The sequence below is a fragment of the Yokenella regensburgei genome (genome assembly GCF_051486985.1).
Classification (GTDB): domain Bacteria; phylum Pseudomonadota; class Gammaproteobacteria; order Enterobacterales; family Enterobacteriaceae; genus CBFFRJ01.
In genome coordinates, this window is the sequence record NZ_JAHVDV010000002.1 from 1 (window position 1) to 115,343 (window position 115,343).

The 115,343-nt window shown below is 52.8% G+C and carries 98 protein-coding genes, 6 tRNA genes and 1 pseudogene; 61 read left to right on the plus strand and 44 right to left on the minus strand.

Annotation, left to right across the window (positions count from 1 at the left end; translation table 11 throughout):
* Nucleotides 1-191, plus strand: a 191-nt coding sequence (locus KXR87_RS01770) for a hypothetical protein (RefSeq protein WP_437430561.1), incomplete at its 5' end; no start/stop codon positions are given.
* A gap of 438 nt (nucleotides 192-629) precedes the next feature.
* Here KXR87_RS01770 and KXR87_RS01775 read toward each other — a convergent pair.
* From KXR87_RS01775 to KXR87_RS01785, 3 genes are all read right to left on the minus strand, one after another.
* The gene (locus tag KXR87_RS01775) at nucleotides 630-941 is read right to left on the minus strand and encodes a 4Fe-4S dicluster domain-containing protein (RefSeq protein ID WP_437430562.1); all 312 of its coding nucleotides are present in this window, start codon (nucleotides 939-941) and stop codon (nucleotides 630-632) included.
* Nucleotides 942-1,411: 470 nt separating this feature from the next.
* Entirely contained in the window at nucleotides 1,412-1,882 is a 471-nt protein-coding gene (bcp, locus tag KXR87_RS01780; RefSeq protein WP_437430563.1) for a thioredoxin-dependent thiol peroxidase, read from the minus strand.
* Nucleotides 1,882-2,454 carry a glycine cleavage system transcriptional repressor gene (locus KXR87_RS01785; RefSeq protein ID WP_437430564.1) on the minus strand — a complete coding sequence of 191 codons (573 nt, stop codon included), beginning with the start codon at nucleotides 2,452-2,454 and terminating at the stop codon, nucleotides 1,882-1,884. The genes bcp and KXR87_RS01785 overlap by 1 nt, the downstream gene beginning before the upstream one ends.
* 146 nt (nucleotides 2,455-2,600) lie before the next feature.
* Between KXR87_RS01785 and dapA the strand changes: the two genes are divergently transcribed.
* The 6 genes from dapA to ypfH all read left to right on the plus strand — a co-directional run bounded on the left by dapA (nucleotide 2,601) and on the right by ypfH (nucleotide 9,146).
* Nucleotides 2,601-3,479, plus strand: a complete 879-nt coding sequence (gene dapA, locus KXR87_RS01790; protein WP_437430565.1) for a 4-hydroxy-tetrahydrodipicolinate synthase — start codon at nucleotides 2,601-2,603, stop codon at nucleotides 3,477-3,479.
* A 16-nt stretch (nucleotides 3,480-3,495) separates the two neighbouring features.
* Nucleotides 3,496-4,530 carry an outer membrane protein assembly factor BamC gene (gene bamC / locus KXR87_RS01795; protein ID WP_437430566.1) on the plus strand — a complete coding sequence of 345 codons (1,035 nt, stop codon included), beginning with the start codon at nucleotides 3,496-3,498 and terminating at the stop codon, nucleotides 4,528-4,530.
* 108 nt (nucleotides 4,531-4,638) lie between these two features.
* Nucleotides 4,639-5,352: a phosphoribosylaminoimidazolesuccinocarboxamide synthase gene (gene purC / locus KXR87_RS01800; RefSeq protein WP_437430567.1), complete on the plus strand. Its 714-nt coding sequence runs from the start codon at nucleotides 4,639-4,641 to the stop codon at nucleotides 5,350-5,352.
* 125 nt (nucleotides 5,353-5,477) lie between these two features.
* Nucleotides 5,478-6,341, plus strand: coding sequence for a KPN_02809 family neutral zinc metallopeptidase (gene ypfJ / locus KXR87_RS01805; protein ID WP_437430568.1), 864 nt, complete (start codon nucleotides 5,478-5,480; stop codon nucleotides 6,339-6,341).
* Between the two features lie 21 nt (nucleotides 6,342-6,362).
* Nucleotides 6,363-8,372 (plus strand): tRNA(Met) cytidine acetyltransferase TmcA, encoded by a 2,010-nt coding sequence (locus KXR87_RS01810; RefSeq protein ID WP_437430569.1) that lies wholly within the window; start codon nucleotides 6,363-6,365, stop codon nucleotides 8,370-8,372.
* 78 nt (nucleotides 8,373-8,450) lie between these two features.
* Complete coding sequence (ypfH, locus tag KXR87_RS01815; RefSeq protein WP_437430570.1) at nucleotides 8,451-9,146, plus strand: esterase; 696 nt, start codon at nucleotides 8,451-8,453, stop codon at nucleotides 9,144-9,146.
* A 42-nt stretch (nucleotides 9,147-9,188) separates the two neighbouring features.
* Here the strand turns inward: ypfH and KXR87_RS01820 are convergent, their stop codons facing one another.
* From KXR87_RS01820 to KXR87_RS01830, 3 genes are read right to left on the minus strand one after another with little or no spacing between them, the layout of a single operon-like run.
* A complete protein-coding gene (locus KXR87_RS01820; RefSeq protein ID WP_437430571.1) occupies nucleotides 9,189-9,383 on the minus strand; it encodes a YpfN family protein in 195 nt (64 codons plus the stop codon).
* Between the two features lie 12 nt (nucleotides 9,384-9,395).
* Entirely contained in the window at nucleotides 9,396-10,523 is a 1,128-nt protein-coding gene (gene dapE / locus KXR87_RS01825) for a succinyl-diaminopimelate desuccinylase (RefSeq protein WP_437430572.1), read from the minus strand.
* 3 nt (nucleotides 10,524-10,526) lie between these two features.
* A complete protein-coding gene (locus tag KXR87_RS01830; protein ID WP_437430573.1) occupies nucleotides 10,527-10,883 on the minus strand; it encodes an ArsC family reductase in 357 nt (118 codons plus the stop codon).
* Between the two features lie 498 nt (nucleotides 10,884-11,381).
* Here KXR87_RS01830 and ypfM point away from each other — a divergent pair, with 498 nt between their 5' ends.
* Nucleotides 11,382-11,441, plus strand: a complete 60-nt coding sequence (gene ypfM, locus KXR87_RS01835; RefSeq protein ID WP_100181659.1) for a protein YpfM — start codon at nucleotides 11,382-11,384, stop codon at nucleotides 11,439-11,441.
* A gap of 107 nt (nucleotides 11,442-11,548) precedes the next feature.
* On the opposite strand, the gene acrD is transcribed toward ypfM, so the two are convergent.
* Together acrD and narQ are read right to left on the minus strand one after the other, a co-directional pair.
* Nucleotides 11,549-14,662, minus strand: coding sequence for a multidrug efflux RND transporter permease AcrD (gene acrD, locus KXR87_RS01840; RefSeq protein ID WP_437430574.1), 3,114 nt, complete (start codon nucleotides 14,660-14,662; stop codon nucleotides 11,549-11,551).
* A gap of 194 nt (nucleotides 14,663-14,856) precedes the next feature.
* Nucleotides 14,857-16,557: a nitrate/nitrite two-component system sensor histidine kinase NarQ gene (narQ, locus tag KXR87_RS01845; RefSeq protein ID WP_437430575.1), complete on the minus strand. Its 1,701-nt coding sequence runs from the start codon at nucleotides 16,555-16,557 to the stop codon at nucleotides 14,857-14,859.
* Between the two features lie 224 nt (nucleotides 16,558-16,781).
* On the opposite strand from narQ, the gene aegA reads away from it, so the two are divergent.
* The 3 genes from aegA to KXR87_RS01860 all read left to right on the plus strand — a co-directional run bounded on the left by aegA (nucleotide 16,782) and on the right by KXR87_RS01860 (nucleotide 20,569).
* Complete coding sequence (gene aegA, locus KXR87_RS01850) at nucleotides 16,782-18,752, plus strand: formate-dependent uric acid utilization protein AegA (protein ID WP_437430576.1); 1,971 nt, start codon at nucleotides 16,782-16,784, stop codon at nucleotides 18,750-18,752.
* Nucleotides 18,753-18,822: 70 nt separating this feature from the next.
* Nucleotides 18,823-19,398, plus strand: a complete 576-nt coding sequence (gene nudK / locus KXR87_RS01855; protein ID WP_437430577.1) for a GDP-mannose pyrophosphatase NudK — start codon at nucleotides 18,823-18,825, stop codon at nucleotides 19,396-19,398.
* 127 nt (nucleotides 19,399-19,525) lie between these two features.
* A complete protein-coding gene (locus tag KXR87_RS01860; protein WP_437430578.1) occupies nucleotides 19,526-20,569 on the plus strand; it encodes a DUF1176 domain-containing protein in 1,044 nt (347 codons plus the stop codon).
* 68 nt (nucleotides 20,570-20,637) lie between these two features.
* On the opposite strand, the gene tkt is transcribed toward KXR87_RS01860, so the two are convergent.
* Nucleotides 20,638-22,632: a transketolase gene (gene tkt / locus KXR87_RS01865; protein WP_437430579.1), complete on the minus strand. Its 1,995-nt coding sequence runs from the start codon at nucleotides 22,630-22,632 to the stop codon at nucleotides 20,638-20,640.
* A 20-nt stretch (nucleotides 22,633-22,652) separates the two neighbouring features.
* On the minus strand, nucleotides 22,653-23,603 hold the full coding sequence (tal, locus tag KXR87_RS01870) for a transaldolase (protein ID WP_437430580.1): 951 nt from the start codon (nucleotides 23,601-23,603) through the stop codon (nucleotides 22,653-22,655).
* A 277-nt stretch (nucleotides 23,604-23,880) separates the two neighbouring features.
* On the opposite strand from tal, the gene maeB reads away from it, so the two are divergent.
* Nucleotides 23,881-26,160, plus strand: a complete 2,280-nt coding sequence (gene maeB, locus KXR87_RS01875) for an NADP-dependent oxaloacetate-decarboxylating malate dehydrogenase (RefSeq protein ID WP_437430581.1) — start codon at nucleotides 23,881-23,883, stop codon at nucleotides 26,158-26,160.
* 58 nt (nucleotides 26,161-26,218) lie between these two features.
* On the opposite strand, the gene KXR87_RS01880 is transcribed toward maeB, so the two are convergent.
* The 3 genes from KXR87_RS01880 to amiA form a co-directional block, all read right to left on the minus strand.
* Nucleotides 26,219-27,490, minus strand: coding sequence for a DUF1963 domain-containing protein (locus tag KXR87_RS01880; RefSeq protein ID WP_437430582.1), 1,272 nt, complete (start codon nucleotides 27,488-27,490; stop codon nucleotides 26,219-26,221).
* A 112-nt stretch (nucleotides 27,491-27,602) separates the two neighbouring features.
* Nucleotides 27,603-28,505, minus strand: a complete 903-nt coding sequence (gene hemF / locus KXR87_RS01885) for an oxygen-dependent coproporphyrinogen oxidase (protein WP_437430583.1) — start codon at nucleotides 28,503-28,505, stop codon at nucleotides 27,603-27,605.
* Complete coding sequence (amiA, locus tag KXR87_RS01890) at nucleotides 28,505-29,377, minus strand: N-acetylmuramoyl-L-alanine amidase AmiA (RefSeq protein WP_437430584.1); 873 nt, start codon at nucleotides 29,375-29,377, stop codon at nucleotides 28,505-28,507. Before amiA ends, hemF begins: the two co-directional genes overlap by 1 nt.
* Nucleotides 29,378-29,589: 212 nt before the next feature.
* On the opposite strand from amiA, the gene KXR87_RS01895 reads away from it, so the two are divergent.
* From KXR87_RS01895 to pdxK, 10 genes are all read left to right on the plus strand, one after another.
* Complete coding sequence (locus KXR87_RS01895) at nucleotides 29,590-30,015, plus strand: GNAT family acetyltransferase (RefSeq protein ID WP_437430585.1); 426 nt, start codon at nucleotides 29,590-29,592, stop codon at nucleotides 30,013-30,015.
* Nucleotides 30,002-30,448 carry a DUF2919 domain-containing protein gene (locus tag KXR87_RS01900; RefSeq protein WP_437430586.1) on the plus strand — a complete coding sequence of 149 codons (447 nt, stop codon included), beginning with the start codon at nucleotides 30,002-30,004 and terminating at the stop codon, nucleotides 30,446-30,448. Before KXR87_RS01895 ends, KXR87_RS01900 begins: the two co-directional genes overlap by 14 nt.
* A 65-nt stretch (nucleotides 30,449-30,513) precedes the next feature.
* Complete coding sequence (locus KXR87_RS01905; RefSeq protein WP_437430587.1) at nucleotides 30,514-31,089, plus strand: RpoE-regulated lipoprotein; 576 nt, start codon at nucleotides 30,514-30,516, stop codon at nucleotides 31,087-31,089.
* Nucleotides 31,090-31,180: 91 nt separating this feature from the next.
* Entirely contained in the window at nucleotides 31,181-32,080 is a 900-nt protein-coding gene (locus KXR87_RS01910; protein WP_437430588.1) for a Dyp-type peroxidase, read from the plus strand.
* A 183-nt stretch (nucleotides 32,081-32,263) separates the two neighbouring features.
* Nucleotides 32,264-33,280, plus strand: a complete 1,017-nt coding sequence (locus KXR87_RS01915; RefSeq protein WP_437430589.1) for a sulfate ABC transporter substrate-binding protein — start codon at nucleotides 32,264-32,266, stop codon at nucleotides 33,278-33,280.
* A complete protein-coding gene (gene cysT, locus KXR87_RS01920) occupies nucleotides 33,280-34,113 on the plus strand; it encodes a sulfate/thiosulfate ABC transporter permease CysT (RefSeq protein ID WP_437430590.1) in 834 nt (277 codons plus the stop codon). Before KXR87_RS01915 ends, cysT begins: the two co-directional genes overlap by 1 nt.
* Nucleotides 34,113-34,988, plus strand: coding sequence for a sulfate/thiosulfate ABC transporter permease CysW (gene cysW / locus KXR87_RS01925; RefSeq protein WP_437430591.1), 876 nt, complete (start codon nucleotides 34,113-34,115; stop codon nucleotides 34,986-34,988). The genes cysT and cysW overlap by 1 nt, the downstream gene beginning before the upstream one ends.
* Nucleotides 34,978-36,072 (plus strand): sulfate/thiosulfate ABC transporter ATP-binding protein CysA, encoded by a 1,095-nt coding sequence (gene cysA, locus KXR87_RS01930; RefSeq protein ID WP_437430592.1) that lies wholly within the window; start codon nucleotides 34,978-34,980, stop codon nucleotides 36,070-36,072. The genes cysW and cysA overlap by 11 nt, the downstream gene beginning before the upstream one ends.
* Nucleotides 36,073-36,272: 200 nt before the next feature.
* Nucleotides 36,273-37,187 carry a cysteine synthase CysM gene (cysM, locus tag KXR87_RS01935; protein ID WP_437430593.1) on the plus strand — a complete coding sequence of 305 codons (915 nt, stop codon included), beginning with the start codon at nucleotides 36,273-36,275 and terminating at the stop codon, nucleotides 37,185-37,187.
* A 2-nt stretch (nucleotides 37,188-37,189) separates the two neighbouring features.
* Nucleotides 37,190-38,026 (plus strand): pyridoxine/pyridoxal/pyridoxamine kinase, encoded by an 837-nt coding sequence (pdxK, locus tag KXR87_RS01940; protein WP_437430594.1) that lies wholly within the window; start codon nucleotides 37,190-37,192, stop codon nucleotides 38,024-38,026.
* 47 nt (nucleotides 38,027-38,073) lie between these two features.
* Here the strand turns inward: pdxK and crr are convergent, their stop codons facing one another.
* The 5 genes from crr to cysZ form a co-directional block, all read right to left on the minus strand.
* On the minus strand, nucleotides 38,074-38,583 hold the full coding sequence (crr, locus tag KXR87_RS01945; protein WP_437430595.1) for a PTS glucose transporter subunit IIA: 510 nt from the start codon (nucleotides 38,581-38,583) through the stop codon (nucleotides 38,074-38,076).
* Between the two features lie 40 nt (nucleotides 38,584-38,623).
* On the minus strand, nucleotides 38,624-40,351 hold the full coding sequence (gene ptsI, locus KXR87_RS01950; protein ID WP_437430596.1) for a phosphoenolpyruvate-protein phosphotransferase PtsI: 1,728 nt from the start codon (nucleotides 40,349-40,351) through the stop codon (nucleotides 38,624-38,626).
* Between the two features lie 44 nt (nucleotides 40,352-40,395).
* Complete coding sequence (gene ptsH / locus KXR87_RS01955) at nucleotides 40,396-40,653, minus strand: phosphocarrier protein Hpr (protein ID WP_039079738.1); 258 nt, start codon at nucleotides 40,651-40,653, stop codon at nucleotides 40,396-40,398.
* A 390-nt stretch (nucleotides 40,654-41,043) separates the two neighbouring features.
* Nucleotides 41,044-42,015, minus strand: coding sequence for a cysteine synthase A (gene cysK / locus KXR87_RS01960; RefSeq protein WP_437430597.1), 972 nt, complete (start codon nucleotides 42,013-42,015; stop codon nucleotides 41,044-41,046).
* Nucleotides 42,016-42,156: 141 nt separating this feature from the next.
* Entirely contained in the window at nucleotides 42,157-42,918 is a 762-nt protein-coding gene (gene cysZ / locus KXR87_RS01965) for a sulfate transporter CysZ (protein WP_437430598.1), read from the minus strand.
* A gap of 230 nt (nucleotides 42,919-43,148) precedes the next feature.
* Between cysZ and zipA the strand changes: the two genes are divergently transcribed.
* The 3 genes from zipA to KXR87_RS01980 all read left to right on the plus strand — a co-directional run bounded on the left by zipA (nucleotide 43,149) and on the right by KXR87_RS01980 (nucleotide 46,411).
* A complete protein-coding gene (zipA, locus tag KXR87_RS01970; protein ID WP_437430599.1) occupies nucleotides 43,149-44,114 on the plus strand; it encodes a cell division protein ZipA in 966 nt (321 codons plus the stop codon).
* A gap of 66 nt (nucleotides 44,115-44,180) precedes the next feature.
* Entirely contained in the window at nucleotides 44,181-46,196 is a 2,016-nt protein-coding gene (gene ligA, locus KXR87_RS01975) for an NAD-dependent DNA ligase LigA (protein ID WP_437430600.1), read from the plus strand.
* A complete protein-coding gene (locus KXR87_RS01980; protein WP_437430601.1) occupies nucleotides 46,196-46,411 on the plus strand; it encodes a DUF3820 family protein in 216 nt (71 codons plus the stop codon). The genes ligA and KXR87_RS01980 overlap by 1 nt, the downstream gene beginning before the upstream one ends.
* Here the strand turns inward: KXR87_RS01980 and KXR87_RS01985 are convergent.
* On the minus strand, nucleotides 46,408-47,397 hold the full coding sequence (locus KXR87_RS01985) for a bile acid:sodium symporter family protein (RefSeq protein ID WP_437430602.1): 990 nt from the start codon (nucleotides 47,395-47,397) through the stop codon (nucleotides 46,408-46,410). The genes KXR87_RS01980 and KXR87_RS01985 overlap by 4 nt on opposite strands.
* 89 nt (nucleotides 47,398-47,486) lie before the next feature.
* Here KXR87_RS01985 and KXR87_RS01990 point away from each other — a divergent pair, with 89 nt between their 5' ends.
* On the plus strand, nucleotides 47,487-48,416 hold the full coding sequence (locus KXR87_RS01990) for a LysR substrate-binding domain-containing protein (protein WP_437430603.1): 930 nt from the start codon (nucleotides 47,487-47,489) through the stop codon (nucleotides 48,414-48,416).
* On the opposite strand, the gene KXR87_RS01995 is transcribed toward KXR87_RS01990, so the two are convergent.
* From KXR87_RS01995 to KXR87_RS02015, 5 genes are all read right to left on the minus strand, one after another.
* Entirely contained in the window at nucleotides 48,407-48,751 is a 345-nt protein-coding gene (locus tag KXR87_RS01995) for a FlxA-like family protein (protein ID WP_437430604.1), read from the minus strand. The two genes, KXR87_RS01990 and KXR87_RS01995, sit on opposite strands and share 10 nt — an antisense overlap.
* Before the next feature lie 304 nt (nucleotides 48,752-49,055).
* Nucleotides 49,056-49,131: transfer RNA gene (locus KXR87_RS02000), tRNA-Lys, on the minus strand.
* 4 nt (nucleotides 49,132-49,135) lie between these two features.
* Nucleotides 49,136-49,211, minus strand: a tRNA-Val gene (locus KXR87_RS02005).
* 46 nt (nucleotides 49,212-49,257) lie between these two features.
* Nucleotides 49,258-49,333: transfer RNA gene (locus KXR87_RS02010), tRNA-Val, on the minus strand.
* Nucleotides 49,334-49,376: 43 nt separating this feature from the next.
* Nucleotides 49,377-49,452: transfer RNA gene (locus KXR87_RS02015), tRNA-Val, on the minus strand.
* A 258-nt stretch (nucleotides 49,453-49,710) separates the two neighbouring features.
* Here KXR87_RS02015 and gltX point away from each other — a divergent pair.
* Nucleotides 49,711-51,126, plus strand: coding sequence for a glutamate--tRNA ligase (gltX, locus tag KXR87_RS02020; protein WP_437430605.1), 1,416 nt, complete (start codon nucleotides 49,711-49,713; stop codon nucleotides 51,124-51,126).
* A gap of 55 nt (nucleotides 51,127-51,181) precedes the next feature.
* On the opposite strand, the gene KXR87_RS02025 is transcribed toward gltX, so the two are convergent.
* Together KXR87_RS02025 and KXR87_RS02030 are read right to left on the minus strand one after the other, a co-directional pair.
* Nucleotides 51,182-51,577: a YfeC-like transcriptional regulator gene (locus KXR87_RS02025; RefSeq protein ID WP_437430606.1), complete on the minus strand. Its 396-nt coding sequence runs from the start codon at nucleotides 51,575-51,577 to the stop codon at nucleotides 51,182-51,184.
* A gap of 1 nt (nucleotide 51,578) precedes the next feature.
* The gene (locus tag KXR87_RS02030; RefSeq protein WP_437430811.1) at nucleotides 51,579-51,941 is read right to left on the minus strand and encodes a YfeC-like transcriptional regulator; all 363 of its coding nucleotides are present in this window, start codon (nucleotides 51,939-51,941) and stop codon (nucleotides 51,579-51,581) included.
* Between the two features lie 220 nt (nucleotides 51,942-52,161).
* Here KXR87_RS02030 and KXR87_RS02035 point away from each other — a divergent pair.
* The 3 genes from KXR87_RS02035 to KXR87_RS02045 all read left to right on the plus strand — a co-directional run bounded on the left by KXR87_RS02035 (nucleotide 52,162) and on the right by KXR87_RS02045 (nucleotide 54,744).
* Nucleotides 52,162-52,237 (plus strand) — tRNA-Ala (locus KXR87_RS02035).
* Nucleotides 52,238-52,277: 40 nt separating this feature from the next.
* A tRNA-Ala gene (locus tag KXR87_RS02040) sits at nucleotides 52,278-52,353 on the plus strand.
* 207 nt (nucleotides 52,354-52,560) lie between these two features.
* A complete protein-coding gene (locus KXR87_RS02045) occupies nucleotides 52,561-54,744 on the plus strand; it encodes an EAL domain-containing protein (RefSeq protein WP_437430607.1) in 2,184 nt (727 codons plus the stop codon).
* A 44-nt stretch (nucleotides 54,745-54,788) separates the two neighbouring features.
* Here the strand turns inward: KXR87_RS02045 and nupC are convergent, their stop codons facing one another.
* A complete protein-coding gene (gene nupC, locus KXR87_RS02050) occupies nucleotides 54,789-55,991 on the minus strand; it encodes a nucleoside permease NupC (RefSeq protein WP_437430608.1) in 1,203 nt (400 codons plus the stop codon).
* Between the two features lie 353 nt (nucleotides 55,992-56,344).
* On the opposite strand from nupC, the gene KXR87_RS02055 reads away from it, so the two are divergent.
* Nucleotides 56,345-57,583 (plus strand): Nramp family divalent metal transporter, encoded by a 1,239-nt coding sequence (locus KXR87_RS02055; RefSeq protein ID WP_437430609.1) that lies wholly within the window; start codon nucleotides 56,345-56,347, stop codon nucleotides 57,581-57,583.
* Nucleotides 57,584-57,632: 49 nt separating this feature from the next.
* Here the strand turns inward: KXR87_RS02055 and KXR87_RS02060 are convergent, their stop codons facing one another.
* The 3 genes from KXR87_RS02060 to KXR87_RS02070 all read right to left on the minus strand — a co-directional run bounded on the left by KXR87_RS02060 (nucleotide 57,633) and on the right by KXR87_RS02070 (nucleotide 60,440).
* The gene (locus tag KXR87_RS02060; RefSeq protein ID WP_437430610.1) at nucleotides 57,633-57,986 is read right to left on the minus strand and encodes a DUF2502 domain-containing protein; all 354 of its coding nucleotides are present in this window, start codon (nucleotides 57,984-57,986) and stop codon (nucleotides 57,633-57,635) included.
* Nucleotides 57,987-58,098: 112 nt separating this feature from the next.
* Nucleotides 58,099-59,097, minus strand: a complete 999-nt coding sequence (gene mgrA, locus KXR87_RS02065; protein ID WP_437430611.1) for an L-glyceraldehyde 3-phosphate reductase — start codon at nucleotides 59,095-59,097, stop codon at nucleotides 58,099-58,101.
* Nucleotides 59,098-59,207: 110 nt separating this feature from the next.
* Nucleotides 59,208-60,440, minus strand: coding sequence for an ion channel protein (locus KXR87_RS02070; RefSeq protein ID WP_437430612.1), 1,233 nt, complete (start codon nucleotides 60,438-60,440; stop codon nucleotides 59,208-59,210).
* Between the two features lie 202 nt (nucleotides 60,441-60,642).
* On the opposite strand from KXR87_RS02070, the gene glk reads away from it, so the two are divergent.
* Nucleotides 60,643-61,608 (plus strand): glucokinase, encoded by a 966-nt coding sequence (gene glk / locus KXR87_RS02075; RefSeq protein WP_437430613.1) that lies wholly within the window; start codon nucleotides 60,643-60,645, stop codon nucleotides 61,606-61,608.
* On the opposite strand, the gene KXR87_RS02080 is transcribed toward glk, so the two are convergent.
* Together KXR87_RS02080 and KXR87_RS02085 are read right to left on the minus strand one after the other, a co-directional pair.
* Nucleotides 61,605-62,333 carry a LytR/AlgR family response regulator transcription factor gene (locus tag KXR87_RS02080; RefSeq protein WP_437430614.1) on the minus strand — a complete coding sequence of 243 codons (729 nt, stop codon included), beginning with the start codon at nucleotides 62,331-62,333 and terminating at the stop codon, nucleotides 61,605-61,607. The two genes, glk and KXR87_RS02080, sit on opposite strands and share 4 nt — an antisense overlap.
* A gap of 11 nt (nucleotides 62,334-62,344) precedes the next feature.
* Entirely contained in the window at nucleotides 62,345-64,042 is a 1,698-nt protein-coding gene (locus KXR87_RS02085) for a LytS/YhcK type 5TM receptor domain-containing protein (RefSeq protein ID WP_437430615.1), read from the minus strand.
* A 387-nt stretch (nucleotides 64,043-64,429) separates the two neighbouring features.
* Between KXR87_RS02085 and alaC the strand changes: the two genes are divergently transcribed.
* On the plus strand, nucleotides 64,430-65,674 hold the full coding sequence (gene alaC / locus KXR87_RS02090) for an alanine transaminase (protein ID WP_437430616.1): 1,245 nt from the start codon (nucleotides 64,430-64,432) through the stop codon (nucleotides 65,672-65,674).
* Nucleotides 65,675-65,750: 76 nt separating this feature from the next.
* Here alaC and ypdK read toward each other — a convergent pair whose 3' ends face one another.
* Complete coding sequence (gene ypdK / locus KXR87_RS02095) at nucleotides 65,751-65,822, minus strand: membrane protein YpdK (RefSeq protein WP_099458783.1); 72 nt, start codon at nucleotides 65,820-65,822, stop codon at nucleotides 65,751-65,753.
* A gap of 550 nt (nucleotides 65,823-66,372) precedes the next feature.
* On the opposite strand from ypdK, the gene KXR87_RS02100 reads away from it, so the two are divergent.
* Nucleotides 66,373-66,624, plus strand: a complete 252-nt coding sequence (locus KXR87_RS02100) for a hypothetical protein (RefSeq protein WP_437430617.1) — start codon at nucleotides 66,373-66,375, stop codon at nucleotides 66,622-66,624.
* 27 nt (nucleotides 66,625-66,651) lie between these two features.
* Here KXR87_RS02100 and KXR87_RS02105 read toward each other — a convergent pair whose 3' ends face one another.
* Nucleotides 66,652-69,996 (minus strand): CapA family protein, encoded by a 3,345-nt coding sequence (locus KXR87_RS02105; RefSeq protein WP_437430618.1) that lies wholly within the window; start codon nucleotides 69,994-69,996, stop codon nucleotides 66,652-66,654.
* Nucleotides 69,993-70,901: an alpha/beta hydrolase family protein gene (locus KXR87_RS02110; RefSeq protein WP_437430619.1), complete on the minus strand. Its 909-nt coding sequence runs from the start codon at nucleotides 70,899-70,901 to the stop codon at nucleotides 69,993-69,995. The genes KXR87_RS02105 and KXR87_RS02110 overlap by 4 nt, the downstream gene beginning before the upstream one ends.
* A gap of 118 nt (nucleotides 70,902-71,019) precedes the next feature.
* Here KXR87_RS02110 and KXR87_RS02115 point away from each other — a divergent pair, with 118 nt between their 5' ends.
* The 8 genes from KXR87_RS02115 to KXR87_RS02150 all read left to right on the plus strand — a co-directional run bounded on the left by KXR87_RS02115 (nucleotide 71,020) and on the right by KXR87_RS02150 (nucleotide 85,632).
* Entirely contained in the window at nucleotides 71,020-72,711 is a 1,692-nt protein-coding gene (locus KXR87_RS02115) for a Mur ligase (protein WP_437430620.1), read from the plus strand.
* A gap of 25 nt (nucleotides 72,712-72,736) precedes the next feature.
* Complete coding sequence (gene lapG, locus KXR87_RS02120) at nucleotides 72,737-73,432, plus strand: cysteine protease LapG (protein ID WP_437430621.1); 696 nt, start codon at nucleotides 72,737-72,739, stop codon at nucleotides 73,430-73,432.
* Nucleotides 73,433-73,441: 9 nt separating this feature from the next.
* Nucleotides 73,442-75,388 carry a cyclic di-GMP receptor LapD gene (lapD, locus tag KXR87_RS02125; protein WP_437430622.1) on the plus strand — a complete coding sequence of 649 codons (1,947 nt, stop codon included), beginning with the start codon at nucleotides 73,442-73,444 and terminating at the stop codon, nucleotides 75,386-75,388.
* A 24-nt stretch (nucleotides 75,389-75,412) separates the two neighbouring features.
* On the plus strand, nucleotides 75,413-75,754 hold the full coding sequence (locus KXR87_RS02130; RefSeq protein ID WP_437430623.1) for a tryptophan synthase subunit beta: 342 nt from the start codon (nucleotides 75,413-75,415) through the stop codon (nucleotides 75,752-75,754).
* Between the two features lie 394 nt (nucleotides 75,755-76,148).
* Nucleotides 76,149-80,474 carry a retention module-containing protein gene (locus KXR87_RS02135; protein WP_437430624.1) on the plus strand — a complete coding sequence of 1,442 codons (4,326 nt, stop codon included), beginning with the start codon at nucleotides 76,149-76,151 and terminating at the stop codon, nucleotides 80,472-80,474.
* 178 nt (nucleotides 80,475-80,652) lie between these two features.
* Nucleotides 80,653-82,002 (plus strand): TolC family outer membrane protein, encoded by a 1,350-nt coding sequence (locus KXR87_RS02140; protein WP_437430625.1) that lies wholly within the window; start codon nucleotides 80,653-80,655, stop codon nucleotides 82,000-82,002.
* A gap of 95 nt (nucleotides 82,003-82,097) precedes the next feature.
* Nucleotides 82,098-84,281: a type I secretion system permease/ATPase gene (locus KXR87_RS02145; RefSeq protein ID WP_437430626.1), complete on the plus strand. Its 2,184-nt coding sequence runs from the start codon at nucleotides 82,098-82,100 to the stop codon at nucleotides 84,279-84,281.
* 16 nt (nucleotides 84,282-84,297) lie between these two features.
* The gene (locus tag KXR87_RS02150) at nucleotides 84,298-85,632 is read left to right on the plus strand and encodes an HlyD family type I secretion periplasmic adaptor subunit (protein WP_437430812.1); all 1,335 of its coding nucleotides are present in this window, start codon (nucleotides 84,298-84,300) and stop codon (nucleotides 85,630-85,632) included.
* Nucleotides 85,633-85,797: 165 nt separating this feature from the next.
* On the opposite strand, the gene KXR87_RS02155 is transcribed toward KXR87_RS02150, so the two are convergent.
* Nucleotides 85,798-86,751: an MBL fold metallo-hydrolase gene (locus KXR87_RS02155; protein WP_437430627.1), complete on the minus strand. Its 954-nt coding sequence runs from the start codon at nucleotides 86,749-86,751 to the stop codon at nucleotides 85,798-85,800.
* Nucleotides 86,752-86,831: 80 nt separating this feature from the next.
* On the opposite strand from KXR87_RS02155, the gene KXR87_RS02160 reads away from it, so the two are divergent.
* Nucleotides 86,832-87,758 carry a LysR family transcriptional regulator gene (locus KXR87_RS02160; RefSeq protein ID WP_437430628.1) on the plus strand — a complete coding sequence of 309 codons (927 nt, stop codon included), beginning with the start codon at nucleotides 86,832-86,834 and terminating at the stop codon, nucleotides 87,756-87,758.
* Between the two features lie 37 nt (nucleotides 87,759-87,795).
* Here KXR87_RS02160 and KXR87_RS02165 read toward each other — a convergent pair whose 3' ends face one another.
* From KXR87_RS02165 to KXR87_RS02175, 3 genes and pseudogenes are all read right to left on the minus strand, one after another.
* On the minus strand, nucleotides 87,796-88,734 hold the full coding sequence (locus KXR87_RS02165; RefSeq protein WP_437430629.1) for an IdsF: 939 nt from the start codon (nucleotides 88,732-88,734) through the stop codon (nucleotides 87,796-87,798).
* A gap of 264 nt (nucleotides 88,735-88,998) precedes the next feature.
* Nucleotides 88,999-89,856 (minus strand): colanic acid biosynthesis glycosyltransferase WcaA, encoded by an 858-nt coding sequence (wcaA, locus tag KXR87_RS02170; RefSeq protein WP_437430813.1) that lies wholly within the window; start codon nucleotides 89,854-89,856, stop codon nucleotides 88,999-89,001.
* 69 nt (nucleotides 89,857-89,925) lie between these two features.
* A pseudogene (locus tag KXR87_RS02175) lies at nucleotides 89,926-90,204 on the minus strand (pentapeptide repeat-containing protein); the annotation flags it as partial.
* 618 nt (nucleotides 90,205-90,822) lie between these two features.
* On the opposite strand from KXR87_RS02175, the gene KXR87_RS02180 reads away from it, so the two are divergent.
* Nucleotides 90,823-91,110, plus strand: coding sequence for a flagellar transcriptional regulator FlhD (locus tag KXR87_RS02180; protein WP_437430630.1), 288 nt, complete (start codon nucleotides 90,823-90,825; stop codon nucleotides 91,108-91,110).
* Nucleotides 91,111-91,344: 234 nt separating this feature from the next.
* Here KXR87_RS02180 and KXR87_RS02185 read toward each other — a convergent pair whose 3' ends face one another.
* Nucleotides 91,345-92,112: an AraC family transcriptional regulator gene (locus tag KXR87_RS02185; RefSeq protein ID WP_437430631.1), complete on the minus strand. Its 768-nt coding sequence runs from the start codon at nucleotides 92,110-92,112 to the stop codon at nucleotides 91,345-91,347.
* Between the two features lie 113 nt (nucleotides 92,113-92,225).
* Between KXR87_RS02185 and KXR87_RS02190 the strand changes: the two genes are divergently transcribed.
* Nucleotides 92,226-92,951 carry a type 1 glutamine amidotransferase gene (locus tag KXR87_RS02190; RefSeq protein ID WP_437430632.1) on the plus strand — a complete coding sequence of 242 codons (726 nt, stop codon included), beginning with the start codon at nucleotides 92,226-92,228 and terminating at the stop codon, nucleotides 92,949-92,951.
* Nucleotides 92,952-93,066: 115 nt separating this feature from the next.
* On the opposite strand, the gene KXR87_RS02195 is transcribed toward KXR87_RS02190, so the two are convergent.
* Entirely contained in the window at nucleotides 93,067-93,981 is a 915-nt protein-coding gene (locus KXR87_RS02195) for a LysR substrate-binding domain-containing protein (RefSeq protein ID WP_437430633.1), read from the minus strand.
* Nucleotides 93,982-94,157: 176 nt separating this feature from the next.
* Between KXR87_RS02195 and KXR87_RS02200 the strand changes: the two genes are divergently transcribed.
* From KXR87_RS02200 to KXR87_RS02210, 3 genes are all read left to right on the plus strand, one after another.
* Entirely contained in the window at nucleotides 94,158-94,934 is a 777-nt protein-coding gene (locus KXR87_RS02200) for an SDR family NAD(P)-dependent oxidoreductase (protein ID WP_437430634.1), read from the plus strand.
* A gap of 43 nt (nucleotides 94,935-94,977) precedes the next feature.
* Entirely contained in the window at nucleotides 94,978-95,460 is a 483-nt protein-coding gene (locus KXR87_RS02205) for an OsmC family protein (RefSeq protein ID WP_437430635.1), read from the plus strand.
* A gap of 63 nt (nucleotides 95,461-95,523) precedes the next feature.
* Entirely contained in the window at nucleotides 95,524-96,720 is a 1,197-nt protein-coding gene (locus KXR87_RS02210; RefSeq protein WP_437430636.1) for an MFS transporter, read from the plus strand.
* Nucleotides 96,721-96,886: 166 nt separating this feature from the next.
* On the opposite strand, the gene gcvA is transcribed toward KXR87_RS02210, so the two are convergent.
* Nucleotides 96,887-97,876 carry a transcriptional regulator GcvA gene (gene gcvA / locus KXR87_RS02215; protein ID WP_437430637.1) on the minus strand — a complete coding sequence of 330 codons (990 nt, stop codon included), beginning with the start codon at nucleotides 97,874-97,876 and terminating at the stop codon, nucleotides 96,887-96,889.
* A gap of 260 nt (nucleotides 97,877-98,136) precedes the next feature.
* Here gcvA and KXR87_RS02220 point away from each other — a divergent pair, with 260 nt between their 5' ends.
* The 13 genes from KXR87_RS02220 to asd all read left to right on the plus strand — a co-directional run bounded on the left by KXR87_RS02220 (nucleotide 98,137) and on the right by asd (nucleotide 111,786).
* The gene (locus tag KXR87_RS02220; protein ID WP_437430638.1) at nucleotides 98,137-98,418 is read left to right on the plus strand and encodes a hypothetical protein; all 282 of its coding nucleotides are present in this window, start codon (nucleotides 98,137-98,139) and stop codon (nucleotides 98,416-98,418) included.
* A 26-nt stretch (nucleotides 98,419-98,444) separates the two neighbouring features.
* The gene (locus KXR87_RS02225; protein WP_437430639.1) at nucleotides 98,445-98,786 is read left to right on the plus strand and encodes a carboxymuconolactone decarboxylase family protein; all 342 of its coding nucleotides are present in this window, start codon (nucleotides 98,445-98,447) and stop codon (nucleotides 98,784-98,786) included.
* Nucleotides 98,787-98,847: 61 nt separating this feature from the next.
* Nucleotides 98,848-99,522: a cupin domain-containing protein gene (locus KXR87_RS02230; protein WP_437430640.1), complete on the plus strand. Its 675-nt coding sequence runs from the start codon at nucleotides 98,848-98,850 to the stop codon at nucleotides 99,520-99,522.
* A complete protein-coding gene (locus KXR87_RS02235) occupies nucleotides 99,519-100,652 on the plus strand; it encodes a flavin monoamine oxidase family protein (RefSeq protein ID WP_437430641.1) in 1,134 nt (377 codons plus the stop codon). Before KXR87_RS02230 ends, KXR87_RS02235 begins: the two co-directional genes overlap by 4 nt.
* A complete protein-coding gene (locus KXR87_RS02240) occupies nucleotides 100,636-101,658 on the plus strand; it encodes an alcohol dehydrogenase (protein ID WP_437430642.1) in 1,023 nt (340 codons plus the stop codon). The genes KXR87_RS02235 and KXR87_RS02240 overlap by 17 nt, the downstream gene beginning before the upstream one ends.
* Nucleotides 101,659-101,689: 31 nt before the next feature.
* Nucleotides 101,690-102,016 (plus strand): thioredoxin, encoded by a 327-nt coding sequence (gene trxA, locus KXR87_RS02245; RefSeq protein ID WP_437430643.1) that lies wholly within the window; start codon nucleotides 101,690-101,692, stop codon nucleotides 102,014-102,016.
* 52 nt (nucleotides 102,017-102,068) lie between these two features.
* Nucleotides 102,069-102,590, plus strand: a complete 522-nt coding sequence (locus KXR87_RS02250; protein ID WP_437430644.1) for a carboxymuconolactone decarboxylase family protein — start codon at nucleotides 102,069-102,071, stop codon at nucleotides 102,588-102,590.
* A gap of 507 nt (nucleotides 102,591-103,097) precedes the next feature.
* Complete coding sequence (locus KXR87_RS02255; RefSeq protein WP_437430645.1) at nucleotides 103,098-104,036, plus strand: LysR family transcriptional regulator; 939 nt, start codon at nucleotides 103,098-103,100, stop codon at nucleotides 104,034-104,036.
* A 371-nt stretch (nucleotides 104,037-104,407) separates the two neighbouring features.
* Nucleotides 104,408-105,685 (plus strand): amino acid permease, encoded by a 1,278-nt coding sequence (locus tag KXR87_RS02260; RefSeq protein WP_437430646.1) that lies wholly within the window; start codon nucleotides 104,408-104,410, stop codon nucleotides 105,683-105,685.
* Nucleotides 105,686-106,305: 620 nt separating this feature from the next.
* Nucleotides 106,306-107,511 (plus strand): cystathionine beta-lyase, encoded by a 1,206-nt coding sequence (metC, locus tag KXR87_RS02265; RefSeq protein WP_437430647.1) that lies wholly within the window; start codon nucleotides 106,306-106,308, stop codon nucleotides 107,509-107,511.
* Nucleotides 107,512-107,651: 140 nt separating this feature from the next.
* Complete coding sequence (locus KXR87_RS02270) at nucleotides 107,652-108,038, plus strand: RidA family protein (RefSeq protein ID WP_437430648.1); 387 nt, start codon at nucleotides 107,652-107,654, stop codon at nucleotides 108,036-108,038.
* 539 nt (nucleotides 108,039-108,577) lie between these two features.
* Nucleotides 108,578-109,681, plus strand: a complete 1,104-nt coding sequence (locus KXR87_RS02275; RefSeq protein ID WP_437430649.1) for an acyltransferase family protein — start codon at nucleotides 108,578-108,580, stop codon at nucleotides 109,679-109,681.
* A gap of 1,217 nt (nucleotides 109,682-110,898) precedes the next feature.
* A complete protein-coding gene (asd, locus tag KXR87_RS02280; RefSeq protein ID WP_437430650.1) occupies nucleotides 110,899-111,786 on the plus strand; it encodes an archaetidylserine decarboxylase in 888 nt (295 codons plus the stop codon).
* A gap of 145 nt (nucleotides 111,787-111,931) precedes the next feature.
* On the opposite strand, the gene KXR87_RS02285 is transcribed toward asd, so the two are convergent.
* Both KXR87_RS02285 and KXR87_RS02290 read right to left on the minus strand, forming a co-directional pair.
* Nucleotides 111,932-113,476 (minus strand): GMC oxidoreductase, encoded by a 1,545-nt coding sequence (locus KXR87_RS02285; protein ID WP_437430651.1) that lies wholly within the window; start codon nucleotides 113,474-113,476, stop codon nucleotides 111,932-111,934.
* 146 nt (nucleotides 113,477-113,622) lie between these two features.
* The gene (locus KXR87_RS02290; RefSeq protein ID WP_437430652.1) at nucleotides 113,623-115,146 is read right to left on the minus strand and encodes a GMC oxidoreductase; all 1,524 of its coding nucleotides are present in this window, start codon (nucleotides 115,144-115,146) and stop codon (nucleotides 113,623-113,625) included.
* Nucleotides 115,147-115,343 lie beyond the last annotated feature (197 nt).

Here is a 115,343-nt window from a genome sequence, read left to right on the forward strand (position 1 = left end):
ACCCTCCGCTTGTTTCTCCGGGCTTTCCGGGAGCGGGCGCGATGCAGCGTCCCTGCAACGCGCGCCCTCGCCGCGCCTCCCTGCGCGTCGCCCCGGCCCTGCGAAAACGCGTCGGCAGTTTCCAGCCGGACTCCCCACACCTGACCCACCGCGCGGTTTGTAAGTCCTTAAAGCGATGCGGTGTCTGTTGAAACGCAGTGACATGCAGCGGGGGTTGTGGTCCGGCTGAAAATCGGTGAGGCGTTGACGACGGGCCGGGACCGCCCGCAGGGACGCGGGCGGAGGGGATAGCCTGCAGGGATGCAGGCTGGTCCCCGACCCGACAGCACGGCGGCATAAGACGAACGGACCGTGCTGCGGCGATTTTCCTGGCCGGGAGCCCGGGTTGCAAGGGAGGCGGCGGCGAGCCTCCCTTGCACGTTCACGGGTGCGGTGGTTTCAGAGGGAGAATGCACTCAGGGTGAACGGAACCATTCCACGTAGCCTGCATGGGAGTGTTCCACTATCCGCAACAGTCTCTCCTTGAGCAATCGTGCGGAATTCTCCCCCTCACCCTGACCCTCTCCCCAGAGGGGCGAGGGAATGGTCCGTGCCCACATACAATTTCCCCCTCACCCTCACTTTCTCTCTCAGGGAGAGGGAATAATTTTTGCCCGCGCACAATTCCCCTCATCCTGACCCTGACCCTCTCTCCCCAAAGGGGTGAGGGGGCTGTCAGGAACATCCCTGAGTTCGGCGTCAGAAATAAAGTATTGGTAGCGGGAAGGTGCAGCCAGTGGATGGCTGTCAGAAAGGGTGATGACCTCAAAAGGGCAGACCAGACCGCACCGTGTGCAGCCCATACTCAGCGTTTCGTTCAGGTAGACTGCATCGTGCTGGAAAGCGATCGCATTAACCGGACATACCTGTTTACAGGGGGCGTCGTCACAGTGCAGACACATGACCGGCCCGGTCTGGGGCTCCGTTTTGACCAGGTTAATTGCGGGTGATGCTGAAGCCCTTACGTTTTATTTACATCCGAACACGCGGCAAGTCAGGTATTATACCCTCTACACCACTCGGAGTCTGCAATCACAAAGCTGTTCATGTCGGCCCTATGATGAAGAAAGCAAACATCGTTGAGCTTTTTAAGTACAAGGCGTGTTATGATTTAAATATTATATAAATCAATACTTTAAATTATTTTTTTAACGAGGATGAACAAAAGCGATGGTACCGGAGAAAAGTGAAAAACCTGATGTCGGCACTGGTGTCGAGGAGAATATGTAAGTGTGACTAATGTCACAAAATCGGGTGAAGAGAAGAAGAGAAGAAGAGAAGAAGAGAAGAAGAGAAGAAGAGCAGAAGAGAAGAAGAGAAAGGCAGAAAGGCGACCACCGGGCCGCCGGGTATCCATTTAACTGATAAGCGATCAGGCGTTTTCTTTGAGCCAGTTCAGCACGATGTCATGGTGATTGCTGGTTTTGAAATCATCAAACACATGCTCAATCTTACCGTCTGCTCCAATCAGGAAACTGATGCGATGAATGCCATCATAGGTTTTACCCATAAAGGTCTTCTCGCCCCAGACGCCAAATTGTTCGCACACCTGATGATCTTCATCAGACAGCAACGTAAAATTGAGCAGCTCTTTTTCAGCGAAACGGGATAACTTTTCCGACTTATCAGTGCTGATGCCGAGAACGTCGACACTCACTTTCTTTAACTCATCCATGTTATCGCGAAGGCCACATGCCTGCACGGTACAGCCTGGGGTCATTGCTTTCGGGTAGAAATAGACCAGAACACGCTGTCCCTGGAAGTCGGCCAAATTTACTTGTTCTCCGTCTTGATCCGGCAAGCTAAATTTCGGTGCAATATCACCGGCTTTCAGTGGATTCATTACTTCTCTCCATCCTGTTCATCATGCTGTGAATAGTTGACAACGTTAATACTGCCCTGTGCATTCAGTTCTGTACATAGGGCTTTAAATGCCTGCTCAATATTTGATGCATCCTGTGACGCGGGACCATGCGCAGTTATTTGAATAAACAACTGTGCCGCATTTTCCTGAGACCCAGGTTGGGTTCGGGAAACCAACTCCGCAATATTCATATCATGGGCATCGAACAGCGCAGTGAAGCGCTCAATCAGATGCGGTGAGTCGGGGACATCCACCTGCACCCACACCGAAGCGGGCATGGCAGGACGGGGTTTAGCACCCGTGCGCTTCATGACAATCAACAGATCCAGCTCTGCACCTTTTAACGGCAACGTCGATTCAATGAGCGTAATGGCATTCCATGAGCCAGAAAGCAGCATGATGAACGTAAATTCATCGCCGAGCATGGCCAGTCGGCTGTCTTCGATGTTGCAACCATAGCTACTGACATGACGGGTAATGGTATTTACGATACCTGGCCTGTCGGCACCCAGCGCAGTGATAACCAGAAAATGTTGTGATGAGGCTGTCAAACCGGTGCTTCCTGTCAAACCTGAGATAATCATAAGGAAAGCATAAAAAAAACCGGCATACAACCGCTGGAAGCCCCTCAGGTCGCTTGCTTTTCTTGCAAGACCACACGTACCATTGAGATTCTTGTTTGCACAGAGGATGGCCCATGTTCACGGGAAGTATAGTCGCGCTTGTCACGCCAATGGATGATAACGGTAAAGTCTGTCGGCCAAGCCTTAAAAAACTGATTGATTACCATGTCGCCAATGGAACCTCGGCGATTGTTTCTGTAGGAACAACGGGCGAATCCGCCACACTGAGTCATGAGGAACATGGCGACGTGGTGCTGATGACGCTGGAGCTGGCAGACGGGCGTATTCCGGTTATTGCGGGTACAGGGGCGAATGCTACCGCCGAGGCCATCAGTCTGACCCAACGTTTTAACGACAGCGGCGTGGTTGGCTGTCTGAGTGTCACTCCTTACTACAACCGCCCGACGCAGGAAGGGCTGTTCCAGCATTTTAAAGCCATCGCTGAACACACCGATTTACCGCAAATTCTGTATAATGTACCGTCGCGTACAGGTTGTGATTTACTGCCTGAAACCGTAGGTCGCCTGGCGAAAATCAAAAATATTATTGGTATTAAAGAAGCCACCGGGAACTTAAGTCGCGTTCATCAGATCAAAGAGCTGGTTTCAGATGACTTCATCCTGCTCAGCGGCGACGATGCAACGGCAATGGACTTCATGCAACTTGGTGGTAACGGTGTGATTTCCGTGACCACAAACGTAGCGGCGCGAGACATGGCCGATATGTGCAGACTGGCTGCGGAAGGGCAATTTGCAGAAGCGCGCGTGATTAACAAGCGTCTGATGCCATTACACAACAAACTATTTGTCGAACCCAATCCTATCCCGGTGAAATGGGCTTGTATGGAGTTGGGGCTTGTGGCAACTGACACGCTGCGCCTGCCGATGACACCGATCACCGATAACGGTCGTGAAGTGGTTCGTTCTGCGCTTAAGCATGCCGGATTGCTGTAAAGTTTAGGGAGATTTGATGGCTTACTCAGTACAGAAGTCGCGCCTGGCGAAGGTAGCGGGTGTTTCACTTGTGATGTTACTCGCGGCCTGTAGTTCAGATTCACGCTACAAGCGTCAGGTCAGCGGTGACGAATCCTATCTGGATGCCGAGCCGCTTGCGGAACTTCATGCGCCTGCTGGCATGATCCTGCCGGTGCAAAATGGCGATTACACTATTCCTGTCACGCAAGGTAACGGCGCGGTTGGTAAAGCATTAGATATTCGCCCGCCGGCGCAACCGCTGGCTCTGGTAACGGGTGCGCGCACGCAGTTTACCGGCGATACCGCCACGTTGCTGGTGGAAAACGGCCGCAGCGCCAATCTATGGCCGCAGGTGGTTAGCATCATTCAGGCAAAAAATATGACGATTGCCAAACGTGATGATGCCAGCCAGACCCTATCCACTGACTGGGTTGAATGGAATCGCCTTGATGAAGACCAGCAATACCGTGGTCGTTATCAAATCTCGGTAAAAACACAGGGTTATCAGCAGGCGGTGACCGTCAAGTTGATTAACCTTGAGCAGGCAGGCAAGCCGGTTGCCGATGCTGCCTCTCTTCAGCGCTATAGCGCCGAAATGCTGAATGCGATTTCAGAAGGGCTCGACAAAACGGCTACCGCAGCACAGAACGCGGCTGAAAACCGTAGCGTCTCTACGCTGGACGTACAGAGTGCCGCAGACGATACCGGTCTGCCGATGCTTGTGGTGCGTGGTCCGTTCAACGTGGTATGGCAACGTTTGCCTGCAACGCTTGAAAAAGTGGGTATGAAAGTCACCGACAGCACCCGCTCTACGGGCAGCATGGCGGTAACCTACAAGCCGCTGTCTGATAGCGCATGGCGCGATCTGGGGGCCAGGGACCCGGGGCTGAATTCTGGTGACTATAAACTGCAGGTCGGGGATCTCGACAACCGCAGCAGCCTCCAGTTTATCGACCCGAAAGGTCATACCTTGACCCAGGCGCAGAACGATGCGCTGGTGGCCGTATTCGAAGCCGCATTTACCAAGTAACCGTAAGGGCCGGAATCTTCCGGCCTTTTTTTATTTCATCGACGCAAACGTGTGCGTCGGGGTAAAATAGCTTTTTTTAGTTAAATCATCACACCTGGAGTGACAAAGATGCAAAAGCAAGCTGAGTTGTATCGTGGCAAAGCGAAGACCGTATACAGCACGGAAAACCCGGACCTGTTGGTGCTCGAATTCCGCAATGATACGTCAGCAGGGGATGGCGCGCGCATTGAGCAGTTCGATCGTAAGGGCATGGTGAACAACAAGTTCAACCATTACATTATGAGCAAACTGGCTGAAGCGGGCATCCCGACCCAGATGGAAGCGCTGCTTTCCGATACCGAGTGTCTGGTTAAGAAACTGGATATGGTGCCGGTTGAGTGTGTCGTGCGTAACCGTGCTGCCGGTTCGCTGGTAAGACGTCTGGGCATTGAAGAAGGCATCGAACTGAATCCGCCGTTGTTCGACCTGTTCCTGAAAAACGACGCCATGCATGATCCGATGGTAAACGAGTCTTACTGCGAAACGTTTGGCTGGGTCAGTAAAGAGAATCTGGCCCGTATGCAGGAGCTTACTTTCAAAGCGAACGATGTGCTGAAAAAGCTCTTTGACGATGCAGGTCTCATTCTCGTCGACTTCAAACTGGAGTTTGGTCTGTTCAAAGGTGAAGTGGTATTGGGTGACGAGTTCTCGCCTGATGGCAGCCGCCTGTGGGACAAAGAAACGCTGGATAAAATGGACAAAGACCGCTTCCGTCAGAGCCTGGGTGGCCTGATTGAAGCTTATGAAGCCGTTGCGCACCGTCTGGGTGTGAAACTCGACTAGACCCACCTCCGATATCATTAACCAGAGGGTGTTTACATCCTCTGGTTTTCTGCACCCATTTCTTATGGTAATCCACGCGGTAACCGCCTACGATCACTCTTATTACCTGATGTTAAGAGGTGCGTATGCGCTGGCAAGGACGTAGAGAAAGTAACAATGTAGAAGACCGGCGTAACGAATCCGGCGGACCCGTTATTCGCGGCCCCGGCTTTCGTCTGCCGGGCGGGAAAGGGGGAATAATCCTGCTGGTTATTGTCATCTGCGCCAGCTATTACGGGGTTGATCTTACCGGGCTGATCACCGGCCAGCCAATAGAAAACACGTCCCGGCAGCAGGCCGTTAACCCCCAGGAAGATGAGTCGGCAAAATTCACCAGCGTCATTTTTGCGACGACAGAAGACACCTGGGGGCAACTTTTCGACAAGATGGGACGTCATTATCAGCAGCCGAGGCTTGTGATGTACCGCAACCGCATCACCACCGGTTGTGGCACCGGTCAATCCATTATGGGGCCGTTTTACTGCCCGGCTGACGGTAAAGTCTATATTGATCTCTCTTTTTATGACGAGATGAAGCATAAGCTTGGCGCAGACGGCGATTTCGCCCAGGGCTACGTGATTGCCCATGAGGTCGGCCATCACGTGCAAAAACTGCTGGGTACGGAGGCCAAAGTACGGCAGCTCCAGCAGGGTGCCAGCCAGACGCAAATCAACGCGCTCTCGGTGCGGATGGAGCTACAGGCCGACTGTTATGCCGGTGTCTGGGGACACAGCATGCAGCAACAGGGCGTGCTTGAGGCCGGCGATCTGGAAGAGGCGCTGAACGCCGCCCGTGCCATCGGCGATGACCGTCTGCAGCAGCAAAGTCAGGGGCGCGTTATTCCGGATAGCTTTACCCACGGTACTTCTGAACAGCGTTACAGCTGGTTCAAACGGGGCATGGAAACCGGCGATCCGGCTCAGTGCAATACCTTTGGTCGTGCGCTTTGATAATACGCAGGGAAGAGCAGGATGCAGCATCTTAATACCCTGAGCGCACAAATGGCGAGTGAGGGGATCCGTCGGCTGCTGGTGATTGCTGGTGATGAGGGCTGGAGCGAGCAACAGGCGAACCGCCTGCGCGAAACCTTATCCGGCGACTGGCTGTGGGTGGGGGAGGCCACTGACGGACTGCATTGTGCTCCTGCGGCATTAGCCACGATGCTGGGACGCGAATTCACGCACGGTGTACTGGATGCGCGTCGGGGATTTGATGTCGCCGCTTTTGCTGCACTCAGCGGAACGCTTAAGCCCGGAAGCTGGCTGGTGCTGCTCACTCCCCCTCTGCATTCGTGGCCGAAGCGACCCGATGCGGACAGCGCCCGCTGGTGCGACACCCCTGAGCCTGTTCCTACGCCGCGCTTTATTCACTATTTTTGCCGGCAGTTAGCAGATAATGATGAGACGCTTATCTGGCAGCAGGACACACCCTTATCTCTGCCCGCTCTTACCCCGCGTCCCGCCTGGCATGCCGCGACAGGCGCACCCGAGCGCGAACAGGCGGATGTGCTGGCGCAACTTTTGGTAATGCCTCCGGGTATCATGGTGGTGACCGCTGCACGTGGCAGAGGAAAATCTGCGCTGGCGGGTATGCATGTTGCGCGTCTGCAGGGCAACGCGATCGTCACTGCGCCGTCGCGGGCATCAACTGATGTGCTCTCTCGCTATGCGGGCGACATGACCTTCATGGCACCTGATGCGCTGCTGGAACAGACCGAAAAGCGTGATACGGTGTTGCCGGACTGGCTGATTGTTGATGAAGCCGCCGCTATCCCTGGCCCGCTCCTGCATAAACTGGCGAGCGCCTTTCGCTATGTCCTTCTGACCACGACGGTGCAGGGCTATGAAGGCACCGGGCAGGGGTTCCTGCTGAAGTTCTGCGCCCGTTTTACACCGCTGGTTCATCACCAGCTTTATACGCCGCTGCGCTGGGCGAAGGGGTGCCCGCTTGAAGCTTTCGTCGACGATGTGCTGCTTTTTGACGATCGGCAGGTATTAATAAAGCCTGAAGGTGAGGGCGAGATACAGGCGTTACCCCAGGATGACTGGCTCGACAACCCACAACGTCCCGCCGCACTTTATCGTCTGCTCTCCAGCGCCCATTACCGTACCTCTCCGCTGGACCTGCGTCGTATGATGGACGCGCCCGGGCAGCAGTTCTGGCTCACCGCCAGCCGAAGCGATGTGCTGGCCGGTGCCTGGCTGGTACAAGAGGGGGGATTATCCGCAGATCTGAGCCGGGCGGTGTGGGCGGGATTTCGCCGTCCACGCGGAAACCTGGTTGCGCAGTCGTTATCCGCGCACGGGGGCAGCCCTCTGGCGGCAACATTGCGCGGATGGCGCGTCAGTCGTATTGCCGTTCATCCCTATCGTCAGCGCGAGGGGCTGGGACGCGCATTAATTCATCACGCACATGCCCACGCCGGTGAGTACGATTATCTCTCCGTCAGCTTTGGTTACACCGAGGCGCTGTGGCATTTCTGGCAGCAATGCGGTTTCCAGCTTGTACGGCTGGGCAGCCATCGTGAAGCCAGTAGCGGCTGCTTTAACGCTATGGCTCTGTTGCCCCTGAGCGACGCCGGCAGAACGCTGGTTGCCCATGAGCAGCGCCGTCTGGCACGCGATCTGCCCTGGCTTGCGGCGTGGAAGAATCACTCCCTGCCACTGCCGGTCGCGCCCGACAAGTCAGTTGAGGATGACTGGCTCGAACTTGCTGGCTTTGCTTTTGCCCATCGTCCGCTTTCCGCCTCCGTCGGTGCCCTCGGCCGACTGCTGGTGCAGACTGATTTGCCCCTTCCGGGATTAAGAACAAAACTGTTGGAAGGAGGCAATGACGCTGACATCTCTCTCAGGTTCGGGCTGAACGGGCGCAAAGCCGTACTGCAGATGCTGCGTGCGGAAACCGCGTCGGCGCTCGTTTACCTGGATGCTGACCGCGCAGCTGAAATCAAAGAATGGGTGCAACAGTTGCAGTTTTTTTAACTAACTCATTCAGTTAAATGTCATGGTCATTATTTTTGCCCGGCGTAGACTTGCGCTCACTATATGAAGGAGATCGCCATGAAACATGACCATCTGATTGTGCAAAAACCGGATAACGCCGCGAAACAACTCCTGCTCTTTTTTCATGGCGTGGGCGACAACCCGGTAAATATGGGCAGCGTTGCCCGTCTGTTTGCTCCCCTGTTTCCTGAGGCGCTGATTGTCAGCGTCGGGGGTAGTGAGGCGAGTGGGCCAACCGGGCGGCAATGGTTCTCCGTGCAGGGTGTTACGGAAGAGAATCGACAGGCGCGAATTGATGCCATCATGCCGGTGTTTGTGGATACCGTACGATACTGGCAGCAACAGAGCGGCGTGGGGGCTCAGGCAACCGCACTGGTTGGGTTCTCTCAGGGTTCAATTATGTCCCTTGAAAGCCTCAAAGCGCAGCCTGACCTCGCCTCACGCGTCATTGCGTTTAATGGTCGTTATGCCAGCCTGCCGACAGCGGTCTCCCCGGCGGCGACCATCCACCTGATACACGGTGGTGAGGATCGGGTTATCGATCTGGCCCATGCGGTGGCGGCGCAGGAGGCATTAGTGCAAGCCGGTGGGGATGTAACGCTGGATATCGTGGAGGATTTAGGCCATGCGATTGACGACCGTAGTCTGCAGCTGGCGCTTGACCACCTGCGTTTTACCGTGCCGAAACACTATTTCGACGAAGCGTTGAGTGGAAGCAGACCCAGTGATGATGACATTATTGAGCTGCTGTGAAGGCGTTGCCCGGTGGCATGAGCACACCGGGCAAGGCGAGGTTTACTTCTTATCTTTCTTCGGCCAGTCGTCCTCATCATCCCACTTATCGTTAAAATCACGATGCGGCGGGAGCTCGGGCTTGTTGGCAAGGAATTTTTTATGATCGACGCGCTTGAGATCTTTAATCACGTTAAGCACAACGCCCACTAAAAACACCAGTACTAAAATCCACCAATATTTTGCTAGCCACTCCATGCTTCCTCCCCGTCAGGCGATGATATTTTCCATAATGCGTTGGTACATCCTTGCCAGCAGTTGTAAATCTGCGGCATTTACACATTCGTTGATTTTATGGATAGTCGCGTTAACCGGCCCCAGTTCGACAACCTGTGCACCCATGCGGGCAATAAAGCGGCCATCAGAGGTGCCACCTGTGGTGAGCAACTGCGGCTTTATTTCATTATAGTGCGCAATGGACTTGACCACTGCATCCACCAGTTTGCCGCGCCCGGTCAGGAATGGCTGACCCGACAGCCACCAGTCAATGGTGTAGCGTAACTGATGTTTCTCCATCAGTGCGGCTACGCGTGCCTTGATCATCTCGTCAGTGAGTTCGGTACTGAAGCGGAAATTAAACTGCACGTACAGGTCGCCCGGGATGACGTTATTGCTGCCCGTACCGGCCTGAATGTTAGCGATTTGCATGCTGGTGGGAGGGAAATAGTCGTTCCCTTTGTCCCATTCAATGGCGACCAGTTCACTGAGCATGGGGGCGGCGCGATGGACCGGATTATCCGCCAGGTGCGGATAGGCGACATGCCCCTGAACGCCATGAATCGTCAGGTTACAGGTCAGGGAGCCACGACGCCCATTTTTTACCACGTCACCCACCACCTCGGTGCTCGACGGCTCGCCCACCAGGCAGTAATCGAGGCGCTCGTTTCGCGCCATCAGAGTTTCAACGACTTTAACCGTGCCGTTGGCCGCACTGGCCTCTTCATCCGAGGTAATAAGAAAAGCGAGCCGCCCTTTATGGTCAGGATGTGCAGCAACAAAACGCTCTGCCGCTACAACCATTGCAGCCAGCGAGCCTTTCATGTCTGCTGCGCCGCGACCAAACAGCATTCCGTCACGGATGGTGGGTTCAAAGGGTGGGTTTATCCAGCGGTCGGCATCGCCAGCGGGAACCACATCGGTGTGGCCCGCAAAGGCCAGGGTTTCACCCTGACCGCGCCATGCCCAGAAGTTTTGGGTGTCGCCAAAGTTCATCGGTTCAATGGTAAAACCGATAGCTTTCAGGCGTTCAATCATTAACGCCTGACATCCTGCGTCATCGGGACTCAGAGAAGGGCGACGAATAAGCTGCTGAGTCAGCTCAATAACCGGGCACGACATAAACTACACCTCGTTGATAAACTTCTCATAACTGGATTCACTGAAACCCAGCAGCATAGGCTTACCGGGCGTCCAGAGCAATGGGCGTTTGATGATTGCTGGCATTTCGAGCATCAGAGTGGCGGCAGATTGCGCATTATTGATGCCGGAACGCACCTTCTCATCCAGTTTTCGCCAGGTTGTGCCACGGGTGTTAAGCAAGGCCTCCCACCCCAGTGCATCGATGAAAGTATGCAATAAATCTGCATCAAGCCCATCGACACGATAGTCATGAAAACGGTACTCAACCTGGTGTTCATCAAGCCAGCGACGGGATTTCTTTATCGTGTCGCAATTTTTGATGCCGTAAAGCGTATGCATGGTGAATCCTTTTGTCTTAATTTTGGATAGTTAGCCAGAAATTTAGAATAATGGGTCTGACAAGTGATATCACATAATATCATTCGCAGGGTAATGGTATCCGTACTTATTAATGGCAAGTGAAAACTTATGCTAACAGCAATATGTACTGACGTGCGAGCGGGAATGTAAAACGGAAATAAATATATAACAATGGCAGGCTAATTATATTGGCTGCAAGATAAACAATTTTTTTACCAAATGGTAAAAATTTACCATTACATTCACCTTCACGATACGTGGTTCGCAGACAATGGGAGTCACGCAGGCCAGCTATGATGCGACTTGCTGGCGATATTTCAAAATATTGCGAAGCGTCACATTAAATATCCCTCCATTAGCGCATAGTTTATTCACCAACGCGAATAAGACGAAAACCTAATCAAATTGATTGGTGAAAATATCTTCACATTGAAGAAAGGTTTTCGTAGAATACGCACAATAATAAGAGAGGTAGTTATGATTGAACATGAACTGGGGAACTGGAAAGACTTTATCGAAGGCATGCTTCGTAAATAATTTCAGAAGAAACAAAAAGCAGTGAGTGCTTAAAACGATAAAAGTGTGAATATCATCACGCAGCAGAAAGGCGACCTATAAAGCAGGTCGCCTTTTTTATTGGGCGCTTATTTTTGCGGCTCTTTAAGAGGAAAGCGCCGTCTCACCAGCACAAAAAACAGGGGTACGAAGAAGATAGCCAGTACGGTTGCCGAGATCATGCCGCCCATCACGCCGGTGCCAACGGCATGTTGGCTGCCAGAACCCGCCCCGGTACTGGTCACCATCGGCAGTACACCAAACACGAAAGCCAGGGAGGTCATCAGAATTGGCCGCAAACGCTGGCGGCAGGCATGAAGTGTAGCTGAGAGCAAATCGTGGCCCCTGGCGTTCAGATCATTGGCAAATTCGACGATAAGGATCGCGTTCTTCGCGGAAAGGCCGATGACGGTGAGCAGTCCGACCTGGAAATAGACATCGTTTTCCAGCCCCCGCATCCAGGTGGCAAGAAGGGCACCAATGACCCCTAATGGCACCACCAGCATGACGGAGAACGGCACTGACCAGCTTTCATAAAGGGCCGCCAGACAAAGGAACACCACCAACAGCGACAACGCATAGAGCGCAGGGGCCTGCGACCCAGAGAGGCGTTCCTGGTAAGACATCGCCGTCCATTCAAGCCCAAAACCGCCGGGGATCTGATGGACCAGATTTTCCATTGTGTCCATAGCCGTGCCGGTACTGACACCGGTCGCCGCTTCCCCGACAATCTCCACCGCAGCATAGCCGTTATACCGTTCCAGACGCGGCGACCCTGTCTGCCAGTGCGAGGTGGCAAAGGCGGAAAACGGCACCATTCCCCCCTCACTGTTTCGCACATACCAGAGATTGATATCGCCCGGCAGCATACGGTAGCGGGCGGCCGCCTGGACGTAAACTTTCTTCACCCGGCCCCTGTCCATAAAATCATTGACATAGCTTGAGCCCCAGGCGGTTTGCAGCGTGTCATTGATATCATTAATTGAAACGCCCAGCGCCTGCGCTTTACGCTGGTCGATATCAATTTGCAATTGTGGGCTGTCATCAAGACCATTGTGGCGAACACGCGTCAGCGTGCTGTTTCCCCCTGCCAGCTCAAGAAGCTTATCGCGTGCGGCCATCAGCGCATCGTGGCCCGCCCCCGCATGGTCCTGCAACTCCATATCAAACCCGGCAGAGCTGCCGAGGCCGCTGATGGCAGCCGGGTTGCTGGCAAAAACCCGTGCTTCTTTGATGTGACGAAAAGCGTGAGTGGCGCGTTCGATAATGGCAAAGGAGCTACCGCTGTCAGGATCCCGTTCATTCCAGTCCTTAAGACGGACAAACATACGGGCGACGTTCTGACCATTGCCCCCCGGCCCGGAGCCGACCGTGGCAAAGACGGAGGAGACGGTGTCCTTTTCGTTTTTAAAGAAGTAGTCTTCGACTTTTTGCACCACTTTCAGGGTCTGTTGCTGCGTCGCCCCCCCTGGCAACTGCACGGAGGTGATAAACATTCCCCGGTCTTCCTGGGGAAGAAAGGAGGTGGGCAGGCGCAGGAAAAGCACAATCATGGCACCTAACAGCAGAACATAAAGCAGGATCCAGCGCAGGCTGCGATGCAGAATGCTGGCGACGCTGTTTTCATAACGATCGGCGTTACGATTGAACCAGCGGTTAAAAGCGCCGAAGAGGCCTTTTTCACCATGATGCTCGCCTTTATGCAGGGGCTTTAACAAGGTTGCGCACAGGGCAGGGGTGAGGATCATCGCCACCAGCACGGAGAGCACCATCGCCGAGACAATGGTGATAGAAAACTGACGGTAAATGGCACCGGTTGTGCCGCCAAAAAAGGCCATCGGGATGAAAACGGCCGAGAGCACCATCGCGATACCCACCAGCGCCCCCTGAATCTGCCCCATAGATTTACGCGTCGCTTCCCGGGGTGTCAGTCCCTCTTCGCTCATTATGCGCTCAACGTTTTCCACCACCACGATGGCGTCATCCACTAACAGGCCGATCGCAAGGACCATGGCAAACATGGTTAAGGTGTTGATGCTGTAACCGAAACCATAGAGCACGGCGAAAGTGCCGAGCAGCACCACCGGCACGGCAATAGTCGGGATTAACGTGGCGCGGAAATTCTGCAAAAAGAGATACATCACAAGGAAAACCAGGGCGATAGCTTCAAGCAGGGTTTTCACCACATCGATGATAGATTCTTTGACGAAAGAGGTGGTTTCATAAGCGACTTTGTACTCCAGACCGTGGGGAAAATAGTTCGCCAGTTCATCCAGTCGACTCAGGACCTGTTTCGCCGTATCCATTTCGTTTGCGCCGGAGGCCAGTTTTACCCCCAGACCAGATGCGGCATGTCCGTTAAAGCGGCTCAGGTAATCATATTTTTCCGCGCCCATTTCAATGGTCGCCACGTCACCAAGCTTCACTTCTGAGCCGTCCTGATTTACCCGAAGGGTGATGGCCCGGAACTGCTCCGGCGTTTTTAATAACGACTGGGCATTGATACTGGCGTTCAGGGCCTGGTTCTCGACAGAGGGGGTCCCTCCCAACTGTCCTACGGCAATCTGTGCATTCTGGGATTTAATCGCCGCCGTCACGTCGCTGGTGGTCATTTGCACGCTATTAAGCTTCGCCGGATCGAGCCAGATGCGCATCGAATATTGCGAGCCATACGCATCAATGTCTCCTACACCGTTAACGCGGCTGAGCGGATCCTGAATATTACTGGCGACGTAATCGGCAATATCCTGTTTATCCATCGAACCATCGGTTGAGACAAAGGCAATAGTCAGAATGTTGGTATCACCGGTTTTACGTACCGTAACCCCCTGCGTTTGTACTGCCTGAGGAAGCTTTCGTAACGCCGATTGCAGCTGGTTTTGAACCTGTTGCACCGCTTCGTCAGGATCGGTGCCTGCGGTAAAACTGAGTGTGACCGTCGCCTGACCCGTGCTGCTGCTTTGCGAGGACATATACATCAGGTTATCGAGCCCCGTCATGTTCTGCTCTATAACCTGCGTAACGGTGTTTTCCAGGGTCTGTGCTGAAGCGCCAGGGTAGTTAGCGGTGATGCGAACGTTAGGGGGCGCAAGATCGGGATATTGCTCAACAGGAAGGGAAATAATAGCCAGCGTCCCGGTAAGACAGATCAGTATCGCCAGCACCCAGGCGAAAATGGGGCGATCGATAAAAAAATTCGCCATCAGAAAAGAAACCTCATTATGCTACGCATCATTATTTTGACATTGCGTGAACCACTGTAGCGGGAATGGTGTCGGTAATCGTGGAGAAATAAAGGAGAAAATGTAAATGATCATGCAAAATCAACGCATAAAATTGCATTCGCTACATTAACCCTGACGTTACCCTTCTGCCACTCACAGTCGCTTGCGTTTCATTACGTTTGCTGGCTTTTTAAGCTTAACGCTGGTACGTGAAAAGTGAACTGAACCAGAGTCCCGCCACCGGGCGGCTGTAAAAACGTGAGGGTTCCGCCCAGCCGGGCGGCGCGCTCGCGCATGATGCTCAACCCGTAGTGTCCCTCTGGCTGGGTATTGCTCATCCCTCTACCGTTATCACGAATATAGATTGAATAGAGCCCTTCAGGATCCGTCACGCAACTTACGGTGATGGCGGTGGCTTCAGCGTGCTTTATGGCATTAATGACCGCTTCGCGGACGATTTGTAAAACATTGACCTGTTGCTGGGCATCCAGCGCCAGGGTCGGGAGACGGCAGTCGAGCGTCAGCAGGGCGGGGGTCTGCGTTTGCAGGATATCCAGCGCCTCTTTCAACGCTGAGGGTAAATCGCTTTGCGACACCGTCAGTCTGAAGGTGGTTAACAACTCACGCAGCTGTCGGTAAGCATCGTTCAGCGCACGGGAGAAATCGGCAATGATGGTCTGCGCGGGCGCGTTCTCATCCGGTACGGATCGTTTGAGTAGCGCCAGCTGAATGCGTAAATAAGAGAGCACCTGAGCGAGCGAATCGTGAAGCTCGCCTGCAATGGTGGCCCGCTCTTCCATCAGCATGAGCTGCTGATAATGTTTCTGGCTCTGATTAAAATAGAGGCCGCGGCCAATAATAGTGGCCACATTTCGCAGTAATGGCGCTGAAGCCTGGGCCTCTTCGCTCTGCCAGCGCAACTCACCAAACACCGTCTCCTGCATCCCCACTGGCAGTACATTCACCGGCAGTTCCTGTTGACGTTCTCCCTGGGTTATCGACCAGTATTCCCCCACACTAAGCTCCAGATAGCTGGCGGCTTCATGCTCATGGACTATCTGCAGGATATGACGAAAACAGATGACATCAATCTGACCCGTATTGAGGGCCTGGGAACACTGGTACAACACTTCCAGACGGCGGTGGGCTTCATGCAGGTCGCGGGTCTTCTCCTCCACCTGGGCTTCGAGGGTTCGGTAGAGTTTGTGCAATTCACCAGACATGCGGTCAAAGGTGGACGCCAGCAGACCCAGTTCGTTGTCTAAGTGACCGTTAAGTAACGGATAGCTAAACTGCCCCTGTTGAATATGCTGGCTTGCCACCATCAACTGATTGAGCGGCACAACCACCTGCTGGCGGATACGTTTAAGCGTAAAAAAGACCAGCATAAAAATGCCGCCAGCGCCCAGCAGCGACATTCCCACCACCAGCAGCATCTTACGCTCCGCGTATCGTTGCAGCGCGAGAACAAACTGATCGATATTCTCCACGTACTGCTGGATATTGTGTTGATACCAGACGCTGTCATTCGCGCCGATGCGCGCATCCATTTCCTGCCAGCTTTCCTTAAGCTGTTTATAGCGAAGGCCTACTATTTCAGGAACATACCAACGATTGAGCTGCTGTAAAACCGGCGAGTTGAGGGTCTGCTGGTAACGCTGGCGATGGGCATCTGTCTCCCCGGCACCGCGCTCAAGGTCGTAACCAAGACGATAGCTTTGCATCCGTAACGACCCGGCGATATTCACCGCTTCGGCATCCCGCAGGCTGCTGGCGAGCGTTATCAGCGCGACACCGGTTGAGAGTAACGAGAGTAAGACGATACCGAAAAAGGCTTTCGCAAGACTGGCTGAAACAGGTTGTTTTACGGTCACAAAAGCGGTTCCTGCTACCTGAGGCCACCCGGCAACAGAACAGCGGCAGGTAGCACTTCAAATGAGATTGGTTTTCATTTATGGCGCAATAAATTGATCTGCAACATGCGTGTGACAACTAAGTAACTCTTTTGTGCAAATGTACATTGTCTGACCTGAATAGCCCAGGTAATACAGTAATCCTAAAAAAACCAGGGTTTATTAAACCAGAAAAGAAGGTTGCCATGAATCGTTTTATTATGGCTAACAGCCAGCAATGCATCGGGTGTCGTACCTGCGAAGTGGCCTGTGTCATGGCGCATAATCATGAGCAACATGTCGTCAGCCCGGCGCATTTTCATCCGCGGATTACGGTTGTAAAACGTCAGCAAGAGCGCGGTGTGGTCACCTGTCATCATTGTGAGGCGGCCCCCTGTGCTCGCAGTTGCCCGAATGGTGCTATCAGCCGCATAAATGAGTCGGTGCAGGTAAATCAGGACAAATGTATCGGCTGTAAATCCTGTGTCGTCGCCTGCCCGTTTGGCACCATGCAAATTCTGGTGGATCCATCCGGCAACGATCGCGTGAAAGCGACCGCGCACAAATGCGATCTCTGCGTTGACCGCCCTGCAGGCCCGGCCTGCGTGCAGCACTGCCCGGCGGATGCCCTCCGGCTAGTGACGGGGGAAGCGCTGAACGACATTGCCAGAAAGCGGCGTCTGCGAGCGGCAGGCCAGCAGGCACTGGCCGATCACGAGCCGAAAGCCGAACGAAAAGATAACAAAGTCAAACAGATGCTCAGAATGCCACCGCGCGGGGAACCCGAAAAACTGGCAATTGCCGCCCGTAAAACCGGATTTGATGAGATCTACCTGCCGTTTCGCGCCGATCAGGCGCAGCGTGAAGCGGCGCGGTGCCTGACATGTGGTGAACACAGCGTGTGTGAATGGACATGCCCGTTACATAACCATATCCCGCAGTGGATTGAGCGCGTGAAAGCCGGGGATATCGAAGGGGCGGTTGAACTGTCGCATCAGACCAACTGCCTGCCGGAAATTACCGGGCGCGTATGCCCACAGGACAGGTTATGCGAAGGGGCATGTACCCTGCGCGATGACGCAGGTGCCGTGACGATCGGCAATATTGAGCGCTATATCTCCGATCGGGCGCTGGCGAACGGCTGGCGACCCGACCTCCGGCACGTCACGGCAGTCAATAAACGTGTCGCGATTATCGGCGCGGGTCCCGCCGGTCTTGCCTGTGCGGATGTGCTGGCGCGCCAGGGAGTCAGCACCACGGTATTCGACAGGCATCCGGAAATCGGCGGGCTGCTGACGTTCGGGATCCCCGCTTTCAAACTCGATAAATCCTTACTGACGCGCCGCCGCGAAATATTCAGCGCTATGGGCATCCGTTTCGAACTGAACTGCGAAATTGGCAAAGACATTCCGTTACCGTCGCTGGTGGAGGAATATGACGCAGTGTTTGTCGGGGTTGGCACCTATCGCTCAATGAAAGCCAATCTGCCTAATGAAGAGGCACCAGGAGTGTATGACGCCCTGCCGTTCCTGATAGCCAATACCAGGCAGGTCATGGGGCTGCCGGACGCCCCGGACGCGCCCTATGTCAACACCGCTGGCCTGAATGTTGTTGTGCTTGGCGGTGGCGATACCGCGATGGACTGCGTGCGTACCGCGCTGCGCCACGGTGCGGCCCATGTTACCTGTGCTTACCGGCGTGATGAGGCGAACATGCCGGGGTCGAAAAAGGAGGTCAGGAACGCCAGGGAAGAGGGGGCGGCGTTTGAATTCAACGTCCAGCCGGTCAATATTGAGCTGGATGCCGCGGGTAAAGTGGCAGGTGTTCGCCTGCTTCGTACCGAACTGGGTGAGCCGGATGCGAAAGGGCGCCGCAAACCCGTACCTGTTGCAGGAAGTGAATTTGTGATGCCGGCTGATGCGGTCATCATGGCCTTTGGTTTTAACCCGCACGCAATGCCGTGGCTTGAAAGCCAGGGTGTACAGGTGGATGACTGGGGGCGTATCGCTGCGGGTGTGAACAGTCGTTATCGCTATCAGACCAGCAATCCAAAGATCTTCGCCGGGGGGGATGCGGTTCGTGGCGCGGATCTGGTGGTGACGGCGATGGCGGAAGGGCGTCATGCGGCGCAGGGCATCATGGCGTGGCTGGGGGTGAAATCTACCGGGGGACATTAACCTCCCCGCCGCGACAAACCAGGCTTTGCCGCGTAATATGTCGCTGACTGTATTACGGTGTGGAGCCTGTATGTCGTTTAACATTGAGCTGATTAAAGACAAAGTCCTTTCTGATAACTATTTCATTTTGCGTAACATTACTTACGATCTGACGCGTAAAAACGGGGAAGTGATCCGGCATAAACGTGAAGTCTATGACCGGGGCAATGGCGCCACTATCCTGTTATACAACCGTGAAAAACGTACCGTAGTGTTAATCCGCCAGTTCCGTGTTGCCACCTGGGTTAACGGCAATAAGGATGGTGTGCTGATTGAAACCTGTGCCGGACTGCTTGATGACGACGAGCCGGAAGTGTGTATTCGTAAGGAAGCCATCGAAGAGACTGGCTACCAGGTTGGCGAGGTAAAAAAGGTCTTTGAGCTGTACATGTCACCAGGCGGCGTCACCGAAATCGTCCATTTCTTTATCGCTGAATATGATGAAAACGCGCGGGCCAATAGCGGCGGTGGCGTGGAAGATGAAGATATTGAGGTGCTGGAGCTACCCTTCGTTGAGGCACTTAATCTGGTTTCGAACGGAGATATACGCGACGGCAAGACGGTGATTTTACTGCAATATTTAAAAACGTCGGGTCTAATGGACTGATTTTGTTATGGTTAATAACGTGCATTTTAAATAAATCTATCCGATAATTCTGATTGAGCAGCAGGCGTGGTAACACGAAGATACGCGGGTTGTTTGCTGTCATCTTCTTTTTGGGGCTGTGTTATTCATGCGTTATCGCGTTTTGCTTGCTTTTTTTCTGGGACTTATTCCGATGTCGTTATCCTTTGCGGCACCGGTTCAACAGACGTTTTCTGACTGGCAAGTAACCTGCAATAACCAGAACTTCTGCGTGGCACGCAATACGGGTGAACATCAGGGTCTGGTGATGACGCTTGGCCGTAGCGCTGGCGCACATAACGATGCCGCGCTGCGCATCGACTTTGGTGGAAGAGAACTGCCTTCTGCAAAAGAACCCGCCATTGCCCCTCGCCTGCGTCTTGATGGGGCCCCGCTTGTGCTGGCTGGCGAACGCTGGCGCATCACCCCCTGGCATCTCATGACCGACAATCCCGTAACTATCACCACCTTCCTGCAAGCGATTCAGGAGGGACAGTCCATTTCATTACAGGACGGGAAAGGGATTATTTCACTGGTGGGTCTTAAGGCCGCGCTGCTTTTTATTGACGCCCAGCAAAAGCGAGTGGGCAATAAAACGGCGTGGATTAAAAAAGGGGACGGCCCTCCGCTCAGCGTGCCGCCTGCGCCCCCGCTGAAAGAAGTTGCCCTGGTCAATCCCACCCCCACACCGCTTACGCATGATGAACTCAATGATCTGCTCGATTACGGGAACTGGCGAATGAATAACAGTCAGTGCTCCCTTGATCCTGGCCGCAGAGAGGTAAGGGTTACGGCACTGACGGATGACAAAGCCTTGCTGATCATTGATTGTGAAGCCGGGGCGTATAACACGGTGGAGCTCGCCTGGCTGGTGTCTCGCGTAAAGCCTTTTGCCTCGCGGCTGGTGCGCCTGCGATTACCCTTTACGCCTGCCAGCGGCAGCAACGAACTGGAGCTGATGAATGCCTCCTTTGATGAAAAAACCCGCGAACTGACGACGCTCGCGAAAGGCCGGGGACTTAACGATTGTGGCATCCTGACGCGCTGGCGGTTTAATGGTCAACGCTTTAACCTGGTGCGCTATGCCGAAGAGCCAACCTGTGATAACTGGCATGGGCCAGATGCCTGGCCCACCCTGTGGGTTACCCGTTAACGCGGTGACTGTGCTGCGGATTGCGGGACAAAGGGCCCGGCCTCTATTCGCCGCCGGGCCCTGTGTGATTACACCTTAAGTACGCGTTTCGCTTTCTCAACGATGTTCTCGACGGTAAAACCAAACAAGGGGAAGAGTTTCTCGGCAGGGGCCGACTCACCGTAGCCCGTCATACCGACAATTGCCCCTTTCAGCCCGACATATTTGTACCAGTAATCGGCAATGCCAGCTTCAACGGCTACGCGGGCGCTCACCTCTGAAGGCAGCACCGACTCCCGGTATGCGTCGTCCTGGGCATCGAAGATATCCGTTGATGGCAGTGAAACCACCCGCACCTTATGACCATCCTGAGTGAGTTTTTCGGCCGCTTTTACCGTTATTTCGATCTCTGAACCGGTCGCAATCAGTATCAGATCCGGCTGACCCTCGGCGTCTTTCAGAATATAACCCCCTCTGGCGATCGCCTTCACCTGCTCCGGCGTTCTGTCCATCTGCGTCAGGTTCTGACGGGAGAGGATTAACGCGGTTGGGCCGGTATGGCGTTCAATCGCCAGCTTCCAGCCCACCGCCGCTTCAACCTGATCGCAGGGGCGCCAGGTGCTGAAATTTGGCGTCAGACGCAGGCTGGCAAGCTGTTCCACCGCCTGGTGAGTGGGACCATCCTCGCCAAGTCCTATGGAGTCATGGGTGTAGACCATAATCTGCCGCGCTTTCATCAATGCAGCCATACGCGCCGCGTTACGTGCATATTCGACGAACATCAGGAAGGTCGCGGTATAGGGAACAAAGCCGCCGTGGTGAGCAATACCGTTAGCGATGGCCGTCATGCCAAACTCACGCACGCCGTAGTGGATGTAATTACCCGCAGCGTCCTCTTTCAGGGAGCGCGACCCCGACCAGATGGTAAGGTTACTGGGGGCAAGATCCGCCGACCCGCCGAGAAGTTCCGGCAGCGCGGGGCCATAGGTATTCAGCGCATTCTGTGAGGCTTTACGGGTGGCAATTTTAGCCGGCTCTGCCTGCAATTTTTCAATGTAGGCCTGGGTCAGCTTGTCCCACTCTTCAGGCAGGCCACCGCTCATGCGGCGGGTGAATTCAGCGGCCAGTTCGGGATGCGCTTTTTGATAGGCAGCGAATTTATCGTTCCAGGCGTGCTGCGCTTTCTCACCACGTTCACGGGCATCCCAGGCTTTGTAGATCTCTTTTGGGATCTCAAATGCCGGGTGTTTCCAGCCCAGTTTCTGGCGGGTCAACGCGACCTCTTCTTCGCCCAGCGCGGCGCCGTGTGACTCTTCTTTACCGGCTTTATTTGGTGAGCCGAACCCGATAACCGTGCGGCAGATGATAAGGGAAGGTTTGTCCTTCACGCTTTGTGCTTCAAGAACGGCTTTTTTGATGGCGTCAGGATCGTGTCCATCCACCTCATTGACCACATGCCAGTGGTAGGCTTCGAAACGTTTAGCGGTATCGTCGGTAAACCATCCCTCGGTTTCACCATCAATGGAGATGCCATTGTGGTCATAAAAACCGATGAGTTTACCGAGGCCCAGGGTGCCAGCCAGGGAGCTCACTTCGTGAGAAATCCCCTCCATCAGACAGCCGTCGCCCATAAATACGTAAGTGTAGTGATCGACAATATCGTGGCCGGGCTGATTAAACTGCGCGGCAAGGGTGCGCTCCGCAATAGCCAGACCCACCGCATTCGCCAGCCCCTGACCGAGCGGGCCGGTGGTGGTTTCGACGCCTGGCGTATAGCCAATTTCCGGGTGCCCTGGCGTTTTTGAATGAAGCTGACGGAAGTTTTTCAGCTCTTCAATGGGCAAATCGTACCCGCTCAGGTGCAGCAGACTGTAGAGCAACATTGAGGCATGACCGTTTGAGAGAATAAAGCGGTCCCGGTCATACCAGGTCGGATCGGTAGGGTTATGCTTGAGAAAATCATTCCACAGTAATTCGGCAATATCCGCCATGCCCATTGGTGCACCGGGATGACCAGAATTGGCTTTTTGTACCGCGTCCATACTGAGGGCACGAATCGCATTAGCGAGCTCTTTACGGGACATCACTCTCTCCTTGGTCAGGGTTAAAATTTTGCGGCAATAAGATCTTCAAGTTTGCGCTGATCGACGGCGAACTGACGGATCCCGTCAGACAGTTTTTCTACTGCCATAGGATCCTGATTGTGCTCCCAGCGGAATTGCGCTTCGGTAAGCGGCTCAGGACGGGGGAAACTTTGTGTGGGGGGAATAAGCTTGCGTTCAACGGTGCCTTCCTGCTCATGCAAGGCTTTAAGGAGATCCGGTGAGATGGTCAGCCTGTCGCAGCCTGCCAGAGCCAGTACCTGCTCCGTGCGTCGGAAGCTCGCCCCCATGACGATAGTCTGGTAGCGGTGCTGCTTGAAGTAGTCGTAAATATTACGCACCGATTTAACGCCTGGGTCTTCATCCACCACGTAGGGGTCCATAGGCTTGCGCTGCTGATACCAGTCGTAGATACGGCCCACGAAGGGGGAGATTAAATAGACGTCGGCTTCAGCACAGGCACGCGCCTGCGCAAAGGAAAACAGCAGCGTCAGGTTACACTTGATCCCCTCTTTTTCCAGCTCTTCTGCGGCGCGTATGCCTTCCCAGGTGGAGGCTAATTTGATTAGGATGCGCGATTTATCAATGCCAAGCTCCTGATAAAGCCCTACCAGCTTGCGCGCTTTGGCGATGCTTTTTTCTTTGTCATAGGAGAGTCGCGCATCCACCTCAGTTGATACCCGCCCTGGAATGCTTTTCAGAATTTCCTGCCCAAAGTTGACCGCCAGTTTGTCGCAGGCTTCCGCTACCTGCTGCTCCTGGGTTTTACCGTGGCGCTTACCATACTCAATGGCGTCGTCAATCAGGTGTTTAAAGTGGTCAAGCGCGGCTGCTTTCAGTAACAGCGAGGGGTTAGTGGTGGCATCTTCCGGCTGATAATGGCGAATCGATTCAATATCGCCACTGTCCGCTACTACGGTGGTAAATTGTTTTATGCCGTCTAAGTGATTCATAGTTATTCTCCTTTAACATCAGGGTGTTATATGAATGTCTTGCAGGGTCAGGCATTCAAAAATGTGAAGTGCATAACCAAAAAGCATAGCAGACCGGAGCCGTTCTGCTTTCACCTGGTTGTAACAAGCCTGTTATGAATTGATAGCAATTTTTGTTATGGCGTCCTCAGACTTTGGTGGTGTTCAAAGTTTGCGAAGGAGGTGGAGGGCATACTGGTTAGTGCATCTGGACAGTTATCACGCTTCATATTTGAACGATACGTGAAAGGAACAGCAAATGGACGACCAGTTAAAACAAAGTGCCCTCGACTTCCACGAGTTCCCCCGTCCGGGGAAAATTCAGGTTTCACCCACGAAACCGCTCGCCACCCAGCGTGACCTCGCGCTGGCCTATTCCCCCGGTGTCGCCGCGCCCTGCCTGGAAATAGCCAAAGATCCGCTGGCAGCCTACAAATACACCGCGCGTGGCAACCTGGTTGCCGTTGTCTCAAACGGGACTGCCGTACTGGGGCTGGGAAATATTGGCGCGCTGGCCGGCAAGCCGGTCATGGAAGGTAAAGGCGTACTGTTTAAGAAATTTGCGGGAATTGATGTCTTCGATATTGAAGTCGATGAACATGACCCGGATAAGCTTATCGACGTGGTGGCGGCGCTGGAGCCGACCTTCGGTGGCATTAACCTTGAAGATATTAAAGCGCCGGAGTGCTTCTACATTGAAGCCAGACTGCGTGAACGTATGAATATCCCCGTGTTCCATGATGATCAGCACGGGACGGCAATTATCAGTACAGCCGCCATTCTGAACGGCCTGCGAGTGGTGGAAAAAAACCTCTCTGACGTGCGCATGGTGGTGTCAGGTGCAGGTGCTGCAGCTATCGCCTGTATGAACCTGCTGGTGGCGCTGGGCATGCAAAAGCACAATATTGTGGTTTGCGACTCCAAAGGGGTGATTTACAAAGACCGTGAACCGAATATGGCGGAAACCAAAGCGGCCTACGCGGTGGTTGATGACGGCAGGCGCACCCTTGATGAGGTGGTGGACGGCGCGGACATTTTTCTCGGTTGTTCCGGTCCAAAAGTGCTGACGCCGGAGATGGTAAAAAAAATGGCGCGTCAACCGCTGATCCTCGCCCTGGCCAACCCGGAGCCGGAAATTCTCCCCCCGCTTGCCAGAGAAGTGCGTCCGGATGCGATTATCTGCACGGGGCGTTCTGACTATCCGAACCAGGTCAATAACGTGCTCTGCTTCCCGTTTATTTTCCGTGGCGCGCTGGATGTTGGCGCAACGGCGATTAACGAAGAGATGAAATTGGCCGCGGTGCATGCCATTGCAGAGCTGGCTCATGCGGAGCAGAGCGAGGTGGTGGCCTCGGCTTATGGCGATCAGGATTTGAGTTTTGGCCCCGACTATCTTATCCCTAAACCCTTTGATCCCCGCCTGATTGTGAAGATAGCGCCAGCGGTCGCCAGAGCCGCGATGGATTCTGGCGTGGCGACACGCCCCATAGCGGATATGGACGCCTATATCGATAAGCTCACGGAGTTTGTCTACAAAACCAATTTATTTATGAAGCCCATCTTCTCGCAGGCCCGCAAAGATCCCAAACGTGTAGTGCTGACGGAAGGGGAGGAGCCGCGCGTGCTGCATGCCACTCAGGAACTGGTTTCCTTAGGCCTGGCAAAACCAATTCTGATTGGCCGTCCCGGCGTTATTGAGATGCGCATTCAGAAACTGGGGCTGCAGATTCGCCCTGACGTGGATTTTGAAATAGTTAACAATGAATCGGACCCACGCTTTAAAGAGTACTGGACCGAATACTTCAACATTATGAAGCGCCGTGGGGTGACGCAGGAGCAGGCGCAGCGGGCCGTTATCAGCGACACCACGGTGATTGGTGCAATCATGGTGCACCGTGGCGAAGCGGATGCCATGATCTGCGGCACTATTGGTGATTATCACGAGCATTACAGCGTGGTGCAGGAGATCTTCGGTCACCGGGAAGGGGTGCATGCGGCGGGGGCGATGAACGCGCTGCTGTTGCCAAGCGGTAACACCTTTATTGCTGATACCTATGTTAACGAAGATCCGAGCGCGGAGCAGTTGGCAGAAATTACGCTTCTGGCAGCGGAAACGGTACGCCGATTTGGTATTGAGCCCAGGGTCGCGCTGCTCTCACACTCGCAATTTGGATCGTCAAAATCGTTAGCGGCAGTCAAAATGCGGGAAACCCTGGCCCGGGTACGCGAGCGGGCGCCGGAACTGATGATTGATGGTGAAATGCACGGCGATGCGGCGCTGGAAGAGAGTATTCGTCAGGAGAGGATGCCTGACAGCCCGCTTAAGGGCTCTGCCAATATCCTCATCATGCCGAACGTAGAAGCCGCGCGTATTAGTTACAACTTACTACGCGTCTCCAGCTCGGAAGGGGTGACCGTCGGGCCGGTACTGATGGGCGTTGCGAAGCCCGTTCACGTGCTGACACCCATTGCGTCGGTGAGACGTATCGTGAATATGGTGGCGCTGGCCGTGGTCGAAGCGCAGACGCAGCCGCTGTAAAAGGCTGTCCCTTAAAGAAGCCTCAGAGCCTGAAGGAGCAGGCTCTGAGCATCAGGTTTTATGTTTGCTGATACGAGGTTGCCGTTGTGCGGCACTCCGGACAGATAAACCCGTAAAGCATCCCTTCCGCGCAATCATCAAGATCCTCATAACTTATCTGAGCAAGAAACATCATTGTCTGCGCGCATTCAGGGCATGGAGGATATTCCGCATCCTGTATCCAGGTAGGATGCCCGCCGAGTTGCGAGAACGTTGTCGGTAAAAATTGATCCGCGGCGAACAGAGGCAAACGGGCTTCACCGAGGTGCAACCCTTCCGATGGCAGTTTTACCCAGTCGGTGGCGTGCTCAACCGCAAGCGTAGAGCATCTGTTTTGCGTAAGCCATTGCGGAGCTTCGCCAGCATCAGCCCTGGCAAAGACGGTTTCATATGCCGTACAGCACTCGCAGGTCAGAATGCGAATATGACCAGACCAGCACCCGGCGCTGATACCAATAAGCTCAGGGGTAACGTCAAAAAGGGTAGTCAGCGGCGTAGCACAATGTGGGCAGTCCACGCCGGAACCCGTGACGGCCCGGAACACCGCGGGTTGAGCAGGCGCGTGTTTGACCAGATGGAAACAGTGCTGAAAATAAAGGTCCCGTCGACGGCCTTCCACGGTCAGCTCCCAGCCCGCCTGATGCGCATAGTGATGAGGGGGGACATGAAGTGAACGGCACCATGCCGGTGGCGTCTGACGCCAGCGTGTAAACTGTTCGACGACAACATCGTCACCAATCCAGGCCAGGATGATAAGCAACCCGTTACGGTTTTTCTCATCATGTTCCACCCGCTGTAAAAGGGTATCACGCACATCTGGCGGCGCGCGGTGAAAAGGCAGGGCCGAATAAAAATCAGGCTCGCCCTGATGCAGCCATGCGCGTAAGCAGACATCCAGCCTGACGTCAGTGAATGCGGCCAGACAAGTACAAATCTCTTGCGCGATCTCATGCGATCCGGCGGCAAACAATGTCTCAGCATATTCCGCCATACGGCGACGCTCGCTGGCACTAAGACGCCTGTAAAGCACATCGGTAGGAACCGGGCAGGGGGTCCAGAGTATCAATGGATCGGGTTCTCTGGGCGTATGAACCCGTTTTAACCATTCAACCGGATCCTCTGTCCCGGCGAAGACGTCTACGGTTTTTCTGTTTTTCCTGATAAAGTCGTCATGCTCCTGTCGCTTGCGCGCATTGACGCAGGGCATGCAAAACCCCTCCGTTCGGTCTGCCGTTGCGGGCAGGATGCGGTTTGCGCACTGTGGATTCTTACAGGGAATACGGTCATCCATATTGTTATGTCCCGTTTCAGAAGGGGGAGTGATTGCCCGAAAGCATCAGGAGACACCGATCAGGCAAGCGGTGGAGAAGATGACAGGCAGCATGCGTTGCCGATTTATCAGCTTAAATCCACTCTCTCACCTGAATAAACTCGCGTAATGCCGCCTCCGCGCTGCCTTCTTCAGGCTGGTAGTTATATTCCCAGCGAACCAGCGGGGGCATCGACATTAAAATTGATTCCGTGCGTCCACCGGTTTGCAGGCCAAAGAGCGTGCCGCGATCCCACACCAGATTGAACTCCACATAACGACCACGGCGATAGAGCTGGAAGGCCCGCTCACGCTCACCGTAAGCGAGGGCGCTGCGCCGTTCAACGATCGGCAGATACGCCTCGGTATAACCTCTGCCTACCGCTTGCATAAAGGCAAAGCAGGTGTCGAAATCCGGCGTATTAAGATCGTCAAAAAACAGGCCGCCAATGCCGCGCTGCTCGTTGCGATGTTTGAGATGAAAGTAGTCGTCACACCATTTTTTATAGCGCGGGTAGACATCTTCACCAAATGGCTGACACAGGTCGTGAGCAGTCTGGTGCCAGTGAACGGCATCCTCCTCAAAACCGTAGAAAGGGGTCATATCAAACCCGCCGCCAAACCACCAGACCGGGTCAGCGTCCGGCTTTTCGGCGATGAAAAAACGCACGTTAGCGTGGCTGGTCGGAACGTAAGGATTGCGCGGATGCACTACCAGCGACACCCCCATCGCCTCAAAACTGCGTCCGGCGAGCTCAGGCCGATGCGCAGTCGCGGAGGCAGGCATTGCCGTCCCGGTGACGTGGGAAAAATTGACCCCCGCTTGCTCAAAGATGCCTCCGTCACGCAGCACCCGACTACGTCCGCCGCCGCCAGCGTCACGTTGCCAGTTGTCCTCGCTAAAAGCAGTGCCATCAAGCGCAGAGAGCTGCTGGCAAATCGCATCCTGCAGGTTGAGCAGGAAGGCCTTAACATCACGGGTATCGGGTAGAGTCATCAGCGTTTCGTCGAGTGGGCTTTATGATTATCAAACCAGTTAAAATAACTGATCACACCGGAGGCAATGGCACTGGCAATTTTCTGCCGGAAGGCCGTTGTGCCAAGCAGCTTCTCTTCCTGCGGATTGGTAATAAAGGAGGTCTCTACCAGTACGGAAGGAATTGAAGGAGATTTTAGCACCACAAACGCAGCCTGCTCGGTGTTACGGCTGTGCAGGCGATGGACAGGTTTGATCTGTCGCAGAATATGTGAACCCAGCGTCAGGCTGTTTTTGATGGTATCCGTCTGGACGAGATCAAACAGCACCTGCTGGAGAAGGTGGTCTTTATCCTTGGCTTTTTTACCTGCCACATCGTCGGCGGCGTTTTCACGATCGGAGAGGTATTTCGCCATTGCACTACTGGCCCCACGGTTTGATAACGCAAAGACCGATGCGCCGGCTGCACTGGGGTTGGTAAAACCATCGGCATGTATCGACATAAACAGGTCAGCACCGTGCTGGTGGGCAATTTCCACACGATCATACAGGGGGATAAAGGTATCTCCGCTGCGGGTAAGTCGCGCATCAATCCCATGATTTCTGAGAATGGTTCGAACATTTTTAGCAATGGCGAGCACGACATGTTTCTCTTTCGAACCGTTACCGCCAATGGCACCCGTATCAATACCGCCGTGACCGGGATCGAGCATAACGATGCGTTTTCCGCCCGCCTTTTTCGTCCTCACCGGGGTATGGCCGTTGCTGGTTTTTAACGTGCTTTCTTCTTTTGCGATGGCTCGCGACATGCCTGTCAGCGTCAAAGCGGCAAGACCGGCTTTGAGGATCTGACGGCGCGAGGTGAATATTTTTAACGGTTTTGAAGTGCTCATACGGTCAGTCTTATTATCCATAGTCCCTGGTGTTATATCGTATCGTCCTGGCCGTTACGACATTCCGTCGTGAGAAAAGTTTTACTTTTCATTTCAATGCATGACAGAGTGACAGTATGCCATTTCCCCGTCTCATTTTCGCCGGATATTGGCGGCGGCGTGCGTACGCGCCATAATCATCAGCACTATCGTTTAAAAGGGGCAAGCAAACCATGGAGATACGCGTTTTTCGCCAGCAGGACTTTGAAGAGGTCGTGACCCTGTGGGAGCGCTGCGAACTGCTGCGTCCCTGGAACGATCCGGAAATGGACATCGAACGCAAAATTAACCACGACGTCACGCTTTTTCTGGTCGCTGAGGTGAACGGCGAAGTCGTGGGTACGGTAATGGGCGGCTACGATGGTCATCGCGGCTCGGCCTACTATCTTGGCGTGCATCCAGAATTTCGTGGACGGGGCATTGCCAATGCCCTGTTAAGCCGCCTTGAGAAAAAACTCATTGCCCGAGGTTGCCCGAAAATTAACATCATGGTGCGTGAAGATAATGATGTGGTTCTCGGCATGTATGAACGGCTCGGCTATGAGCATACGGATTCACTGAGTTTAGGTAAGCGCTTGATCGAAGATGAAGAGTATTGAGTTTTCCCCTGCTGACTACGATGCGCACGGTTGTCTGCGACTGCCGTTTTTGTTCTGGTGTGTTTTGCTTCTTCAGGCGAGAACCTGGGTGCTGTTTGTGATGGCGGGTGCCTCTCGTGGGCAGGGGGATGCACTGCTCACGCTGTTTTATCCCGATCACGATGCGTTCTGGTGGGGGTTGCTCCCCGGCGTTCCTGCGGTGCTCACCTTTCTCGTTTGTGGCCGACGGCAGAGTTTTCCTCGTTTCTGGCATGCGTTGCGTCCACTGCTGATCCTCGCACAAGTCGCCTTACTCCTCTGGCAACCTTTATTCTGGCTGCGTGGTGAAGCGCTGAGTGGCGTTGGCCTCGCTCTGGTGGTGGTGGATCTGGTTGCCCTTAGCTGGTTACTCACTAATACCCGTTTTCATGCCTGTTTCCGTAAGGATGAGTAATAACGGGCACTTTTTGCATTTCCGGTACTCCAATTGCCGATGAGAAAACTTGAAAGGAAGTTACGATGAAGTCCCTTCGTTTAAGCGTGTGCGCCCTGGCGCTGGTGGTATCAGGCTGTTCTACCCTCTCTTCTATCAACTGGTCGGCGGCCAATCCGTGGACCTGGTTTGGTTCATCAACCGAAGTGAGTGAGCAGGGAGTCGGCGGCATTACAGCCAGCACCGCGCTTGATGAAAAAGCCATTAACGAGGCTCTCGGTGGTGATTATCACCTGCGAAGCGGTATGAAGAGCGATAAAGGCAATATCATTCGCTATTTCGAGGCGCTTAAAGATGACAATGTTGCGCTGGTCGTCAACGGAGAAAATGGCACGGTAAGCCAGGTAGATGTGCTCGACAGCAGCATTGAAACGGAAAAAGGTGTCAAAATCGGTACACCGTTTAGTGCGCTTTACGATAAGGCCTTTGGCCAGTGTACGGCCGCGACGGGCGATGACGCCAAGGGCGTGGCGTGCAAAGCGCCTGAAAGTCAGCATATTAGCTTTATCTTTACTGGAGAATGGAGCGGTCCGGATGGGCTTATGCCGCCTGACGATGCGCTTAAATCCTGGAAATTGCACAAGATTATCTGGCACCGCTAGTGCAGTCTGCGGTTCCGCTCCTGGAAGAAAAACGGGTACAATAACCCCAACAATGCCACGGTTGCGTGGCATCTTTTTTTCAGGAGGAGCGATGTCTCAGGTTCAAAGCGGCATATTGCCGGAACATTGCCGTGCGGCAATCTGGATTGAAGCCAGTGTCGTGGGCAGCATGGATGCACTGCGTGAAGGCTGTAAAATATTTATTGATAAACTGGCTACCCTTGAAGCTGCTTACCCGGACGCTGCTGCCGGTGCGGTTATTGCGTTTGGCAATACCCTCTGGCGCAAACTGAGTGCAGACGAAGGGGCGGAAGAACTTAAAGATTTCGCCCCACTCGGCAAAGGGCTGGCTCCTGCCACGCAACATGACGTACTTATTCATATTCTCTCCCTACGTCATGACATCAACTTCTCCATCGCGCAGGCAGCCCTGAATGCCTTCGGTGAGGTACTGGAAGTAAAAGAAGAGACCCACGGTTTTCGTTGGGTGGAGGAGAGAGATTTAAGCGGTTTCGTGGACGGCACCGAAAACCCAACAGGTGATGAAAAACGCCGTGATGTTGCCGTCATCAAAGAGGGGGTAGATGCTGGCGGCAGCTATGTGCTGGTGCAGCGTTGGGAGCACAACCTCAAACAGCTTAACCGCATGAGCGTGGGTGACCAGGAGATGATGATGGGTCGCACCAAAATCGCGAATGAAGAGATTGATGGCGATGCCCGTCCGGTTACGTCACACCTGAGCCGTGTTGATCTGAAAGAAGCGGGCAAGGGGCTGAAGATTGTCCGCCAGAGCCTGCCCTATGGCACTGCAAGCGGTGTACATGGTCTCTATTTTTGTGCCTATTGCGCGCGTCTGTATAACATTGAACAGCAGTTGCTGAGCATGTTCGGCGACGCTGATGGTAAGCATGACGCGATGTTGCGCTTTACCAGGCCTGTCACCGGCGGCTACTATTTTGCGCCGTCAGTAGAACGCCTGCTGGCCTTGTAAAGACGTTTCGTTAGGGGGTGCCTGCGTGAAGCGTGGGCAGCCTGGCACCCGCTCATCTACCCCATAATGCTTATTCCCTTTTCAACTTCCAAAGCACCAAACGGTATATAAAACCGTTACTGGTTTCACACTCGATATAAATAAACTGAAGGCCAAATCGTCATCATCGAATAAGGGTGCGCAATGGCCGTTAATGTAGTGAAAAAAGGATACCTGACGCTGGCAGCAATGGCGCTGGTGGTTACACAGGTGCAGGCAACGGAGTTGTTAAACAGTTCTTATGATGTTTCCCGTGAGCTGTTCGCCGCCCTGAATCCACCGTTCGAACAGCAGTGGGCAAAAGATAACAGTGGTGACGCGTTGACGATTAAACAATCCCATGCTGGTTCTTCCAAGCAGGCACTGGCTATTTTGCAAGGTTTGAAAGCTGATGTGGTGACCTACAATCAGGTCACTGACGTCCAGATCCTGCATGACAAAGGCAACCTCATTCCTGCGAACTGGCAGAGCCGCCTGCCCAATAACAGCTCGCCTTTCTACTCCACCATGGGCTTCCTGGTGCGTAAGGGCAACCCAAAAAACATTCATGACTGGAGCGACCTGGTTCGTTCTGATGTGAAACTGATCTTCCCGAACCCGAAAACGTCCGGTAACGCCCGTTATACCTATCTGGCGGCATGGGGCGCGGCTGATAAAGCGGACGGCGGCGATAAAACCAAAACCGAACAGTTCATGACCCAGTTCCTGAAAAACGTGGAGGTTTTTGATACCGGCGGCCGTGGCGCGACCACGACTTTCGCCGAGCGCGGTCTGGGTGATGTGTTGATAAGCTTTGAATCGGAAGTGAACAACATTCGCAAGCAGTATGAAGCGCAGGGCTTCGAAGTGGTCATTCCAAAGACCAACGTTCTGGCAGAATTCCCGGTGGCGTGGGTGGATAAAAACGTCGCGGCGAACGGGACTGAGAAGGCTGCGAAGGCGTACCTGAATTATCTCTATAGCCCGCAGGCGCAAACCATCATTACTGATTATTACTACCGCGTGAACAACCCTGACGTGATGGGCAAACTGAAAGATAAATTCCCACAGACCGAGCTCTTCCGCGTGGAAGACAAGTTCGGCAGCTGGCCTGAAGTAATGAAAACGCACTTCAATAGCGGTGGTGAGTTAGACAAACTGCTGGCGGCGGGGCGTAAGTAATGTTTGCGATTTCTTCCAGACGTGTGCTGCCAGGCTTCACCCTGAGTCTGGGAACCAGCCTGTTGTTCGTCTGCCTGATTTTGCTGTTACCACTGAGCGCGCTGGTAATGCAGCTCTCTGAGATGAGCTGGGCACAGTACTGGGAGGTCATCACCAATCCTCAGGTGGTCGCGGCCTATAAAGTCACGCTACTCTCGGCTTTTGTCGCCTCCCTGTTCAATGGCGTGTTCGGCCTGCTGATGGCGTGGATTTTGACCCGTTACCGCTTCCCTGGCCGAACCCTGCTGGATGCGTTGATGGATCTGCCCTTTGCCCTGCCTACGGCAGTCGCGGGCCTGACGCTGGCGTCATTGTTCTCGGTAAATGGCTTCTATGGTCAGTGGCTGGCGATGCTCGATATTAAAGTCACCTATACCTGGCTTGGTATTGCCGTGGCGATGGCATTCACCAGCATTCCGTTTGTGGTGCGTACCGTGCAGCCCGTCCTGGAGGAGCTTGGTCCGGAGTACGAAGAGGCGGCTGAGACACTGGGTGCCACGCGCTGGCAGAGCTTTCGTAAAGTAGTATTACCTGAACTTTCGCCTGCCCTGCTGGCGGGAGTGGCGCTCTCCTTTACCCGTAGTCTGGGGGAGTTCGGGGCGGTGATTTTTATTGCCGGCAATATTGCCTGGAAAACAGAAGTGACCTCGCTGATGATTTTTGTACGCCTGCAGGAGTTTGATTACCCGGCGGCGAGCGCCATCGCCTCGGTGATCCTCGCGGCATCGCTGCTGCTGCTGTTCTCCATCAATACGCTCCAGAGTCGTTTTGGTCGACGTGTGGTAGGTCACTAATGGCGGATGTAACTGAATTGAAACGCTATGATGCGCCCCGTATTAACTGGGGGAAATGGTTTCTGATTGGCACCGGGATTGCGGTCTCCGCGTTTATTCTGGTGGTGCCAATGATCTATATCTTTGTGCAGGCGTTTAGTAAGGGACTGGCCCCGGTGTTAGAAAACCTGACCGATCCTGACATGCTGCACGCTATCTGGCTCACGGTGCTGATAGCGCTGATTTCGGTGCCGGTTAACCTGGTGTTTGGCACCTTACTGGCCTGGCTGGTGACGCGTTTTGATTTTCCGGGCCGTCAGCTACTGCTCACGTTGCTCGACATTCCCTTTGCCGTCTCGCCGGTCGTGGCCGGGCTGGTATACCTGCTGTTTTACGGTTCTAATGGCCCGCTGGGCCCCTGGCTTGATGCGCACAATCTTCAGATTATGTTCGCCTGGCCGGGCATGGTACTGGTGACCATTTTTGTCACCTGCCCGTTTGTGGTTCGTGAACTGGTGCCGGTCATGCTGAGCCAGGGAAGTCAGGAAGATGAAGCTGCGGTCCTGTTAGGCGCGTCCGGCTGGCAGATGTTTAAACGCGTGACGCTACCCAATATCCGTTGGGCGCTGCTCTACGGCGTGGTACTCACCAATGCGCGTGCTATCGGTGAGTTCGGCGCGGTATCGGTCGTTTCGGGCTCTATCCGTGGCGAAACACTCTCTTTACCATTACAGATTGAACTGCTGGAGCAGGATTACAATACGGTCGGCTCCTTTACGGCGGCGGCCCTGCTGACATTAATGGCTATTCTGACGTTGTTTTTAAAAAGTGCAGTGCAGTGGCGTTTAGAGAATCAGGAAAAACGCGCGCGGCAGGAGGAAAATCATGAGCATTGAGATTGCCAATATTAAGAAGTCGTTTGGTCGCACCCAGGTGCTGAATGATATCTCGCTGGATATTCCTACCGGGCAAATGGTCGCGCTGCTGGGACCGTCCGGGTCAGGGAAAACGACGCTGCTGCGCATTATTGCGGGCCTTGAGCATCAGACCAGCGGGCGTATTCGCTTTCACGGTACCGATGTGAGCCGTATTCATGCCCGTGAACGCAAAGTGGGTTTTGTGTTCCAGCATTACGCGCTGTTCCGCCACATGACCGTGTTCGACAATATCGCTTTCGGCTTAACCGTATTGCCTAAACGCGAGCGTCCGAACGCCGCCGCGATCAAAGCGAAAGTGACGAAGCTGCTGGAAATGGTTCAACTGGCCCACCTTGCCGATCGTTTCCCCGCTCAGCTCTCCGGAGGGCAGAAGCAGCGTGTGGCGCTGGCCCGTGCGCTGGCGGTCGAGCCGCAGATCCTGCTGCTTGATGAACCCTTCGGCGCCCTGGATGCGCAGGTGCGTAAAGAGCTTCGTCGCTGGCTGCGACAGCTGCATGAGGAATTAAAGTTTACCAGCGTGTTCGTCACCCACGATCAGGAAGAGGCGATGGAAGTTGCCGACAGGGTGGTGGTCATGAGCCAGGGCAATATTGAGCAGGCCGATGCGCCAAATCAGGTTTGGCGCGAGCCTGCTACCCGTTTTGTACTGGAATTTATGGGTGAAGTTAACCGGCTCAAAGGCACCATCAGCGGCGGACAATTCCACGTGGGCGCGCACCGCTGGCCGCTGGGATATACCCCGGACCATCAGGGAGAAGTCGACCTGTTTTTACGCCCGTGGGAAGTGGATATCAGTCGCCGTACCAGCCTCGATTCACCGCTGCCTGTGCAGGTGCTGGAAGCGACGCCTAAAGGTCATTACACCCAGCTGGTGGTACAACCCCTGGGCTGGCACGACGAGCCGTTAAGCGTGGTACTCACGGGGGATGATGCACCAGAGCGTGGCGATCGTCTTTTTGTGGGGTTGCAGAATGCCCGTTTGTACCACGGTAATACGCGTATAGAAGAGAGCGTGGAACTTGCTCTCGCACAATCTGCCTGATAGGTTATTGCCATCAGAAATGGTTGCCGGGTGGCGCTGCGCTTACCCGGCCTACGCGGTAAATGCAAAACAGCCCTGGCTGTGTTTAGTGTTTGCGCCTTCTCCCGGTGGGAGAGGGAAGGGGTGAGGGCATCAGAATGCACTTATCCGTAGGCCCGGTAAGCGAATACGCGACCGGGCTTTTTTATTGGACAGGGTCAGTGAATAACACATTAGAACAGACCATCGGTAATACGCCGCTGGTGAAATTACAGCGCCTGACGCCGGATAACGGCAGCGAAATCTGGGTCAAACTGGAAGGCAATAATCCGGCGGGTTCAGTAAAAGACAGAGCGGCGTTATCGATGATTGTCGAGGCGGAAAAGCGCGGGGAAATAAAACCCGGCGATGTGCTCATCGAAGCGACCAGTGGTAACACTGGTATTGCGCTGGCGATGATTGCGGCGCTGAAAGGCTACCGCATGAAGCTGTTAATGCCCGACAACATGAGCCAGGAGCGCCGCGCGGCTATGCGTGCCTACGGCGCCGAGCTGGTTCTGGTCTCCAGGGAGCAGGGCATGGAAGGGGCGCGTGACCTGGCGCTGGAGATGGCCGGGCGTGGCGAAGGCAAGCTACTGGATCAGTTTAATAATCCTGACAACCCTTACGCCCACTACACCACCACCGGACCTGAGATCTGGCAGCAAACGGCGGGTGGGATATCGCATTTTGTCTCCAGTATGGGCACCACCGGTACCATTACCGGCGTCTCTCGCTTCCTCAGAGAACAAGAAAAAAAGGTCACGATTGTTGGCCTGCAGCCGCAGGAGGGGAGTAGTATTCCAGGCATTCGGCGCTGGCCTGCGGAATATATGCCCGGTATTTTTAATGCGAACCTCGTGGATGAGGTGCTGGATATTCACCAGCATGATGCGGAAAATACCATGCGTGCACTGGCGGTGCGGGAAGGCATTTTCTGCGGCGTCAGTTCCGGCGGGGCGGTGGCAGGTGCGATACAGATAGCCAGGGCAAACCCAGGTGCCTTGGTGGTCGCGATAATTTGCGATCGTGGAGATCGCTACCTCTCCACCGGCGTATTTGGTGAAGAAAGTTACTCTCAGGGAGCGGGAATTTAATTATGGAAATGATTCTTTTCAGGGATAAAACCCGGGCACAGCAGACCGATATCGTCGCCGTGCAGTCGCAGGTGGTTTATGGCAGCGTGGGTAACAGTATTGCGGTACCCAACATTCGTCAGCATCGTTTAAACGTCACTGCCGTACCCACCGTCTTGTTCAGTAACACACCACATTATGACACCTTCTATGGCGGTATCATCCCTGACGACTGGTTTACCGGCTATTTACAGGCTCTTGAAGAGCGCGATGTTATGCGTGAGCTTAAAGCGGTGACCACCGGTTATATGGGCAGCGCCAGCCAGATTGCGATTCTGGCGAAATGGCTTACGGCGCTAAAAGAAAAGCACCCGGATTTACTGATCATGGTGGATCCGGTCATTGGTGATACGGACAGTGGGATCTACGTAAAACCGGACATCCCGGCGGCGTATTGCGACTATTTGCTGCCGCTGGCGCAGGGGATTACACCGAACGTCTTCGAGCTTGAGATCCTGAGCGGTAAACCATGTCGTGATATCGACAGCGCCGTCGCGGCGGCAAAAGGCTTACTTTCCGACTCGCTCAGGTGGGTCGCCATAACCAGCGCACCCGTGGTGTCCGATGATAACAGTATTCATGTGGTACTGGTGACGGCAGACTCGGTTGAAATTAGCGCCCACCCGCGTATTGCGACCGATCTAAAAGGAACGGGCGATCTCTTTTGCTCTGAGCTCGTGAGCAACATTGTGAAAGGTAAGCCGCTTGCCGGGGCGATATATGGCGCTGGCGACCGTGTAACAGAGGTGATGAGTTACACGCTGGAAAAAGGGTATGACGAGTTGATTCTTCCTGCCTGACAAACAAAAATGGCGCCATCAGGCGCCATTTTCTTTACCGCGAAGAATTACTTCTTGATGCGGATAACCGGGGTTTCACCCACGGTCACGCTACCGGTAAGTTTGATCAGTTCTTTGATTTCATCCATGTTGGAAATCACAACCGGCGTCAGGGTAGACTTGGCTTTCTCTTCCAGCAGTGGCAGATCAAATTCAATGACCGGATCGCCAACTTTAACGCGCTGGCCTTCTTCCGCGATGCGTTTGAAACCTTCGCCTTTCAGTTCCACGGTATCAATACCGAAGTGAACAAAGAGTTCGATGCCGCTATCGGATTCGATAGAGAAGGCATGGTTGGTTTCAAAAATTTTACCGATAGTACCGTCAACCGGAGCTACCATTTTGTTCCCGGTTGGTTTGATAGCAATGCCATCACCAACAATTTTCTCAGCAAAAACAACATCCGGTACATCTTCAATGTTGACGATTTCGCCGGAAAGCGGAGCAATAATCTCAATAGTTCCAGTGTCTTTCTTATCGTCAGAAACCAGAGATTTCAATTTATCGAACAAACCCATGATCTTCTCCTAAGCAGTAATTTGGGCCGCATCTCGTGGATTAGCAGATTGTTTTTTCTTCAATGAACTTGTTAACCAGCGTCATTAACTCGTCCGTTGTCGGTTGAGCAAGAGCCTGCTCTGCTAAAACCTTCGCATCTTCGAAGTTCGTGTTGCGAATAATCTTCTTAATGCGCGGGATAGAAATGGCACTCATACTGAATTCATCCAGACCCATCCCCAGCAACAGAAGTGTAGCACGTTCGTCGCCTGCAAGCTCACCACACATACCTGTCCACTTGCCTTCGGCATGAGATGCATCAATAACTTGCTTGATGAGGGTGAGGACAGACGGTGACATCGGCTGGTAAAGATGTGAAATCATATCATTACCGCGGTCAACTGCCAGGGTGTACTGGGTTAAATCATTGGTTCCGATACTAAAGAAATCAACTTCTTTGGCCAGATGACGAGCAATGGTTGCCGCTGCAGGTGTTTCCACCATAACGCCAATCTCAATGGTCTCATCAAAGGCTTTACCTTCGTCACGCAGTTCCTGCTTGTAAATCTCAATCTCTTTTTTCAGTGCACGCACTTCTTCAACAGAGATGATCATCGGGAACATGATGCGCAGTTTACCGAAAGCAGAGGCACGCAGAATGGCGCGAACCTGGTCACGCAGGATCTCTTTGCGATCCATGGCGATTCGCACCGCGCGCCATCCCAGGAATGGGTTCTCTTCTTTCGGGAAGTTCATGTACGGCAGCTCTTTATCGCCGCCAATGTCCATGGTACGGACAATCACGGCCTGAGAGCCACAGGCTTCAGCAACCGCTTTGTACGCGGCAAACTGCTCTTCTTCAGTCGGAAGAGAGTCGCGGTCCATGAACAGGAATTCGGTACGATACAGGCCAACACCTTCTGCGCCATTACGCTCTGCACCTGCGACATCGCGCACGGTACCGATGTTGGCACAGACTTCAACCTGATGGCCGTCAAGGGTGATAGCCGGAAGATCTTTGAGTTTAGCCAGTTCAGCTTTTTCTTCAGCAACCTGAGCCTGCGCGCTGCGCAGGGTCTCAATCTCTTCATCTGACGGATTAACATAGACGTTGTTGTTAACCGCATCGAGAATCAGATAGTCGCCGTTTTTCACCTGAGAGGTAACGCTGCCGGTGCCCACAATCGCTGGCAGTTCCAGTGAACGTGCCATGATAGAGGTGTGTGATGTACGACCACCCATATCAGTAATGAAACCGAGGACCTTATTCAGGTTCAGCTGCGCAGTTTCAGATGGCGTCAGGTCAGCGGCAACCAGAATCACTTCATCCTGAATAGAACTCAGGTCAATGATCGGCATACCCAGTATGTTACGCAGCAAACGTTTACCGATGTCACGCACGTCAGCCGCACGTTCTTTAAGGTATTCGTCGTCCAGCTCTTCAAGGGCAGTGGCCTGACCTTCGATAACTTCGTGAGCAGCAGCGTCTGCCGTCATATGCTTATCGTTAATCAGGGCTATGATTTCCTGCTCAAGCTCCTCATCTTCGAGCAACATAATGTGGCCTTCGAAGATGGCTTCTTTTTCTTCACCGAACGTTTCGCCAGCTTTCGTCTTAATCGCTTCGAGCTGCGCAGATGCCTTCGCACGGCCACTCAAAAAACGTTCAGTTTCCTGGGAAGCCTTATCGGCAGAAATTTTCTTCCGGTCAATGACGATCTCGTCTTCTTTCAGCAGCAATGCTTTGCCAAAAGCGATACCCGGGGATGCTAAAATGCCTGAAATCATAACCCTACCTTACTTGTGACTGATCTTTAAAAGAACCCGTAAACTTACTCGAGCTCTGCCATCAGTTTGACCAGATGCTCAACTGCTTTTTGCTCGTCTTCACCTTCTGCGGTCAAGGTAACAACAGTACCTTGAGTCAGACCCAGAGTTTGCAGTTTAAACAGGCTTTTCGCGCTGGCGCTTTTGCCGTTGGAAGTCACAGTGATCTCAGAAGTGAAGCCTTTAGCTTCTTTAACAAACTGAGCAGCAGGGCGGGTGTGCAGACCGTTCGGAGCGGTAATGGTAACTTCTTGCTGGAACATTGTATTTCCCCAACTTATAGGTTTAGTGTTGTGGAACTAAAGTCTAGCCTGGCGGTTCGACTTTAGCCTGTATCGTTAGCGCCGGCGTATAAGATACGACTCGTAAGCCACAGGCGTCATTAACGCATAGTGTGATGCTGGCGCTTCTGGCGAACAACGTCTTAAACGTCATTAAACATTATGCAGCGAAAGCGAGAGTTGAACCAAATCATAAAATCGATTCAGCTTCGTGAAATCAGAAACCGATTAATTTCGCGCATCAAAATAAATGTGATGGTTAAATACCAGACCCGCGTGGTCGAAGCAATGGCAGGAGGAGTGAAAGTTTGATGTGCGCCACAAAAAAGCACCTCATTGGGTGCTTTTTTGTGCGTTTGTTACAATCTGGCATTACTGTTGCAGTTCTTTCTCAGTAAACAGATCGGCAAATAACGCGGTGCTTAAATAGCGCTCACCCGAGGAAGGAAGGATAACCACTATATTCTTATTGGTAAAGGTTTCGTCTTCCTGAAGTTTCAGCGCGGCGGCCACGGCAGCACCGGAAGAGATACCTGCCAGAATGCCTTCTTCTTCCATAAGACGACGCGCGGTGTCGATGGCTTCTTCGTTGGTAATGGCAACCACTTTATCAATCAATTTCAAATCAAGGTTACCGGGAATGAAACCCGCACCAATGCCCTGAATTTTATGCGGACCGGGTTTGATCTCTTCGCCAGCCAGTGCCTGAGCAATGACCGGAGAGTCCGTGGGTTCAACCGCAACGGTAATGAGGTCGGCTTTACCTTTAGTCCCTTTAATATAGCGGGAGACGCCCGTCAGCGTACCGCCGGTGCCTACACCAGAGATAAATACATCCACCTGACCATCAGTGTCTTCCCAAATCTCCGGACCCGTGGTTTTTTCATGAATTTCCGGGTTGGCCGGATTACTGAACTGCTGAAGCAGTAAAAATTTTGATGGATCGCTGGCAACAATCTCTTCCGCCTTCTGGATCGCCCCTTTCATGCCTTTCGCGCCTTCGGTAAGCACGAGGTTAGCGCCAAGCGCCTTTAAGAGCTTACGACGTTCAATACTCATGGTCTCCGGCATCGTCAGCGTCAGCTTATAACCACGCGCTGCGGCGACATAGGCCAGAGCGATCCCCGTATTACCACTGGTTGGTTCAACCAGTTCAATACCCGGTTTCAGCACGCCACGTTTTTCGGCATCCCAAATCATATTGGCACCAATACGGCATTTCACGCTGAAGCTCGGGTTACGGGATTCGACCTTTGCCAGGATGCGTCCATTACCGATACGGTTCAGTCGAACCAGCGGCGTATGACCGATAGTCAGCGAGTTATCTTCAAAAATCTTACTCATGGCCTGTCCTTAACTGTATGAAATTTGGGAACCACCCCAGCATACCCACTTACCGCACGGGCGGAAGTAAGGAAATCGCATATCTATATGCTGAGGTGAAATAATGGCAATCAGTATGGAATAAGAACGGGAATAACGCCCTTAGCGCCAGAGTGCATTTTTTTCCCGATAACAGTCTACCCACATCGCGGTTGCGCCACAGACCGCTACGGGCATTACAACGAGGTTCAGTACCGGGATCAGTGTGAACAGGCTGGTAATCGCCCCGAACTGTAAATTTGTCCCTTTGCGGGTGCGTAAGGATGCACGCATCGTTTTAAACGGCACTTTATGATTATCAAAAGGATAATCACAATACTGTATCGCCAGCATCCATGCGCTGAACAGAAACCACACCACCGGCGCCACCGTCTGGCCGATGCCCGGAATAAAATAGAGCAGCAAAAGCACAACGGCGCGAGGTAAATACCAGGCAAGTTTTTGCCACTCACGCTTCATAATGCGCGGGACATCTTTAAGGATAGCGCCAATGCCTGCATCAGGCGGCGTTGCTCCCGTTAAGCGTGCTTCTAACTGTTCAGCTAACAGCCCATTAAAAGGCGCGGCTATCCAGTTCGCAATGGTGGAGAAAAAGTAGCTGAACACCAGCAAAATGGAGAGCACAACAACAGGCCATAGCAAATAGCTCAACCACTGTAACCAGTCGGGTACATGGCTCATAAGCGCGGGGATCCAGTTATCGAGACGGGTAAACAGCCAGATAAATGCCGCGCCCATCAACACGATGTTAACCAGCAGCGGCAGAACAACAAAACGGCGGATGCCGGGCAGGGTGATAAGCTTCCAGCCATGACAAAAGTAAAAAAAACCGCTGCGCGAGGGGACGGATGAAGATGAAACCATAGTCTGGCTATACTCCTTTGTATTACAGCCGGAAATCAGCAGACTATATTATCTGCTCGCGGGAGAAAAAACCCGTTCGGAAATGTTCGAAAAAACAGCAAAAAGCACGATTTCGTTCATCTTTATGCCGTGAAAGGCATGTGTACACTTGCACTTGACGTAATCGGCAAATACTCTTAGTAAGTAAATGTTTGCCGTGTTGGCAAGGTGTTAGAACAACAGAGAATATAATGATGCAGGATTTGCGTCTGATATTAATCATTGTTGGCGCGATCGCCATAATCGCTCTACTGGTTCATGGTTTTTGGACCAGCCGTAAAGAACGTTCTTCAATGTTCCGTGACCGTCCGCTGAAACGTATGAAGTCGAGACGTGAGGATGATGATGAGTACGACGAGGATGTCGAGGAAGAAGACGACAGCGTGGGTGAAGTTCGCGTTCATCGGGTAAATACTGCCCCGAAAGCCAGCAGCGAGCCGGAGACGCCTCGTCAGCAGCCGCAGCATCAGTACCAGCCGCCGTATGCATCCGCGCAACCTCGCGCCGCTGCGCCTGCCCAGCATCATGAGGAGCGCCCGGTGCAGCCTGCCACGCAACCTGCGCCTGAAGCGACTTATGTTGAGCAGCCCGTCCGTCAGGAAGCGAGGCCAACTGCGGCACCGCAACCCGTCGCACCGCCGCCACAGCCTGTTGCTACGCCAGTGCACCCGGAGCCAGTGGCGCAGCCGGAACCTGAACCTGTTGTTGAGCCAGCCCCGGTTGCAGAAAAACCGGTGCGCAAAGAGACGGTAATTATTATGAACGTCTCTGCCCATCATGGCACCGCGCTTCAGGGTGAGCTGCTGCTTAACAGCATCCAGCAGGCTGGTTTTAAATTTGGTGATATGAGCATTTTTCATCGTCACCTGAGCCCCGATGGAAGCGGCCCTGCACTATTCAGCCTGGCAAACATGGTGAATCCAGGTACGTTTGATCCGGAGATGACGGATTTTACTACGCCGGGCGTGACAATTTTTATGCAGGTTCCTTCCTACGGTGATGAACTGCAGAACTTCAAACTTATGCTTCAGTCAGCGCAGTATATCGCCGATGAAGTGGGTGGCGTGGTCCTTGACGATCAACGTCGTATGATGACGCCGCAGAAATTGCGCGAGTATCAGGACCGGATCCGCGAAGTGATAGAATCACGCGCGTAGCCCAGACCTTTTTGTTATCAGCCAAAACCCCCGCCCGTCGGGGGTTTTTTATATTGATGGTGCGACATGGAATCAATCGAACAACAACTCACCGAACTGCGAACAACGCTTCGCCATCATGAATATCTTTATCATGTCATGGATACGCCCGAGATCCCGGACGCAGAATATGACAAGCTGCTGGTCCGGTTGCGCGAACTTGAAGCGCAGCATCCTGAACTCATTACTCCCGATTCACCGACGCAGCGCGTGGGTGCTGCGCCGTTGGCCTCTTTTAGCCAGATTCGTCATGAAGTCCCTATGTTGTCGCTGGATAACGTTTTTGATGAGGGGAGTTTCCTCGCCTTCAATAAACGCGTCCAGGATCGCCTGAAGAACACCGATGCCCTGACTTACTGCTGTGAGTTGAAACTGGATGGTCTGGCGGTCAGCATTCTTTACGAGAATGGGGTATTGATACGCGCTGCAACCCGGGGAGACGGGACTACCGGGGAGGACATCACCTCCAATGTAAGGACGATTCGTGCCATTCCGCTCAGGCTGCACGGCGCTAATATCCCCGCCCGTCTGGAAGTTCGCGGGGAAGTCTTTTTACCCCAGGCGGGCTTCGAAAAAATCAATGAAGAGGCGCGCCGTACCGGGGGAAAAGTATTTGCCAACCCGCGTAACGCCGCCGCCGGATCATTACGTCAGCTTGACCCGCGGATCACCGCTAAGCGTCCGCTTACTTTCTTCTGCTATGGGGTGGGGATCCTGGAAGGCGGCGGACTTCCTCGTGGTCATCTGGAGCGCTTACAGCAGTTCAAAAAATGGGGGTTGCCGGTCAGTGAGCGCATACGTCTGTGCGACTCTCCTGAGGCGGTGCTCGATTTTTATCATCAGGTGGAAGCCGACCGTCCTCACCTCGGGTTTGACATCGACGGTGTCGTCATCAAAGTTAATGCGCTGGAGTTGCAGGAGCAGCTTGGATTCGTGGCGCGAGCCCCGCGCTGGGCCGTCGCTTTTAAATTCCCGGCGCAGGAACAGACCACTTTTGTGCGCGATGTAGAATTTCAGGTTGGCCGCACAGGCGCGATTACCCCGGTCGCCCGCCTCGAACCGGTACAGGTTGCGGGTGTGCTGGTCAGCAACGCAACGCTACATAATGCGGATGAAATTGCCCGTCTCGGTCTTCGCATTGGTGACAAAGTGGTGATCCGTCGCGCTGGTGATGTTATTCCACAGGTGGTCAATGTGGTGGAATCTGAGCGCCCCGATGAAACACGGGATATTGTGTTCCCTGCGCATTGCCCGGTTTGTGGCTCCGACGTTGAGCGTGTGGAAGGTGAAGCGGTCACGCGCTGTACCGGCGGTCTCATCTGCGGCGCACAGCGCAAAGAGTCGCTTAAGCACTTTGTTTCCCGCCGTGCAATGGATGTCGATGGCATGGGCGACAAAATAATCGATCAACTGGTGGAGAAAGAGTACGTCCACACGCCAGCCGATCTTTTCCGCTTAACCGCAGGCAAACTCACCGGTCTTGACCGTATGGGGCCAAAATCTGCTGAAAACGTGGTTAATGCGCTGGAAAAGGCGAAAGCGACTACCTTTGCCCGTTTCCTCTATGCCTTAGGTATACGTGAGGTAGGTGAGGCGACAGCAGCAGGTCTGGCGGCCTTTTTCGGTACGCTGGAAGCCCTGGAAGCAGCGTCGGAGGAAGACCTGCAAAAAGTACCTGACGTGGGCAAAGTGGTCGCCGCCCATGTGTTCAATTTCTTTGCCGAAGAGAGTAACCGCGACGTCATCCGCCAGCTACTGGCTGAAGGTATCCACTGGCCCGCACCGGTGGTCGTTAACGCCGCAGAGATAGACAGTCCCTTTGCCGGCAAGACCGTAGTACTGACCGGTAGCCTGAGTCAGATGTCCCGCGATGATGCCAAAGCGCGGCTGGTTGAATTGGGTGCTAAGGTTGCGGGGAGCGTGTCGAAAAAAACCGACCTTGTGATTGCCGGTGAAGCGGCTGGCTCAAAACTGGCAAAAGCACAGGAGCTGGGCATTCCGGTCATTGATGAGGCGGAGATGATCCGACTGCTGGGGGAGTAGTGGAGAAAGCGCAGCTGATTGAAATCGCCAACACGCCGATGCCCTTCGGGAAATATCAGGGTCGCAGACTGATTGATTTGCCGGAGGAGTATCTGTTGTGGTTTGCCCGTAAGGATTCTTTCCCCGCCGGGCACCTGGGCGAGCTATTGCAACTGGTGCTGGTGATTAAAACCGAGGGGCTGACGCATCTGGTTCAGCCCCTTAAGCGCCATTAGGTTTTAGCCACTTCCTGCGCCTGGGTTTTTTCAGCCTGATGCTTATAGCGTCGGGCAAGGACCGCGCAGACCATCAGCTGGATCTGATGGAAAATCATCAGTGGCAACACCATCATGCCGATGACCGAGGTAGGGAAGAGGATATTGGCCATCGGGATACCGTTGGCCAGGCTTTTCTTGGAGCCGCAGAAAACAATAGTAATTTCGTCGGCTTTGTTAAAGCCGCAGCGACGGGCGACCACGACATTAACCGCAATAACGATAGCCAGCAGGACAATACTCACCACCACGATAAACAGTAATGATCCCACGCCCACCTTCTGCCAGATACCATTAACCACCGCTTCGCTGAAGGCAGAATAGACCACCAGCAGAATGGATGTCTGATCCGTTTTCGAGATCCATTTTTTATTGCGCGCGACCCATGCTCCCGTCCACGGGCGGGAAAGGTGCCCCAGCACAAACGGCAGCAGCAGTTGCAGCATAATTTTACCGACCTGCTCAAAACTCCCCTCAGCACCGTGCAAATTCATCAGCAGTCCTACCAGCAGCGGTGAGAGGAAGATACCCAGCAGACTTGATGCGGAAGCGGAGCAGACCGCCGCCGCGACATTACCGCCTGCGAGCGAGGTAAAGGCAATGGCTGACTGGACGGTCGCAGGCAAGATGCACAGGTATAAAAAGCCGGTGTAAAGTTCCTGGCTGACATTTACCGGTGACCACCAGACGAAAAGCACGCCCAGGGCCGGGAAGAGGATGAAGGTGCTACACATGACCCAGAGGTGTAATCGCCAGTGGCTGCCGCCAGCAATAATCGCCTCGCGGGATAGCTTTGCGCCATGCATAAAAAAGAGTAGCGCAATGGCCGCCATAGTCAGCCATTCAAAGAAGGGGACAAAACCGCCTCTTGCCGGTAAAAAAGTCGCCAGCAGTACCGTTACGATAAGCGTCAGCGTGAAGGGATCAAGAATACGAAAAAGTTTCATAAAGACTCCTGCAAATCAGTGCCAATAGTTTGCTTTTATTGGTTTGAGAAATAAAATTGATTTATTGAATGAATTTATGAATTTTTTAGATGAATTATACCCTTAAACAGTTGCGCGTTTTCGTAACGGTAGCGCAGGCCCGCAGTTTCAGCCGGGCGGGCGATATTATCGGCCTGAGTCAGTCTGCGGTAAGCCACTCAGTCAAAGAGCTGGAGTCCCAGACGGGTGTGCGGTTGCTCGACCGAACCACCCGCGAGGTCATTCTGACAGAGGCTGGACAACAGCTTGCTGCGCGTCTGGAGCGTCTTCTGGATGAGCTTAATAGCACGTTGCGTGAAGCAGGGCGTGTTGGGCAGCAACTGACGGGCACCGTACGTGTGGCAGCCAGCCAGACGCTCTCCGCCCATCTTATCCCGCAGTGTATTGCCCAAAGTAACAGGTGCTATCCTGAAATTGATTTTATGCTTCACGATCGGCCGCAGCAGTGGGTGCTGGAAAGCATTCGGCATGGAGAAGTCGATTTTGGCATGGTTATCGACCCGGGTCCGGTGAGCGATCTTGAGTGCGAAGAGATCCTCTCTGAACCCTTTTTTCTCCTCTGCCGGGGCGATCACGCCTGGGCTGATAAGCCCGGAGTGCGCTGGTCAGAACTTGAAGGGGCGAGGCTGGTCGTACAGGACTATGCTTCGGGAAGCCGCCCGCTTATTGATGCGGCGCTGATGCGCTTTGGTATTCACGCGCGGATTGTTCAGGAGATTGGACACCCGGCTACCCTGTTTCCTATGGTCGAGGCGGGAATAGGCGTCAGTGTTATGCCTGCGCTGGCTTTGCCTCTGCCACAGGGGAGCCAGCTGTGCGTGAAGCGGCTGATGCCCGAGATAGAACGTAAAATTATGCTGGTGCGGCGTAAAAATCGCTCATTATCGGGGGCGGCGCAGGCGGTGTGGGATGTGGCGAGGGAACAGGCCCGGTATTTGACTCAGGCCAGAGCAGAAGACCCGCTGTTTACTCAGATATAAATATCGATCTGATGGTCAGTTGAAGGCGTGTTGACACCTTCTACTTTGGCCTGCTTCTCATCAGCTTTTTTCTGTGCTTCCTCTGCCTGCTTATGTTGCAGTTGGGCCAGTTGAGTCTGTAGCAAATCGATTTGAGCCTGAATTTGCTGTTGCTGCGTCTTTTTCTGCTCGGTCGTACCCGTTCCTTCAGAAATACTTTTCAGCTGTTTCGTGAGCGTGGAGATTTGCTGAGTGATGCGGCTTATTTGGGAGGCAATATCGCTGGCACCAGAAGATGAACTACTGCTGCCACTGCCGCTGGTCACTGACGATGTCGTCGTTTGGATTGTTGTCATTATTAATACCTTTGCCGTAAAAGAGGAGTATTGACGTATTTATATTTTTTCTTTAGCCACGCACCGTTGGCGCGGTTCGGGAATCATATCCTGACATTAAGGATAAATTATGGATAAAGGTCACTTAATTTGTACATTGATTTTATTGGTATTTTTATTTTGCATAGAACAATTATGGCAAAGTTTATGGCTTAGGATGTGCGCTGAGATGCGTGAAAAACGCAGACTAAAGAGAAACTGCTTCAGGTTCGAAGCTTATAAATCGCAGATAGCAAAAAAGCGCCTTTAGGGCGCTTTTTTACATTGGTGGGTCGTGCAGGATTCGAACCTGCGACCAATTGATTAAAAGTCAACTGCTCTACCAACTGAGCTAACGACCCGAAGTGGTGGGTGATGACGGGATCGAACCGCCGACCCCCTCCTTGTAAGGGAGGTGCTCTCCCAGCTGAGCTAATCACCCACTTCGGTACTTCATTTTACTGCAAGAAATCCAGCTGGCGAGAAAGTGGTGGGTGATGACGGGATCGAACCGCCGACCCCCTCCTTGTAAGGGAGGTGCTCTCCCAGCTGAGCTAATCACCCACTTCTCAATTTCTTGCTACACGGCGGAGACTACATAAGTAGTTGGTGGGTGATGACGGGATCGAACCGCCGACCCCCTCCTTGTAAGGGAGGTGCTCTCCCAGCTGAGCTAATCACCCCCGCTGTGTGGAGTCGCATTATAGGGAGAGTTGAAAATGAGTCAACGCATTTTCTAAAGAAATTGTTCGTTCGTCGTAAAATTAGTCAAAGCGAGCTTTAAATGGTCTTTGTTGTCTGATTTGTATACAAAATACAGATGAATAGCCGGGATTGTGGCAACAACATTGAGGATTCACCTCACGGTGATAGAATATCGCCGACTTCATTTTTCCTGATTTGCCGGCTATCGGCATCTTTATCAAACGTAAGGCCATTTCATGAAAATCAAAACTCGCTTCGCGCCAAGCCCGACCGGCTATCTGCATGTAGGCGGCGCGCGTACTGCCCTTTATTCCTGGCTTTTTGCGCGTAACCACGGCGGTGAGTTCGTACTGCGTATTGAAGATACCGACCTTGAGCGCTCCACGCCGGAAGCGATCGAAGCCATAATGGATGGGATGAACTGGCTGAGTCTGGAGTGGGATGAAGGCCCTTACTATCAGACTAAACGGTTTGATCGCTACGACGCGGCTATTGATGAAATGCTGGCAGCTGGCACAGCCTATAAATGTTATTGCTCTAAAGAGCGTCTCGACGCCCTGCGTGAAGAGCAAATGGCAAATAATGAGAAACCACGTTATGACGGGCGCTGCCGCCACAGCCACGAGCATCATGCTGATGATGAGCCTTGCGTGGTGCGTTTCGCGAACCCACAGGACGGTTCAGTGATATTCGACGACCAGATCCGCGGTCCTATCGAGTTCAGCAACCAGGAACTGGACGATTTAATTATTCGTCGTACTGATGGTTCTCCAACCTATAACTTCTGCGTGGTCGTAGATGACTGGGATATGGAAATCACACATGTTATTCGTGGTGAAGACCATATCAACAACACGCCGCGCCAGATAAACATTCTGAAAGCGCTGAACGCGCCGGTGCCGGTTTACGCCCATGTATCAATGATTAACGGTGATGACGGCAAAAAGTTATCTAAACGTCACGGTGCGGTCAGCGTGATGCAATACCGGGATGATGGCTATCTGCCTGAAGCCTTACTGAACTACCTGGTTCGTCTGGGCTGGTCGAGTGGCGATCAGGAGATCTTCAGCCGTGAAGAGATGATCAAACTCTTCTCATTGAACGCGGTAAGTAAGTCAGCGAGTGCCTTTAATACTGAAAAACTCCAGTGGTTGAACCATCACTATATTAATACGCTGGCACCTGAATATGTTGCTACTCACCTGCAGTGGCACATTGAGCAGGAAAATATAGATACCCGTAACGGTCCGCAGCTTGCAGATCTTGTGAAATTGCTTGGCGAGCGTTGCAAGACCTTAAAAGAGATGGCGGCTACCTGCCGTTACTTCTATGAAGAGTTTGCAGAGTTTGATGCCGATGCGGCCAAGAAACACCTGCGCCCGGTTGCACGTCAGCCGCTTGAAGTCGTCCGCGATAAACTGGCTGCGATTGATGTGTGGACGGCTGAGAACGTTCACCAGGCAATTCAGGCTACGGCGGATGAGCTGGAAGTGGGCATGGGGAAAGTGGGAATGCCATTGCGTGTAGCGGTAACAGGGGCAGGCCAGTCTCCGGCATTAGATGTCACCGTCCACGCTATCGGTAAGACCCGCAGCGTTGAGCGTATTAATAAAGCGCTGGGTTTCATTGCTGAGCGTGAAAGCCAGCAGTAAAGTAGCTCCCCCTCGTTAGAATGAAATGAAACGGCAGGATTTTCCTGCCGTTTTCTTATCGCTCTTCAGGCTGCGTGATTTGAAGCCTGTCCAGAAGCCCGTGAATACCTTCTCTTGCCAGCAATACACTCAAAGCCTCCTGCTCATAAGGCGTTAAATTTTTCAGGACATTGAGAATACGTAGCAGGGCAGGAGTAAGTGTTTCCGAGGCGTAATAGGGTAACGGCTCGGTGGCGACGGCCGGGGAAATGCGATGGCGCATCCCTGGCGTTTTCATGATAAACAGGCGCACATCTTTATTCAGATGAATCAGCCTGGCGCGCCCACCTTTAATGCCCGGTAAACGCTCCGTTGACCACTTATGCTGACGTATCCAGCGATTCACCGTTTGTTTAGCCACCCCAAGAAATTCCGCTAACTCCTCGGTGGTCATTTTATCTGGAAGTTTCATATTAATTGTTTTCGCGGATCCCTAATCGAGCCAATAATCCTGTGATGCCTTCACGCAAAAGCAGTGATGAAAGTTGTTGTTGTTCCAGGCGGGTCATCTCTTTGGCCAACGTGAGAAGTAACGTCTCCAGCGCTGCGTCTTTTGCCGGTTCAACAGAGAAGGGGAGGTCACTCCCGGCGCGTTGCGTATTACGAATGAAATCCCGAACCTGCTCATTGATCAGAACCAGCCGAGCTTTGCCGCCCTGAACCCCCGGTTTGGGTGTGGTCACCCAGCCTTCTTTTCGCACCCATTTGTTTATGGTTTGACGACTATAGCCAGTGAGTTTTGCTAACTCTTCTGGCGTCATTCGTTCCTTGAGCATCATATTTCCAGAGTCAAAGTAGGGGTAATTACGCGTTGATGTTATAGCATCATTTTACGAGAAAATGTGACAGGTTTAACTACTGACTGCGAGTGGCTTCGCAATGTTCTCCAGTTGTTTGCTTTTTCAGCGGTTGATTGCAGGCATATGATTTTGCCGTTGACACCTGGCGAGGGAATTCATATTATGCCGCCCGTCAACACGACACGCTTTACGCGATGGGGCTATAGCTCAGCTGGGAGAGCGCTTGCATGGCATGCAAGAGGTCAGCGGTTCGATCCCGCTTAGCTCCACCAAATCATCATCCCAGGTGAATTTGGTGCGTAAAGAAAATTTGGGGCTATAGCTCAGCTGGGAGAGCGCTTGCATGGCATGCAAGAGGTCAGCGGTTCGATCCCGCTTAGCTCCACCACTTTCAGACCCTCGCGTTTACGCGGGGGTTTTTGTTTTTCTACGCTCCATCTCCTGTAAATTCATTTCATTGTTGGTTGTTTAGTTTCATATTGTTAAAACCACCGTAATAAGCGTGCTTTATTGATCCGCCAACTTGCTTCACATTATGAATAAACCTATTATCCGGCCTACTCATAAAATGACCAGTCAGTGACAATTAGCGCCTATGAAAGTGAAAATGAATAAAAACGTTAGAACGTTTATCATAGCGTTAATTATTTGTTTATTCATTGTTCCTTTTTCACGCATTATTTCACCTGTTGCGGTAGTAGACTCCAGCCCTGTTTACCTCACCTGGTTACCGTTGAGCATCATGTTTTCTGTTTTATTATTATTTGGTCGCCGGGCTGTTTTACCGATTATCATAAGCTTTGCTGTTGTTAATCAATGGCTGTTAAATTTAACTTTAATGCAGGCGAGTATCCTTTTATTTTGCCAGTTACTACCCGCATTTGCCGCATGTGCCATCGTACGGTGGAAATTAGGTTCAAGGTGGCGTCATGGCATTCCTAATAAAAACATGGGGCTACGGATTTTTTTGCTGGGTTTTGCTACCCCGCTTGCCATAAAAGCATTGATGTATATCGCCGGACGCTGGTTTTCATTCCCGGTTTATCTGTCCAGTTACTTTGGGTCTGCATCGGTTGTTTACACTATTATCGACATCCAGAATCTGATTTGTGCTGCGCTTATCTTTACGATGATGTTCTATTACCCGCTTCGGATGATACTCAATCCACGCTATGGACGTGCATTCTGGTTAACGAACATTAAACCCTGTATAAGTAAGAAGAACCGACTTTTTACCTTTTCCTGGCTTTCTGCCCTTATTACATTACTCAGCACTCTCTGTTCTTATACGGAATCCGACTATATTGCCGGTTATCTGGTTCCGGTTATTTTTATTATTTTTACCCTTGCGGTCAGTAAATTACGATATCCGTTAATTATGCTTTTATGGCCACTTTCCGCATTTACGCTGCTGAGTTATAACCATCATTTTCTGGAAGGGGTGAATACGGAATATTCTCTGGCCTTCATTATGTCAGTCCTGATCTGCTTTTCCATCTGTCTGATATATATGACGAGAATTCATCATCGCAATGAGTGGATAAAGCGTCGCTGGCAGGAACAGGCCCTCACCGACCCTCTCACTGGTCTGCCTAACTTACGGGCGCTGGAGTTATGTCTGGCAGAAGTTCCGGACAATGTCGTCTGCTGTTTACATATGCATAACCTCGAATTTCTCAGCCGACATTACGGCATGATGATGCGGGTTCATTTTAAACGGAGCGTGACACGGGAATTGCAGCCATTCCTGCTGCGTGGAGAGCAGCTTTTTCAGTTGCCTGGCAGCGAATTAATTCTGGTTTTAAAGGGGGAGGGTGCCGTCGAGCGCCTCCATCAGATGGTTGCACATCTTAACAGTCGACGGATTTACTGGCACAACGACGGAATGGATGTGGAATTTGGCGCTTCCTGGGGGGAGATGAGCGGGGCAGGGGAGACACTCCACCATACGTTAGGGCAACTGAGCTGGTTATCAGAACAAGCCAGTATGACCCGGCAGGTTATGGCGTTAACCCTCAGCCTTAGCGATGTCAGCCTGCAGACGTCGGCGCGTGTGCATTTACTGCACCAGGTAAAACGCGCGCTGGATGAGAATGGGCTGGTGCTCTATGCACAACCTATTCAGGATGCAAATGGCAATGGCTATCACGAAATATTAACGCGGCTGATGAGTGACAACAGGATGCTAAGCCCGGCGCAATTTATCCCGGTGATTGCCCGCTTTAACCTCAGTTTGCGTTTCGATATGCATGTCTTTGAGACCCTTTTACAGTGGATGCATGCCCATCCTGCACCCTCCCCGGCAGCCCGTTTTTCAGTGAATCTCTTGCCACTTACCTTAATGCAAGAGGATGCGGGCCAGAAGCTGGTGGAACGTTGCGCTCGCTATGCTATTTCTCCCGGCGAAATCATCATCGAAGTAACCGAAGAGCAGGCCTTCTCAAACGCTGAAACCAGTATTAAAAACATTCAGCGTTTGCGTCAGGCTGGATTCAGGATAGCTATTGATGACTTTGGTACTGGCTACGCCAATTTTGAACGGCTCAAACGTCTGGAGGCCGATATCATCAAGATTGATGGCTGTTTCGTGCGAGATATCACCGAGGATCCGCAGGACATGCTAATCGTTAAAGCGATATGCGAGCTGGCGAAAGCTAAATCGTTGACGGTGGTGGCGGAGTATGTCGAATCTCAGGCGCAGCGGGAGCTGTTGCTTCAGGCGGGGGTGGATTATTTGCAGGGATACTTGCTTGGAAAACCGCAGCCACTAAAAAAATAAACCGGGGAAAATTCCCCGGTTTTGTTAAGCGTAATGAAACGTGATTACAGTACCAGAGCCGCGATGGACGCCGACAGCACGCTCACCAGGGTCGAACCATAAACCAGTTTCAGGCCGAAGCGAGAGACCACGTTGCCCTGCTCTTCATTCAGGCCCTTGATCGCACCAGCGATAATCCCGATGGAGGAGAAGTTAGCGAAGGACACCAGGAAGACTGACAGAATACCTTCTGCTCGTGGTGACAGCGTCGCGGCAATTTTTTGCAGATCCATCATGGCCACAAATTCGTTAGAAACAAGCTTCGTCGCCATAATGCTACCCACCTGCAGCGCTTCTGAAGACGGCACACCCATTACCCAGGCAATCGGATAGAAGATGTAACCGAGAATGCCCTGGAAGGAGATGCTGTAACCGAACCAGCCGGTTACGGTTGCGAAGAGGGCGTTCAGAGCCGCGATCAGTGCAATAAAGCCAATCAGCATCGCTGCAACAATAATGGCCACTTTAAAGCCCGCCAGAATGTATTCGCCCAGCATTTCGAAGAAGCTCTGGCCTTCATGCAGGTTGGACATCTGAATATTGTCTTCGCTTTCATCGACGCGGTACGGGTTAATCAGCGACAGCACGATAAAGGTGCTGAACATATTCAGAACCAGCGCAGCGACAACGTATTTCGGCTCCAGCATCGTCATATAGGCACCGACGATGGACATGGATACGGTAGACATCGCCGTTGCCGCCATGGTGTACATGCGGTTGCGGGACATCTTGCCCAGAATATCTTTGTACGCGATAAAGTTCTCAGACTGACCCAGAATCAGGGAGCTGACGGCGTTGAAAGACTCCAGCTTGCCCATGCCGTTAACTTTGGACAACACGGTCCCAATGGCACGGATGATGACCGGCAGCACGCGAATGTGTTGCAGAATACCAATCAGCGCAGAGATGAAGACAATCGGGCACAGTACTTTCAGGAAGAAGAATGCCAGACCTTCGTCATTCATTTTGCCGAAGACGAAGTTTGTCCCTTCGTTGGCGAACCCGAGCAGTTTTTCGAACATTTCGGAGAAGCCCTTTACAAAACCCAGACCAACGTCGGAGTTCAGGAAGAACCATGCCAACAGTACTTCGATCACGAGCAATTGAATAACAAAGCGAATGCGTATTTTTTTGCGGTCGCTGCTGACAAGGAGTGCAAGCAGCGCCACAACAGCAAGCGCCAGAACAAAGTGCAGAACGCGGGACATATTTGCTCCAAATATGAGACGGGTAGGAATTTCGTGCACATTCTATGTAACAAGAGGAAAGAAAACGAGATCAAACCCACAGTATATTAATGACCTGTGACCAGACTCAAAATTAGTGATCCAACATACATTTCGGTTATGTTAAGTAAAGAAGTGAAAGGTTGCACTTAAATGCTACACTCTTAACAGAATTGTGTGACCCACAATCGCTTTTAACCTCCGTCTACCATCATTGGTCCTTCAATCGTTTCTGGCTATCAGAGAAATCACGATAACGTACACTGGATGAACTTGATAATCATTCTCATTTTGGTAGCATTAAACATAGCAAAGGCTATATTAGAGGCAAAATAATGAGCAATAGTCGCGTTGAGAATAGCAGTGGGCGTACAGCGCGCAAATTACGGTTCGCGTTAATGGGACCGGCGTTCATTGCCGCCATCGGTTATATCGATCCCGGTAATTTTGCTACCAACATCCAGGCCGGTGCCAGCTTCGGCTATCAGTTGCTGTGGGTCGTCGTCTGGGCAAACCTGATGGCGATGTTGATTCAGGTGCTTTCAGCCAAGCTTGGAATTGCTACCGGTAAAAATCTCGCCGAACAGATACGCGATCATTACCCGCGCCCGCTGGTCTGGTTCTACTGGGTGCAGGCGGAAATCATCGCAATGGCAACCGATCTCGCGGAATTTATCGGTGCCGCCATCGGGTTTAAACTTATCCTCGGCGTCTCCCTCCTGCAGGGGGCGGTACTGACGGGGATTGCAACCTTCCTGATTTTAATGCTGCAACGCCGGGGGCAAAAGCCGCTGGAAAAAGTCATCGGCGGGTTACTGCTTTTTGTCGCGGCGGCCTATATCGTCGAGCTTGTCTTCTCGCAACCTGCGGTAGCGCCGCTGATGAAAGGCATCGTTATTCCGGCTCTGCCTGGTACCGAAGCTGTCTTCCTCGCGGCCGGAGTGCTGGGAGCAACCATCATGCCGCATGTCATTTATCTCCACTCCTCATTAACCCAGCATCTGCATGACGGCACCCGTCGTGAGCGTTACTCAGCGACCAAATGGGATGTCGGCATCGCCATGACGATTGCCGGTTTTGTGAATCTGGCAATGATGGCCACCGCGGCCGCCGCGTTCCATTTTAACGGTCACACCGGTGTTGCCGATCTTGACCAGGCTTATTTAACACTTGAGCCTTTGCTGAGCCACGCCGCGGCAACTATCTTTGGCTTGAGTCTGGTGGCCGCAGGCCTGTCATCTACCGTCGTAGGGACGCTGGCAGGGCAGGTGGTGATGCAGGGATTCGTGCGCTTTCACATTCCGTTGTGGGTACGTCGGACCATCACCATGATGCCTTCGTTTGTGGTGATTTTAATGGGGCTGGACCCGACGCGAATTCTGGTCATGAGCCAGGTTCTGCTGAGCTTTGGTATTGCGCTGGCGCTGGTACCGCTACTGGTATTCACCAGCAATCCGACGCTGATGGGCGAGCTGGTGAACACGCCCTGGGTGAAACGCACCGGCTGGCTGATAGTGATACTGGTGGTAGGGCTTAATGGCTGGTTGCTGGTGGGCACATTGCTCGGGTTATAAACGACATAAAAAAGGAGCGCTCGCGCTCCTTTTTGTGAATATCATCTACTTAGTGATGATGCCCATGTCCATGACCCCGCCCGTGACCGCGACCTGGGCCACGGTGATCGTCACGGTCGCGCCAGCCTTCACGGTAGCCACGCTCGTAGGCGCTGCGTTTATCCCAACCGCGATGATAGCCGCGATCGTGCGGACGCCAGCGATTATCACGCCATTCATAATGACGGCCCCAGTAATCACGATCGCGCCAGCGACCACCATCCCAATAGTTACCATAATTGTCGCGGTCGCCAATCTGTAACTTGATTGAGGGCAGCAGCGTGATTTCGCCCGCATGGGCGACACTGGTGACCAGAGGGGAAAACACGGTTAATGCTGCTGCAAGAATAAGTGACCTGAACATAGTTTTCTCCTTCACGAACGGGTCTGTTGCAGCAATATTATGTAACGTTTTACCCCGCATCTTCGGCACAACTCCTAAATCCGGGGTGACAGCATTTTTTGCTAAAATGCGATCAGCGGGCCTCTGCCAGCAGAGCATCGATAGCTTCACACTCGGCAGCGCTGAAATGACGGTTCGCCATCGCACCCACCGCATCATCCAACTGGCTGGTCTTGCTCGCCCCGATCAGTACGGAGGTCACTCTGTCGCCACGCAGCACCCAGGCCAGCGCCATTTGTGAAAGTTTTTGCCCACGTTTTGCTGCAATATCATTGAGCTGACGCACGATGGCCAGTTTCTCTTCTGTCAGTTGATCCGGATTCAGGAACCGACTGCCGCTGGCGGCACGGGAATCCGCTGGAATGCCGTTGAGATAGCGGTCAGTCAACTGGCCTCCGGCAAGCGGTGAAAAGGCAATACTGCCGACCCCTTTCTCAGCAAGCACGTCCAGCAGACCATCTTCTACCCAGCGGTCAAACAGGGAATATTTTGGCTGATGAATCAGGCAGGGGGTGCCTAAATCATTCAGTATATCAATTGCCTGGCGCGCCAGATCCGCCGGATAGTTGGACAGTCCCACATAGAGTGCTTTGCCCTGGCGTACCACGTGATCCAGCGCGCGCATGGTCTCTTTGAGCGGCGTTTGCGGATCCGGGCGATGATGATAAAAGATATCAACATACTCAAGCCCCATGCGGCGAAGGCTCTGGTCAAGGCTGGAAATCAGGTATTTACGTGAGCCCCAGTCACCGTAAGGGCCGTCCCACATGGTGTAACCGGCTTTGCTTGAGATAATCAGTTCATCGCGATAGGGCAGAAAGTCCTCCTGCAGGAGGCGACCAAAGTTACGCTCTGCCGAACCTGGCGGTGGACCATAGTTATTAGCAAGATCGAAATGGGTAATGCCCAGATCGAAAGCATGGCGAAGCAACTGGCGACTGTTTTCAATCAGCGTTGCATCGCCAAAGTTATGCCATAACCCCAGCGATACTGCCGGAAGTTTCAAACCGCTGTCGCCACAACGGCGGTAATCCATACGCTGGTAACGTGCTTCATCAGCCTGATAAACCATTCCGGTACCCTTATTTTTTTGGTGTATACGTTTACATAAAAGCAGGGTTGAGCTTACACCAGAGTGGCCCTTGCCGCTTATCCACGGGAAAAATATTCAGCATGGCGCAGCTAATTTTTCCGGGGAGCGATCATTATCGGCTTACCGGCAAGCAGTACCCACGCGGGCAGCATAACGATACATAGCAGAGGAAGCAGAGAGGTGTCAGGCACGACTGCGGCGGCCATAAACAGGCTGAGCCAGGCATCGCGAGTGACCACCAGCACGATACCGAGAATGGCACAGGAGACGGTTATCGCTGCCGGAACCGCTTCCACATGTTCATGGAGCATCAGGCCCAGCGCCACGCCAACGAATACCCCCGGGAAAATACGCCCGCCTCTGAAACCACAGGCTGCTGCGACCACCAGCGCGGCCAGCTTCACGACCGCGAAGAGAAGATAATCCGTCACCGTAAAGGTCTGGGAAAAGGCCATTTGCTGCATCTCCTCCAGCCCTTTAAACAGAGTGATATTCCCGCCGATAACCCCCAGTACCCCCAGCACGAAGCCACCGATGCCTAATGCGATGACCGGGTTTTTAATGCGCTGCATCAGCTGATGCAAGCGAGGCATACACCAGACGGCGACCATGCCGAGTGCTATGGCGATAGCGCAAACCACCGCACCGCTAAAAATATCAACGACATGCAGCTGCGTGTAATGGGCTATGGGCAAAGAGAAATGCGGCTGAAAGAAAACGTTGGTGGTCAATGCCCCTGCCGCCGCCGCCATGAGTGGCGCAAACAGTTTATCCCATAAGGGCACGTCATTGCTGGCATTAAGGGTCTGGGAAAAAATAAGTGCGGCTGCAACCGGGGTGCCAAACAGGGCGCCTATGGTTCCGGCTGAGGCGAGAATGGTCCAGTCCAGCGGGGCGACGCGTGGGAAAAGTTTGCCACCGAGCGCAACGGCAAGGGCAATATTCAGCACCATGATTGGATGTTCAGGACCAAGGCTTACCCCGCCGGCAAGACCGATGATAAGCGCAGCCGTAAGCCCCGGCAGGGCGGAGACCTGCACAGGGGCACCAATCAGCGGTTCACTTGCAGGGTCCGGCCCACCCTGACCTTTACTAAAACGAATCACCATCCCGACCGCGATACCGGTCAGTGTCAGTACCAGTACGACCCAGAAGGGGGCGTCCGGCGTAAAACCCATCCGATAGGGCAGGTGCTGCCAGAGAAGCTGTTGCAGTGCAGAGGCTATCTTCATAACCAGCAGGAGCACTAAACTGGAAGCGACACCTATTGCCAGGGCAGGGAGGGCCAGTAACAACATGGTTCTGGCGCGCGGATGAAGCATACTCGTTTCCTTTAGGCCGATTAACGGCATCACTTTACGCGTTACAAAAAAAGGTAAGTGCACACGCTACGGAAATCGTTACGTTAATATGTGACGCAGATCGATAATCATGGGGCACTCATGCTATGGTCGTTGTTGTTACAGCGCCTTGAATTTACAGTGTGCCAAAGATTTATTCTGACTTTAGCGGAGCCATAAAAGAATGACAAAATATGCTTTAGTAGGGGATGTGGGCGGCACCAATGCGCGACTTGCGTTGTGCGATGTCGACAGCGGCATCATTTCCCGGGCAAAAACCTATTCTGGTCTGGATTATCCAAGCCTTGAGGCCGTGGTACGTGTGTACCTTGAAGAGCATAAGGTCAGTGTTGAAGATGGCTGCATTGCCATTGCATGCCCCATTACCGGGGACTGGGTGGCGATGACCAACCATACCTGGGCTTTCTCTGTTCAGGAGATGAAAGCTAACCTTGGTTTCGCGCACTTAGAAATTATTAACGACTTTACCGCCGTCTCCATGGCCATTCCGATGCTTGATAAAGATCATCTGATTCAGTTTGGGGGAAAAGATGCGGTGGAAGGCAAACCTATTGCCGTCTACGGCGCCGGTACCGGGCTGGGCGTAGCCCATCTGGTGCACGTGGATAAACGCTGGGTCAGTCTGCCTGGCGAAGGCGGGCACGTTGACTTCGCGCCGAACAGCGAAGAAGAGGGGATTATCCTTGAAGAGCTGCGGGCAGAAATCGGCCACGTTTCAGCTGAACGCGTGCTGTCGGGCCCTGGCCTTATCAATCTGTACCGGGCTATTGTTAAATCGGATGGTCGCCTGCCGGAAAACCTGCAACCGAAAGACATCACGGAACGTGCGCTGGCTGACAGCTGCACTGATTGTCGTCGTGCCTTGTCCCTCTTTTGCGTCATCATGGGCCGTTTCGGCGGTAATCTGGCGCTCACGCTCGGTACGTTTGGTGGCGTTTACATCGCGGGCGGCATCGTGCCACGTTTCCTCGACTTTTTCACCGCCTCGGGCTTTCGTGGCGGCTTTGAAGATAAAGGGCGCTTTAAATCCTACGTTCAGGACATTCCGGTCTACCTGATCGTTCATGACAATCCAGGCCTGCTGGGCGCAGGCGCGCACCTGCGTCAGACGCTGGGTTTTTACCTCTAAAGATGCATTAACTGCCTGAACTCTTTGACTTTACTGCGGCTGACGGGCACCTGGAAATCAAGGTCCCGCAGCCGCACGATATAGGTATTGTTAAACCAGGGTTCAATCTCGCGAATCTTATCCAGATTGACGCAATATGAGCGGTGACAACGGAAAAAATGCGAGGCGGGAAGTTTGCTGCAAAACTCCGTGATATTCATGGGCATTACGAACGATTCCCGCTTCGTATAGACGAAGGTGAGTTTTTCATGGGCTTCAGCGTAATAAATATCATGGATACTGGTGACAATAATGCGCTCATCTTTCACCAGATTAATCGTCAGGTTTTCACGTAGCGCCGGCTGGCTGACCGCTCCGGTTTGTTGTTGCCAGGCGCTTTCCAGCTTTTGCAGCATGCTGATAATCCGCGACTCCTGATAGGGCTTCAGAATATAGTCAAAGGCTTCAAGCTCAAACGCCTCAACCGCATGTTCTTTCCATGCGGTAATAAACACAATAAACGGCTTATGGGCAAACTGGCTGATGTTTTGCGCCAGCAGAACACCATCCAGAGACGGGATGTTGATATCCAGAAATATGGCGTCGACTTTATTGTGTTGCAGGTATTTCAGCACATCCAGGCCGTCATCAAAAGTGCCCACAATTTCCATCTGGCTGTGCTCTTTAACCAGCCAGCTTAGCTCCTGTTGAGCCAGTATTTCATCTTCAACAATGATGGCTTTCATTCATTAATCTCTCAGGGCAACAAGGTTGCGGCCACCGCAGCGGGTGTAGCATGCATGGGAACATAAAAGGCGATTTCGGTGCCTTGCGAAAGGCGCTTAATGTGTAGCCCTTCGCCATAGAGTAATTTCACCCGCTGGTGAACGTTAAGCAGGCCAATTTTATTACCGGGCATCTCATTGGCTTCAACGCGGGCAATCATCTCTGGCGAAATGCCGTTTCCGGTGTCGCGTACGGCAACGCGTACACGCCGACCGCACTCCGCCACGCTGATGGTCACCACGCCTTTACCTTTACAGGGCTGAATACCATGCACAATGGCGTTTTCTACCAGCGGCTGAATAAGCAGACTGGGGATGACGCAACGCACTTCTTCATCAATATCGTAAATAACGGTGAGCTTATCGCCGAAGCGCGCCTGCTCAATCGCTATATAGTCTTTAATCTGATACAGCTCTCTCTGAATGTCGATTTGCTCATCATCTTTTAATTCAATGTTATAACGCAAATAGCGCGACAAATTAAAAATAAGCTGACGGGCGGTGTCCGGATTAAGGCGAATGGACGACGATATAGCGTTCAATGCATTAAACAGAAAATGGGGATTAATTTTACTCTGCAGGGCGCGTAACTCGGCCTTATTGGCCATTTCACGAAGTTGTTCAGCGCGAGAGACTTCCAGTTGAGTGGAGATAATTTGCGACAGGCCCACCGCCATTTCCTGAAGCGACGAAGTTATCTGATGCGCGTGACAGTAATAAATTTTCAGCGTGCCCGTAACGACACCCTGTTCCCATAACGGAATGACCAGCATGGAGTGAATTTCCGGCGTGCGATGTGCTTCGTCATTGTTTTTTATAATGATTTCGCCACTGTCGATCGCCTGTCTGGTGGTAGGGCTGATAATATCGTCATTATCATGATAATTATCTTCACCGACGCCGACGTAAACCAGTACATGGTCAACATTGGTAATGGCGACAGCGTCTGCATCAATATCGCGGCGGATAATATCGCAGACCTTGCGCAACGAGGCGTTATTAACATTGCGAAAGAGCGGCAGCGTTTTATTGGCAATATCCAGCGCCAGTTTCGCCTGCCGCCCGGCGATGGCCTCTTTTTCACCTTCCACACTTTGCACCAGCAGAACAATCAAGCCGATGCAAACGCTCCCCAGAATCATCGGCACACCGATTTTTGAGACAATATCCAGCCCCAGCGCTGTGGTCGGTGCCCAGATAACCACCAGGGTCATAGTCAGGGTCTCGCATAACATTCCGGCGATAATGCCCGCGCTCCAGTGCCTGGTTTTCGGGATCTTAATATTTATCCATCCCGACAGAATGCCGGCAATAATACTGGTGATTAAACAGGGCACGGCGGTCACGCCACCGATATCAATCAGATAGCGATGGATCCCGGCGATAACGCCGGTGATTATCCCCACCCAGGGGCCAAAAAGGATCCCGCCGGACATCACGGCGATAATGCGCACATTGACCAGCGACCCTTCAACCGGCACGCCGGACCAGGTGCTGAAGAGGGCAAAGAGGGAGAAGATAGCCGTAACGGCCAGCAGCTCTTTTGGCGTGTGGGCTGTTTTATGCAGCAACTCGCGAAAGAGACGGATGCGGATCAGAAAAAAGAGGCAGATCAGCATCAACGCCGCGCGATCGAACACCGCCAACAGCATGTTGAATATTTCGTGCACGGAAAACCCATGTAAAAAGCGTGAAAAAGCTATGATAAAAAACATCAGTGCAGATGACCAGTTAAGTGCGCCAGTGATGCAATGAGGAAAAACCACTTCCTTAAAAGGGGATTGTGGTCAGGCGTGCGATTTTCTGGGTTCCGTCGGAAAATGGGCAGTTAATGTGTAAATTTAATGATATCAATATGTTAATTTTTTAATGCAACCAGCGATTTAACACGCCATCATTCTTAATTCGTGATGATTACTCTTCCTCTTTTACCAGACGGCATTATTTTTTCATTTCCTCTCGACAGCCGCTTTTTTTTCAGGCTATTTTCTTAGGACGCCACCATCGTGGCAGCGTCGCTCGGACGGTCCGGGCGCTAACGTTAATCTGAGGAATCTATGGCTGAATTCAGTCCTGAACGCCGTTTCACGCGTATCGATCGTCTCCCCCCTTATGTATTTAATATCACCGCTGAACTGAAAATGGCTGCGCGTCGGCGCGGCGAAGACATTATCGACTTCAGCATGGGGAACCCTGATGGTGCGACGCCGCCCCATATCGTTGAAAAACTCTGCACCGTTGTTCAGCGTCCGGATACGCACGGCTATTCGACCTCACGCGGTATTCCGCGTCTGCGCCGCGCCATTTCCCGCTGGTATCAGGAGCGGTATGACGTTGATATCTGCCCGGAAACGGAAGCCATTGTCACCATAGGTTCAAAAGAGGGGCTGGCACACCTGATGCTGGCCACTCTGGATCATGGCGATACCGTACTGGTGCCCAACCCCAGCTACCCAATCCACATTTACGGTGCGGTCATTGCCGGCGCGCAGGTCCGTTCCGTTCCCCTGGTGGAGGGTGTCGATTTCTTCAACGAACTGGAACGCGCTATTCGCGAGAGTTACCCGAAGCCCAAAATGATGATTCTGGGTTTCCCCTCCAACCCCACCGCGCAGTGTGTCGAACTGTCGTTCTTCGAAAAAGTGGTGGCGCTGGCCAAACGTTATGATGTGCTGGTGGTACACGATCTGGCTTACGCCGATATCGTTTATGACGGCTGGAAAGCACCGTCGATTATGCAGGTGCCGGGCGCGCGTGATGTTGCGGTAGAATTTTTCACCCTGTCAAAAAGCTACAACATGGCAGGCTGGCGTATCGGCTTTATGGTAGGTAATAAAACCCTGGTCAATGCGCTTGCGCGTATTAAAAGCTACCACGATTACGGCACCTTTACGCCGTTGCAGGTGGCGGCAATCGCAGCGCTTGAGGGCGATCAGCAGTGCGTGCGTGATATTGCCGCCCAGTACAAGCGTCGTCGCGATGTGCTGGTTAAAGGCTTGCACGAAGCGGGGTGGATGGTCGAGATGCCAAAAGCGTCGATGTATGTCTGGGCAAAAATTCCGGAACCCTACGCTGCGATGGGCTCACTGGAATTTGCCAAAAAAATGCTTCAGGAGGCGAAAGTCTGCGTCTCTCCGGGCATCGGTTTTGGCGATTATGGTGACACCCATGTGCGCTTTGCCCTGATAGAAAACCGCGATCGTATTCGCCAGGCGGTACGCGGGATAAAAGCTATGTTCCGTGCAGATGGCTTACTGCCAGCCTCCGGGAAAGCGGCCTCGGAAGAGGCGAATCAGCCCTGATACCACGGCGTAGCGAGAAGACAAATGAAAACAGGAGCCAGAAGGCTCCTGTTATTTTTTCGTGCTGCGTCGTTGCTCAGATCATCAGGGCGAACGTGCCGGCCCACACAATGACCATCACCGAAATGCCCATAAAGAAATATTTCACAGTTCATCGCTCCGCATACCCGAGGTATGCATTCATGACCAGATCAGGACTGAGTATAGAGAGGTGAAACTACGCCAAAGTGAAAATGGGAATTTTCTCCCTTCTGGCCACAGCTCCATCTCAGAATTTATGGCGCTATCTGCGCCAAACGGGGGCTAATGTACGCTTAAAAATGGAGGCTTACAAGGGCATTTTTCTTAAATAATTTCCGTCACTTACGCACTGTCGGGCTTTGGCGACACTTTGATTTCGCGGCGTAATAAATGGCCGTTCAGCGACGCGTTTTAACATCCCTGAAACCTGACATTTTCAGCCTTGATTCATAAGGCTATTTCGTGATCTCTCGCACAATTTCTCGTTAATTCAGGCGAATCTTACTCCACCCCTGCGCCTGTGGCTTCCCTCTTCAACCTCGACGCCCTCAGTCAATAAAAGCCAGAAACGCTGGAAGTTTTCGTTAAGTTGGCCTGAAACCGTTTTTTTCTTAAGGGTACATTTCAACACAATGTAAAGGGGTATGATTCGGACGTTCTTTGTTAAGGATAAAACAATGAAAATATTGGGGCTGGATGAGTATCGCGTGCTGCGCGGAAACGGAGCACTGAAGTATTTTGAACTGGAAGGGATGCCGGGTGATGAGTGGCGCATGCTTTTTGAACGCCAGTTTGCTGACCAGGGGACCAACGTCTGGATTGAGGGCTATTGCATAGTACTGCAATGTACCAGTGACGAGGTCCCGGCCTGGCTTACGCGGTTACAGGCTAAAAGTGATGAGGTCACCGCACAACTCCTGATGCGCTAGCAGCACCAGGCCGGATGCCATCTGTCTTCAGCTTTTGCCAAAACGAGTATCCAGTGAAAGCGTCAGCATATGCTCGTTATTCACCGTGCGGGCAGACCATCCTTCCCCGGTCTGCCCCTCTTTTTTAAGAAGCATCCCCTGCGCGGTAAGTTCTGCGAGGAGGTCTGTAAACTCCTCCTCGGTGACCGGGCGCGGCTGCCAGAAAGTTTGTCTGTTATCGGTAAAAATGGGCAACAGCTGGAGCTGTGGCGTGCCGGCACCCACCTGTAAGCGGGCAATAAAACCATACGGCGGTGCACCGCGCTCCCTGAACTCGCCGTTACTGTTGAAAACAGCGTTACCGATGCTATAAACCACCAGGCTTTGCCCCAACTGGACAGCTTCACCTGGCATATGTGGCCCTGAGCCGATGATCAAATCGGCCCCCGCGCGGGTAAGCCGTTGCGCCAGCGCCCGCTGTGCGGAGGTGGTCCGGCGGTAGTCCACTCCCCAGTGGGCAAGCACGATGGTCGTTGCCGGCTGTTCTGAGGCCTTCTCTTCACGTAAAAGCCTCTCCAGCCCACCGCTTAAACAGGCCACACCCGGGCGACGCGCACGGGCATAAAACGCGCAGTCTCGTTCCATGTACTCTCTGTACCAGTAGGCACTGTAAATCTTAAAGGTCTGTCCCCCGACGGTTATCACCAGCGGCGCGTGCGCCTGCCGGGCGTTCAGACCAGCCCCCAGGCAACTGATGCCAACCTTATCCAGCGCTGACAGCGTTTGTTGCAGCCCCGGCAGGCCTGCATCCATGACGTGATTATTTCCCAGCGCCACGGCGCTAATCCCCTGTTTCACCAGGGCCGTGACGGTGGCATCGGGATCACCTGTCAGGCAGAAAGGTTTACGGCCTGCAAGGCTCGCGCTTAAATCCGTGGCCAGTGCCGCTTCAAGGTTGGCGATGGTAATATCACTGCCCCGTAATAAAGGGGCAATGGCCGCGAAGCTGTGGTCGTAACCGTAGCGCTGTAGCGCATCATCAATGCCCCGGGCCTGTCGTTTACGGGTATACCACTCACCAAAGTAAGTATCCCCCAAAAACGTGAGCGTGGCGGCAGGTTTATGAAGCTGTCGAGTGGCGGGCCCCACGGTCGAAACAGGGGAGGCGGCATCGACATCGGCCAGCAGTTCATCCAGCAGATAGTCGAGATGGAAAGCGTCACTCGCCCCTGCCACACCAGCCAGCCACAGCTCTCCTGCGAACCACTGCAGGGCAAACCCCCAGCTTCCCGCACTGAACTGCCCCCACGCGCTGCCGTCGCTCTGCAAATTACCGCTTTTGCGATAGAGACGTTCACCAATGACCGCTTCACTTTCACTAAACCACGGCAAAAAATGGGGGTAGCGCAAAGCGAAATGCCGCAGCAGTGTTGCCACATCTTTAAGCGTCGTGTGCTGACCGCGGCGGCTGCGTCCCGATACGTTACTGACGTGCGTTTGCGTCATATTGAGGCTGGCACACTGGGTACGCAGCAGGCCAAGCGCGCTGGCGCTGCTGCCGGCAAGGTGCTCTGCCAGATTAATGGCGGCATCGCAGGCGTTATGCAGCAGCATCCCTTGCAGGAGCGACTTGAGAGGGTATGTGCCTGCCCGCTGGAAGCCGAGCGCCGGGTGGCCTTTGAGAATGTCAGGCGCAATCTCCCGCACGCTGATGGCGGTCTCCAGCGTCACGGTTTTGTTTACCAGCCGCCCGGCAACGCAGCAGGCCAGTAACAATTGACTAAAGTAGTGCGGCGTAAAAGGGCTGTCTGCCTGCTCAGCAATCCGTGGCTCACCGGTGGTGAGATTGATCAGCAGGCGCGCCGTTGTATCGCTGGTGGAAGGAGGCGTTGTGGCGAGCCGTGTTTTAAGCAGCCCGACAACCTGACCGAAGTCGGAATGCCTTACGCTGCCTTTGACCAGTACAATATCGCCGGCGCGCAACGCCGGCGCTGCGGCGTCTACCAGCGCACCGGCAGTGAGAAAGTGCCCGCCCTGCCGCGCCGGAGGGAGTGCGCCCTGTAACGCCGCCATCTCTTCGCCGTGCAAAAACACCTGCTGGCACCCCGTTTCCATCAAGGGAGCGGCAAGCGAGCGGTGGATCTCATCGGCTTTATCGCCCAGATTCACAATGCGTCCGAGCAGGGCCACAACACGGCCGCCGGTATCGCGGGCACGCTCTGCCACCACCCCGAACGCATTACGCATCGAGAGATATTCAGCATTGTAACTATCATCGATTAAGGTGATCTCCCCCCCGTCTGGCAGCGACAGCGGGGTGATGTGCATATGCTGCTTATCACTACGATAAGCCTCAAGACCGGCGATAACCTGCGCCTGGCTTACCCCAAGCAGATCGGCTGCGATCAGCGCGGCCACCGAATTGAGCGCGCCTCCTTTGCCTGGCACTGCCAGCCGGTAACGCACTGTCTGCTGATGAAACAAAAGCGTAATAACGCTTCCCTGGCCATCGGGCTCCATGCTGATGATGCGTACCTGGGCTGTCGCATCAAAACCATAGCTGATGATACGCGCCCCATCCCGGGCGACCCCCGCCGCCACGGTCTGGTATTCCGCCATATCGCGATTCAAAATAGCAACGCCGCCGGGAATAAGACCGTGGCTGATGCGTGACTTGAAGCGTGCCACGTCCTGCAGGGTGCTGACGTTTTTCCCCACCTGGGTCAAACCTATTTCCGTCACGATGACGATGTGCGGCTTAATGCGCGGGCCGATGCCGCCGTTACGCATCCACAGGGCTGAGAGGGCGACTTCCATAACCACGGCGTCGGGGTCGCCAATGGCTCTGGCCAGGGTTACCGAGGCCCCCGTGCGGGTGTTGTGATTGCCACGACTTGCCACCACCGTCCGGCTGCCCGCCAAAATCCCGTGCAGCATTGCTTTGGTGGAGGTTTTCCCCACAGTACCGGTGATGGCTACCAGCCTGCCGTTCATCCGCCGCCGCGCCTCTTCCGCCAGTAGGTGAAGTGCCTGGTAACTGTCATCGGTAATCAGTTGAGGGAAATCCGCAGGCAAACCGGCGACGGGGCGCTGAACGATAGCCCCGCAGTAAGCTGAGGCGTGCTGCGCCAGGGTAGTGTGCGTGTCATCCCAACCGGCGTAGATGCCGGTATTGCCTGAGCCACGGTGCCAGGTATCGGCATCGATGGCGACAAACAGGCAGGGCAGGGGAGGGGTCGCCTTCTCATGCAAAATGGCAATATCCCCCGTGTGCCAGTCGGGGCCGGGCTTAGCGAGCCACCTGCTGCCCGGCAGCAACTGCGCGAGTTCGGCGGCGGTCCAGCCCGGCAGACGAGCACGCGCGCGGGGTGAGGAGGCTGATTTCTGGCTCATGGTCGTGTTCCTGATGGTAAACCGGCTGCTCGGGGCGCAGGGCAAAGGGCGACGGCGTTAACGCCGGGGTTACCTTTAAGATTATGAAACGCTGGCGCAACGGCGGGTCGCGTCAGAAGCCTGACCTGATGACCCTGCCTGCGCAGCGCGTCGGCAAAACGTGTTTGCAAATCGAACGGGGTGACAGTGTCCTCTGGATTTCCGATGACCAGGATAAGTCGGGCAGGATCGGTCACAATGCCGCCAATGTGATCCAGGGGATCCCAGGGGTGGGCCAGCCCGGTGCCGTCAAGGGTTGGCGCTGACGGCTCGCCGCGCTCCTGGCGCTGGCGCTCGGCCCGTTCCAGTAACCCCCAGGCCCCGGAGGCCAGTATGGCGCAATCAATATCCCGGCGACCCAGGGCGAGCAGCGCTGAGGCTGCGGTGGCGCCGCCGCTGTGCCCGCTGAGGATGATACGCTGAATGTTGTAGCGCGCTTTAATGGCATCCAGTGCAGCATTGAGCGCGAGGAACTCCTCCTGCTGGCGGCGACGGTAATGGTTGCCGCTGGAGCCATACGTGCCGGGTCGGGCGATAATGACGGTGGGCAATCCGCTCCGGCGCATAATGGCCTCGGCCTGCTTGCGCTGCGCCTGTACGGTATTGGCCGGAATGCTCTCTGGAGGACGCGCAATCAGTGAGACACGGTCACCTTTCAGAATAACCAGCACCCGCGGTGAGGCCTGCATATCGCCTGCGCTGAAGTAGCGAATGCAGGCCGCACCGCCTGCGTAGGTCACCCATACCGCATCATCTCCCACCGGACAGTGCTGCCTGCTGGCTTTCTGATTCCAGAGCAATGGCGTATCGGCATGAGCAGAAACTGCGAACATGAGCAGAAAAAAGAGTATGTGATATCCCTTCACGATATCGCCTCAGGGGGAAAGATATAGATATACAGAATACACAACCACGCATTCATAATGTTATTATGATGAAAGGATTTTGAGGGCCAGCTTTTATCGGGCGCAATTAAGGAGTCATATGTCTCTCAGTCACTTACTTGCGCAAACCCGCCCGGTCATCAGCACCCTGGCGTGCGCCACCGCATCGCCGCTCCGCCCGGCCTGGATCATCTTCTTTAGTGCTTCAGACGGTAAAAGTCGCGCCCATGTCGTGCAGGGTTACGGGGAGACCGCCGAGCTTGCCTGGCAGCAGGGCGCACGGTTGTTGCAGCAGTGGCGTAACAAACGTGGCATCGAACCCTGTTGGCTACGGGTAGATGTGGTGGACAGGGTGGATGCGCTACGCTGGGATGATCTTGAGGCCCGACTGGCAAAAACCAAACGCAACTATTTTCGCTTCGGACTGAGTCTGGATCCTGGCTTTCGCTATGCGATGCTGGAGCAGGAAATCGCCGCCAACGCCCTGCTCTATAACGGCGACCACGGTGTGGCTACGCCTAACCCGACTAACCTTGCCCATTTTTCCCGTCGCCGTTTCGGCGCGTTAGTGCAATGGCCTGTGCAGCCCGACCAGACCGTATGGCGATTTACCACGCGTGCGCTGTTTTGCGACGGCGAGCAGGTGTATACCATTGAGTCCGAAGGGCGTAACAGCGGCTACCGGCAGTTGCCACACTGGCAGACGCAGGCGCTTGATCCCATGATTCACTGCGCAACGGATTACCTGGCACGCCAGGTCACCGCATCGGGACGCTACCACTACGGCTGGTTCCCCTGTTTTGACCGCGCGATCCCGACCTATAACGCTCTGCGCCATGCCAGTTCGACCTATGCGCTGCTCGAAGGGTGGGAAGTGACGCAGCAGCCCGCACATTTCACTGCGATTGAACGCGCCCTTGACGCGCTCTGCTCGATGTTTATTCGCACCTTTACGTTGCCCGATGGCACCCGCGCTGATTTTCTTGTGGATACCGGCGAGGAGATCAAGCTCGGCGGGAATGCCGTGTGCATTCTGGCAATGGCGAAATACACTGAGCTTACCGGTTCATCGCGCTTCCTTGAGCCGATGGCACGGCTGGCAACGGGGATAGGCTACATGCAGGACCCCGCAACCGGCGGCTTTGTGCATGTGCTGAATGCACCTGATCTCTCGCTGAAGTCTGCGTATCGCATCATCTATTATGATGGCGAAGCCGCTTTCGCCCTGATGCGGCTCTATGGGCTGACGAAAGCCCCGCAGTGGCTCGCAATGGTGGAACGGGCGATGGACTATTTCATCGAACAAAAACACTGGCAGGCGCACGATCACTGGCTTAGTTACTGCGTAAATGAGCTCACGCTTTACCGTCCGCTGGCGCGCTATTACCAGTTTGGGCTGGATAATGTGCGCGATCATCTTACCTTTGTGCAGACGCGCATCACCACCTATCCCACGCTGCTGGAGCTGATGATGGCGGCCTCGCGCATGATTGCCCGGCTGGCGACCACTCCGCACCGGCATCTGCTGGACGGTTTTGATATGACTGCGTTCAATCAGGCGCTGGAAACGCGCGCCCGCTACCTCGCAAATGGCTTTTTCTGGCCGGAACTGGCTCTCTTTTTCAAAGCTCCTGCCCGAATTGTCGGTAGCTTTTTTATTCGTCACCACAGCTACCGTGTGCGAATAGACGACGTTGAGCATTACCTTTCAGGCTATATTGCGTATCGTAAACGCTGGCGCGAGCTGGCGGTTGAAGGTGAGCCCCTTGAAACGACTGATTCGACTCGTTAGCCGCATAGCCGGGATGCCTTAACGCATGGGCCGGTGGCTTTTCCCTCAGCGTAGTGCTTGCCGTCGCAGTGTATTCGTCCTGCTGACGGCAGTGTTGATCTTCTCCACCGGACTTGGTGCCGGTTGGGACTTTAACGCCATTACGCTTCGCACTGAAAAGCTCTATGGCCCGGCGACCCCTGCGGCGAAGCAACGTATTGCTGAATGGGTCACGTTATTAAGGGATCCGCCTCCGGCCTCGATTCATGAAAAACTGAATCTGGTTAACCGGTTTTTTAACGCAAGAATGGCCTTCAAGGATGATATTGTCGTCTGGAAACAGCAGGATTACTGGGCAACGCCAATTGAATTTTTACGTAAAGGGGCGGGGGACTGCGAGGATTTTGCGCTGGCGAAATATTTCACCCTGCGCGAGATGGGCGTGCCCGCTAACCAGCTGCGTATTACTTACGTAAAAGCGCTCACGCTTAACCAGGCGCATATGGTAGTGACCTGGTACTCCACGCCTGATGCTGTCCCGCTGGTGCTGGACAACCTGAAAACCGCTATTTTGCCTGCCTCGCAGCGACCTGATCTCCTCCCGGTGTACGCCTTTAACGGGGAAGGGCTGTGGCTGCCGCAAACGGGCGGTAACAAACGTGTGGGCGACAGTAAACGACTCTCCCGCTGGCAGGATCTTCTCACCAAAATGCGTGCAGAAGGATTTGTAATTAATGAATAGGATGTGGACATGTCTCTTTATAAGCAGCTCCTGATCGGCATCTGTTTATTTACGCTCGTCATTTTCTGCGGTAATTTTTTTGTGACCCTGGAAAGTTCGCGAGAACAATACCGTAACCAGTTAAGCGCCCATGCGCAGGATGCCGCGACGGCCCTGGGGTTGTCGCTGACCACCAATATTGACGACCCGACCATGACCGAGCTGATGGTGAACTCCATCTTCGACAGCGGTTATTTTTATCGTATCCGCGTGGTCGATATTAAAACCAATAAACCCCTTATCGAACGCAGCGATACGCCGCAAAGCGCCCGCGTACCTCAGTGGTTCGTCCGGCTGGTTAACCTGAGCCCTGGCGTTGGGGATGCCATCGTCATGCGCGGCTGGACCCAGGTTGCCCGCGTGGAAGTGGTCAGCCACCCGATGTTTGCGCTCGCCCGCTTGTGGGACAGTATGGTCGCCAGCTTTTTATGGCTGACGGGCTGTAGTCTGATAGGCATTTTTGGGGTGACGTTACTGCTGCGTCGGCTTCTGAAACCGCTCAATTATATCGTGGGTCAGGCGATGGCCATCTGCCGTCGTGAATTTCTTCATATGCCTGCGCTGCCGAAAACCCCGGAGCTGCGCCGGGTGGTTGAGGCGACCAACCTGATGGTAACGCAGCTTAAAGTGCTGTTCAGCGAACAGGCGCAGCGCAGTGAGTCTTTACGTCAGGAGGCCTATCACGACAGCCTGACCGGTCTTTTCAACCGCCGCGCCTTCGATATGCAGCTACAGTCGCGCCTGAGCGATGAAGAAAATGCTCCGGGCCACCTGATGCTTTTGCGGGTGCAGGATTTGATGGGGCTGAACCAGCGGCTCGGCGGCGCGAAGACCGATCAATTGCTGACCGCAGTGGCGGAGATCCTCAACGGCTTACAGAGCCGCTATTTTCATCATGAAGGCTTTCTCGCGCGTGTAAGGGGCGGGGAATTTGCCATTATTGCGCCGCACATCCTCTCGCAGGAGCTGGAAAATCTCAGCAACAGCCTCAGCACCCAGCTTAAAGCGCTGTCAGAAACCGGAATGAGCGACGTAAGCCCGGTGGCCCATTTTTCCATTGTCCCTTTTCAGGTGGGTGATAAGCCGCAGACGCTGCTGATGCAGGCGGATCAGGCGCTGGCTATGGCAGAAACCGAAATGCGTGTCTTTGCAAGCCAGGAGACGGCATCCGTCAGCGACAACGAAGAAGACCACCACAGCTGGTTTACCCGGCTGGACAAGGTGCTCACCGACGGGGCATTCGAACTCTTCTCACAGCCCGTCTATCAGTGCAGCAACACGCAAAGCGTCCTGCACCATAAAATCCTTGCGCGTATCCGTACCCAGGAGGGAGAGCTTGTGCCGGCCGGACGTTTCATGCCGTGGATCCATCGCCTGGATCTCAGTCGCCGGATGGACATCGTAATGTTACGGCAGACGTTGCGTGAGATGGAAAAAACGGTCAAACCGCTCGCATTAAGTATCAGCGGAGCCAGCGTTGCGGACGACCAGAGCCTGAATGCGCTCCTGCAACCGCTGAAGAACGCGCCACAGCTGGCCTCGCGCCTGACGCTTGAGCTGGATGAAAATGAACTTCCCGATGCCGAGCGCGTAAATATTCTGGTAAGTCGCCTTAAGGAGCTGGGATGTCGTCTTGGCATTCAGCACTTTGGCGGACGCTTTCACCTTATCGGAAATTTACCGCAATGGGGCCTGGCCTGGATTAAAGTCGACGGCAGTTATATTCGTAATATTGATAGCGAAGACGATAAAAAACTCTTTATTGAGGCCATTTACTGGGCCACTCGCCAGATTAATTTGCCGCTGATAGCCGAGCGTGTAGAAACGGCAGGGGAACTTCGTGTTCTGGAAAAAATTGGTTTACACGGTGCAATGGGTCGCTATTTTGCTGATGCCAGCACTATGGTCAGAAATTAACCGCTCACGCAAAAGGGGCTGAATATGTTTTACATAGAACGCGATGCATCAGGGCGGATTATTCAGATCGAAGAGGTGCCCTTTACGACAATGACAGAACAGCGTGATGACCGCACACCTGAGATAGATGAGTGGCTTCTCCAGCGGGATCGTCGTGAGGCCTCGTTATCTCAGCTTCGGCAGAGCGACCTTGAGATGGTACGTGTGCTTGAAGACTTAATTGAGGTGCTGATGAGTAAAGGTATTATCAGCATTACCGATCTCCCGCTGATGGCGCAGTCAAAACTGACCAGCCGTGCCGAGGCGCGCCGCTCACTGAGCGGGCTGGAGGGATTAATCGCCGAGGATGACGAAGGGTTAATTTAGATTATTGCCTTCATTTTTAATTGAACGGCTGAATAATTTGCTATCAGCAGAGGTCGCCTGGCATCATTTCTCCACGAATTACGGAAGAAACGTCAGGCCTGCCAGTGGCGCTACCCTATTTTTCGTTCGAAGAAGAGTGGCTATATATCATGTATCAAAGAGAAACTGCTGCGCTGTTCTTTTTTTATTTTATGCACCCTTGCACCCTACTATTCATTCACGCCATCTATTAATATACCTATCTTAAACGAAGCGGCATCAATACATTTTCTGCCGCCAGCCATTTTGTCATTTCTTACGTAATACATGACGAATTCTAATTACATTCTCTTTTAGCATTCTACGCTTGAATCACGGATGAAACGGGCGGGAACAGGATCGAGGGAAACTACACATGAGCGGCGTATCAGGGATAGTCAAAGCGGTAATGGGACAGGTGTATGCAGTAAGTCCCGACGGCAGCAGGCGTTTATTGGTCGAAGGTGACAGGATAGTTGAAGGCGAACAAGTCCAGACGGGGAATTCAGGTGCGATCACCTTATCTCTGCCGGATGGAGAAACGCTTGATCTTGGTCGTTATAGCCACTGGGACAGTGCCGGTACGGTAACCCCTGACGCGACAGCTGCCCAGCAACAAGACGTTGCGGCGCTGCAACAGGCGATTGCTGAGGGTCAGGACCCGACACAGACTCTGGAAGCGACAGCGGCAGGTCCCCAGGCCGGGACGGCTGGCGGCGCAGAGAGTGGCGGCAGTGGGGGCGGCTCTCATACGCATGTTGTGCTCGATCTCACCGGGCAGATAGTTGATCCCGGCGCGGGCTACCCTACCACTGGCCTTGACTTCCCCGATGCGCAACCCCCACAGGAATTAACCCTCCTCGATCCTGCCAGCGCGGCTGCTATCCCTGATGATACCGACGCGGATGCCGATTCTGATGCGGATGCGGATGCAGATTCGGATGCCGATGCCGACGCCGATGCCGATGCCGATGCCGATGCTGATGCCGACGCGGATGCGGATGCGGATGCCGATGCCGACGCGGATGCGGATTCTGACGCCGACGCCGATGCCGATGCAGATTCGGACGCGGATGCAGACGCCGATGCGGATGCCGACGCCGATTCTGATGCGGATGCCGACGCCGATTCTGATGCGGATGCCGACGCCGACGCCGATGCTGATGCTGATGCTGATGCTGATGCTGATGCTGATGCTGATGCCGATGCAGATGCGGATGCAGATGCCGATGCCGATGCGGATGCAGATGCGGATGCGGATKCTGATGCGGACGCTGATGCGGATGCCGACGCCGATGCCGACGCCGATGCCGACGCTGATGCTGATGCCGATGCAGATGCCGACGCTGATGCGGATGCCGATGCGGATGCAGATGCCGACGCCGACGCTGATGCGGATGCGGACGCAGATTCGGATGCCGACGCCGATGCGGATGCGGATGCGGATGCGGATGCTGATGCCGATGCGGACGCAGATKCGGATGCCGATTCGGATGCGGATGCGGACGCCGATGCCGACGCAGATGCTGACGCTGATGCGGATGCTGATGCCGATGCGGATGCGGACGCAGATTCGGATGCCGATGCGGACGCAGATKCGGATGCCGATGCGGACGCAGATTCGGATGCCGATGCGGATGCGGATGCCGATTCTGATGCTGACGCCGATGCGGATGCCGATTCTGATGCTGACGCCGATGCCGATGCCGATGCCGACGCGGACGCGGATGCAGATKCAGATGCCGACGCGGATGCCGATKCTGACGCCGACGCAGATTCGGATGCCGATGCCGACGCGGATGCGGATKCTGACGCCGACGCAGATTCGGATGCCGACGCGGATGCGGATGCGGATTCTGATGCGGACGCTGATGCAGATGCCGATGCGGACGCCGATGCAGATGCAGATGCCGATGCGGACGCGGATGCTGATGCTGATGCCGACGCAGATGCTGATGCCGACGCAGATGCTGACGCGGATGCCGATTCTGACGCCGATGCGGATGCGGATGCTGATGCGGATGCCGATGCTGACGCCGACGCGGATGCGGACGCCGATGCGGATGCAGATGCTGATGCGGATGCCGATGCCGATTCTGACGCCGATGCGGATGCCGATGCAGATGCGGATGCGGATGCGGATGCGGATGCGGATGCGGACGCCGATGCCGACGCAGATGCCGACGCGGATGCCGACGCGGATGCGGATGCGGATTCTGACGCCGATGCCGATGCGGATGCCGATGCCGACTCCGATGCCGATGCAGATTCTGACGCAGATGCCGACGCGGACGCCGATTCTGACGCCGACGCCGATGCCGACGCGGATGCAGATGCCGACGCTGATGCAGATGCGGATGCGGATGCCGATGCAGATGCGGATGCCGATTCTGACGCCGATGCGGATGCGGATGCCGATGCCGATGCGGATGCCGATKCTGATGCCGATGCCGACGCGGACGCGGATGCTGATGCCGACGCCGACGCCGACGCCGACGCTGATGCCGACGCTGATGCGGACGCCGATGCCGATGCGGATGCGGATGCGGATGCCGACGCCGATGCCGATGCCGATGCGGACGCAGATKCGGATGCCGACGCTGATGCGGACGCCGATGCGGATGCGGATGCCGACGCAGATGCTGATGCCGATGCGGATGCGGACGCAGATTCGGATGCCGATGCAGATGCTGACGCCGATGCGGATGCCGACGCTGATGCGGATGCCGATGCCGACGCGGATGCCGACGCCGACGCCGATGCGGATGCCGACGCAGATGCAGATTCTGATGCCGATGCCGATGCAGATGCAGACGCCGATGCGGACGCCGATGCGGACGCAGATGCAGATGCAGATGCCGACGCTGATGCAGATGCGGATGCCGATGCAGATGCAGACGCCGATGCGGATTCTGACGCCGATGCGGATGCGGATTCTGACGCTGATGCTGATGCGGATGCCGATGCCGATGCGGACGCAGATGCAGATTCAGACGCGGATGCCGATTCTGATGCCGATGCAGATGCCGACGCCGATGCGGATTCTGATGCTGATGCTGATGCCGATTCTGACGCCGACGCGGATGCCGATGCCGATGCCGACGCCGATGCGGATGCTGATGCTGATGCTGATGCTGATGCCGATGCCGACGCCGACGCTGACGCTGATGCCGATGTAAAACTCACCGTGACCGTTACGCCCGGTAGCAAGACGGCTGAAACATCAGACAACACCATCACCCATATTAACGGCGGTAGCGTGAACCCTAATGGATATGATGTCCAGAACGGCGTTATCGTGGCGATTGGCAATAATGTGCATGTCTGGTTAACCCCGGACAGCCCGGATGGTGCGATTAAAGGGGATGCCGTACCGGCGGCGGCCAGCGCGAGCCAGATCCACTACTACACCAGCAGCGGCAATGCGAATACCGATGACAGTGGCAAAGGCCACACCGATATTTTTGTCGTGGGCGATCACACGGGTGGGTACTATCAGCAGAGCGACTGGCCGGACACCCGCTACAATTTTGTCTCGCTGAAAGGGATTACGGGCAATGGTGGCGTGACAGAAGGGGATGTGGGCAAGGACTATATTTTTGTCCAGGGTAACAGTGAGGATTACAAGGTTACCGGCGTCCCACATCCGCAGAACCATCAGAACAACGATATTGATAACCTTCAGGTTACAGACGAAGACGGTAAGCGCCCCTTTGAAAATGCCAACCATATCGAGGGAGTGGTGTTTGGGGATGGGCCTTCTTCATCACATGGCGGTAATACCGACGTCAGTTACAAAGTTACCCTGAACCTGGACGTTAACCTCGAAAGCAGCGACAGCAGCGATCATCTGACGACCGTGACCTTTGGCGGCATTCCGGAAAATGCCACCTTCACGGGTAATTATGTCAACGTCACCTATGACGCGGCCCACCAGACTTACGTCATGACGTTAGATAGCAGTACCTCGCACTACAGCGGGCAGGTTAGCGTTGATTTACCGGCTGGTAAGAGCACGCTTTCCGGTATCACGCTGGATGTGGACTCCACCGCATCCAATCATCACGACACCCATTTCGAATTTGATGGTGAGGCTGGTGGGCAGCAGATCAGTGACAGCCACAGCGAAATGAGCATGGCCGAAAGCCAGGATGCTACGGATGATCATGCGCTTACTGCCAGTCACCATAGCGGGGATAGCCATGTCGACGGCGAAGCCGACCCGCTCCACACTGCGCTTAACGATAAGCTGATGCTTAACGCCGGCACGGACGATGCTGCGTCATCGCAAACCGACCATAGTGCCGGTGGGGAGCACAGCGCATCGTTAATTGATGATTCGAGCCTCACGCTCACGATGGATAGTGCCGATAAGACCCTTGATAACAGCGATATGTCCCACTCGCTGGCAGAGAACGCCGCCCCTGATGCCGTAGTCGATGAGCACAATGGCGACACGGTGAGCGCGCCGGATACCTCCTGTCAGGCGCCGCTGAATTTCAACGATATTCTGCACGATGGGGAACATCAGGATCTCAGTAGCCTGATTCAGGCAGGTCCGGTAAGTGATTCGGCGCACAGCACACCTGAGGTAGAGCATGTTCCTGCTGAAGGGGGAGGCGGTGCCGGGGCAGAAAGCTACGATGCCGGTCATGAAGCGATGATGGAAAGCCTTATCGCCAGACCCGAAGAGATGTCCTGACAGGGGCCGCGCAGGTTCTGTTTCAACCTGCGCGGCCAGGCGTCGGATGTGAATTCAGGTCAGACGAAGGCCTGCGTCCGAACATCACGTCGTCAGGATGTATTTATTCCCACGCTCACGCACCATTTTCGCCGGCGGATACTGAATGTCGCCCGCGGTATGAAGGAAAGGATGACACATGAAAGTTGGTAGCCCGTTATTTCTGGGGGCAGCACTCACGCTGTGCGTTTCACAAAGCCAGGCCACGACGCTTGAACAGGCCGTTAAGGACAGCCTGTCATGGCACCCGCAGGTGAGTGCCTCGGCTAACAGCCGTTACTCTGCGGATCAGGATCTTCGTGCCGCAAAAGGGGGCTATCTGCCGTCGTTAGATGTGACCGCCGGAACCGGCTGGGAACAGACGGATAATGCCTCGACCCGCGCCGCAGGCGATCATCAACGAAACCTGAACCGCAGCGAATCCGCTATTACGCTGACGCAAAACGTGTTTAACGGCTTTGCCACGACCAGTGAAGTGGCCCGCCAGAAAGCGACGGTAAATTCACGCGCCTGGACGGTGCTCAACACCAGCGAAACGACAGCGCTGCAGGCTATCCAGAGCTACCTTGATGTGCTGATGCGCGAACAAATGGTCAAGCTCGCAGAAGATAACCTGAAGAATCACGAACGCGTCATGGATCAGATCCAGTTGCGTACCCAACAGGGGGTGGGGCGTCAGGCCGATTTCGATCAGGCACAGGCTCGTCTCGCCCAGGCGCGCAACAACCTGCTTACCGAGCAAACTAACCTTGAAGATTCCCGCGCAAACTATGAAAGCGTCACGGGTAAAGAGGCCGACTCGCTGGTCATGCCTGGAAAAATAGCCGTACCGGAATCGCTGGCCGCTGCACGTTCCGTCATGCTCGCCAGCAGCCCACTGCTTAAACAGGCCGATGCGGACGTGGAGGCTACGCGCCAGCAGTACGAAGCGGCGAAGTCACGGTTTTATCCGAACGTTAACCTAGAAGTCGGACGTACCATGGATAACAACATTGATGGAACCCGGGGCCACAATCAGGAGTGGCAGGCGATGGTGCGCATGCGCTACAACCTCTACAACGGCAACAGCGATCAGGCGACGCTCACCTCCTATGCCTACAAAATGCAGGAAGCTCAGGATGTGAAAAATAATGCCCTGCGTCAGTTGAATGAGGAGTTACGCCTGGCGTGGAACGCCCGCAATAACGCAGCACAGCAGGTGCCTATTGCTAAGGAGTATGCTGACCGCAGCGTGACCGTGCGCAGTGCTTATCAGGAGCAGTTCAGCCTGGGTGACCGCTCCTTGCTTGATATGCTGGACAGCGAAAACGAAGTGTTCAGCGCCCAGCGCCGCTATGTTGAACTGCAGTTTCTCGATATGTTTACCGCCTACCGCATTAACGCCCGTACCGGTGAATTGCTGAAAAGCCTGAACGTTCAGGCACCGACTGCCTCGCAGCCGCTTGATGAAGGGCAGACAGCGCAGGCCGAACTGCCGGAACTCAAGTAACGCGATATAACGTCTGAGGGGATTATTGCCGGTATCTACCGGTGATACCCCTTATTTTTCACTGCGACCGGGTCTGCCGACCACCGAGAATGAGAATGACGCCTGATACTGGCACCCCTGAAAACGCTGAAGCCACCCTGCCACTGTCCGACCGACAGGATCCCCGCCAGCGTCACGATGATCCGCTGCTGGACGCGTTGCTGATTATCTGCAAACTGCACAACATCGCGACCAGCCGCACCGTTCTGACGACAGGGCTCCCGCTGGCATCCCATACGCTGACCCTGGACGCATTTCCCCGCGCCGCTGGCCGGGCCGGGCTCAAGGCGCGGGTGTTGCAGCGTGAGCTGGAGTCCTTCTCGGCCCTGTCGCTGCCTGCCATTCTGCTACTGAAAAACAATCAGACCGCCGTGCTGGTGGGGTGGGATGCTCAACAGGCGCGTTTGCTGCCGGGCGAAACCGAAGGCGGTGAGATTACCCTGACGCGCGAACAGCTGGCAGAGCATTACAGTGGGCAGGCGATTTTTTTATCACCCAGCCATGAGTTTGATGCGCAGCCAACCGCAACGCTTCCCCGCACCACGGCCTGGTTCCAGGACACGCTGAAGCTGTCGAAATACCTCTATCTGGACGCGGTTGTCGCCAGCTTCCTTGTTAACCTGGTAGCGCTCTGCGCCCCGCTGTTTGTGATGAATGTTTATGATCGCGTGGTGCCGAATCAGGCGACGGCCACGCTGTGGGTGCTGGCTATTGGCGTCAGCATTGCTTTTATTTTCGATTTTATACTGAAGATCCTGCGTGGTATTTGTCTCGACCTGGCGGGGAAGAAAACCGATCTGGTGGTCTCCTCGGCGCTGTTCGAACGTCTGCTGGGCATGAAAATGAAGCAGCGCCCGAAACGGGTAGGGAGCTTTGCCCAGAACTTCCAGGAGTTTCAGTCGATTCGCGACTTCCTTTCGTCACTGACCCTCACGGCCTTTATCGATTTTCCTTTCACGCTGCTGATTCTGGTGGTCATTGGTGTGATAGGCGGCCCGCTGGTGTTTATTCCATTGCTCTGTTACCCGCTGGCGCTGCTGGTGAGCTGGCTTATTCAGCGTCCGTTAATGTCCCGTGTACAGAAGACATATCAGTTATCCAACGAGCGACAGGCGATGTTAGTGGAGACCCTGACTGGTCTTGATGCCATCAAAATGAATAACGCCCAGAGCGAGCGCCAGTATCAGTGGGAACACCTGACCAGCCAGCTTAGCAAGCTGGAGCTGCGGGTAAAATCTCTCTCGTATGTGGCCGTCAATTTCACCGCCTGGCTGCAACAGGCCAGCGGTGTGGCGATCATTGTCGCCGGGGTGTACATCATAATCAGCGGCAATCTGAGCATGGGAGGGCTGATTGCCTGTTACCTGCTGCACCGTCGCGCCATGATGCCTGTTGGCCAGTTATGCAGTCTGATCACCCGTTATCAGCGCGCACGTATGACCAAATCAACCATCGACAGAATGATGGGGCTGGAGCAGGAGGTGGCGGAGGGCGACGTGCCGTTAAAGCGTGAGACGCTCTCTGGGGCGATTGAACTGCGTGACGTGACGTTTATCTATCCTGGTAACCAGTACGCCTCTCTCAGTAACGTCTCTTTGACGATTGGGGCCGGAGAGAAGGTGGGAATTATCGGACGAAGCGGCTCGGGGAAAAGTTCGCTGGCGAAGCTGTTGGTTGGTTTTTACCAGCCGGACAGCGGCAGCGTGTTGATTGACGGCATAGACGCCCGCCAGATTGATGTCCACGATCTGCGCCATAACATTGGCTATGCCCCCCAGGATATCCATTTATTCAGCGGCACGCTGCGCGAAAATTTGCTCTACGGTGCCAGTTATGTTGACGATGAAACCATGCTGCGGGTTGCCACTCTGACCGGCGTACACGATTTTGCCCGCCGCCATCCCTCCGGTTACAACATGCAGGTTGGCGAGCGGGGGATGAGCCTTTCCGGTGGGCAGCGGCAGGCGGTGACCCTGGCGCGCGCCTTGCTGCTCGATCCCCCCGTCCTGTTGATGGATGAACCCACCAGTTCGATGGATAACACCAGCGAAGAGTTAATCAAAAAAGCCTTAGCGCCAGTTATCAGTAATAAGACGCTGTTGATGGTGACCCATCGTGCTTCTTTGCTCTCACTGGTGGACCGCCTGATCATTGTCGATAACGGCAAAATTATCGCTGACGGCCCGAAAGAGAGTGTGATGAACGCGCTGAAGAAGGGGCAGATTCATGCGAACCGTTAATCTGCTTAGCCGCCTGATGGGGTGGCTGTCGGGAAATAAAAAGCCTTCTGCCTTTACCACCAGTGAGGTCAATAAGGCGCTGCTGGATGATGCACCCCGCGTCGTGCGCGTAACGCTCTGGGCAATACTGGCGTTCTTTATCGCGATGATCGTCTGGGCATCACTGGCTGAAATTGATGAAGTGACGCGCGGAGAAGGGCGGGCTATTCCCTCCTCACGCCTGCAAAAAATACAGAACCTTGAGGGTGGAATTGTTGCCGAGGTTTTCGTTCATGAAGGCGAGGTGGTGAAGGCCGGTTCCCCGTTGCTGCGTCTTGATGATACCCGTTTTCGCTCCAATGCCGGGGAAACCGAGGCGGATCGGTTGGCGCTGGAGGCGAGAATTCAGCGCCTGACCGCACAGCTTGAAGGGGCGGATTCACTGACCTTATCACCGGAAATCGTCCGACAGGCACCGGAAATCGCAAACGGTGAAATGGAGCTGTTCAGTAGCGTGAATAAGCGTATTCAGAGCGAGCTGTCCGGCCTTAATGAGCAACTGGTGCAGAAGAAGCAGGAGCTGCTCGATTTCCAGGGCAAATTAACCCAGTACCGGCGGAGCCTGGCGCTGCAACAGCAGGAGATCAGCATGTCTGAACCACTGGTGGCGAAAGGGGCGATTTCCAAAGTGGAGATGCTGCGTTTGCGCCGGGCCGGTGTTGAAACGCAGGGGCAACTGGACTCAGTGATCCTCGCCATTCCGCGTGCAGAAGCGGCCATTAAAGAGATCGAAAGTAAAGTGGGGGAAACCCGTGGCCGCTACCGCAGCGAAGCGCTGGGGCAGCTTAATGAAGCGCGAACCGATCTGAGCAAAATCGAGGCGTCCGGTAAAGCCATTACCGACCGGGTAAATCGCACGCTGGTGACCTCACCGGTGCGCGGTGTGGTCCAGCAACTGCTGGTAAATACCATTGGTGGCGTTATCCAGCCCGGCAACGACCTGGTGGAGATAGTCCCGCTCGATGACACCCTGCTGGTGGAAGCGAAAATTCGCCCGCAGGACATCGCCTTTTTGCGCCCCGGTCAGGAAGCAACGGTGAAATTCACCGCTTACGACTACACCATCTACGGTGGACTCAGGGGAAAACTCGAGCAGATAAGCCCGGACACAGTGACGGACAAAGACGGCAAAAGTTTTTATATCATTCGGCTACGTACTGATAAAAATCATCTGGGTACGGATGAGAAGCCGCTGCTGATTATTCCGGGGATGGTCGCCTCGGTGGATATTATTACCGGCAAGAAAACCATTATGGCCTATCTGCTGAAGCCCATTTTACGCGCCAAAGCCGAGGCGTTTCGGGAGCGGTAAGTTTTCACATGAAAAAGCCGGATGATGTTGCCTCTCTGCGCACCCACGTGGTCGGTGGAGCGGTCAACATCATCCGGCTTGATTTCACGGTAAAATCTCCTTAACCAGGTTGTGTGGAAAGAGGTTTCTGCACAGAGATAGCTGCCGGCTTCAGAGGTAACCTCGCTACTGCCCTGACAGCGTCGTATAGTTACTTTCTACCCAGCGATAACCCTTCCCTTCACGCTTGACGTGACCAAAACCTGGAAACGAAATATGGGCAGCAGCGACCCAGTAGCCTTCATCGGCCGCTTGTTTTAGCACGCGCTTCCGGGTGGCAATGGCCTGCTGGCTGTTGACATCAAAGTGGATGGCCACGTCCGGGTCGGGCAGTTGCACCGCTTTGGCATGGATAATATCGCCCCAGAGGACCATCGTCTGGCCTTCACTTTCCACCCGATAGAGCACGCTGCCGGGCGTATGACCCGCCGTTGACTCCGCCTGGATACCGCTAAAGAGGGTAGCCGGTGCCAGAAACGTTTTTAACCGACCGGCATTGATGACCGGGCGAAGGGTCTGCTCACTCTGCGCAAAGGTATGGGCTTCACTGGCCCCGACCTTATTGACGTTAGCTGGCGTCAGCCAGAAGTCTGCGTCGCGTTTATCCACATATACCTGCGCATTAGGAAAAGCAGGTTTGCCCGAGCGAGATACGCCACCGGAATGGTCGGCATGAATATGGGTCAGCAGTACGGCATCAATGGATTGTGGCGGATAGCCAGCAGCCTCAAGATTTTCCAGCAGATGGCCTCCGTTTTGACCAAACAGATCGCCCGCGCCTGTATCCACTAAAATACGTGTTTTACCGTCGTCTATGACATAGGCGTTAATCGACGTTTCTGCCTGCGGGGTCATTGCCTCGTCGGCCATCGCCTGGCGTAATTTGTCTGCGGAAATATTCATCAGCAGGGTAGTGAGGGGGATAGTCACCGTCCCGTCGGATACGGCCGTGATCCGCATTTTACCCAGCATCATTCGATAATAACCGGGTGCCTGCTGCTTCAGCGGGTCCGTCCCCCCGGCGGCCAGAAGCGGGCTGGAGAAAAGCAGGGAGCCAATCAACATCATCAAAATTTTCATAACATTCCTCATCGGTATGTCATCAGAAGGTGAGAGGCAGTATCCTCATCCCATCACTATCACTCAAATTGATTAATATAATGTTCGCTATCAGGGAAAATGATTTTCATCGGATCGACCTCAATCTGTTGACGGTACTTTTGGTTTTGCACCGGGAAGGAAGTGTGTCGCGTACTGCTGAAAAACTGCATCTTGGACAACCTGCTGTCAGCAATGCCCTTGGTCGACTGCGTGACATGTTTGACGATCCCCTTTTCGTGCGCACCGCCGCAGGCATGGTAGCGACACCACGCGCCGAAGCGCTTATTGCGGCACTCGGACCCTTGATGGAACAGATGCAACAGGTTCTTTTTCAGCCGCCCTCCTTTTCGCCTGCAACAGCAAAACATTGCTTCCGGCTGGGGATGAGCGATTGGGTGGAGCAGTGGATAATGCCGGAACTGCAGGCATACCTGGCGTGCGAGGCACCGGGAATCACGCTTCAGGTAAGCGCCAGCGATCCGTTTCGGGACAGTGAGCAAGCGCTCAATCGGGAGATTGATCTCGCGATTTCAGTGGGACAGGGCACGGCCTCTGCATTGAGGCGGGAACCTCTGGGTTCACTCAGCTTCTGTACGGTCTGGCACCCTGAACAGCTTTCGCTAAACGTGCCGCTTACGCTGGAAGATTACGTGGAACATGATCACCTGCTGGTCTCCTACCGCGGCTCGTCCTGGAGCGCCATTGATGAGGAGTTAGCACAGCGGGGGAAATCACGTCAGGTGCGTTATGTCACTCCCCATTTCTCCACTTTACCGCCCGTACTAGGGCGTCTGCCCGCCTTAGCCACCGTCCCTTCCGGACTGGCTGCCGACTGGGTTTCTCATTACGGCTTATGCACAAGTCTCGTTCCGGTGAAGACGCCAGAGATAGCGCTCTCGCTACTCTGGCATAAAAGTTTTGACAACGATCTGGCGCTTCTCTGGTTCAGAACAGCCCTGGAAAAGGTGATCAAGAGGCTTCTGTAATCTGCTGAAATACCTGCAGGTATAGTCAGGATAGCGGTTAGCGTACTAAAACCACCTCACCGTTGATCATGGAAAAGTAGGGGTTGTAGGTGTAGACCACTTTGCCTTCGGCATTTTTAAACCTCAGCGGAGAATTCTGGAAGAACCCGACACCCATGCGAAAAAGACGCCCTCCGCGATAGCGCATCAGGTCATATTTATCCCATTCGATATCTGCAGGCGTGAGTCGGGGATCGTTAACATGCTCAGGCAAATCGGTTGAGAGGAAAATCATCTCCGGCGTCGTTCCTTCGGCTTTTGCCATCTCCTCATTTGAGATTTTCGCCGTGCGTTTCAGCCCCTGAATATCGCGATGCTTTATTTGCATCCAGATAGCGTCATAGGCCTGACGAATTTTGGGTAGATCCTTCTGCGTGACTGGCGTCGCCTTAACCCATGACCACTCTGGTAGCAGGTCAGGCGTAACCACGCTCTGCATTTTATATAATCCGAAGTCTTTGTCTGATGTGGTATAGCCTTCTGTTACTTTCGCACCGTTCGCATGATTTAGTGAATTAACCGCAGTCATTTCATTTTTATTATTCACGGTCAGGCGATAGTCAGCCAGCAGTACCGTGCCGCCAGGGGTTTCATTGGTGACAGTGACCTGGCATGAGGAGTCGGAAAATAACGACTGAGGATCACCGGCGTCCTGCGGCCCCATTAACAGCTCGATATCATTGTTACCCTTTTCCAGAAAGGCGGTCATTGTAAAGGCAGCGGAGATTGTGCCGTCATCATCGGTAGTATTATCAAACGCGGGCAGGTCATTCACCCTGAGGAGGCAAGTACTTTTGTTGGACTGGAACGAGAAAAGATATTTCGCGTCAGTCAGGCTCTGCGAATGCGCTGAAAAAATCGTCAGGAAAAATACGCTGAAAATCATACCCCGGGGCAGATATCCGCCAGCGTGTTGCGCTCTTTTCAGGTTGGTCATGAATGTCTTGCTCCTTTTCTGCGCTGTCGCTTTATCCATTTTTGTGGCACAACAGGCCTGCTTATACCGCTTTCACAGGCGTGAGTTCACTTTAACATGGCAAGGCCAGCCTAACCTTATTGAATGCACTGGAGCGGGTGTCGGAGGTCGTCTGGTATGTGCGCTAAGGATAAGCGCACATGGTTATTCATTATTACCGGAGGGGGCCGCAACGCGAGTGGCCAGGCCTGGTCGCACTTCTGGAATTAGCCTCATCTGGGGGGATTAAAATTTTTTGCTGCGGAAGGTGGAAAACATCATCAGATATCGTTTGAGGTTACGCAGCGTCAGGAGTGTTAACAGGGTACGCGCGCCCATCTTTTTGTTGCGGATATAGTACAGCGTAAAAAGCTGATATTTTTTACTCGATGCGTCGAGTTTAGCTTTGTGTTTTCGGTAAAAATCCAGATAGCCCGCAAATTTACGCCCTGAAGCGGTGATGCGTACCTCGCCGTGATTGACATAGAGTACCTGGGTGATCGCGTCTACCTTAAAAGGGTCGCCGTATTTTTCGGCCAGTCGATAAAAGGCGTCATAATCCTGTGCAGCGGTCAGATTTTCATCAAACAGGATCTCCTGCAGGCGACTGGTTAAGGTCAGCATCTGATTACCTATAATATTTCGCTTATCAAATAAGCGCTTTTTATAGGCCGGTTTCGGGTAGACCCGCAACTCCTCCAGTCTCTCATATCCTTTACTGTCACAAAGATAATCATCGGCATATATAAATCCGTGATGCTGAAGCTTATATTCAAAGGCAAGAAAAGATGACAGGCGCGTTGGCAGAAATTCATCATCATCATCGAGGCCCGTTATCATATAACCTCTGGCCATTCGTATTGCCTGATTCCGGACAGCACAGGCGCCTGAATTAAACGGATTACGAATATAGATAATGCGCGGATCGTTAAGATCGGTGATATACGCCTGCAGTGTTTCATAGGATAACGAGAAATCATCGATAATAATAAGTTCCCAGTTATCCATGTCCTGTTTCAGGACAGACTCTATTGCCCGGATAGTGAGCGCTTCACGATTCCAGGTCGGCATATAGACCGTGATGAGTGGCCGTGGCGGTAGCATTTCAGTGATGACGATATCCTTGTCCTTCAGGGCTTCAGCAGAAGGGACGGGCAGCACGTCACTTCCTGAAAAATCTACGCCAGTACAATCTGCAAGAGTAAATTTCGCCCCTTCGGTCTTACAGTGACTGAGGTTAGCGCCTTTAAGAGAGGCCCCTGAGAAATCAACATCACGGAGATCGCTAAATGAAAGATCGCTACCTGTTAAGTTTATATTTTGCAAGTTGAGTCCCCGCAGGTCCATAAATCGCAGGTCAGCGCCTGACATATCGGCCTGATATTTTGAGTTATTTAAACTATTTTGATGGTATTTCAGCAATTTTCTACGAAACGTGTTTTTGCTGTTCATGTCTGCTTACTTTTAGCATCGACAATAAATCAGGAGTGCAGTTAATCACTCTCTTCTTAAGGCCGCAACCTGGGCTGTTAATTTTCAGAAATACCTCAATAAAAATGCTCACATTAGGTTACATTTATTCAAGTGCTTGTCCCGTCAATACATTTCTCTTCGATGGGCAGGCTAACAGCGTTTTAGCGGAAAACGTTGAGCCAGAGACAGGCTGCCTTGTTGCCATGCATGGGCGGGTGACAACCCCTTATGGCCGGAGCATGAATACCCGCCCCTCAGAGTCTGATATTAACAGGCAGATGAAGTGCCCTGAAAACAGGACCAGATAAATAGCTCCCTGTTTACCATGAAATAGTGATTTTTAACCGGAAGGGGAATTATTCGTATTCAACATCAGGAGAGGTGCTTACAGGTAAATTGCCTGTATAAATTTTATTCTGACTAACATATATAATGCCAGCGGCTAAAATTTTAATTCATTGTTTTTATTGGTTAAAATTAAATTGTAAATTTACAAAATATATATGGATAAGTTGTATTTTCAATGTATCATTTGCCCGATTTTTAAAGGGCCGTTGGGTAAATTTTCCACGAATCTGGTTCAATCACTGGTGAGCAATGACAAACAAACGCACGGTTTTAGAAGATGTTCAGCAGTTTAATTTATCCTACCTCCTGCTTATCCAGAGGATTGCAAGCGAAACAGACTCTGATGTAACCACTATATCTGGCCTGAGTGAGGAAATGATAGCGGCAATTCAGTCGCTGGACTTACCGAAATTAGCATCGCTTGCCGAGACAAATCAGTTTCTCGTCAAACCTGCAGCAGGAATTATTAAAGATATATCTTTACCTTCTGGTTCAACTCAGTTGGATAAAGGCAGTGTATTCAATAAGTTTTTATAATGCTTTCTCTTTCTCTGGCTCCGCTTTAAGTGACATCACGTCTGTCACAGCGAATAAACGTGCCTGTTATTGACAACTATTCAGGCAGGTAAAACTCCTTTTTATGCCCCTCGCAACAGGTTGCCGGAAGGCTTATTGAGCAGGAAGCTCAAAGGCGAACCGGCAACGGGTGACATTAGCGGTAAGCGCGCGGTTTGTCCGAAAAAGGGTGGTGATATGCAAGCGCCACCCGGATCAATACTGACCTGGCGTTACCCCCATTACTGAACGGAATGCCGCTGAAAACGCAGCAGGAGATGAAAAGCCGAGTTGGTACGCAATCTGTTTAACGGGCACATCAGCAGAGAGCAGATCCAGCGAGGCATATATTCTGGCTCGCTGTTTCCATGTTCTGAAACTAAATCCCGTGTCACGTAAGAACAGCCGGGTAAAGGATCGCTCCGACATCGCAGCAAGGTCAGCCATATCCGTTAAAGATGTCTCCCATCGATAGCTGTGCATCAGTGCTTTCGCAGCATGACACAGGCGCTCATCTTGCGGCATTGGCAGTTCGGCCGCTACCGTTGGGGCCTCGCTGAGAATTTCCAGTAATAAAAGCAGCATTTTTCGCTTTAACGGGCCGTTATAGTCGTCTGTGAACAGATCCGCTATCAGGGTTTTTACCAGCGGCGTGGCGTTAATGATATGAACCAGATGACTGCGGGTGAAATTTGCACATGCTGAAATCAGACTCTCACTCACATAAATGGCGCGTAATTCCGTTTGCGAAAGCAGCCTGTAGGAATGGATCATCAAGGGCGGGATCCATAGCGCGCGCTGTGGAGGAATAACCCACCTTGCGTCTGTGGTTTCCACCAGCATCACTCCTCGGGTAGCAAATAAAAGCTGTCCTTCAAGATGATAGTGGGGCAGATCGACCTCTCCGCGCCGGTAAGAGATAGCCGTTGCTGACCAGCCTGTCGCTTCATCATGTCTTGGCGCTTTATCAATGCTTACTGGCATTTCAGATGTAACCCTCTTGTTTATCATGCTTTGGCTGCGGTTATCCGGCCAATGCCTTTGCGCCGTAACCCTACGCATAACGGAGTTGAGCACGTTTACAGGAGCATACGCCAATGCGAGTACATTTTGTTGTGCATGAATATTTTGAAGCCCCCGGCGCTTACGAAACCTGGGCCAGGAGCCGGGGCCATGAGGTCACCTTTTCCCGTCTTTATGAAGGTCAAAAATTGCCCAGCGACGCAGGCGGCATCGATTTGCTGATCGTCATGGGCGGGCCGCAGGATCCCTCCGTTACCGTGGAAGAGTGCGCCCATTTTGATGCCAACGCAGAGCAGGCGCTTATTGCCTCAGCGGTACGCGCGGGAAAAGCCGTGATTGGGGTCTGTCTGGGAGCGCAGTTGACTGGCGAAGCGCTGGGTGCCCCTTTCGCCCATAGCCCTGAAAAAGAGATGGGTGCCTTTCCGGTTACGTTGACTGACAAAGGGGAGAGCCACGAGCTCTTTACACACGTCGGGAAGACCTTTATGGCAGGCCACTGGCATAATGATATGCCTGGGCTGACCCCTGAAGCCGAAATCATCGCCTGCAGCGAAGGGTGCCCGCGCCAGATAGTGGCTTATACCGATCGGGTGTTTGGTTTTCAGTGTCATATGGAATTCACGCCAGAGCTTGTGGAACTACTGATAGCGCAGTCTGAACAGGAGTTAAAGCGAGCGGGAAAATACCGTTTCGTTCAGACCCCGCAAGAACTGCGGGCGAATGATTATAGCGATATGAACCTGAAACTACATACCTTTCTCGACAAGCTTGCTTCGCGCTATGCCCGGTTAGAGGGATGATTTTCTAAACCTCAACCCAAAGGCATGGGTTATGCCCGCATCCGTAAAATTTGAAGCACGCTGTTTAAGCAAGTGCGGTCAGACCATCATAATGATGCGGGTCCGGGTGTAGCGCTCACTTTTCCTCTTTCATCACCTCTTCAATAAGCCAGTCATGGAAAATTTTCACGTCGCGGCGTTCGCTGGTGTTGGGGGAGGTGACGATGTAGTACGCCCATTTTAACGGCCAGCGATGATCGGCGTGAAGCTGTATCAGCTGCCCTGTTTCGATATGCTGCTTTACCAACGCTTTGCGAACAATCGCCACACCACGACCGCTCAGGGCGGAAAGTATGACCGTGGAGGTTGAATTGATATGTAGCCCGCTCTCTTGTGCCGCAGGCGCATTTACGGCTGTAAAGACCTCTTCCCACGTGGGGAAGCCGGCGCCAGGGTGGGGAGTATCATCGTGAATCAGCTTTTGTGTGGCGAGCCACTCGCCGCAGCTTATCTTCTCCGGCGGAGCAAGCCGCGGGCTACACACCAGAACAGCTTCTTCATCCATGAGCCAGGTTTTGTTCACGCCCTGCCAGTCTCCCTGACCGCAACGGATGCCGATATCCGCCTCGCCGTGAGAGACATCCATGATTTTTTCAGTCACGTTCAGTCGAAGATCAATATTGTCATGGGTTTCAGAAAATCGGTTCAGACGCTCCATCAACCAGTTCATTACCAGTACCTGAGAGGCGGTGATCACTACCACCGAGCGGGACCGGCGGCCGCGCAACTTATGCAGGCCTGCCTCAAGCTTATCCAGCCCGTTGGTAATGTCCTCAAGTGCATCCTGCGCCTCTTCCACCAGCGTCAGACGTGCTTTACCTGAGCGGGTGCGATGAAGTAAGGGATGGCCCACCCACTCTTCAAGAGCGCGAACAAGCTGGCCTATTGCTGCAGGCGTAACGCCCAGTTCCTGCGCGGCGCCGGTAAAGCTGCCGTGGCGGGCTGTTGCCTCAAAAGCATGTAGCCATTTCAGTCGATTCAGGGAGCGCATACCTGACCTCTTTTCTGTTCAGTGGCAGCCAGTATACGTCACGGAGATAGATTTTCTTTCTCGTCTCGCAATTTCTTCTCATTCGTCAGCCTTATAAGGGCGTGGCATCCTGCTTTCACCCGATGAGCGAAACGCCGACTCATCTTGCGTAACTTTTGAATAAAACGAGGTTCATAATGCGTGCATCTTTTAGCGGTAAAAAGCTGTTGGTCGTGGGCGGTACGAGTGGAATGGGTTTTGAAACGGCAAAACGTATTCTCGACAATGGCGGTAGCGTCGTTCTGGTCGGCAACCGCCAGGAGAAAGCGGAGCAGGCGCGTCAGGCGCTGGCCGGTGCCGGCGAGGTTTCTGTCATCGTCGCCGACCTGATGACGGAAGCGGGCATGCAGCATGTGGTGAACACCATTAATGCCGAGCATAAAGATATCAGTCTGCTGGTTAATGCTGCGGGCGTCTTCTTCCCGAAAGCATTCACTGAACATGAAGCGGCGGATTATGACAGCTATATGAGCATTAACCGCGCCACTTTCTTTATTACCCGTGACGTGGTGCGCAACATGGTTGAGGCGGGTATTAAAGGCGCTATTGTCAACATTGGTTCAATGTGGGCGCAGCAGGCCATTGGCGCAACGCCATCTTCTGCCTATTCCATGGCAAAAGCGGGGCTGCATGCGTTGACCAAAAATCTGGCCATTGAGCTCGGCAGTAAAGGTATTCGGGTTAATGCCGTCTCTCCGGCCGTGGTACACACGCCCATTTATGAAGGCTTTATCCCTAAAGACGATGTGAAAGAGGTGATGAACAGCTTCGACAGCTTCCACCCGATCGGTCGTGTGGGTACGCCTGGCGATATTGCGGAAACAGTCGTCTTCCTGCTGTCGGATAAGACCGACTGGGTGACTGGCGCCATCTGGGATATTGATGGTGGTGTCATGGCCGGGCGTAACGCCTGATGAAGACGCCGTGCAGGTAAAGGTGCACGGCACAGGAGAAAAGATGGAAAGCGACGTTGCGAAGTATGACATCGTAACAACGTGGCGTGGCGGCATGGCGAGTCAGACCCGCTGCCATTCCTGCATTGTCGGACAAACCCTGCAGCCCTCACACGGTCAGGTCATCCATGCCGATGAGCCTGAAGCGTTAGGGGGGAAAGGAGCGGCGCCGAGTCCTCAGGAGCTGCTGTTGGCGGCATTTAATGCCTGCATGACCGCGGCCTTCGTTCATGAGGCCAGTCGGGAGAATATAGTCCTGACATCCCTGGAAATTCAGACATGGGGTGAACTCAGTACAGGCATTCCGGCTGCTTCTTTGCCGCTTGCGGAAGAAGCGCCCGGCCGGGTTCAGTACATCATTCACGTAAGTGGGAACGGCAGCATCACACAGTATGAGCAGATTCATCGGCAAGTGATAAATCTTTCCCCTAACCGCTGGCTGCTGGCCCGGAATATGACGATTGAAGGAAATTTAATCGTGATCTGAGCTGCCCCCCAATGAATACAGATTGTTCAGCGCGACTCACAATACATCAGGAAAAGTAATCTCATGACCGACGAATCAACGCTGTCTGTCGCAAAGCAGAATAATAATATCATTCGCCTGGCTTCAGCCCAGGCGTTAGCCGGAGCGAATTCGGTTGTTTTCTATGCCACCGGGGCAATTGTGGGAAACGCCCTTGCCCCGGATAGCTCACTGGCGACGCTACCTGTTACCATGTTTGTAACAGGCATGGCGGCGTGTATTCTCCCGTTGGGTGCGCTTGCGAAAAAGTACGGACGCAAAACAGCGTTTATGACCGGAACCGGAACGGGGGTAATTACGGGCCTGACGGCTGCGCTTGCCGTGGTGCTGGGTTCATTCCTCCTGTTTTGTATCGCAGCCTTTCTCGGCGGGGCCTATGCCGCTGTCGCATTGAGTTTCCGTTTTGCGGCGACGGATGGCGTCAACGCAGCGCGTCGGGCGCGTGCGCTGTCGCTGGTGATGGGGGGCGGTGTGGCAGCCGGGGTTATTGGCCCCATGCTGGTAACAAGCACGATGCATCTCTGGCCGCCTCACACCTTTGCGATAACTTTCATCGCGCAATCTCTTGTCGCAGCCATTTCGGCATGGGTGCTCAAAGGCGTAATTCCCGTAGAGTCGGTTGTGGTTGAAAAAAAAGCCGGACGCCCGTTGGGAGAGATCATCCGCCAGCCGGGCTTTATGCGAACCGTGTTCAGTGGCGCAGTGACTTACATGGTCATGAATTTCCTGATGACGGCGGCCCCGCTGTCCATGCATATGCATGGCATCTCGCAGGAGGCTTCAAATCTTGGCATCCAATGGCATGTGATTGCGATGTACGGTCCCGGCTTCTTTACCGGCAGGCTCATTAACCGTTTTGGCGCTATGCGTATTGCCGCACTCGGACTCGTGGTGACGGCCGGGTCCGTGATGGCAGGGTTAAGCGGGACAGAGATTTTTCACTACTGGTTATCACTGATTTTACTGGGGATTGGCTGGAGCTTTGGTTTCATTGGCGCGTCGACAAAAATCATCGATTACCATCGCCCTGAAGAAAAGACCCAGGTGCAGTCGCTCAATGACTTTGTGGTATTTGGCGTGATGATTATTGGATCATTTTCGTCGGGGGCACTGCTCAATCTCTTTGGCTGGAATGCGGTGCTATGGGGATCGCTTGTCCCGGTCGGCCTCGCGTTTCTCAGTATTATTAAAAGTGGCAGGGCGACGAAAGCGCAGGGATAGCGCCGGTCAAACCGGACTTTTTGCAGGTCTGTTCACACATGCCCTTACAACGTGAAAGCGTGTAAGTCCGGTTTGTTTCGCTACGGTTCAGACGTCTGGCTGGAAGCGCGTACTATGACTTAGCGTCAATCAGCGGGGAAACGCCTTTTGCTGCAGGCAGGCTTCATCATGATGGTTTGCCTGATTCAGCATGTTTTTTCCCGCCTGCATTGCCGGTAACCGAGCTAGTCTGCTGGGTATGGTTAACGACGGTGGCTTGCTGGATAACCCATTCGCGGAAATAAGCAATCTTTGGAAGAGTGTCGCAGCCGGGGCGATAGACAAGGTAATAGGCCAGCGGGCTGGGCAGAGACAGTTCCGGGCAGAGCCTTACCAGGCGCCCGCTTTTAAGATCATCTTCAACCATGATGCTGCGCGCCAGCGCAATGCCATGCCCGTCAATGGCCGCCTGTAGCACTGCCGCTGAGCTATTGATCCTGAGACCGGGTTTACGCGCTATGGCCTGGACATTGAAACGCTTAAGCCATTGCTCCCAGGTAATAAAATCTTTGTGATATTCCATCGACAGATCGTGGATCAGCGTCTGTTCCGGTACGCCAGTCAGGCAATTTAGCGCCGGGTTCAGAGATATCATCGACGGTGCGCAAACCGGGAATACCTCTTCCGACATCAAGAGTTCTGCCTGCAACCCCTCCCACTGACCCAGCCCATAGCGGATCCCCACATCCATACCCTGGGCGGTGAAATCGAGAATTTTAAGACTGGTTTCAAGACGAACATCAATATCCGGCCAGCGGCTCTGGAAATCTTCAATGCGCGGTAGCAGCCATTTCGCCGCAAAGGCGGGACTGATGGTGACATTGAGAATGCCGTTTGTCGCCCCCTCACGCATTAACGTCATCCCCAGGTTCAGGCTGTGAAACCCGGCGCGGATGTCGGGTAATGCACGCACCGCAGGTTCGGTCAGCACCAGGGGAGCGCGTCGGTTATTGCTGCGATGAAATAACGGGTAACCCACCACATCCTCCAGGGAGCGCACAAGCTGCCCGACGGCTGCAGGGGTCACGTTCAGCTCTTCAGCGGCCAGGGAGAAGCTCTGGTGGCGGGCGCTGGCTTCGAAGGCGCGTAATGCGTTGAGATAAATGGGTATCTTCATATTTGAAAGAAAAACTTTTTAGAGAGCCAAGATTATCTCATTTGTTCAGTGTAAACATCATCAACATAATGCAGAAACGGTGAGGATGATCATAACAAATTTCGAAAATAGCTTGGTTATTGGTCATTTTTTAACAAAAAGATTTTCTTTCTGTTTTTCCTTTCGAAGAGCGCTGGAAGATACCGTCACCGTGCAACATATGGGATGCGATCGGCTCTATTTATAACCGACCGGTAATTAATCGAATCCAGGAGTTAATCATGGCTTATTTGCAAATTACGTTGGATATCAGTGAGCAAAACCGCGCTGCGGCAGCAGCGGTGTACCAGAAATATAAAGCTCCTTTCCTTAATAACATTGAAGGTGCGGTTTCAAAATCGCTGCTGGTACGTAAAGAGGATGTTCAGGTTCTGCATGGTTTTAAAACTGAACAACAGGCGCAGGCATACCTGAGTTCTCAGCTTTTTACGGACGATGTGGTTGAAGCACTGAAACCCTATCTCAACAGTGCGCCCGATGTGCGTATCTACGCGATTGCCTGAAAACCCCAACGCTTAAAGAGGCTTATATGTATCTGGACTGGACTGAACTGCGTAAAGAATTACGCTCTGCCGTCGGTAAATTTGCGGGCCTGCAGCCTGATTTTATGCAGGGTATCGACACCATGGAGAAAAGTACTGCTGCGTCCGGGCATCTGGATGCCAAAACCCACGAGCTGATTGCGCTGGCGGTGGCTATTACAACGCGCTGCGATGGTTGCCTGTCTGTTCACGCAGAAGCTGCGGCAAAGCATGGCGCTACGCGTGAAGAGATTGCTGAAGCATTAGCTGTGGCTATTACCCTGAATACCGGGGCGGCACTGGTTTACTCAAGCCGTGCACTTGATGCGTTTGACGCATTACCAAAATAAGCAGAGCACGGTGGCTCTCCTTGCGGAGAGTCACTTTTTACAGAATTTTCGGATTTCCAGGATGTTAATTAATCACGATTTCAACCGGCGGGTCACAATAGCCACTGATGATTATAAATGGGTGAACTCGCCACAGGCTGGTGTCGATCGTGTGATGCTGGATCGTATGGGTGGGGAAATTGCACGTGCTACCAGTATTGTCCGCTATCGTCCTGAAACGGCTTTCCCCTTCCATCATCATCCAGGCGGTGAAGAGATTCTGGTGTTATCCGGCCAGTTTTCTGAAGGAGAGTGTGACTACCCGGCCGGATGGTATCTACGCAACCCTCCGGGGTCTTCTCATCAACCGCATAGTCAAAAAGGCACGATGCTTTTCGTCAAACTGGGGCAGATGATGGCCGGTCAGTACCCACGCGTTCGCATCGACACGTGTGATGCGGCGAACTGGTATGAGCATGACGGAATGATGAGATGTCCCCTGTTTGAAAATGAACAGGAGAGCACTTTCCTGCTGCGCCTGACGACCGGGACCCTGCTGCATGAACCTGCGCGGGTCGGCGGGGCAGAACTGTTCATTGTGGAAGGCTCGCTTCTTGAGGGAAATGGCCTTTACGAAAAAGGAAGCTGGCTTCGCATCCCCGTCACGCAACCACTGGTTTTCTGCGCCGGCTCGGACAATACCTTGTTGTACCTGAAAAAAGGGCATCTCTCAGCGATGCAGGAAACCGCACCATGATAAAAACGCAGGTGGCTATTGTCGGCGCGGGCTTAAGTGGCTTGTATGCCGCCACTCTGCTGGATCAAGCCAATATCGATTATTTGGTGCTTGAAGGCAGGGATAGGGTCGGGGGGCGTATTCAGCAGGCGGGAGAGACGGGGCTCGATTTGGGCGCAACCTGGATATGGCCTGCCGTTCAGCCTGAGGCCGCCGGCGTGCTTGCGGATCTCGGCATAACGTTTATCCCGCAGAATGAGTCGGGCGATCTGTTGTATGAACGCGCAATGGGATCGCTGTCTCGCTATCCGGGGTATGTCTCTTCTCCTGCTGCCATGCGTGTACGTGACGGCATGTATCAGGTCACTGAAAAGCTGAAGCAACGCCTGCCAGGAGAAAAAATCACTACCGGTGTACGTATCACCCATGCTGAACGTGTGGATGAGAAGATAATGCTCCGGGGGAGCACAACGCACGGCGATCGTATCGTTGTACAGGCTGAACAGCTTCTGCTGGCCTTGCCACCCGGACTTGCAGCCAACATTCATTTTACCCCCTCACTCCCTGAGGCACTCACGGATGAATGGCGGCACACCGGCACGTGGATGGCGCCACATGCAAAATATGTTGCGCATTTTAATGAAGCATTCTGGCTGGCTGATGGGCTGTCCGGCGAAGGGCGCAGTATGGTTGGCCCGCTTGTGGAGCTACATGACGTATCCGTGCCTGGCGGCGTCAGCGCCCTGTTTGGTTTTCTCGGCATTCCTGCGCAATCCCGCCAGACGCTTGGGGAAGAGACCGTGCTTTCCCTGTGCCGCGCGCAGCTGGTCAGACTGTTTGGTGAAAAAGCGGCATCTCCTGTTGAGGAGTTTCTTAAAGACTGGTCTGCCGATCCCTTCACGGCGACGCCGCACGATTTAACGTTACAGGCAGGGCACCATGTTCCGCCAGCCTTTGCGGTAGAGAAAGCGTGGGCGCACGTTCTGACCGGAATTGCCAGTGAATGGTCCCCAACATTTCCAGGTTATCTCGCGGGTGCTATTGAAGCAGCGCGAGAAGGTGTTAACCGGGTGATGGCAAAAATGAGATCAGATAACCCCACCTTTCAGGATTGGAATGACACGGAGAGAAACAGTGAAAAAGACCTATAAGGCCATGCAGGTTACTACCCCCGGTCAACTGGAGATGGTCGAACGCGCATTACCGGTTCCCGGCCCGGGCGAGGTGTTGATAAAAGTGGAAGCGTGCGGCATTTGTGGTGCCGACACGGGGGCCATTGAAGGGGTTGAGAAAGGGGTGGAATACCCGCGTGTCCCCGGTCACGAGGTGGTGGGCACTATCGCTCAACTGTCGGAACAGGTTCCGGCTTATCTGAAAGTCGGTCAGCGCGTCGGCGTCGGTCGCCTGGGCGGACACTGCAATGCCTGTGATCAGTGCCGCCTCGGTCACTTTAACCTATGCCAGAATCAACCTGTGACCGGCAGCTCGCGCGATGGTGGCTATGCGGAGTACATGCTCGCGCGGGCCACCGGGCTGGTGGCTATTCCGGAAGACCTCTCTTCCGTCGATGCCGCGCCCTTGCTCTGCGCCGGTATTGCTACCTTCAATGCGTTAAAAAAATCCCGGGCGCAGGCAGGTGATACCGTGGTCATTCAGGGCGTGGGTGGGCTTGGCCATCTTGCATTGCAATATGCGCGAAAAATGGGATTTCGCGTGGTGGCGGTGGGTCGAGGGGATGACATTGCTCAGGAGGTCGACCTTCTTGGGGCACACGTCTATATCGACATTATTCAACAGGATGCGGTAGAGGTCATTAAAGGGTTAGGGGGCGCCCAGGTGATTTTATCAACCATTACCGACAGCCCGGCCGTATCCGCGCTGGTACCTGCACTTGCCCCTCAGGGCAAATTGATGGTGGTGGGGGTCGGGAAAGAGAACCTCTCACTGATGCCAGGCTTGATGGTCGGAAGAGAAATTTCGGTACAGGGAGCCATTACCGGAACACCGGTTGAATTAGAAAAAGCCCTGGATTTCAGCCTGCTGGCTGATGTACGCGCCATGATTGAAACCCTGCCGCTGGAAAACGCACAGCAGGCCTGGGAAAAAATGCGCTCAGGCCGGGCTAAATTCCGCATGGTTCTCACCATGAATCAGTAAAATATGCCACATAAGGAAAAGGAAAAGAGTCATGACCATTAAGTCGCTGTCTGCTGATGAGTTTTCTGACGAAGTGCTGAACGCTACGCTCCCGGTCTTAATTGATTTCTGGGCACCCTGGTGTAATCCATGTCGTGCTGTTTCCCCTGTTATTGACGACATTGCCCAGGAACATGAAGGGAAATTAAAAGTCTTTAAAGTGAATGTTGATGAGCAACCCGAATTAGCGGCCCGCCACGGCATTCGTTCTATTCCCTTCTTTACGTTTTTTGTCGGGGGTGAGGTCATTATGGAGTTTGCAGGTGTCAGACCTAAAAGCGATTTTGATACGCTGCTTTCGCATATTCTGAGTCAGTAATAATGCACGCTTCTCATTAAGAAATATAAAAATTCATCTGCATGAGGCCACAATGAGCAATGTACGGGTTACCCCCTGGCAGGATAACGAGGCTGTTCCTGCGCCATTACTGGAAGCGATGCAAGCGCGTCGACCGAATCGGGAATTAATTGGTATTGATCGGGTGTTGCTTAAAAGCGTCCCGCTGGCTACAGGCTGGAATGAACTTCTGCGTCGGGTGCGCGCGGATTTAAGCCTGGAGCTTGAATACCGTGAACTTATCATGTTACGCGTTGCGGTACTGAACGCGGCGGAATTCGAATGGGGAGTACACTACCCTGCATATCTGCAAGCGGGTGGCAACGAAGCAAAAGCCCGGGCCCTAAAACACGCTATTATCGATGAAGCCTTATTTAACCAAATTGAGCTGGCACTGATCTCCCTTACCGATCAGTCGACAAAGAACGTTACTGTGGATGCTGAACTGATCGCATTACTAAAATCATGGATCGGTGATACCCAAACGGTTGAAGCCGTGGCGACAGTTGCTGCTTATAACATGGTTTCACGTTTTCTGGTTGCGCTGGATATCTAACGACTACCAACGCGCTGGTTATCTTTTCCGGATATCCCTGCCGATAATCCGCAGGGATTGCTATGGGCGAAATCATCAGGAATAGCATTCCTGATGATTTTGACAGTAACAAGGGGAGATAAGGTTTGGCTTAGATACATTTCATCTCGCACGAATTTAATTCGCTTTTACGGTGTCGTTCCATCTTATTTTCCCCGCCATTATCCCTGGCCTTGTGCGCTACCTGGGTGTCCCAAAGGCATGTGGGGGAGAGACATACGCCTCGCTTTTCAGGTTTTGCATTTAAAATGCTAACACCCTCCATAAGTGAAAAACGCAAATTGATGTGATGACTGGCATCAAGCCTGTGCAGGGGCGGTACAGGCTTTTTATGAAAGAAAAACTTTCTGGCTGGTAAAGTAAATCTGCTTTGGTTGTGAATTTTTTTCAACACATACTGCTGCTATCTAAAGAGTGATACTCACTCTTAATCACTCAGCTTGTGTACCTTCATTAAGAGTGGACGATATGCCAATACCACTGACAATCAAACAGATAGAAATGCTGGTTAAGATAAGCGAAGGGAAAGGACTTTCTGAAGCAGCCCGACTGCTTAATCTTTCACCTTCCGCCATCAGCAAAGGGCTTGCGGTGATGGAAGAAAACCTGGGGGTTCCGCTTATTCAAAGAACCACGCGTACCTTTCAGCTGACCGAAGCGGGTGAATATTTTGTGTCACGTGCCAGCGAATTATTAAACGAGTTTGATGATATTGTTAACACGACCTGCGGTTATTTTAATCACCCGCATGGTGCATTAAAAATTACCTGTTCCGTCGCATTTGGTTACGCGCATTTGATCGATATTTTTGAAGCGTACCGGCAAAAGAATCATGATGTAGAACTCATTCTTGACCTCAACGATCATCTTATTAACCTGAACGAAAATAATGTAGACATAGCGCTCAGGATCACCGCAACACCACCGCAGAATTATGCGGCTCGTAAACTTTCCAAAATTAGCTGGATGTATTGTGCCTCCCCGAACTATCTGCAGCGCATGGGGACGCCGACGAAACGCGTTGAGCTGATAAGCCATCAGTGTCTGGTGTACCCAGGTCTGACCCCGCCTTTACGCTTTACGGATGTGTCATCGTCGCATCCGCACTGTGACCTTAAGGCGAAGACGCCGGTGCAGGCTAACAGTAGCCTCGTACTGCTCAAGGCTGCGCTTTCCGGGCAGGGCATTGCCTGGCTGCCCTCTTATCTGATCAGTAAGCATATCACCAGTGGCGAACTGCTGCCGCTGAAGCTGGACGGGAAGTATGCGTATCCTACGCACAGCCTCTATGCACTCTACTTCCCCAGCAAGTTTCGTAACCCCAAAGTCCGTTCTTTTATCGATTTCCTGGTTGAAGAAAAGCAGCCGTGGAGTGCCTGGGAAAAAGATATCGACGCACTGGTATAACAGAAAATAATCAAACACGATTCAGATCACGTTTTTAAATCTATGGGTCAATAAACATTATTATAAAAATCTATTGTTTGGATCACATTTAGCGATAACAAAAAATAAATAATTGCGTGGTTGATCATAAGTTTTTTAGATAATTGGCTGTGAATAAAAGTGGAAACTGTTTTCTCTAATATTCATTCGCTATCGTTTTTTTGGTGTGTAAAGCTTTCTCTACTCAGTCATTAATAACCACATGGTTATTAGAGTGGAAATATCGGCAAAAAAATTAGTGAAACTTTCCCATGCAAGTTTGACAAAGTGTAAGAGCATATTGCGTTGTAATGTTCAGCCGGTTGATTATTTATAGTTGAGTGGGGACTCCTATGAGCGTAGGAATTAATAACGAAATGATTAATAAAAAGAATATACCCTTCACCATGTATGATCTGGGGTGGGTGGTACTGTGTATCGGTGCTGCTATCGGCTCCGGAATTGTCTTTTTTCCATTACAGGTTGGTCTGAAAGGTGTGTGGGTATTTGCTCTGGCAGTTATTCTGGGCTACCCGGCAGTTTATTATATGCAAAAGTTGTTCATCGAAACGATGGCGCGTAGCGATGAACATGATTCTTACCTGAGTATTATTACCAGCTATGTGGGTAGTCGCTGGGGAGTATTCCTCGGGGCGCTTTATTCCATCACCATGCTGAAATCAATGGTCGAATATGCACTGGCCATTACTAATGACAGTGCTTCTTACCTTAAAACATTCGGTCTGACGACTCAGACATTATCCGAACACTGGTGGTGGTCATTATTATTAATCGCCGGTCTTTCACTGGTGGCCTCCAAAGGCGAAAAGATGCTGTTCAAAGTTTCAGGCAGTATGATTGCGGTGAAACTGGTGATCATTGTCGCTATTGGTTTTGTGGTTGTGCCTTTCTGGGACCTTAATAACATTGGTGATTTCCCAAGCGTCAGCCACCTGGTTGTTGGCACTTTCCCGACTCTGCCTTTTGCCATCTTCTCCATTATGTTCGTCGGGATCCTGAACCCGATGAACATCGCTTACAAAAGGCGTGAAGAAGATAAAGAGGTGGCGAAATACAAAGTATTGCGTGTACACAAAGTGGCCTACGGAATTCTGGTAGCAACGGTGTTACTGTTCGTGGTGTCTATCGTGTTGTCTATCAGCGAAGCAGACGCTTTACGCGCTTATCAGGACAACATTTCTGCCCTTGCGCTGGCGGCAAAAGTGATACCGGGTGCCACCGTAAAATACATGAGCGTGATCCTCAACGTTTTTTCCATCGTGACGGCATTCCTTGCGCTCTATCTGGCAGTGCACGAATCCTTCGTTGGGTTAATCAAGGTTGCGGCTAAGAAACTTTTCAAACAAAAAGATAACAGCGAGAAATTCAACAGCATTACTGCCTTCTTCATGGTTGTTCTGGTGTTGTGGTTGATTGTATTAACTAACTTCCCGATTCTGAAAGTGTTTGTGTTTGGTGGCGTAACCTATGGTCTTATCAGTTGTATCGTGCCCGGCGTTATTATTCTGAGGAATGACAAATTCGTCGATTTACGTGGGGCGTCAGTCTACTACGTTATTTTGATTGGCATGCTGATGTGTATCGGACCCTTTGTCATGCTGTTCTCGTAGTGGTATGAGGTGCAGTGAAGTGAGTGGCAGAAGGGTACTTCAGGTAACACTTTTTTGATTGATTTCTGTATTTTTGGTCGTGCTGCGGGTCATCATGAAATAATGCGATGAAGACCCGCAGAGTTGAATTTAGTTATAGGTAAATATTGATTATTGAAAGTCGAAGGCATAATGCCAGTACCAGGGTAAAGTCAGAAAAGGGTAAAAGTTGTTAAGTTTGAAAATTGCCAAAGGAGTACAAAACTTGCCGTCGCCAGTCCTCATGGAGTGACTCAGGCAGAGTAAAAGGGAAGGCGTCATTTCATCAGGAGGCGGTATTCCCAATCCTGTACTGTTTGAGGCGGAATGTTTCTTTAGGCAAAGTTCAAAGATGAAATGAATACAGCCCAATGGTTAAGCAACCTATTAAGCCAGGGCGTCGTTTATGTTCCAGGAACGTTTTTTACTGTCATCAGCTGAAAGCTCAACCCTGAGGATGTCATACGTAACCGTATCGGGCGAGCATCTTAAAGACGTAGTGTTTAGGCTGAAACGTTCTCTGAATGCGTTGCCCTTTTCATTCGTAGCGAAAAGGGCAGATAAATTGAGTCAGTAAGTGTAGTAAGTAAAGGAAGGGAAAAATGTCGAATCACAATTTTGATAACCAGGTGTCAGCAGAAACCTATCTTTGCCACGGCCCGTTTGATCCGGATGTCTTCGGGGGCGTAGTTAACCCACCGGTCTACCATGCATCAACCGTTATCTTTAAAAACTGCAAAGAGCTTAGTGAACGTCATCAGGCGCTGTTTGAAGACGCGGAAGATGAAGTCATGTATTACGGCCGTTTCGGAACACCGACGACCTTCGCTGTACAGAAGGCGCTGGCAGAACTGGAAGGCGGTTATCGTGCGCTGTTAGTCCCGACCGGCCTCGCGGCCTGTACCAGTGCGTTACTGGCACTGGTGAAAGCCGGGGATCACATTCTTGTCAGTAGCAGCGTTTACGGGCCTACACGCGGTTTCGTTAATAATGTGCTGGCAAAAATGGGTGTTTCAGCCACCTTCTTTGATCCAACAATTGGCAACGGTATCGCCGATCTCTTTAAAGAAAACACGACGGTGGTCTTTACGGAATCTCCAGGTTCACAGACCTTTGATATTCAGGATATCCCGGCCATCACCAGCATCGCCCATGAGCGTAATGCCAAAGTGATTATTGATAACACCTGGGCTACACCTCTGTTCTTTAAACCCTTTGATCATGGTGTTGACGTCTCCGTCCATGCCGCCACGAAATACATTGTTGGTCACTCAGATGCCCAGATGGGGCTGATTACCGCAAATAAAGAGACCTGGCTTGCCATTCGCCGCTTCGTCTATCTGTTTGGCCTGCATGCCGCCCCGGATGATGTCTACCTTGCGCAGCGTGGCCTGCGTACCATGTCACTGCGTCTTGAGCGCCACCAGGCTTCGGCACTGAAAATTGCCCGGTGGTTTGAAGAGCGTCCTGAAGTTGAACAGGTGTTGCACCCGGCACTGCCTTCCTGCCCGGGTCATGAGATCTGGAAACGCGATTTCACCGGCTCAAGCGGGCTGTTCAGCGTTGTGCTGAAGCCGCAGTACTCAAAAGCGTCTGTTGAGAAATTTATTGATAGCCTCGAATACTTTGGTATTGGTTTCTCATGGGGCGGGTTTGAAAGCCTGGCGATACCTTTCAATCCACGCAAAGACCGCCCTGAATACCACTGGCCCTATGAAGGTGAGGCATTCCGTTTGCAGATTGGCCTGGAAGATCCTATCGATCTGGTTAAAGACCTCGATCAGGCTATGCGTCATCTGCAAGGCTAATCCTGTCCCTGCTGTCTGCGCCAGCCTGCCTGGCGCAAAGAGGCTGACAGATTTTTTCACCTTTACCCGCCGCCGTAAGCGGGATGTTTTGCCTGTTTATTTTCCACCCCAACGGGCCTTTTTAATTATCAGGAGAAACAATGAAATCGATTATTAATACAGAATCTGCGCCCGCTGCGATCGGGCCCTACTCGCAAGCCATTTCGTTTGGCGATCTGGTATTCACTTCCGGGCAGTTGCCGTTGAACCCGGAAACGATGGCGTTTCCCGCCGATGAAGTGAAAGCACAAACTCGGCAGTCGCTGCTCAATGTGAAAGCGGTGCTGGAACAGGCAGGCGCATCACTGGATACGGTTATTAAAACCACCTGCTTCCTGGCAAGAATGGAAGATTTTGCCGCATTTAACGAAGTCTATACCGAGTTCTTTGGTGATGTTGGCGCACCGGCGCGCTCTTGTATTCAGGCAGGAAAATTGCCAAAAGATGCACTGGTAGAAATCGAAGCGGTTGCATACATTAAAAAATAATGGTGGGAGAGCGTAGCGAAACAATGCATCAGGGGTGGTGCCGTTTCGCTATTGCTCTCCTTTTTTTAGTTTTCAATGGCTGATTAACAACAACGCGAACAACGCGGGCCATAAGGAGAGGGGCGCACGTCAGCACTGGCCAGACCGGGTAACAGGGTCCTCTGTTCGTCAGGGTTGCCTGCACGTGTCGAGAAAGTGTAACAGCATAAGGCCCCCACACCTGGGGGCTTAACGTTGGCTCTGACGCAGTGCATGAGCAACGTGAGGCCGTATCTCTTTGGCAGAGGTGACCTTACGTCGCGGATGATGACGCGGTCTGAAGATCTGCGCGAGCAGGTCATCTGTTGCCGTCTTCGACCAGGCAAGGACCGTGTAGATGCAGCGAGAGATGCACCAGCCAGGTAGGGTGGCTTTTGCTTCGTTAACAGTCCGTGACAGGTTAAATTAATAATGGCTTGTTAATAGGGTGTTTTTATCACTTCTGTAAATTGAGAATCGCCTATATTATTACGATAACTTTCCTCTTTTCGGCGAAAAACATGCATGCTACGAAGAAGGCCCGTATAGATGGGCCGGATATTTTGCGCGGCTTTGCTGCGATATCCGTTATTATCGTTCATCTTATTGCGCAATCAGGAATAGATTACGGCCCAGTAATCAGCCACATAGGAAGCAAGTTTACCGCAAGCGTAACATTATTTTTCGCCATCAGCGCTTTCTCAATTGCATATACATACAATGATGAATTTATAAATAAGGCTGACTTTAAGGCATTCTTTATTAAACGCTTTTTCCGTCTGGCGCCGCTGTTTTACATTGCTATGCTGATTGAAGGGATAATCATCTGGTACGTCTTTCATCATCTTCCATCCGCATTTGAACTGCTGATGTCAGGAACATTCCTTTTTAATCTTGTACCTAAGATGCAGGAGGGTATCGTGTGGGCGGGGTGGTCTCTCAGTATTGAGTGGATATTTTACCTGCTTTACCCGGTCATCTTTGTTATGTGCAACCACAAGAAGCTGATTGCCATACTCTGGGCTCTCTCTATCTTTGTTTCGTCCAGTATTGCGCAGGCTCCCGGCGCGACTGAGAGTGAAGTGTACATGAACATCCTTAACCACATGGTGTTCTTCATCTCCGGTATTGCCGTTTATCTCTGGCTTCCTGAGCTACACAAACTGAAAGCAATGCTGGGAAGTAAAGCCACTACCGTATCTGGCCTGATGCTGCTGGCTCTTTTTGCCTTCCTTATTTACTACTTCAGCCTGTCCGGATATCCGTTAAATTTATATGCCTGTTATTCCCTTGTATGGATAGGAATGATTTCCGCTTCTATCGTAGGAATGCCTTCGTTTCTTAATACGACCTTTACCCGTTTCCTTGGCAAGGCCAGCTACAGTATTTATCTGATGCATGGAATTGTGCTGTATTTGCTTGAGGCAGTAGGATTATATAAATGGATAAATGTATTTGAGGTTTCCCAGGTTGTTAAGTTCCTGATTGCTGCAGTTATCACCGCATCTCTGACGACCCTGATTTCAAACTTTACATATCATCTTATTGAAATGCCTGGTATGAAGCTTGGCCGATGGATAATTAATCGGAAAATCAGACCGGTTGCCGTAGAGGCGAATACATAAAAAAGGCCCCTTATGGGGCTTTTTTATGAGTGCATGGCGACATAACCGAATCTGGCTGACAACGTATAGAAATGGTGTTTTCTTAAAAAAATAGTGACAATGAAGAGGGGTGAAGGACGCCCCTGATTAAGCGACAGGATTATATGGTGCTCCTGCAGGAATCATTTTAGGTTTACCTTGTGCAGGAACGCCACGAGGAATAAATTTTTATGTAAGCTTACAACGATATGTTTTGCTGAGGATAATCCTCACACTTCTGCTCTGTTGATAATATTCACTTTCATATTCCGTCCGTGGCATCTGATGACTTGAACCATGCCGACGCTTACTGCTATAAAATATTTCGATGTTATAAAGATATCGCTGTGGGCTTTTTCCAGCTTATCGTAGATCTTTTTATTTAACCGTTAGCGTTTTGGCTCTTTATGGCGTCGACGGCCCCCGGCCTGAGCATCTTACGGTTCTTGTTTAGGAGAAGCATCCGTACCATCCTTCTTTATCCAGACGTAAAGGCTATGGGGAGGATATCGGGACGTGTTGCAATGCTGGGAACAGAAGGACTACGCTAAATAACCTGTTTTACAGGGATTAACTTCGATAACTCACAATCAATCGCCAACATGGGTTCTCCAGTTAGACTGAATTTATGGACAGGCAGATCGCTGGAATACGGGAATGTGTCGTTTTAAACACAATTCTTCCTCAGAAGTGGTAAGTTATTTAAATCGGTTGATCAGATTAATGTTGAGTGAAAGGTGATGATAACAAGTAATGATGTAGTCAGGTCCTGATTTATCAAGAATGTGCGATCGGTTTAAATTTGTTTAGTTATTGTCACTACTGTTTTGGGGCGCAGTGTTTTATGATTTAGATATAATATTCAGTATGTTGTTCCTATGCTTCACATAGCATCCTGTTCTGATTCCTTTGTTTTTTCGTTAATAAATTATATTCATTTCTGTTTTTTCTTCTGGTGAAAGATGTAATTTTTGTAGGGGAGGTCATTAGCCCCAGAATGTAGTTGGGTAACAAACATGCTGGTGATTATTTCTTTATCGCACTATAGAGTATGCTTTACGTTAACGCGGTTGAAAGAATATCTGTCTGGACTACAAATTTTATCTTCCTTGTCGAGATTTCGTTAGATCAGGAGAATAGTCTGTTACTTAAATCTAATAAGAAATGTATCGACGTTTATCTGTCGCGGAGTTTTGTTTATGTCTCTCAAAGACCATATTTTCGGTTTGGTTCAATATCTGGTACCACAACATCTTCTGTCGCGGTTAATGGGCAGTCTTGCAGATTGTCGGATTTCCTGGTTTAAAAAAATTATCATCGCCTGGTTTGTGCATCGTTACAATGTGGATATGAGTGATGCGCTCGTCGAAGATATTGAAGAGTATGAGAGTTTCAATGCCTTTTTTACCCGCACGTTAAAAGCTGATGCTAGGCCAATTGTGAATGAAGAATGTGCCATATTGAGCCCTGCAGATGGCACTGTTAGCCAGATCGGAATAATCAAACAGGGCCGCCTCTTTCAGGCGAAAGGGCATGACTATAGCCTGACAGCACTACTTGGTGGTGATGAAAATCGTGCGTTGCCATTTTTAGCAGGGGCGTTTGCCACCGTTTACCTCTCACCTGGGGATTACCACCGCGTGCATATGCCAGTGACGGGCATTTTACGCGAGATGATCTTTATTCCTGGCAAACTCTTTTCCGTTAACGATACTTCGGTCAGGCAGGTACCCAATCTTTTTGCGCGTAACGAACGCGTTGTTTGTCTTTTTGATACTGAGCATGGACCTATGATAGTCGTTCTGGTTGGAGCCATGATTGTGGGGTCGATTGTGACCTCATGGGCAGGTCGAATAAATCCAGCGGGGCGGGGCGTGAAATCAGTGAGCTATAAAGGACTGACGAATAAGATGCTCCGACTCGAAAGAGGCGAAGAACTTGGGCATTTTGAGTTGGGATCTACTGTGATCGTCCTGTTTAGCGCAGGGAAGATTAACTGGGAGGAAACATTAAATCCAGGGGAGGTAGTGCAGGTTGGGGAGAAGATCGGTGAGGGTAAGTGTGAAAAAGGGTCGTTAATCAAATAGCGGACATACTCATCGGGGATCGTTCTTAGAGTATTGCTATTCATCATGTGCAGAGAGCGAACCCATAGCGGTAGTCTGACATGCCTGATATTCCTGCGTAGGTAGTAACCCTCAAGATGCCCGCTAAAGGCGGGCCTGATTCTTGTTAACCCATCGTCTGGTGAACCTTTACAGCAGTGACGTCACTTTCTTCCAGTTTTTTTATCAGCCGGTCTGCGACGTTGGCCGACCAGGCGGCAATGGTCAGGCTGGGGGCGCCACCCGGAGAGGCGGGAAGGGCGGATGAGTCTGCGACGTACAATCCGGGATGATCGAATACTTCCCCATTGGCACCTACTACACCATCCGCGTTTGACATCCCCAGGCAGGCTCCCCCCATTGGATGGACGGTGACCGGGTTTCGCGGTGCATAGATTTTTGTGTTAGTGCGGGCCTTGATGTTTTTTAACTCATTAGCAATGTCTGCATAAATGCTGTTTTCTTTTTTGCTATAGCAAATTTTAAACTTACCGCGCTTCATGGCAACGGAACCGTTGCTGTCGTCGCCGCCGAAAGCAATGATAACTGACTGCTTACGTAACCACCGTTTCAGAAATGATGGCAGAGGTATATTGTCCAGGCCCTGAATGCCAGCACGAAGGACAATAACGCGTTCGTTAGTGGAGTCCTTCAGGCGGAAAGGTGAAGCGATAGGCATACCTTTGGACAGGTCAGTAGCGCTGTTCTCTTTCCAGACGCCAAAGAAGTCGCCATTACCGCTGAATTTATGGCCGAGCCGGGGCATGCCCGAAAGGCCACCTTCACTGTCACGACTGCGCAGTAATAGTCGCAAGGTATTAAGGGCTCCGGCAGCCATAATCAGATGTTTTGCCTGCACGTTTTCAACTTTACCGCTCAGATGATTGTGATACTGCACCTCGTAGCGCATGTTGCAGTCATCCTGAGAGTCAAGCTTATGGATCGACAGGGCTTCACACATCTCCTGCACTGCCAGGCCCTGTTTCATCGCAGGCCAGATAAAAGTAAAGTCGAGGGTGGTTTTGGCTCCTGAAGGCGAACCCAGGAAGCTGTTGTTTTTCATGTCACACTCCCAGCGCTCAATGCCATCGCGATCCGTTATTTTGACGGGGTAGCCTGGTGTTTGAGGTATCAACATGCCGATCGCAGGGTCGCCGAGAGGAGTGAGTAAACCATTATAATTCGCCTCTTCAATACGGTTGGGTACCTTATCGGCAGCGGTCAGCGGGCGGGCATTAAAGGCCCTGGTTATTTCTTCATAGTAGCGTTCCATTTTCATCTGGTTTATCTCTGGGTGATGGTTATCCCAGTAATCTGCGGCCAATGGCCTTTCCAGAAAACCTGCATAAACATGGCTACCGCCGCCCACGCTTGATGAGCAGATAATGTTGATACCTTTACCCGCATAAGCCTCGATAAAGCCTTTTTTATTAAGCGTGAATGTTTTTTTAAACAGATGTGAGCCTACTGTTCTCAGACCATGCGTAAAGGCTTTATTCCCCTGGGGGAGAGGAACGAGGTTTTTAATACCAAGTGAACGGTTAGGTACCGTATCGCGCCAGGGTCCGCGCTCCAGCATTAAGACGTCTCGGCCCGCAGCGGCCAGACGTTGCGCAGCAATCGCGCCACCAAAACCACTGCCAATAATCAGTACTTCAACTTGTTTTGTCATTGATTAACCTTGTAAATGTTCCTGTCAGGCGCAAGTAAGCGCAAACCAGAGAGGGAAGGGGATAAGGGCGGAGCGTCTGGCTAAACAGCTCCGTTCGGAAAAAGGTCCGCTTAGCGGTATTAACGAGCTTGCGAAGCAGGATTGTGCTATTGCAATGACTCTTTTTTAAGTGTGTCGAGCAGTCTGTCGGCAACGTTGGCAGCCCAGGCGGCAATAGTCAGGCTGGGTGGCCTGCCAGGGGATTCTGGTAGCGCGGCCGCATCGGCAATGTAGAGGCCCGGGTTGTCAAATACCTCTCCATTGGCACCTATTACGCCGTCCTGGTTAGAATTACCAAGGGAAGCACCTCCAAGTGGCTGAACGGTGACAGGCTCAGAAGGGGAGTAGATTTTGGTGCCGGTCCTGATTCTGATCTCACTGACTTCGTTATCTATCTCCTGATAGACGTGGCTGTCCTTTTTGTTATAGAGCACGCTGAATTTGCCACGATTTAATGTCATCACCCCGTTGTTATTGTCTTTGCCTAGCGCAACGATAAAGGTATTTTTGCGCAACCATCTTTTAAGGAAGGCGGGACAGGGAATGTCATCCAGCCCCTGAATGGCGGCACGTAATACCTGGACGGATCGGCTGGTGGAATTTGCCACCCGAAAGGGGCCGCTCAGAGGAAGACCGGTCGAGAGGTCGAGAGTGCTATTCTCTCTCCAGAAACCAAAATAGCCGCCATTAGTACCAAATCCTTTACCCAGGCGCGGCATACCCTGCAAGCCTGCACTGGTGTTACGGCTATGCATTAATAAGCGAACAGTGTTCAGGCAGCCTGCGGCTAAAATTACATGCCGGGCTCGTACGCATTCATTCGTGGCTTTATGATGATTACGATAGTGAATTTCATAGCGCATGGCGTCAGCTTCACTTGTTTGCAGCCTGTGAATGACCTTCACTTCGCACATATCACGAACAACCAGACCACTGCGTATGGCCGGCCAGACAACCGAAAAGTCGAGCGTGGTTTTAGCGCCGCTGGGGGAACCCAGGATGCTATTATTCTTATATTCACACTCCCAACGTGTCACGCCATTCGTATCAACAACTTTTTCAACCGTGCCGGGGTTAGCAGGGAGCAAGATCCCAATAAAAGGGTTAGCCAGTCCCTGTGTAGATAATGTGCCCTCATAACTTGTCTGACAGATATCATTCGGCACCCGATCATCCTTGTTAGCAGCTCTTGCATTCAGAAGATCGAGGATTTCAGCATAATAATTATCCATTGCTGTTTTTGATAAGAGCGGATGACGATTAGCCCAGTAATCAGGATCGGAGGGTTTTGCCAGCATGGCTGCATAGATGTGACTCCCTCCGCCGACGCTGGATGAGCAAATAATATTAATGCCCTTGCCGCTGAATACTTCGATAAAGCCTTTTTTATTAAGCAGGAGAAATTTCTTTAACCGATGCGAACCGATGGATCGTAAGCCGTGCGTGAAGACTTTTTTTCCCTGAGGTAAAGGCGCAAGATTTTCCAATCCTGTCGATCTATTAGGGACAGTATCCCGCCAGGGCCCTCTTTCCAGCATTAGTACATCGCGTCCGGCATCCGCGAGGCGTTTTGCAGCTATGGCACCGCCAAAACCACTTCCTATAACAACAATTTCTGCCTGATTTTTCATTAAAACACCTGAGTTATGTATAAATATTTTCCTGAGGTAATGATTAAAATCTGGGACTGCATATAAATATCTAACTACGTTAATTTGGTCATTATTGTTAACGTTTAGGTTGTATCTTGTTACGGAATCATTGTCTGGAGTAAATAAAATGACGACAAGCTAGATAATGTATCAGCTATAAAAAGATTATCTTTCCA

Excerpts from the sequence above, each read along its gene's own strand:
- KXR87_RS01775 (WP_437430562.1), bottom strand. The coding sequence starts at position 941 with ATGTGTCTGCACTGTGACGACGCCCCCTGTAAACAGGTATGTCCGGTT.
- bcp (WP_437430563.1), bottom strand. The coding sequence starts at position 1,882 with ATGAATCCACTGAAAGCCGGTGATATTGCACCGAAATTTAGCTTGCCG.
- dapA (WP_437430565.1), top strand. The coding sequence starts at position 2,601 with ATGTTCACGGGAAGTATAGTCGCGCTTGTCACGCCAATGGATGATAAC.
- bamC (WP_437430566.1), top strand. The coding sequence starts at position 3,496 with ATGGCTTACTCAGTACAGAAGTCGCGCCTGGCGAAGGTAGCGGGTGTT.
- purC (WP_437430567.1), top strand. The coding sequence starts at position 4,639 with ATGCAAAAGCAAGCTGAGTTGTATCGTGGCAAAGCGAAGACCGTATAC.
- ypfJ (WP_437430568.1), top strand. The coding sequence starts at position 5,478 with ATGCGCTGGCAAGGACGTAGAGAAAGTAACAATGTAGAAGACCGGCGT.
- KXR87_RS01810 (WP_437430569.1), top strand. The coding sequence starts at position 6,363 with ATGCAGCATCTTAATACCCTGAGCGCACAAATGGCGAGTGAGGGGATC.
- ypfH (WP_437430570.1), top strand. The coding sequence starts at position 8,451 with ATGAAACATGACCATCTGATTGTGCAAAAACCGGATAACGCCGCGAAA.
- KXR87_RS01820 (WP_437430571.1), bottom strand. The coding sequence starts at position 9,383 with ATGGAGTGGCTAGCAAAATATTGGTGGATTTTAGTACTGGTGTTTTTA.
- dapE (WP_437430572.1), bottom strand. The coding sequence starts at position 10,523 with ATGTCGTGCCCGGTTATTGAGCTGACTCAGCAGCTTATTCGTCGCCCT.
- KXR87_RS01830 (WP_437430573.1), bottom strand. The coding sequence starts at position 10,883 with ATGCATACGCTTTACGGCATCAAAAATTGCGACACGATAAAGAAATCC.
- acrD (WP_437430574.1), bottom strand. The coding sequence starts at position 14,662 with ATGGCGAATTTTTTTATCGATCGCCCCATTTTCGCCTGGGTGCTGGCG.
- aegA (WP_437430576.1), top strand. The coding sequence starts at position 16,782 with ATGAATCGTTTTATTATGGCTAACAGCCAGCAATGCATCGGGTGTCGT.
- nudK (WP_437430577.1), top strand. The coding sequence starts at position 18,823 with ATGTCGTTTAACATTGAGCTGATTAAAGACAAAGTCCTTTCTGATAAC.
- KXR87_RS01860 (WP_437430578.1), top strand. The coding sequence starts at position 19,526 with ATGCGTTATCGCGTTTTGCTTGCTTTTTTTCTGGGACTTATTCCGATG.
- tkt (WP_437430579.1), bottom strand. The coding sequence starts at position 22,632 with ATGTCCCGTAAAGAGCTCGCTAATGCGATTCGTGCCCTCAGTATGGAC.
- tal (WP_437430580.1), bottom strand. The coding sequence starts at position 23,603 with ATGAATCACTTAGACGGCATAAAACAATTTACCACCGTAGTAGCGGAC.
- maeB (WP_437430581.1), top strand. The coding sequence starts at position 23,881 with ATGGACGACCAGTTAAAACAAAGTGCCCTCGACTTCCACGAGTTCCCC.
- KXR87_RS01880 (WP_437430582.1), bottom strand. The coding sequence starts at position 27,490 with ATGGATGACCGTATTCCCTGTAAGAATCCACAGTGCGCAAACCGCATC.
- hemF (WP_437430583.1), bottom strand. The coding sequence starts at position 28,505 with ATGACTCTACCCGATACCCGTGATGTTAAGGCCTTCCTGCTCAACCTG.
- amiA (WP_437430584.1), bottom strand. The coding sequence starts at position 29,377 with ATGAGCACTTCAAAACCGTTAAAAATATTCACCTCGCGCCGTCAGATC.
- KXR87_RS01895 (WP_437430585.1), top strand. The coding sequence starts at position 29,590 with ATGGAGATACGCGTTTTTCGCCAGCAGGACTTTGAAGAGGTCGTGACC.
- KXR87_RS01900 (WP_437430586.1), top strand. The coding sequence starts at position 30,002 with ATGAAGAGTATTGAGTTTTCCCCTGCTGACTACGATGCGCACGGTTGT.
- KXR87_RS01905 (WP_437430587.1), top strand. The coding sequence starts at position 30,514 with ATGAAGTCCCTTCGTTTAAGCGTGTGCGCCCTGGCGCTGGTGGTATCA.
- KXR87_RS01910 (WP_437430588.1), top strand. The coding sequence starts at position 31,181 with ATGTCTCAGGTTCAAAGCGGCATATTGCCGGAACATTGCCGTGCGGCA.
- KXR87_RS01915 (WP_437430589.1), top strand. The coding sequence starts at position 32,264 with ATGGCCGTTAATGTAGTGAAAAAAGGATACCTGACGCTGGCAGCAATG.
- cysT (WP_437430590.1), top strand. The coding sequence starts at position 33,280 with ATGTTTGCGATTTCTTCCAGACGTGTGCTGCCAGGCTTCACCCTGAGT.
- cysW (WP_437430591.1), top strand. The coding sequence starts at position 34,113 with ATGGCGGATGTAACTGAATTGAAACGCTATGATGCGCCCCGTATTAAC.
- cysA (WP_437430592.1), top strand. The coding sequence starts at position 34,978 with ATGAGCATTGAGATTGCCAATATTAAGAAGTCGTTTGGTCGCACCCAG.
- pdxK (WP_437430594.1), top strand. The coding sequence starts at position 37,190 with ATGGAAATGATTCTTTTCAGGGATAAAACCCGGGCACAGCAGACCGAT.
- crr (WP_437430595.1), bottom strand. The coding sequence starts at position 38,583 with ATGGGTTTGTTCGATAAATTGAAATCTCTGGTTTCTGACGATAAGAAA.
- ptsI (WP_437430596.1), bottom strand. The coding sequence starts at position 40,351 with ATGATTTCAGGCATTTTAGCATCCCCGGGTATCGCTTTTGGCAAAGCA.
- ptsH (WP_039079738.1), bottom strand. The coding sequence starts at position 40,653 with ATGTTCCAGCAAGAAGTTACCATTACCGCTCCGAACGGTCTGCACACC.
- cysK (WP_437430597.1), bottom strand. The coding sequence starts at position 42,015 with ATGAGTAAGATTTTTGAAGATAACTCGCTGACTATCGGTCATACGCCG.
- cysZ (WP_437430598.1), bottom strand. The coding sequence starts at position 42,918 with ATGGTTTCATCTTCATCCGTCCCCTCGCGCAGCGGTTTTTTTTACTTT.
- zipA (WP_437430599.1), top strand. The coding sequence starts at position 43,149 with ATGATGCAGGATTTGCGTCTGATATTAATCATTGTTGGCGCGATCGCC.
- ligA (WP_437430600.1), top strand. The coding sequence starts at position 44,181 with ATGGAATCAATCGAACAACAACTCACCGAACTGCGAACAACGCTTCGC.
- KXR87_RS01985 (WP_437430602.1), bottom strand. The coding sequence starts at position 47,397 with ATGAAACTTTTTCGTATTCTTGATCCCTTCACGCTGACGCTTATCGTA.
- KXR87_RS01990 (WP_437430603.1), top strand. The coding sequence starts at position 47,487 with ATGAATTATACCCTTAAACAGTTGCGCGTTTTCGTAACGGTAGCGCAG.
- KXR87_RS01995 (WP_437430604.1), bottom strand. The coding sequence starts at position 48,751 with ATGACAACAATCCAAACGACGACATCGTCAGTGACCAGCGGCAGTGGC.
- gltX (WP_437430605.1), top strand. The coding sequence starts at position 49,711 with ATGAAAATCAAAACTCGCTTCGCGCCAAGCCCGACCGGCTATCTGCAT.
- KXR87_RS02025 (WP_437430606.1), bottom strand. The coding sequence starts at position 51,577 with ATGAAACTTCCAGATAAAATGACCACCGAGGAGTTAGCGGAATTTCTT.
- KXR87_RS02030 (WP_437430811.1), bottom strand. The coding sequence starts at position 51,941 with ATGCTCAAGGAACGAATGACGCCAGAAGAGTTAGCAAAACTCACTGGC.
- KXR87_RS02045 (WP_437430607.1), top strand. The coding sequence starts at position 52,561 with ATGAAAGTGAAAATGAATAAAAACGTTAGAACGTTTATCATAGCGTTA.
- nupC (WP_437430608.1), bottom strand. The coding sequence starts at position 55,991 with ATGTCCCGCGTTCTGCACTTTGTTCTGGCGCTTGCTGTTGTGGCGCTG.
- KXR87_RS02055 (WP_437430609.1), top strand. The coding sequence starts at position 56,345 with ATGAGCAATAGTCGCGTTGAGAATAGCAGTGGGCGTACAGCGCGCAAA.
- KXR87_RS02060 (WP_437430610.1), bottom strand. The coding sequence starts at position 57,986 with ATGTTCAGGTCACTTATTCTTGCAGCAGCATTAACCGTGTTTTCCCCT.
- mgrA (WP_437430611.1), bottom strand. The coding sequence starts at position 59,097 with ATGGTTTATCAGGCTGATGAAGCACGTTACCAGCGTATGGATTACCGC.
- KXR87_RS02070 (WP_437430612.1), bottom strand. The coding sequence starts at position 60,440 with ATGCTTCATCCGCGCGCCAGAACCATGTTGTTACTGGCCCTCCCTGCC.
- glk (WP_437430613.1), top strand. The coding sequence starts at position 60,643 with ATGACAAAATATGCTTTAGTAGGGGATGTGGGCGGCACCAATGCGCGA.
- KXR87_RS02080 (WP_437430614.1), bottom strand. The coding sequence starts at position 62,333 with ATGAAAGCCATCATTGTTGAAGATGAAATACTGGCTCAACAGGAGCTA.
- alaC (WP_437430616.1), top strand. The coding sequence starts at position 64,430 with ATGGCTGAATTCAGTCCTGAACGCCGTTTCACGCGTATCGATCGTCTC.
- KXR87_RS02100 (WP_437430617.1), top strand. The coding sequence starts at position 66,373 with ATGAAAATATTGGGGCTGGATGAGTATCGCGTGCTGCGCGGAAACGGA.
- KXR87_RS02105 (WP_437430618.1), bottom strand. The coding sequence starts at position 69,996 with ATGAGCCAGAAATCAGCCTCCTCACCCCGCGCGCGTGCTCGTCTGCCG.
- KXR87_RS02115 (WP_437430620.1), top strand. The coding sequence starts at position 71,020 with ATGTCTCTCAGTCACTTACTTGCGCAAACCCGCCCGGTCATCAGCACC.
- lapG (WP_437430621.1), top strand. The coding sequence starts at position 72,737 with ATGGGCCGGTGGCTTTTCCCTCAGCGTAGTGCTTGCCGTCGCAGTGTA.
- lapD (WP_437430622.1), top strand. The coding sequence starts at position 73,442 with ATGTCTCTTTATAAGCAGCTCCTGATCGGCATCTGTTTATTTACGCTC.
- KXR87_RS02130 (WP_437430623.1), top strand. The coding sequence starts at position 75,413 with ATGTTTTACATAGAACGCGATGCATCAGGGCGGATTATTCAGATCGAA.
- KXR87_RS02140 (WP_437430625.1), top strand. The coding sequence starts at position 80,653 with ATGAAAGTTGGTAGCCCGTTATTTCTGGGGGCAGCACTCACGCTGTGC.
- KXR87_RS02145 (WP_437430626.1), top strand. The coding sequence starts at position 82,098 with ATGACGCCTGATACTGGCACCCCTGAAAACGCTGAAGCCACCCTGCCA.
- KXR87_RS02150 (WP_437430812.1), top strand. The coding sequence starts at position 84,298 with ATGGGGTGGCTGTCGGGAAATAAAAAGCCTTCTGCCTTTACCACCAGT.
- KXR87_RS02155 (WP_437430627.1), bottom strand. The coding sequence starts at position 86,751 with ATGAAAATTTTGATGATGTTGATTGGCTCCCTGCTTTTCTCCAGCCCG.
- KXR87_RS02160 (WP_437430628.1), top strand. The coding sequence starts at position 86,832 with ATGTTCGCTATCAGGGAAAATGATTTTCATCGGATCGACCTCAATCTG.
- KXR87_RS02165 (WP_437430629.1), bottom strand. The coding sequence starts at position 88,734 with ATGACCAACCTGAAAAGAGCGCAACACGCTGGCGGATATCTGCCCCGG.
- wcaA (WP_437430813.1), bottom strand. The coding sequence starts at position 89,856 with ATGCTACCGCCACGGCCACTCATCACGGTCTATATGCCGACCTGGAAT.
- KXR87_RS02180 (WP_437430630.1), top strand. The coding sequence starts at position 90,823 with ATGACAAACAAACGCACGGTTTTAGAAGATGTTCAGCAGTTTAATTTA.
- KXR87_RS02185 (WP_437430631.1), bottom strand. The coding sequence starts at position 92,112 with ATGCCAGTAAGCATTGATAAAGCGCCAAGACATGATGAAGCGACAGGC.
- KXR87_RS02190 (WP_437430632.1), top strand. The coding sequence starts at position 92,226 with ATGCGAGTACATTTTGTTGTGCATGAATATTTTGAAGCCCCCGGCGCT.
- KXR87_RS02195 (WP_437430633.1), bottom strand. The coding sequence starts at position 93,981 with ATGCGCTCCCTGAATCGACTGAAATGGCTACATGCTTTTGAGGCAACA.
- KXR87_RS02200 (WP_437430634.1), top strand. The coding sequence starts at position 94,158 with ATGCGTGCATCTTTTAGCGGTAAAAAGCTGTTGGTCGTGGGCGGTACG.
- KXR87_RS02205 (WP_437430635.1), top strand. The coding sequence starts at position 94,978 with ATGGAAAGCGACGTTGCGAAGTATGACATCGTAACAACGTGGCGTGGC.
- KXR87_RS02210 (WP_437430636.1), top strand. The coding sequence starts at position 95,524 with ATGACCGACGAATCAACGCTGTCTGTCGCAAAGCAGAATAATAATATC.
- gcvA (WP_437430637.1), bottom strand. The coding sequence starts at position 97,876 with ATGAAGATACCCATTTATCTCAACGCATTACGCGCCTTCGAAGCCAGC.
- KXR87_RS02220 (WP_437430638.1), top strand. The coding sequence starts at position 98,137 with ATGGCTTATTTGCAAATTACGTTGGATATCAGTGAGCAAAACCGCGCT.
- KXR87_RS02225 (WP_437430639.1), top strand. The coding sequence starts at position 98,445 with ATGTATCTGGACTGGACTGAACTGCGTAAAGAATTACGCTCTGCCGTC.
- KXR87_RS02230 (WP_437430640.1), top strand. The coding sequence starts at position 98,848 with ATGTTAATTAATCACGATTTCAACCGGCGGGTCACAATAGCCACTGAT.
- KXR87_RS02235 (WP_437430641.1), top strand. The coding sequence starts at position 99,519 with ATGATAAAAACGCAGGTGGCTATTGTCGGCGCGGGCTTAAGTGGCTTG.
- trxA (WP_437430643.1), top strand. The coding sequence starts at position 101,690 with ATGACCATTAAGTCGCTGTCTGCTGATGAGTTTTCTGACGAAGTGCTG.
- KXR87_RS02250 (WP_437430644.1), top strand. The coding sequence starts at position 102,069 with ATGAGCAATGTACGGGTTACCCCCTGGCAGGATAACGAGGCTGTTCCT.
- KXR87_RS02255 (WP_437430645.1), top strand. The coding sequence starts at position 103,098 with ATGCCAATACCACTGACAATCAAACAGATAGAAATGCTGGTTAAGATA.
- KXR87_RS02260 (WP_437430646.1), top strand. The coding sequence starts at position 104,408 with ATGAGCGTAGGAATTAATAACGAAATGATTAATAAAAAGAATATACCC.
- metC (WP_437430647.1), top strand. The coding sequence starts at position 106,306 with ATGTCGAATCACAATTTTGATAACCAGGTGTCAGCAGAAACCTATCTT.
- KXR87_RS02270 (WP_437430648.1), top strand. The coding sequence starts at position 107,652 with ATGAAATCGATTATTAATACAGAATCTGCGCCCGCTGCGATCGGGCCC.
- KXR87_RS02275 (WP_437430649.1), top strand. The coding sequence starts at position 108,578 with ATGCATGCTACGAAGAAGGCCCGTATAGATGGGCCGGATATTTTGCGC.
- asd (WP_437430650.1), top strand. The coding sequence starts at position 110,899 with ATGTCTCTCAAAGACCATATTTTCGGTTTGGTTCAATATCTGGTACCA.
- KXR87_RS02285 (WP_437430651.1), bottom strand. The coding sequence starts at position 113,476 with ATGACAAAACAAGTTGAAGTACTGATTATTGGCAGTGGTTTTGGTGGC.
- KXR87_RS02290 (WP_437430652.1), bottom strand. The coding sequence starts at position 115,146 with ATGAAAAATCAGGCAGAAATTGTTGTTATAGGAAGTGGTTTTGGCGGT.